84 protein-coding genes, 1 tRNA gene, 2 pseudogenes and 1 CRISPR repeat array are annotated in these 115,343 nt (G+C 69.5%); of the genes and pseudogenes, 43 read left to right on the top strand and 44 right to left on the bottom strand.

Features of this window, described 5'->3' with window-relative positions; genetic code table 11:
* Positions 1-219: 219 nt before the first annotated feature.
* The 3 genes from F603_RS0120990 (at position 220) to F603_RS0120975 (ending at position 3,096) form a co-directional block, all read left to right on the top strand.
* Entirely contained in the window at positions 220-1,098 is an 879-nt protein-coding gene (locus F603_RS0120990; RefSeq protein WP_019547937.1) for an LLM class F420-dependent oxidoreductase, read from the top strand.
* Positions 1,099-1,959: 861 nt separating this feature from the next.
* Positions 1,960-2,184, top strand: a complete 225-nt coding sequence (locus tag F603_RS35980; protein WP_019547936.1) for a hypothetical protein — start codon at positions 1,960-1,962, stop codon at positions 2,182-2,184.
* A 558-nt stretch (positions 2,185-2,742) separates the two neighbouring features.
* Positions 2,743-3,096 carry a hypothetical protein gene (locus F603_RS0120975; protein WP_019547935.1) on the top strand — a complete coding sequence of 118 codons (354 nt, stop codon included), beginning with the start codon at positions 2,743-2,745 and terminating at the stop codon, positions 3,094-3,096.
* 508 nt (positions 3,097-3,604) lie between these two features.
* On the opposite strand, the gene F603_RS0120970 is transcribed toward F603_RS0120975, so the two are convergent.
* From F603_RS0120970 to F603_RS0120955, 4 genes are all read right to left on the bottom strand, one after another.
* A complete protein-coding gene (locus F603_RS0120970) occupies positions 3,605-5,656 on the bottom strand; it encodes an ArnT family glycosyltransferase (RefSeq protein WP_019547934.1) in 2,052 nt (683 codons plus the stop codon).
* Positions 5,653-6,987 carry a glycosyltransferase gene (locus F603_RS0120965; protein WP_019547933.1) on the bottom strand — a complete coding sequence of 445 codons (1,335 nt, stop codon included), beginning with the start codon at positions 6,985-6,987 and terminating at the stop codon, positions 5,653-5,655. The genes F603_RS0120970 and F603_RS0120965 overlap by 4 nt, the downstream gene beginning before the upstream one ends.
* 473 nt (positions 6,988-7,460) lie before the next feature.
* Positions 7,461-8,966 carry a sensor histidine kinase gene (locus F603_RS0120960; RefSeq protein ID WP_245600847.1) on the bottom strand — a complete coding sequence of 502 codons (1,506 nt, stop codon included), beginning with the start codon at positions 8,964-8,966 and terminating at the stop codon, positions 7,461-7,463.
* A 2-nt stretch (positions 8,967-8,968) separates the two neighbouring features.
* Positions 8,969-9,730, bottom strand: coding sequence for a response regulator transcription factor (locus F603_RS0120955; RefSeq protein WP_078503713.1), 762 nt, complete (start codon positions 9,728-9,730; stop codon positions 8,969-8,971).
* A 196-nt stretch (positions 9,731-9,926) separates the two neighbouring features.
* Positions 9,927-10,565: a CRISPR direct-repeat array (repeat unit 29 nt; unit sequence GGGTCCATCCCCGCGTGCGCGGGAAGCAG).
* Positions 10,566-10,765: 200 nt separating this feature from the next.
* On the opposite strand from F603_RS0120955, the gene cas3 reads away from it, so the two are divergent.
* The 8 genes and pseudogenes from cas3 (at position 10,766) to cas2e (ending at position 20,048) form a co-directional block, all read left to right on the top strand.
* Complete coding sequence (cas3, locus tag F603_RS0120950; RefSeq protein ID WP_158678666.1) at positions 10,766-13,705, top strand: CRISPR-associated helicase Cas3'; 2,940 nt, start codon at positions 10,766-10,768, stop codon at positions 13,703-13,705.
* The gene (gene casA, locus F603_RS0120945) at positions 13,695-15,416 is read left to right on the top strand and encodes a type I-E CRISPR-associated protein Cse1/CasA (protein WP_019547928.1); all 1,722 of its coding nucleotides are present in this window, start codon (positions 13,695-13,697) and stop codon (positions 15,414-15,416) included. Before cas3 ends, casA begins: the two co-directional genes overlap by 11 nt.
* Complete coding sequence (casB, locus tag F603_RS0120940) at positions 15,413-16,084, top strand: type I-E CRISPR-associated protein Cse2/CasB (RefSeq protein ID WP_019547927.1); 672 nt, start codon at positions 15,413-15,415, stop codon at positions 16,082-16,084. The genes casA and casB overlap by 4 nt, the downstream gene beginning before the upstream one ends.
* Before the next feature lie 9 nt (positions 16,085-16,093).
* Positions 16,094-17,302, top strand: coding sequence for a type I-E CRISPR-associated protein Cas7/Cse4/CasC (gene cas7e, locus F603_RS0120935; RefSeq protein WP_019547926.1), 1,209 nt, complete (start codon positions 16,094-16,096; stop codon positions 17,300-17,302).
* Complete coding sequence (cas5e, locus tag F603_RS0120930) at positions 17,284-17,991, top strand: type I-E CRISPR-associated protein Cas5/CasD (protein WP_019547925.1); 708 nt, start codon at positions 17,284-17,286, stop codon at positions 17,989-17,991. Before cas7e ends, cas5e begins: the two co-directional genes overlap by 19 nt.
* On the top strand, positions 17,991-18,743 hold the full coding sequence (gene cas6e, locus F603_RS0120925; protein WP_019547924.1) for a type I-E CRISPR-associated protein Cas6/Cse3/CasE: 753 nt from the start codon (positions 17,991-17,993) through the stop codon (positions 18,741-18,743). Before cas5e ends, cas6e begins: the two co-directional genes overlap by 1 nt.
* Entirely contained in the window at positions 18,740-19,702 is a 963-nt protein-coding gene (gene cas1e / locus F603_RS0120920) for a type I-E CRISPR-associated endonuclease Cas1e (protein ID WP_019547923.1), read from the top strand. The genes cas6e and cas1e overlap by 4 nt, the downstream gene beginning before the upstream one ends.
* A pseudogene (cas2e, locus tag F603_RS32520) lies at positions 19,699-20,048 on the top strand (type I-E CRISPR-associated endoribonuclease Cas2e). Before cas1e ends, cas2e begins: the two are co-directional and overlap by 4 nt.
* 70 nt (positions 20,049-20,118) lie before the next feature.
* Here cas2e and F603_RS0120910 read toward each other — a convergent pair.
* Positions 20,119-20,325: a hypothetical protein gene (locus F603_RS0120910; protein ID WP_019547922.1), complete on the bottom strand. Its 207-nt coding sequence runs from the start codon at positions 20,323-20,325 to the stop codon at positions 20,119-20,121.
* A 244-nt stretch (positions 20,326-20,569) separates the two neighbouring features.
* Complete coding sequence (locus F603_RS36280; protein WP_281168903.1) at positions 20,570-20,701, bottom strand: hypothetical protein; 132 nt, start codon at positions 20,699-20,701, stop codon at positions 20,570-20,572.
* A gap of 215 nt (positions 20,702-20,916) precedes the next feature.
* Between F603_RS36280 and F603_RS0120900 the strand changes: the two genes are divergently transcribed.
* From F603_RS0120900 to F603_RS0120880, 4 genes are all read left to right on the top strand, one after another.
* Entirely contained in the window at positions 20,917-21,153 is a 237-nt protein-coding gene (locus F603_RS0120900; RefSeq protein WP_019547920.1) for a hypothetical protein, read from the top strand.
* Positions 21,154-21,704: 551 nt separating this feature from the next.
* Positions 21,705-22,103 (top strand): hypothetical protein, encoded by a 399-nt coding sequence (locus tag F603_RS35975; RefSeq protein WP_245600846.1) that lies wholly within the window; start codon positions 21,705-21,707, stop codon positions 22,101-22,103.
* A 165-nt stretch (positions 22,104-22,268) separates the two neighbouring features.
* Positions 22,269-22,919, top strand: a complete 651-nt coding sequence (locus F603_RS35970; RefSeq protein ID WP_245600845.1) for a Clp protease N-terminal domain-containing protein — start codon at positions 22,269-22,271, stop codon at positions 22,917-22,919.
* A 431-nt stretch (positions 22,920-23,350) separates the two neighbouring features.
* Positions 23,351-24,325, top strand: coding sequence for a TIGR03557 family F420-dependent LLM class oxidoreductase (locus tag F603_RS0120880; RefSeq protein WP_026328598.1), 975 nt, complete (start codon positions 23,351-23,353; stop codon positions 24,323-24,325).
* A gap of 344 nt (positions 24,326-24,669) precedes the next feature.
* On the opposite strand, the gene F603_RS0120875 is transcribed toward F603_RS0120880, so the two are convergent.
* The 5 genes from F603_RS0120875 to F603_RS0120855 are packed head-to-tail and all read right to left on the bottom strand — an operon-like array spanning position 24,670 to position 29,471.
* The gene (locus F603_RS0120875) at positions 24,670-25,395 is read right to left on the bottom strand and encodes an SDR family NAD(P)-dependent oxidoreductase (protein ID WP_019547915.1); all 726 of its coding nucleotides are present in this window, start codon (positions 25,393-25,395) and stop codon (positions 24,670-24,672) included.
* Positions 25,392-26,237 (bottom strand): polysaccharide deacetylase family protein, encoded by an 846-nt coding sequence (locus F603_RS0120870; RefSeq protein WP_019547914.1) that lies wholly within the window; start codon positions 26,235-26,237, stop codon positions 25,392-25,394. Before F603_RS0120870 ends, F603_RS0120875 begins: the two co-directional genes overlap by 4 nt.
* Positions 26,230-27,372, bottom strand: coding sequence for a C45 family autoproteolytic acyltransferase/hydrolase (locus F603_RS0120865; protein ID WP_019547913.1), 1,143 nt, complete (start codon positions 27,370-27,372; stop codon positions 26,230-26,232). The genes F603_RS0120870 and F603_RS0120865 overlap by 8 nt, the downstream gene beginning before the upstream one ends.
* 14 nt (positions 27,373-27,386) lie before the next feature.
* Positions 27,387-28,688 carry an MFS transporter gene (locus F603_RS0120860; RefSeq protein ID WP_245600844.1) on the bottom strand — a complete coding sequence of 434 codons (1,302 nt, stop codon included), beginning with the start codon at positions 28,686-28,688 and terminating at the stop codon, positions 27,387-27,389.
* A gap of 54 nt (positions 28,689-28,742) precedes the next feature.
* Positions 28,743-29,471, bottom strand: coding sequence for an SDR family NAD(P)-dependent oxidoreductase (locus tag F603_RS0120855; protein WP_019547911.1), 729 nt, complete (start codon positions 29,469-29,471; stop codon positions 28,743-28,745).
* 246 nt (positions 29,472-29,717) lie between these two features.
* Between F603_RS0120855 and F603_RS0120850 the strand changes: the two genes are divergently transcribed.
* The gene (locus F603_RS0120850; RefSeq protein WP_019547910.1) at positions 29,718-31,406 is read left to right on the top strand and encodes an ABC transporter substrate-binding protein; all 1,689 of its coding nucleotides are present in this window, start codon (positions 29,718-29,720) and stop codon (positions 31,404-31,406) included.
* 426 nt (positions 31,407-31,832) lie between these two features.
* Here the strand turns inward: F603_RS0120850 and gndA are convergent, their stop codons facing one another.
* The 5 genes from gndA to F603_RS0120825 all read right to left on the bottom strand — a co-directional run bounded on the left by gndA (position 31,833) and on the right by F603_RS0120825 (position 36,910).
* Positions 31,833-33,272 carry an NADP-dependent phosphogluconate dehydrogenase gene (gene gndA, locus F603_RS0120845; protein WP_026328597.1) on the bottom strand — a complete coding sequence of 480 codons (1,440 nt, stop codon included), beginning with the start codon at positions 33,270-33,272 and terminating at the stop codon, positions 31,833-31,835.
* Positions 33,273-33,346: 74 nt separating this feature from the next.
* Complete coding sequence (locus F603_RS0120840) at positions 33,347-34,381, bottom strand: L-idonate 5-dehydrogenase (protein WP_019547908.1); 1,035 nt, start codon at positions 34,379-34,381, stop codon at positions 33,347-33,349.
* A gap of 14 nt (positions 34,382-34,395) precedes the next feature.
* On the bottom strand, positions 34,396-35,166 hold the full coding sequence (locus F603_RS0120835) for an SDR family oxidoreductase (protein WP_019547907.1): 771 nt from the start codon (positions 35,164-35,166) through the stop codon (positions 34,396-34,398).
* 38 nt (positions 35,167-35,204) lie between these two features.
* A complete protein-coding gene (locus tag F603_RS0120830; RefSeq protein ID WP_245600843.1) occupies positions 35,205-36,185 on the bottom strand; it encodes a D-2-hydroxyacid dehydrogenase in 981 nt (326 codons plus the stop codon).
* An 86-nt stretch (positions 36,186-36,271) separates the two neighbouring features.
* Positions 36,272-36,910 (bottom strand): RraA family protein, encoded by a 639-nt coding sequence (locus tag F603_RS0120825; protein WP_019547905.1) that lies wholly within the window; start codon positions 36,908-36,910, stop codon positions 36,272-36,274.
* Positions 36,911-37,768: 858 nt separating this feature from the next.
* Between F603_RS0120825 and F603_RS0120820 the strand changes: the two genes are divergently transcribed.
* From F603_RS0120820 to F603_RS0120790, 7 genes are all read left to right on the top strand, one after another.
* Entirely contained in the window at positions 37,769-39,145 is a 1,377-nt protein-coding gene (locus F603_RS0120820; protein ID WP_019547904.1) for an MFS transporter, read from the top strand.
* A 95-nt stretch (positions 39,146-39,240) separates the two neighbouring features.
* Positions 39,241-40,056, top strand: coding sequence for a LamB/YcsF family protein (locus tag F603_RS0120815; RefSeq protein WP_019547903.1), 816 nt, complete (start codon positions 39,241-39,243; stop codon positions 40,054-40,056).
* Positions 40,057-40,077: 21 nt separating this feature from the next.
* The gene (locus F603_RS0120810) at positions 40,078-40,815 is read left to right on the top strand and encodes a 5-oxoprolinase subunit B family protein (RefSeq protein WP_019547902.1); all 738 of its coding nucleotides are present in this window, start codon (positions 40,078-40,080) and stop codon (positions 40,813-40,815) included.
* Positions 40,812-41,831, top strand: a complete 1,020-nt coding sequence (locus F603_RS0120805; protein WP_019547901.1) for a 5-oxoprolinase subunit C family protein — start codon at positions 40,812-40,814, stop codon at positions 41,829-41,831. Before F603_RS0120810 ends, F603_RS0120805 begins: the two co-directional genes overlap by 4 nt.
* Positions 41,832-41,863: 32 nt before the next feature.
* Positions 41,864-42,661, top strand: a complete 798-nt coding sequence (locus tag F603_RS0120800; protein WP_019547900.1) for an SDR family oxidoreductase — start codon at positions 41,864-41,866, stop codon at positions 42,659-42,661.
* Between the two features lie 22 nt (positions 42,662-42,683).
* Positions 42,684-43,853, top strand: coding sequence for a pyridoxal phosphate-dependent aminotransferase (locus F603_RS0120795; RefSeq protein ID WP_019547899.1), 1,170 nt, complete (start codon positions 42,684-42,686; stop codon positions 43,851-43,853).
* A gap of 31 nt (positions 43,854-43,884) precedes the next feature.
* Entirely contained in the window at positions 43,885-44,460 is a 576-nt protein-coding gene (locus F603_RS0120790) for a TetR/AcrR family transcriptional regulator (protein ID WP_019547898.1), read from the top strand.
* Between the two features lie 250 nt (positions 44,461-44,710).
* On the opposite strand, the gene F603_RS0120785 is transcribed toward F603_RS0120790, so the two are convergent.
* The gene (locus F603_RS0120785) at positions 44,711-48,499 is read right to left on the bottom strand and encodes a glycoside hydrolase domain-containing protein (protein WP_245600841.1); all 3,789 of its coding nucleotides are present in this window, start codon (positions 48,497-48,499) and stop codon (positions 44,711-44,713) included.
* A gap of 585 nt (positions 48,500-49,084) precedes the next feature.
* On the opposite strand from F603_RS0120785, the gene F603_RS32510 reads away from it, so the two are divergent.
* The 4 genes from F603_RS32510 (at position 49,085) to F603_RS0120765 (ending at position 54,335) form a co-directional block, all read left to right on the top strand.
* Positions 49,085-50,464, top strand: a complete 1,380-nt coding sequence (locus F603_RS32510; protein ID WP_019547896.1) for a sugar porter family MFS transporter — start codon at positions 49,085-49,087, stop codon at positions 50,462-50,464.
* 148 nt (positions 50,465-50,612) lie between these two features.
* Complete coding sequence (locus tag F603_RS0120775) at positions 50,613-52,328, top strand: class I mannose-6-phosphate isomerase (protein WP_026328595.1); 1,716 nt, start codon at positions 50,613-50,615, stop codon at positions 52,326-52,328.
* Positions 52,325-53,251, top strand: a complete 927-nt coding sequence (locus F603_RS0120770; RefSeq protein WP_019547894.1) for an ROK family protein — start codon at positions 52,325-52,327, stop codon at positions 53,249-53,251. The genes F603_RS0120775 and F603_RS0120770 overlap by 4 nt, the downstream gene beginning before the upstream one ends.
* A gap of 61 nt (positions 53,252-53,312) precedes the next feature.
* Entirely contained in the window at positions 53,313-54,335 is a 1,023-nt protein-coding gene (locus F603_RS0120765) for a LacI family DNA-binding transcriptional regulator (protein WP_019547893.1), read from the top strand.
* A 47-nt stretch (positions 54,336-54,382) separates the two neighbouring features.
* Here F603_RS0120765 and F603_RS0120760 read toward each other — a convergent pair whose 3' ends face one another.
* Entirely contained in the window at positions 54,383-57,907 is a 3,525-nt protein-coding gene (locus tag F603_RS0120760; protein WP_019547892.1) for a glycoside hydrolase family 38 N-terminal domain-containing protein, read from the bottom strand.
* A 642-nt stretch (positions 57,908-58,549) separates the two neighbouring features.
* Here F603_RS0120760 and F603_RS0120755 point away from each other — a divergent pair.
* From F603_RS0120755 to F603_RS0120745, 3 genes are read left to right on the top strand one after another with little or no spacing between them, the layout of a single operon-like run.
* Positions 58,550-59,722: an ABC transporter substrate-binding protein gene (locus F603_RS0120755; RefSeq protein WP_019547891.1), complete on the top strand. Its 1,173-nt coding sequence runs from the start codon at positions 58,550-58,552 to the stop codon at positions 59,720-59,722.
* Entirely contained in the window at positions 59,719-60,696 is a 978-nt protein-coding gene (locus F603_RS0120750; RefSeq protein ID WP_019547890.1) for a carbohydrate ABC transporter permease, read from the top strand. Before F603_RS0120755 ends, F603_RS0120750 begins: the two co-directional genes overlap by 4 nt.
* 2 nt (positions 60,697-60,698) lie before the next feature.
* Positions 60,699-61,523, top strand: a complete 825-nt coding sequence (locus tag F603_RS0120745; RefSeq protein ID WP_019547889.1) for a carbohydrate ABC transporter permease — start codon at positions 60,699-60,701, stop codon at positions 61,521-61,523.
* A gap of 1,937 nt (positions 61,524-63,460) precedes the next feature.
* Here the strand turns inward: F603_RS0120745 and F603_RS32505 are convergent.
* Positions 63,461-66,667: an RHS repeat-associated core domain-containing protein gene (locus tag F603_RS32505; RefSeq protein ID WP_019547887.1), complete on the bottom strand. Its 3,207-nt coding sequence runs from the start codon at positions 66,665-66,667 to the stop codon at positions 63,461-63,463.
* Positions 66,668-67,700: 1,033 nt separating this feature from the next.
* Between F603_RS32505 and F603_RS0120725 the strand changes: the two genes are divergently transcribed.
* The 5 genes from F603_RS0120725 to F603_RS0120695 all read left to right on the top strand — a co-directional run bounded on the left by F603_RS0120725 (position 67,701) and on the right by F603_RS0120695 (position 75,326).
* On the top strand, positions 67,701-68,099 hold the full coding sequence (locus F603_RS0120725; RefSeq protein WP_019547886.1) for a hypothetical protein: 399 nt from the start codon (positions 67,701-67,703) through the stop codon (positions 68,097-68,099).
* A 482-nt stretch (positions 68,100-68,581) separates the two neighbouring features.
* Positions 68,582-69,952: a hypothetical protein gene (locus F603_RS0120720; RefSeq protein ID WP_245600856.1), complete on the top strand. Its 1,371-nt coding sequence runs from the start codon at positions 68,582-68,584 to the stop codon at positions 69,950-69,952.
* Between the two features lie 520 nt (positions 69,953-70,472).
* Positions 70,473-72,056, top strand: a complete 1,584-nt coding sequence (locus F603_RS34230; RefSeq protein ID WP_078503711.1) for a site-specific DNA-methyltransferase — start codon at positions 70,473-70,475, stop codon at positions 72,054-72,056.
* Positions 72,053-74,512: a DEAD/DEAH box helicase gene (locus F603_RS34225; RefSeq protein WP_078503710.1), complete on the top strand. Its 2,460-nt coding sequence runs from the start codon at positions 72,053-72,055 to the stop codon at positions 74,510-74,512. The genes F603_RS34230 and F603_RS34225 overlap by 4 nt, the downstream gene beginning before the upstream one ends.
* 154 nt (positions 74,513-74,666) lie before the next feature.
* On the top strand, positions 74,667-75,326 hold the full coding sequence (locus F603_RS0120695) for an HAD family hydrolase (protein WP_026328592.1): 660 nt from the start codon (positions 74,667-74,669) through the stop codon (positions 75,324-75,326).
* On the opposite strand, the gene F603_RS0120690 is transcribed toward F603_RS0120695, so the two are convergent.
* Entirely contained in the window at positions 75,307-76,575 is a 1,269-nt protein-coding gene (locus F603_RS0120690; protein WP_026328591.1) for an NsdA family TPR-like regulatory protein, read from the bottom strand. The genes F603_RS0120695 and F603_RS0120690 overlap by 20 nt on opposite strands.
* Positions 76,576-76,778: 203 nt before the next feature.
* Here F603_RS0120690 and F603_RS32495 point away from each other — a divergent pair, with 203 nt between their 5' ends.
* The 4 genes from F603_RS32495 to F603_RS0120670 all read left to right on the top strand — a co-directional run bounded on the left by F603_RS32495 (position 76,779) and on the right by F603_RS0120670 (position 80,211).
* Entirely contained in the window at positions 76,779-77,219 is a 441-nt protein-coding gene (locus F603_RS32495) for a hypothetical protein (protein ID WP_211231107.1), read from the top strand.
* A 355-nt stretch (positions 77,220-77,574) separates the two neighbouring features.
* Complete coding sequence (locus tag F603_RS0120680; RefSeq protein WP_019547878.1) at positions 77,575-78,117, top strand: class IV adenylate cyclase; 543 nt, start codon at positions 77,575-77,577, stop codon at positions 78,115-78,117.
* A gap of 63 nt (positions 78,118-78,180) precedes the next feature.
* Positions 78,181-79,236 (top strand): radical SAM protein, encoded by a 1,056-nt coding sequence (locus F603_RS0120675; RefSeq protein ID WP_019547877.1) that lies wholly within the window; start codon positions 78,181-78,183, stop codon positions 79,234-79,236.
* A 177-nt stretch (positions 79,237-79,413) separates the two neighbouring features.
* Positions 79,414-80,211: a class I SAM-dependent methyltransferase gene (locus tag F603_RS0120670; RefSeq protein ID WP_019547876.1), complete on the top strand. Its 798-nt coding sequence runs from the start codon at positions 79,414-79,416 to the stop codon at positions 80,209-80,211.
* Between the two features lie 187 nt (positions 80,212-80,398).
* Here the strand turns inward: F603_RS0120670 and F603_RS0120665 are convergent, their stop codons facing one another.
* The 4 genes from F603_RS0120665 to F603_RS0120650 all read right to left on the bottom strand — a co-directional run bounded on the left by F603_RS0120665 (position 80,399) and on the right by F603_RS0120650 (position 84,822).
* Positions 80,399-82,120: a relaxase/mobilization nuclease domain-containing protein gene (locus tag F603_RS0120665; protein ID WP_019547875.1), complete on the bottom strand. Its 1,722-nt coding sequence runs from the start codon at positions 82,118-82,120 to the stop codon at positions 80,399-80,401.
* Positions 82,117-82,740, bottom strand: a complete 624-nt coding sequence (gene mobC, locus F603_RS32490; RefSeq protein WP_026328589.1) for a plasmid mobilization relaxosome protein MobC — start codon at positions 82,738-82,740, stop codon at positions 82,117-82,119. The genes F603_RS0120665 and mobC overlap by 4 nt, the downstream gene beginning before the upstream one ends.
* 162 nt (positions 82,741-82,902) lie before the next feature.
* Positions 82,903-84,354 carry a DUF3631 domain-containing protein gene (locus F603_RS0120655; protein WP_078503709.1) on the bottom strand — a complete coding sequence of 484 codons (1,452 nt, stop codon included), beginning with the start codon at positions 84,352-84,354 and terminating at the stop codon, positions 82,903-82,905.
* A 219-nt stretch (positions 84,355-84,573) separates the two neighbouring features.
* The gene (locus F603_RS0120650; protein ID WP_019547872.1) at positions 84,574-84,822 is read right to left on the bottom strand and encodes a hypothetical protein; all 249 of its coding nucleotides are present in this window, start codon (positions 84,820-84,822) and stop codon (positions 84,574-84,576) included.
* Positions 84,823-84,920: 98 nt separating this feature from the next.
* On the opposite strand from F603_RS0120650, the gene F603_RS0120645 reads away from it, so the two are divergent.
* The 3 genes from F603_RS0120645 to F603_RS0120635 all read left to right on the top strand — a co-directional run bounded on the left by F603_RS0120645 (position 84,921) and on the right by F603_RS0120635 (position 88,732).
* Positions 84,921-85,586, top strand: a complete 666-nt coding sequence (locus F603_RS0120645; protein WP_026328588.1) for a helix-turn-helix domain-containing protein — start codon at positions 84,921-84,923, stop codon at positions 85,584-85,586.
* A complete protein-coding gene (locus tag F603_RS0120640; protein ID WP_019547870.1) occupies positions 85,583-87,178 on the top strand; it encodes a site-specific integrase in 1,596 nt (531 codons plus the stop codon). Before F603_RS0120645 ends, F603_RS0120640 begins: the two co-directional genes overlap by 4 nt.
* Positions 87,179-87,562: 384 nt before the next feature.
* Positions 87,563-88,732 (top strand): hypothetical protein, encoded by a 1,170-nt coding sequence (locus tag F603_RS0120635; protein WP_019547869.1) that lies wholly within the window; start codon positions 87,563-87,565, stop codon positions 88,730-88,732.
* Between the two features lie 142 nt (positions 88,733-88,874).
* Here the strand turns inward: F603_RS0120635 and F603_RS0120630 are convergent, their stop codons facing one another.
* The 13 genes from F603_RS0120630 to bldG all read right to left on the bottom strand — a co-directional run bounded on the left by F603_RS0120630 (position 88,875) and on the right by bldG (position 107,208).
* Positions 88,875-89,291, bottom strand: a complete 417-nt coding sequence (locus F603_RS0120630; protein ID WP_019547868.1) for a hypothetical protein — start codon at positions 89,289-89,291, stop codon at positions 88,875-88,877.
* A 67-nt stretch (positions 89,292-89,358) separates the two neighbouring features.
* Positions 89,359-89,994, bottom strand: a complete 636-nt coding sequence (locus F603_RS35965; RefSeq protein ID WP_245600854.1) for a restriction endonuclease fold toxin-2 domain-containing protein — start codon at positions 89,992-89,994, stop codon at positions 89,359-89,361.
* Between the two features lie 2 nt (positions 89,995-89,996).
* Positions 89,997-90,905, bottom strand: a complete 909-nt coding sequence (locus tag F603_RS35960) for a hypothetical protein (RefSeq protein WP_158678664.1) — start codon at positions 90,903-90,905, stop codon at positions 89,997-89,999.
* Positions 90,906-91,179: 274 nt separating this feature from the next.
* Positions 91,180-91,253: transfer RNA gene (locus F603_RS0120615), tRNA-Thr, on the bottom strand.
* Positions 91,254-91,330: 77 nt separating this feature from the next.
* Positions 91,331-92,959: an alpha/beta hydrolase gene (locus tag F603_RS0120610; protein ID WP_019547865.1), complete on the bottom strand. Its 1,629-nt coding sequence runs from the start codon at positions 92,957-92,959 to the stop codon at positions 91,331-91,333.
* 149 nt (positions 92,960-93,108) lie between these two features.
* Positions 93,109-94,317, bottom strand: coding sequence for a DNA polymerase III subunit delta' (locus F603_RS0120605; protein WP_019547864.1), 1,209 nt, complete (start codon positions 94,315-94,317; stop codon positions 93,109-93,111).
* Between the two features lie 97 nt (positions 94,318-94,414).
* Positions 94,415-97,534 carry a dTMP kinase gene (tmk, locus tag F603_RS0120600; RefSeq protein WP_019547863.1) on the bottom strand — a complete coding sequence of 1,040 codons (3,120 nt, stop codon included), beginning with the start codon at positions 97,532-97,534 and terminating at the stop codon, positions 94,415-94,417.
* 230 nt (positions 97,535-97,764) lie between these two features.
* On the bottom strand, positions 97,765-100,641 hold the full coding sequence (gene topA, locus F603_RS0120595) for a type I DNA topoisomerase (RefSeq protein ID WP_026328586.1): 2,877 nt from the start codon (positions 100,639-100,641) through the stop codon (positions 97,765-97,767).
* Between the two features lie 227 nt (positions 100,642-100,868).
* Positions 100,869-102,383, bottom strand: coding sequence for a DUF7059 domain-containing protein (locus F603_RS0120590; protein WP_019547861.1), 1,515 nt, complete (start codon positions 102,381-102,383; stop codon positions 100,869-100,871).
* Between the two features lie 82 nt (positions 102,384-102,465).
* Complete coding sequence (locus F603_RS0120585) at positions 102,466-103,056, bottom strand: hypothetical protein (protein ID WP_019547860.1); 591 nt, start codon at positions 103,054-103,056, stop codon at positions 102,466-102,468.
* Between the two features lie 212 nt (positions 103,057-103,268).
* A complete protein-coding gene (locus tag F603_RS0120580; protein WP_019547859.1) occupies positions 103,269-105,668 on the bottom strand; it encodes a sodium-translocating pyrophosphatase in 2,400 nt (799 codons plus the stop codon).
* A gap of 629 nt (positions 105,669-106,297) precedes the next feature.
* On the bottom strand, positions 106,298-106,732 hold the full coding sequence (locus F603_RS0120575) for an ATP-binding protein (RefSeq protein ID WP_019547858.1): 435 nt from the start codon (positions 106,730-106,732) through the stop codon (positions 106,298-106,300).
* A gap of 134 nt (positions 106,733-106,866) precedes the next feature.
* Positions 106,867-107,208, bottom strand: coding sequence for an anti-sigma factor antagonist BldG (gene bldG, locus F603_RS0120570; protein WP_019547857.1), 342 nt, complete (start codon positions 107,206-107,208; stop codon positions 106,867-106,869).
* 188 nt (positions 107,209-107,396) lie between these two features.
* On the opposite strand from bldG, the gene F603_RS0120565 reads away from it, so the two are divergent.
* Entirely contained in the window at positions 107,397-109,835 is a 2,439-nt protein-coding gene (locus tag F603_RS0120565) for a DEAD/DEAH box helicase (RefSeq protein ID WP_078503708.1), read from the top strand.
* 188 nt (positions 109,836-110,023) lie between these two features.
* On the opposite strand, the pseudogene F603_RS34220 reads toward F603_RS0120565, so the two are convergent.
* From F603_RS34220 to ssd, 7 genes and pseudogenes are all read right to left on the bottom strand, one after another.
* Positions 110,024-110,374: pseudogene (locus tag F603_RS34220) on the bottom strand (Rv3654c family TadE-like protein); the annotation flags it as partial.
* Positions 110,274-110,600 carry a TadE family type IV pilus minor pilin gene (locus tag F603_RS0120560; protein WP_019547855.1) on the bottom strand — a complete coding sequence of 109 codons (327 nt, stop codon included), beginning with the start codon at positions 110,598-110,600 and terminating at the stop codon, positions 110,274-110,276. The gene F603_RS0120560 and the pseudogene F603_RS34220, both read right to left, overlap by 101 nt.
* 214 nt (positions 110,601-110,814) lie before the next feature.
* Positions 110,815-110,970 (bottom strand): DUF4244 domain-containing protein, encoded by a 156-nt coding sequence (locus tag F603_RS34215; RefSeq protein WP_019547854.1) that lies wholly within the window; start codon positions 110,968-110,970, stop codon positions 110,815-110,817.
* Between the two features lie 228 nt (positions 110,971-111,198).
* A complete protein-coding gene (locus tag F603_RS35955; RefSeq protein ID WP_245600839.1) occupies positions 111,199-111,630 on the bottom strand; it encodes a type II secretion system F family protein in 432 nt (143 codons plus the stop codon).
* A gap of 351 nt (positions 111,631-111,981) precedes the next feature.
* A complete protein-coding gene (locus F603_RS0120545; protein WP_245600838.1) occupies positions 111,982-112,842 on the bottom strand; it encodes a type II secretion system F family protein in 861 nt (286 codons plus the stop codon).
* The gene (locus F603_RS0120540; protein ID WP_019547851.1) at positions 112,829-114,025 is read right to left on the bottom strand and encodes a TadA family conjugal transfer-associated ATPase; all 1,197 of its coding nucleotides are present in this window, start codon (positions 114,023-114,025) and stop codon (positions 112,829-112,831) included. The genes F603_RS0120545 and F603_RS0120540 overlap by 14 nt, the downstream gene beginning before the upstream one ends.
* 26 nt (positions 114,026-114,051) lie before the next feature.
* A complete protein-coding gene (gene ssd / locus F603_RS32485; RefSeq protein WP_026328585.1) occupies positions 114,052-115,194 on the bottom strand; it encodes a septum site-determining protein Ssd in 1,143 nt (380 codons plus the stop codon).
* Positions 115,195-115,343: the final 149 nt, after the last annotated feature.

The following is a 115,343-nucleotide window of genomic DNA, read 5'->3' as shown; positions in this document are numbered from 1 at the left end:
CCAACGCACGTGGCTGTCAGCGCGCTTGACCCGTACGCCTGTGCCGGCCATGGCTGCTCGCAGCTCCGACGCACGAGGTGCGTGCGCTTCGTTGCGGCCTCCACACCCGCCTGACACACGGCGGCGGCTCACCCGGTCGCGGTAGCGCCGGTGCGAGGATGCTGCTCACCGACGATCCCGGGCGCCGTGCGCCACCCCGCCCGTCCGAAGGGAGCCCCCTTGACCAGCGAAGGCATCGCACCCAACCTGGTGCCCGATTTCGGCAGGTACGGCCTTTTCTGCCCCCTGCATGCGCAGGACACCCGCGAGCAGGCGGACGTCGCCGCCGAAATCGAGGGGATGGGCTACGGGACCCTGTGGGTCGGTAACAGCACCATCGACAACGCGACGCCGCTGCTCGGAGCCACGCAGCACATGATCATCGGCACGGCGATCCAGTCGATCTGGCGGCTGCCGGCACAGGAGACGGCGTTCCGCCTCGACGCGCTGGAGTCGGTCTACCCGGGGCGGTTCCAGCTCGGGCTCGGCGTCAGCCATCCGCAGGCCGCCGCCGACTACCGGCGGCCGTACAGCGCGATGGTGGAGTACCTCGACATCCTGGACGGCTGTCCCACGTCCGTTCCTCCCCTGCGGCGCACGCTTGCGGCGCTCGGTCCCCGGATGCTCCGTCTCGCCAGGGATCGCTCGGCCGGAGCGATGCCGTACCTGGTCACGGCCGAACAGGTCGCGCATGCACGGGAAGCGCTGGGCGACGGGCCGGTTCTCAGCCCGGAGCTCGGGGTCGTCCTGGAGAGCGATCCGGAGCGCGCCCGTACGCGGGCCCGCGAAGCGGTCTCCTTCTACCTGGGGCTCACCAACTACCGGAAGAGCTGGCTGCGGGGCGGGTTCACCGAGGACGACATGTCCAACGGCGGGAGCGACCGCCTTATCGACGCCCTTTTCGCATGGGGGAGCGAGCAGGACATCAGCGCCCGTATCGATGCCTTCCTACAGGCCGGCGCCGATCACCTCGCCCTTCAGGTCTTCGACGGCAGCGGGCCGGGGCACCTTCCGCGGAGGGGGTGGAAGCGGGTTGCGGAGATGTTGTCGCTGGGGTGACTTGGGTTCGGAGTGCGGGGCCTGGGGCTTGGGGCTCGGAATGGGCTCGGGGCTCGGGGCTCGGGGCGCAAAGCCCGGGGCTCGGAGTCCGAAGCTCGGGGCTCGGAGCGCAAAGCCCGGAGCCCGAAGCCTGGAGCCCGAAGCCCGAAGCCTGGAGCTCGGGGCTCGGGGCTCGGGGCTCGGGGCTCGGAGCGCAAGGCCTGGAGCCCGAAGCGCGTGGCTCGAGGCTCGGGACTCGGGGCTCGGGGCCCGGAGCGCAAAGCCCGAAGCTCGGGGCGCGAAGCCCGGAGCCCGAAGCCCGGAGCACAGAGCTCGGGGCCCAAAGCTCGGAGCCCGAAGCGCGTGGCTCGGGGCTCGGGACTCGGAGCTCGGGGCTCGGAGCTCGGGGCTCGGAGCCCGAAGCGCAAAACCCGGGGCTCGGAGCCCGAAGCCCGGAGCCAGGCGTCAACGTCGGACTCACCCTGTTGACGACCCGGTATCGAGCGAAGCCCGCCGACGCCGGCGGGGCAGTTCAACAGCGTCGACTTGCCCGAGCCGGAAGGCCCCGTGACCGCGAGCGATTCGCCGGCCCCACCGCGAGGTCGACGCCGTCGAAAGCGCGGGTGGCGCCGTAGGCCTTGGTGAGGCCAGTGCCAAGCAGCACCGGGAGGTCGGCAGCGTGATCCATGCGCCCACCGTCCTCGCCGCACTCCGGGTGCCGCCTCGGCCGCCCGGCCGGTTCCGCCGCCCCCGCTCGTCCTTTCGGCCGAGCCCGCGCCGACGGTGCCTTTCGTACGCTGCACCGGTGTCAGAGATAGACGAATCCCCGGCGAAGAACCCGCGGCTCCGCAGCGGACGGCCGGCTCCGCCCTTTTGACAGCCATGGCGCTGCTGTGGCTCGTCGACGTGCTCAACCGCAGCGACGTCGCAGATCAACGGCCCCGCCGTCTGGCGGAGGCTGGCGCCCGGGTGGTCGCGGCGCTCGCCGTACTCCTGCCCGAGGACCGCGCGTCGCTCAATCTCGCCAGCTTCCAGGACAAGTTGAAGTTGCGGAACCGCGTCGAAATAGCGGCCTGGGCATGGCGCTGCGGTGTGGTCGTCGGCTGAACCGCACGGCCACACCGCTTCCCGACCGGCTACCTGCCGTCCGCGGACTCGCGTTCGACGACGCCGTAGTCGAAGACCACGCGGTCGCCCTTCACGTCGGTCGTGGAGACCGGCATCGGCTTGGTGCCGTTCTCGAACTCCGCCTCGCACTCGACCCGTGTCCCACTGCTCGGCGCGCAGCCCCCGCGGGCAACTCACCGACTTCGGCGCCTCCTCGACGCACGGACGGGCGAAGTTCTCCTTCGCCTTCTGCCGACCCCGGCACGCGGCACCACGCGCGCGATCCCCGGCGCGGTCGCCACCGAGGTGTTGTCGAGCAGGTTCCACACCAGCACGACACCCCGGCGAGCAGGACGGCGACGACTCCGGCGACAACGATGCGCTGCATGCAGTGCTCAACGATCCCTGCACGGCCGGCCCTACCGACTCACTCTCCGAGCTTCCGCCCGTCACAACCCCCGCCGCCTCGGACCAACGGCCAGTCGTACGGGCGCATCCTCGGCCGAAGGAACGAGACGTCCGGGAACCCGAGCCGCGCACGGAGACGTCCGCAGAAGCATGCAACACCACGCTGAACCGACCGGCGTCCTCGGCTGCCTGGTCGCCGTAGTCGCCGAGGCCGCAGGACTCGGCGTATGGCTGCACGGTGCGGGTCCCGGCGTACGGGGCAGTTTCGAGGGTCAACGCGACTGGTCCCTGCTCTATGTGGAGCTACCGCTCCTCCTGCTCGCCCTCCCCGCCCTCACCGTGACAGCCTGGGGCCTGACGGGCGCCGCCCTCCGCGACAGGACGGAACTCCCCACCCGCACAGCGGCGTCCGCAGCGACATCGGCGCTTACGCTCGCGCTGCTCTCCTGGGCGGGGCTGGCGTGGCTGGACGGACGGGTCGGAGGGGTGCTCCAGGACGGGTGAAGCGGGGCTTCGCTGTCCAACCTCGAGTGCATGGCGTTTCGCAGTGCACGCCGGGGTTCAGCGCCCTCGGTCGAGCGGGCCGGGGCTGGGTGACTGTGCCGTGTCCGGCCTTCGGCTTCCCGTTCGTGCGCCCGGAGGGGCGGCCGTCTGGCGCTCGTCCGTCGTTCCCGTCAGTTGGACGGGCCGGACTGAGCTCCGCAGCGCCGAACGCCGAGTAATGCACGGACGGTTGGGTAAGCAGGACCTTCGGCCTGTGCACTCTTCGCGACCTACGTCCGCGGACATACCCGTCCGACCGTCCGCGTCCAGGCCGAACCCCCTCCCCTCGAGCGCCATGTTCATACCGACCGCACGGCCCCGGTCCGTGCCCGAATGCAACGCACACCAGCGCGTCCAACGCGCAGCGCTGACCGCTCTGCTGCTCCCCCGCTCGCCCACTTATGTGCTGCACGGCCCGGCTGACCGAGCGGCTCCGCCCAGAAGACAACGGGGAGTTACCCCAACGCCTCTACTTCCGCTTCGTCAGGTCGTAGAAAGTAGCGTCCCCGACCTTCACCTTTTCGAAGTGCGCCTGTACCCACGTGCTGATCCTCGACGCGGAGCCCTGCCCGCCGCTGGGTCCGCCCGTGCCGCCCGCAAGGAAGTAATGGACCCTCCCGTCCTCGACGTACTGCCGGAACTCGGCGAGCGTCGGCGAGGGATCGCTGCCGTTGAAGCCGCCGATCGCCATCACCGGGGCGCCGGTGGCGAGTTGGTAGCTCGCGGCGTTCTGCGAGCCGGTCGCCGCCGCCACCCAGGTGTACGAGGACGCGTCCTTCTTCAGCAGAGTCTCGGCCTTCGCGGAGACGCTGCCGCCGTCGAGCAGCCCGCCTCCCGGCCCACCGGCCGGACGGCCCTGCCCCTGCTGCGAGTTGCCCTGGCCTTCGCCCGGCCCCTGCCCGCCGGGCCGGTTCCCCGGCCCACGACCGTCGCCCTTGACGCCCCCGCCCGGCTGCGGCGGCTGACCTGCCGAACCACCAGACGGACCTTGCCCGTCGGGCGCACCCTTGCCTTTCCCGTCCGGACCTCCGCCGGGTGGCCCGGCCCCGGGCCCGCCCCTCGCATCGCCGGGCCCCGCGCTGACGATCGAACCCGTATGCGGCGTCGCGGCCGTGGAGAACGCGTATGCCGCGGGACCCGCCACCGCGGCGAGCAGGCCGACGACCGCCAGGCCCGCCGTCAGCCCGCGCGGCGCCACGCGCACCGCGAGCAGCCCGCACGCCGCGAGCACACCCGCCGCGAGAACCGCCCACCGCAGCCAGGGGAACCACTCGGGCGACCGCGCGAGCAGCGCGTACGACCACGCGGCCGTCCCGCCCACCGCGACCGCGAGCACCACGGCACACCACACCCTCTCGCGGGCGCGCCACACCGACACACCGCCGAGGGCGACGAGGGCCGCCACGTAGGGGGCCAACGCCACGGTGTAGTACGCATGGAAGATCCCGGACATGAAGCTGAAGACGACACCGGTGCACAGCAGCGAGCCGCCCCACAGCAGGAACGACGCACGCTTCCGGTCCGTGCGGGCCGCCCTGCGCGTGAGCAGCAAACCGGCGGCGAGCAGCAGCAGCGCGGCCGGCAGCAGCCAGGAGATCTGCCCGCCCGTCTCGGCGTCGAGGAGCCGGGTGAGTCCCGTCTCGCCCCAGCCGCCGCCTCCGCCGACGCTGCCGGTCTCGTCGCCCGTGATCCGGCCGAACCCGTTGTAGCCGAGGGTGAGTTCGAGGAAGCTGTCGGTCTGCGAGCCGCCGATGTACGGGCGCGACCCGGCGGGCCACAGCTCCGCGAGCGCGACCCACCAGCCCGCCGCCGCCAGGGTCGAGAGGCCGCCGAGGAGTAGCTGCCACAGCCGGCGTCGCAGCGGCGTCGGCCCGCACACCAGGTAGACGACGGCGACCACCGGAAGGATGAGCCACGCCTGCAACGTCTTGACGAGGAAGGCGCATCCGAAGCACACCCCGGCGAGCACGAGCCACTTGGTACGGGCGTCCTCGACCGCCCGCTCCGCGCAGTACAGCGCGCAGACCATCAGCAGGCAGAGCAGCGCGTCCGGGTTGTTGAAGCGGAACATCAACGCCGCGACGGGCGTGCACGCCAGCACGGCCCCGGCGAGCAGCCCGCCGCCCGGGCCGACCCGGCGGCGTACGGCTGCGAAGAGCACCCCGACCGTGGCGACGCCCATCAGGGCCTGCGGCACCAGGATCTGCCAACTCCCCAGCCCGAAGAGGCGAACCGAGAGCCCCATCGGCCACAGCGCGGCAGGAGGTTTGTCGACGGTGATGGCGTTGCCCGCGTCGAGCGAGCCGAAGAGGAACGCCTTCCAGTCGGCGCCGCCGGCCTGTGCGGCCGCGGAGTAGAACGAGTTGGCGTATCCGGAAGCGCCGAGGCTCCAGAGGTAGAGCACCCCCGTCGCGAGGAGCAGTGCCCAGAACGCGGGCCGCTCCCAGCGCGGCCTGTCCGCCTGCCGGGTGCGGAAGCGGGAGGCCGACGCGGGTGCGGCGCGGCCGTGCGGGGTCGTCATCGCTCGGGTGTCCGTTCGTGGTCGGGGTCGGTGGATGCGGGGCTGCGGCCGCTCGGCTCGGGGAAGACCCAGGCGCGGAAGAGGACGAACCGCAGCACGGTGGCGGCGAGGTTGGCGACGATCAGCACGGTGAGCTCCGTGCCGTGCGACGCGTCCGGGTTCGCGGCGGCGAGCGCCGCGAGGCAGCCGCTGGTGAGCAGCAGGCCGATGCCGAAGACGAGGAGGCCCTGCGCCTGGTGCAGGGCGGCGCGGACACGGCCGCGCACACCGAAGGTCAGCCGGCGGTTGGCTGCCGTGTTGCCGACGGCTGTGAGCAGCAGTGCGCACGCGTTGGCCGCCTGCGCACCGACGCCCTGCCGCAGCACGGCGTAGAGGCCCAGGTACAGCAGCGTGCTGAGCACGCCGACGACGCAGAACCCGGCGAGCTGCTGCGGCAACCTCCGCGGCACGCCGAACAGTTCGCGGTCGCGCGGGTCGTCGCCGAAGGGCCGCCGCAGCCGGTCGAGGGGCAGCCGCCCGGAGGCGAGCGCCCGTCCGACCCGCCACACTCCCCTGAGGTCTTCGAGGGCCGTGCGCACCACGTCGACCCGGCTGTCCGGGTCGTCGACCCAGTCCACCGGGACCTCGTGGATACGCAGTCCGCCGCGCTCGGCGAGGAGGAGCAGCTCGGTGTCGAAGAACCAGCCGCCGTCCTCGACCATCGGCAGCAGCGCGTCGGCGACGTCGCCCCTGACGGCCTTGAAGCCGCACTGCGCGTCGCTGAACCGCGCCGCCAGCGACCGGCGCAGCAGCACGTTGTACGCACGGGAGACGAACTCCCGCTTGGCGCCGCGCACCACCCGGGAGCCTCCGGCGAGCCGGGTCCCGACGGCGAGGTCGGAGTGGCCGGAGACGAGCGGCGCGACCAGCGGCAGCAGCGCGTTGAGGTCCGTCGACAGGTCGACGTCCATATAGGCGCGCACCGGCGCGACGGACGCCCCCCACACGCGCCGCAGCGCCCGCCCACGCCCCTTCTCCTCCAGCCGCACGACGTCGACCTCGGCGAACTCCTCGGCGAGCGCGGCAGCGACGCGGGGCGTGGCGTCGACGCTCGCGTTGTCCGCCACGGTGATGCGGAAGCCGTAGGGGAACGTCTCCCGCAGGAAGGCACGCAGTCTCCGCACGCAGGGATCGAGCCCGGACTGCTCGTTGTGGACGGGTACGACGATGTGGAGGACGGCCCCGGCACGGCCATGGCGCCGCTCGACCGAGAGCGGCCGACGCACGGGCAGCACCCCGACGACGTCCGCACCACTCTCGGAACCGGAACCTCCGGCGCGTTCGACTCTCATACCCGCACTGTCGCGACCCGCCCTGTCAGCCCGGTGTGCAGCACCTGTGCGCCGGCTGTGAGTTCCGCACCGTCCAGCCTGCCGGCAGCCGTCGCCACGGAACGGCCGGTCGTCGGCGTTCCGGCCGAGAAACCCGGACGTGACGAGCGCGAGACGTCGACGCCCACACACGGTCGGCCGACTCGGAGTCCGCCGTCCCGCATCGGCCGGACGGGCCACGTACGACCGCGCTCAGGGCCACAGTCACGGCCGAGCTGCCCGTACCGAAGTCGGCGACACCTGGCGGTCCGACGAGTTCTCCGCCCCGCCCGCCGCATCAGTCCACGCCCGTACGACCGGTGCCGGTCATCGAGTCCGGTGGCGAACAGGGGCCGCGGCCCTCAGCATCCGCCGGCCACGAGAAGGCGCGCCCCACCCGGCGGTCGACCACGCCCGGCCCCGGTCCAAGGAGCCGGCCGGCGAGCTGCCCGACGTCACCCGGGCAGTTCCACGCGAAACACCGTCCGCCCCGGCCACGAGTCCGCGCTCACGGCGCCACCGTGCGCGGCGACCACGGCCTGCACGATCGCGAGCCCGAGCCCCGTGCTGCCGTGCGCGCGGGAGCGGGAGGCGTCGCCGCGGGCGAACCGCTCGAAGACGTGCGGCAGCGTCTCCGGCGGGATGCCGGGACCGTCGTCGTCGATCTCGATCCGCGCTCCTCCTCCGTCGTGCGGCGGACGCAGACGGGCGGTGACAGTGGTGCCGTACGGCGTGTGGGTACGGGCGTTGGCCAGCAGGTTCGCCACGACCTGCTGGAGCCGCGCCGGCTCTCCGTCCACCTCGACGGGCGTCTCGGGAAGTTCCAGCCGCCACCTGTGCCGCGGGCCCGCGGCACGCGCGTCGCTCACCGCGTCGACGAGGAGCGGTACCAGGTCGACCGTGGTGCGCTCCACGGGACGCCCGGCGTCGAGCCGGGCGAGGAGCAGCAGGTCCTCGACGAGGCCGGACATCCGGTCCGACTCGGACTCGATACGGCCCAGCGCATGCCGGGTGTCGGGGCCGATCTCCTCTTCGCCGCGGCGGGTGAGTTCGGCGTAGCCGCGGATGGCGGCGAGCGGGGTGCGCAGCTCGTGGCCGGCATCGGCGACGAACCGCCGCACCCGCGTCTCGCTCTCGTGCCGGGCCGCGAGCGCCGAACCCACGTGCCCCAGCATCCGGTTGAGCGCGACGGCGACCTGTCCCACCTCGGTGCGCGGGTCCGTGTCGGCCTCCGGCACCCGCTCGCGCAACTGCACCTCGCCGTGGTGCAACGGCAGTTCGGAGACCCGCGTCGCCGTACGCGCCACCCGCCGCAACGGCCGCAGCGCCAGCCGCACGGAACCGGAAGCGGCAAGTCCGGCCGCCACGACGCCGCCCGCGGTGACGCACACCTCGACGACGACGAGCGTGTCGACAGTGCCGTCGACCGAATCGGACGGCAGCCCCACGAGCAACTCCTCGCCTGAAGAGCCGCCGGACACGGCCATGGCACGGTAGTCGCCCAGCCCGGGCACCGAGACGGTGTGCGCTCGGCCGTCCCGGGGAAGGCCGTCGAGGGCGTCGGTCTGCTCCGCCGACAGCCCCTTCGCCGTGACCCCGCCCGGCCGTGAGTCCTCCGACCGCTGCACGCTCACGGACGCCTTCGTCACCTCGTCCGCACCCTCCGCGACGACGGCTCCGACGGTGCCGACCGGCTGACCCCCGCGAGTGAGGAAGTCCAGCGCTTCGCGGTGCGGCGGCTCGGAAAGGCCGGGCGGCCCGGCGGCACGGTGCGAGACGTCGGTGAGCTGCGTGTCCAACTGCCGCTGGAGATACGAATGCAGGGCGATCGTGGTGACCGTCCCGATCACCGCGGCCACCACCGTGATCAGCGCCACCGACGCGACCACCAGCCGCCCGCGCAACGACCGCAGCACGCGCCGCCGCCCCGCCTCGGACGGCCTCTCCGCGGAGCTCCCCACCGTCACTCCGCGGGCTTGATCAGGTACCCCGCGCCCCGCCGAGTGTGGATCATCGGCGTCCGCCCGGCGTCTATCTTGCGGCGCAGATAGGAGATGTACAGCTCGACGATGTTCGCCTGACCACCGAAGTCGTACGACCAGACCCGGTCGAGGATCTGCGCCTTGCTCAACACCCGCCGCGGATTACGCATCAGGTACCGCAGCAGCTCGAACTCGGTCGCGGTGAGCCGCACCTCCGCACCGTCGCGCCACACCTCATGGCTCTCCTCGTCGAGCACGAGCCCCCCGACGACGAGCCGCGACTCCTCCCGCGTCGACACGGCCCCCGCCCTCCGCAGCAGCCCCCGGAGCCGCGCGACGACCTCCTCCAAGCTGAACGGCTTGGTGACATAGTCGTCGCCACCCGCCGTGAGCCCGGCGATACGGTCCTCCACGGCATCACGCGCCGTAAGAAAGAGCACCGGCACCCGCGGCACCTCCCGACGCAGCCGCCCCAGCAGAGTGATGCCGTCCACATCCGGCAACATCACATCCAGCACCACCACATCCGGCCACCAACCCCGCACGCACCGCACCGAGTTCCCCCCGTCCCCGGCCGTCCGCACCTCCCACCCCTCGTACCGCAGCGCCATCCCCAACAACTCCGCGAGCGACGGCTCATCATCCACGACGAGCACCCGCACCGGTGCCCCGTTCCCACGAGACGTCCCCGCAAGCTCGGCGGAGGGTGCATGGGCCGGCTGGGGGAGGGAGAGGGAGGACATGCGGCCGATTGTGGGCGGCGGCTCTGAGAGCTTTCTTAGAGAGGGGTGTGCAGGGGGTGTGAATTCGGGTGCCTCGCGGAGCGTCGGGGTCCCGGGAGCGAGCGGGGCTGTGGTGTGTCGAGAACCGTGCGGAGGACGGGGGTGGCACTCGGGCGCGGGGAGCAGTCACCGCCGGCGTTGAGCGTCGCGGCGATCTGGGGTCCATCCCGCGTGCGCGGGAAGCAGTGGAAGGCCGCCTCGCCGAGTCGTACGGCGGCGGGTCCATCCCCGCGTGCGCGGGAAGCAGCGCCACTACAGCAAGCACCCGCCGCAAGCCCTGGGTCCATCCCCGCGTGCGCGGGAAGCAGCAGCACAAGCGTATGAGTATGCGTCGAACTCGGGGTCCATCCCCGCGTGCGCGGGAAGCAGACGGTTGAGCGCCAGGTCCCCGCGCGAGTCCCGGGTCCATCCCCGCGTGCGCGGGAAGCAGTGCCTCGGCATCACACTCGGCATTGTCGGTGCGGCTCCATCCCCGCGTGCGCGGGAAGCAGTCCCCAAGGCGCTGACCAGCGTGACGGGCAGCGGGTCCATCCCCGCGTGCGCGGGAAGCAGCTCCACCCTTCGCAGAGCACCCCGTCCCCGGCTGGTCCATCCCCGCGTGCGCGGGAAGCAGCACGACCACGGATGGGCCTCCGCCCGCGCCTGGGGTCCATCCCCGCGTGCGCGGGAAGCAGTCGGTCTCGGGCTCGATGCGGTGGCTTTGTTCGGGTCCATCCCCGCGTGCGCGGGAAGCAGCACGTCCTCCTCATCCAGCGTGATTGGCCCCCGGGTCCATCCCCGCGTGCGCGGGAAGCAGTCTCCCCCACCTGCGCTTCTATCCCAAGGCAAGCCCTCCCCAAGCAACTTCCGGGAATCCAGACATTCCCCCCACCCTCCCAGCCGAAGCACCCCCGCCCCCGATCACCCACCCCAACCCCCTGACAAACAAAAGAACTTACCGCTCAAATTCATTCAACACCCTGACACCACCCCCCATCACAGGATCTAATCCTCCGCATGCCCGCCACACCCCCGCCTCCGCCGCATCTGGGCGAAACCCTGTCGCTCCCGGCCCGAAAGGTGTGGGCGAAGTCCGACCAGCGCGACGGCGGCAGGAGCGGTGCGTGGCTGCCGCTGTGGCGGCACATGGCGGACAGCGGTGCGGTCGCAGGCCTGCTGTGGGACCGCTGGTTGCCGCGGCAGGTACGGCAGTTGGTGGCCGAAGCCCTGCCGGGCGGGGAGGAGCAGGCACGGCTGCTGACCGTGTGGCTGGCGACGGTGCACGACGTCGGCAAGGCGACACCGGCCTTCGCCTGCCAGGTGGAGGACCTTGCAGGCGCCATGCAGGACAGCGGGCTTGTGATGTCCACCCGGCGTCTGCTCGCCGACCGCAGCGCGGCACCGCACGGCCTGGCCGGACAGATCCTTCTGGACGAATGGCTGGAGCAGCACTGGGAGTTCCCGAAGGCTGCGCGGGGGCAGTTCACCGTCGTCGTCGGTGGACACCACGGCGTGCCGCCCGACGCCGAGCAGGTCAGGCTGCTCCGCGGCAGATCCGACCTGCTGCGTACACGCGGCGCGAGTGAGACCTTGTGGCGGGGCGTCCAGAGGGAGTTGCTCGACGCGGCCGCGGCAGCGAGCGGGGTGACGGAGCTGCTGCCGGTATGGCGGGACGTGCGACTCCCCCAGCCGGTCCAGGTGTTGCTGTCGGCGACGGTGATCGTGGCGGACTGGATCGCGAGCAACCCCGATCTCTTCCCCTACTTCCCCGAGGCGCAGGAGCAGACCTCCGCCGAGCGGGTCGAGGCTGCCTGGCGGGGGCTCGAACTCCCCGCGCCCTGGCGGGCGGTGGACCCGCCGCGGGGTACGGAAGCCCACTACGGCGCCCGGTTCGCCCTCCCGCCCGGAGCCAGTGTGCGCCCGGTGCAGGCGAGGGCCGTGCAACTGGCCCGCGAACTTCCCGAGCCCGGCCTCCTGATCGTCGAGGCACCGATGGGCGAGGGAAAGACGGAGGCGGCGCTCGCCGTGGCGGAGGTGTTCGCCGCCCGGTCGGGCGCGGGTGGCTGCTTTTTCGCGCTACCGACCCGTGCGACAGGCGACGCGATGTTCCCGCGGCTGAAGAAGTGGCTGGACCGGTTGCCGGACGAGCATTGCGACCGCGGCGCGCACTCCGTCTTCCTCGCCCACGCCAAGTCCGCGCTCAACCCGCACTACACGGCGCTGATGAACGCCCCCTCCCGTCCCCTGGAGCTGGCGCCGGACGACGTGGGGACGTCCCGGAAAGGCGGAGGCGTCTCGCACACCGCCGAACTGGTGGCCCACCAATGGCTACGCGGCCGCAAGAAGGGGATGCTCTCCTCCTTCGTCGCGGGCACGATCGACCAGTTGCTCTTCGGCGCGCTCAAGACCCGTCATCTCGCCCTGCGTCACCTCGCGTTGGCCGGCAAGGTGGTCGTGATCGACGAGGCGCACGCGTACGACGCGTACATGGACACCTACCTGGACGGAGCCCTTGCCTGGCTGGGCGCCTACCGGGTACCGGTCGTGGTGCTCTCGGCGACGCTCCCCGCCGCGCGCCGACGGGAGTTGGCCCGCGCGTACGCGGGCGCACAAGCGTACCCGGACGCACCGCACACGGACGGGACCACGCACGCCTACCCGCTGCTCACCGCCGTCGCCCCGGGCGGCACGGCGATCGAGCGCGCCAAGGCCGCCTCAGGACGGGCCGCGGACGTCCTGGTCGAGGCGCTGGCGGACGCCCCGGAGGCGCTCGCCGACCGCCTCGCCGTCGAACTCGACGCCGGGGGTTGCGCGTTGGTCGTCCGCAACACGGTGGACCGGGTCCGGGAGACCGCGGCCGTTCTACGCGGGCGCTTCGGCACGGACGCAGTGACGGTCGCGCACGCACGCTTCGTCGACCTGGACCGCGCGGCCAAGGACACCGACCTCCGCGAGCGCTTCGGCCCACCGGAGACCTGCGCGAAGCGGCGCCCCGAGACCGCGCACATCGTGGTGGCGAGCCAGGTCGCCGAGCAGTCGCTCGACGTCGACTTCGACCTCCTGGTCACCGACCTCGCTCCGGTCGACCTCGTCCTCCAGCGGATGGGCCGCCTCCACCGCCACGAACGCGAGCGCCCGCCCCGCCTGCGCACCGCACGCTGCCTGATCACCGGCGTCGAGCCGGAGGAAGGAGGCGTCGAGTGGGTCGCCGACGACGGGCCACCGCCCGCGCCGGTCCGCGGCTCGACGGCGGTGTACGGGGCGTGGCCGCTGCTGCGCGCCGCAGCGGTGCTTCGGCCGCACCTGTGCGACGTACGCCCCGTACAACTTCCGTCGGACATCAGTCGGTTGGTGCAGCAGGCGTACGGTGCGGCTGCGCAGGGCCCGGCGAGCTGGCAGGACGCCTTGGCGGCAGCGGAGAAGGCCGACGAGGCGCGGCGTACCGAGCAGCAGGAGAAGGCAAGGAAGTACCGGCTGACCGCACCGGCATCGCCGGGGCGTTCGCTACTGGGCTGGATCGACGCGGGGGTAGGCGATGTGGACGACACCCCGGCCGGCCGGCAGCAGGTGCGTGACGCCGAGGAGAGCGTGGAAGTACTGGTCGTGCAGCGTACCGCCGACGGCACCCTGCGCACCCTGCCGCACCTGCCGCCGGACCGGCACGACCGGGAACGCGGCGGGTTGGAACTGGCCACTGCCACGCCGCCGGACCCGCACCGTGCCAGAACCGTCGCCGCGAGCGCACTGCGGCTGCCGCGCCACTTCTGCTACGCGACCGCCGACCGCGCCGTGGCGGAACTGGAGGAGCTGTACGTCGACGCCTGGCAGGGCCCCGACTGCCACTGGTTGGCCGGGCAGTTGATCCTCGCACTCGACGAGGAGTGTCAGTGCTCCCTGGCAGGCTTCGAACTGCGCTACTCGCCCGACGACGGCCTTGAGGTGACCCGTGCTCCATGACACCCGCACAGCGACCCCCGAAGCCGTGCCTTCCTTCGACCTGACGACCCAGCCGTGGCTGCCCGTCCTCCTTCGCGACGGCGTCGAGAAGGAGTTGTCGCTCACCGACGTCTTCCAACATCTGGAGAGGATCCGACGCATCCCGGGCGATCTGCCCACCCAGGAGTTCGCCCTCGTCCGACTGCTGTTGGCGGTGGTCTACGACGCGCTCGACGGCGGCCCGCCGACGCGGCAGGCGTGGGAGGAACTGTGGCGGGGAGAGTTCCCCGCCGACAGGGTGACGGAGTATCTGTCGCGTCACCGGGAGCAGTTCGACCTGCTCCACCCGGAGCGTCCTTTCTTCCAGGTGGCAGACCTGCGAACGGCCAAGGACGAGATCCACTCGCTGGACAGGATCGTCGCGGACGTCCCCAACAACGACCGTTTCCTCACCATGCGCGCGCACGGCGCCCTGCGGTTGTCCTTCGCCGAGGCGGCCCGCTGGATCGTGCACGCGCAGGCGTGGGACGTCTCGGGTATCAAGTCGGGCGCAGTGGGCGACCCCCGCGTCAAAGCGGGCAAGGTATACCCACAGGGAGTCGGTTCGGCCGGAATGCTCGGCGGCGTCCTGGTCGAGGGCGACACCCTGCGCGAGACGCTGCTCCTCAACCTGATCCCCCGCGAGGACGCCGCTCTCCTCCGGCACGACGCCGGCGACCTCCCCGTATGGCGCCGCCCGCAGCCGCCTGGATCGGGTCCGCTCCCCGAGGCGGAGGCCCGCCCGTACGGGCCGCGCGGCCTGTACACCTGGCAGGCCCGCCGAGTGCGGTTGCACCACGACGGCCGGGAGGCGTACGGCGTCGTGCTCGCGTACGGCGACCCGCTCCCCTACCGCGACATGCACGACCGGGAGCCGATGACGGGCTGGCGGCGCAGCCCGCAGCAGGAGAAGAAGCTGCGCAGAAGCCCCGTCTACCTTCCGCGCACGCACGACCCGGCCCGCACGGCCTGGCGGGGCCTCGCCTCGCTGATCACCGGCGATCCGCCCGCGGCGCAGGGGGCGGGCAGCGGCGGGGCGCCCGGGATCGCACCGCGCGTGCTGGAGTGGCTGGGGCGCATGGCCGAGGAGAGCGACGCACTCGGCAGGGACCGCCTGATCCGTGCCCGGCTTCTGGGCTGCGAGTACGGCACCCAGCAGTCGGTGGTCGCCGACGTGATCGACGACAGCCTGAGCCTTTCGGTCGTGCTGCTCTCGCAGCACGACCGCGGCCTCGCGAACACCGCGGTGGAGGCCGTCCAACTCGCCGAGACCGCGGTCTGGTTGCTGGGAAACCTCGCCGCGGGGCTGGCCCAGGCCGCAGGCGCCGACGAGCCGACCCCGCGCGCCGAGGCACGCGACCGAGGTTTCGGCGAACTCGACGGCCCGTTCCGCCAGTGGCTGGGCTCGCTGCGTTCGGACACGGACGCCGCCGAGCGGCTGGAGGAGTGGCGGCGCACCGCGCACAGCCGGGTGCTCGCGCTCGGCCTGCAGTTGGTCGAGTCCTCGGGTGAGGCCGCCTGGGAAGGCCGCGTACTGCCGACCGCCAAAGGCGGCACGTACTGGCTCAACTCCGCGAGCGTGGAGCGCAGTTTCCGCAGGGAGCTTCGCACCCGCGTCCTGAAGCCGGAGGACGACGCCCCGCCCGGCCGCAACGACGACCCGCCGAACCGACCCGAGGAGCCCACCCCATGACCACCAGCAGCCCGGCGCCCGCCTCCGCTCGGCGGGACGCGAACGAGCTGAGGCTCGTGGGCCGTACGGTGCACGCCTTCCTGGAACCGCTGCAGCGCGGCTACCTGAACGACGAGGCACGGGCCGTCGCCCAGCTCGCCCAACTCCGGCGGGGCGCAGGCAAGTCGCCGGAGGAGGTGCCGGAGCTGTTCGGCCTGACCGGCACCGAGGGTCTGTACACGCACGGGGCACTCCCGGGGAACAGGAAGCATGCGCCCGATGCCGTCCACCTGGCCGTCACCCTGTACGCGCTCCACCAGCAGTCCCAGCGCACCGCCCGGATGCACGTCCCCGGCCGCCGACTCGGCGGCGCGGTCCGCGAGTTGATGCCGCAGGGGGAGATCGACGAGCCGCTCCGCCGACGCTTCGTCCGCGTCGCCGGAGCCACCTCTGCCAACGTACTGGCCTACCGGCTGCGGGAGTTGGTCCTGCTCCTGCGCCGCGCGGGCGAACCTCTGGACTACGCCCGGCTCGCGGACCAGATCGAGCAGGCTCTCGATCCGCACCGGCATCTGCGGGCCCGCCAGGAGTGGGGCCGGGAGTTCCACTCCTGGCGAATGAAGACGGACGAAGACGCACAGACGCCCGACGAAGGCGGTTCACCCGCCACCGACCAGCCCACTCAGTGAGGAACCCCCGTGAGCCGTACGATCGTTGACATCCACGTCCTCCAGACGGTCCCGCCGAGCAACCTGAACCGCGACGACACGGGCACGCCCAAGACCGCCGTCTACGGCGGGGTGCGCCGGTCCCGGGTCTCCAGCCAGGCGTGGAAGCGCGCCACCCGCACCGCGTTCAAGCAGCTCCTCGACCCGGCCGAGTTGGGCGTGCGCACGAAGAAGGTCGCCGAACTGATCGGGCAGACCGTCAGGGAACTCGAGCCCGAGGTCACTCCGGAGGAGTCCTGGGAACTGGCCAAGGCCGTGGTCGAGGCCGGTACGGGCTCCAAGCTCGCCGTGCCGGAGCGCAAGAAGCCGAAGAAGAACCAGGAGAGCGACGCCGCGGCCGAGGAGGCGAAGCCGCTGCCGCCCGAGTCGTCGTACCTGATGTTCCTCAGTGCCCAGCAGCGGCACGGACTCGCTGAGTTGGCCGTCGAAGGCCGTGGTGACATCACCGGCTTCCTGAAGCGCAAGGAGAACAGGGAGCGCGCCCGGGAGATCGCCGACACCCGCCACTCCGTCGACATCGCCCTTTTCGGCCGGATGGTCGCCGACGGCGCCGACATCAACGTGGACGCCGCAGCCCAGGTCGCGCATGCCCTGAGCGTCCACGCGGTGGAGAACGAGTCGGATTACTACACGGCGGTGGACGACGAGAACGAGGAGGACGAGACGGGCGCCGGAATGATCGGCACCGTCGAGTTCAACTCCGCCACGCTGTACCGCTACGCCGCACTCGACGTCGACCGGCTCGCCGAGAACCTCGGCCAGGGACTCGACGAGAGCGCGGCCCCGGCCGCACCCGTGCGCCGCGCAGTGGAGGCATTCGTCCGCGGCTTCGCCTCCTCACTGCCGACCGGAAAGATCAACACCTTCGCTCACCACACACCACCGGACGCCATCGTGGTCAAGCTGCGCGAGAGTCGGCCCGTCAGCTTCGTGGGTGCGTTCGAGGAGCCGACGATGGCCGAGTCGGGCAGCGGTCACGTCCGACAGGCGAGCGAGCGGCTGGCGGAGCAGATCGCCGAGGTGGAGGAGAAGTTCGGCGAGACGGCCGTGGCGACCTGGGTGGTGTCCGTCGGTCGCAACACCGCCAAACTCGCCGACGTCGGCACGGCTGTCACCCTCGACGAGCTGGTGGAGGGCGTCGGTGCGGCGGTCGCGGAGCGGTGGAGCGGTACGCGGTGAGTGTGCTGCTGCTCCAGCTAGCCGGTCCCCTCCAGTCCTGGGGCGCGGCCTCCCGCTTCCCCCGGCGATCCACGGAATCCGCGCCGACGAAGAGCGGCGTCGTCGGGCTGCTCGCCGCGGCTCAGGGGCGCCCCCGCACCGCGGACCTGTCCGACCTCGCCGCGCTGCGCTTCGGCGTGCGCATCGACCAACCCGGCACGCGCGTACGGGACTTCCACACCGCGCACCACCAGGTGAGCGACAAGGCGATGCCTATCACCGAGCGCTTCTACCTCGCCGACGCGGTCTTCCTCGCCGCCGTCGAAGGCGAACGCACGCTCATCGAGAAACTGCACTCGGCGGTACGGGCGCCGCACTTCCTGCCGTTCCTCGGCCGCCGCGCCTGCCCGCCGGCACGCCCGCTCGAACAGGGCGTACAGCACGAGACGGACCTGGAGGAGGCGCTGCGGAACCACCCGTGGCTCGCCTCCCGGTGGTACCGGCGGGGGACGGCGCCGAAGCACCTTCCCGTGCTCCTCGACTCCGCCCCGGACGATCCCCCCGGCGACATCGTCTCCGACCAACCGCTCAGCTTCGATCCGCACCATCGCCGATACGCCCGCCGATCGGTGCGGCACGACACCGTCCCACGGCCGGGCGCGCATGTGCTTCCGGCGCACGACCCGATGCTGCCGCTGGAGGAGGACTGATGTACCTCACCCGCTTCCGCGTCAACACCGCCCGCGCGGGGACCCGTTACCTCCTCTCCTCCCCCCAGCGGCTCCACGCGGCGGTACTCGCCGGCTTCCCCGGCCTGCCCGCCGATCCGGCCGCCCGACCCCGCATCCTCTGGCGGCTGGACCACCGCACGCGCACCGACGTGCAGTTGTACGTCGTCAGCCCCGACCGCCCCGACCTCACGCACCTGGTGGAGCAGGCCGGCTGGCCCACCCTCACCGAGCCCGACGCGCCCGGCTGGGAGAGCCGGCACTACCGCCCGTTCCTGGGACGCCTGGCCAAGGGCGACCACTGGGCGTTCCGGCTCACCGCCAACCCGGTGCACTCCATCCGTCGCCACGAGGGCGAGCCGACCAAGCGCACTGCCCACGTCACCGCGCGCCACCAACTCGGCTGGCTGCTCGGACAGCAGCCGCGGCACGGCTTCGAGCTCCTCCCCGGGGTGGCACCGGACGCCGAGGACCCACTGCACCGGTACGCCGCCACCGTCCACGCCCGCCGCGACCTCGCCTTCCGCAAACGCCCCGACGACCCGACACCGCATACCGGCCCGAAGGACGGAGGCAGGCGCGGTGACGCGGTCACCCTCGTCACCGTCGCCTTCAGCGGCCGGCTCGAAGTCACCGACCCGGACGCCCTGCGGAACGCCCTCACCCAGGGCATCGGCCGCGGCAAGGCGTACGGCTGCGGACTGCTGACCCTGGCACCGGAGGGGCAGCCGTGACCACAGTCGGCAAGCGCGGCGCCTCCTCGCCACGCGAACTCACCCGGATCGGCGACCGGTTGTCCTTCGTCTACCTCGAACGCGCCGTCATCCACTGCGCCGACAACGCGATCACCGCCGCCGACGGCGAGGGTGTACGGCACATTCCCTCGGCAACCATCGGCACCCTGCTGCTCGGACCGGGCACGAAGGTCTCCCAACAGGCGATCCGTCTGCTGGGAGAGAGCGGCGTCGGCGTCGTCTGGGTCGGTGAACACGGTGTGCGCTACTACGCGGGCGGCCGGGCGCTCTCCCGTTCCTCCGCCATGGCGGGGGCCCAGGCACGGCTGTGGGCGAACCCCCGGACGCGGCTGGACGTCGCCCGTGCGATGTATGCGCTCCGGTTCCCCGACGAGAACCCGGCCGGGTGCAGCCGCCGCAAACTGCTCGGCATGGAGGGCGACCGGGTCAAGGCGTGCTACCGCACGGAGGCAGCCCGCACCGGCATCCGCTGGCACGGACGCCACTACATCCAGGGTGACTTCGCCTCAGGCGACGCACCGAACCAGGCCGTCACCGCCGCCGGCCAGTGCATGTACGGCATCGCGCAGAGCGTGGTGGCGGCGCTCGGCTGCGTCCCCGGGCTGGGGTTCGTCCACTCCGGCCACGAGCTGTCCTTCGCACTCGACATCGCTGACCTCTACAAGACCGAGATCGGCATCCCGGTCGCCTTCGAGGTGGCTGCGGAGAGCCCGGAGGACGTCGGCCCCCGCGTACGTCGCGCCCTGCGCGACCGCGTCCACACCGCGGGGCTCCTGGAGCGCTGCGTCCACGACGTGAAGACACTGCTCGCCCCGGGAATGACGCCGAGCACCGCAGAGGAGGCCGAAGACCCACTGCACGACCGGGTGTCGCTCCAGTCCGACCGCGGCGAGGAGCTGGAGTCCGGCCGCAACCTCGGCGAGGGACTGATCTGGTGACCGTGATCGTCCTCTCCAACTGCCCCACGGGGCTGCGGGGTTACCTCACCCGCTGGCTGCTCGAGGTCTCCCCCGGCGTCTTCGTCGGCAGCCCCTCGTCCCGCATCCGCGACGCCCTCTGGTCAGAGGTACAGCAGTACGCACGCAACGGCCGCGCACTCCTCACGTACACCACCGACACCGAACAGGGCTACACCTTCGAAACCCACGACCACCACTGGCACCCCACCGACCACGAGGGCGTCACCCTCATCAACCGCCCCACCGAGCAACCCACCACCCCCAGCCGCACACGCCCCGCAAGGGCTGGAGCACGACAGCCAAACGCCGCCGCTACGGTCGCTGAGTCGGGGCACCGCATGCACGCCTGGCGGCCCTGACCGTAACGCCGCCGCTGCTATGCGCACCGCCCCGTGTTACGGGTCGTCTCCCCCGCTCCGTTCGCCGTCCTCGGCATGGTCGAGGCCGAGTTCGCACTCCGCGACGGCGCCGTGGCCCCAGGCGTTGACGTTCACCCCACGGTCGACGGCGCCTCCACCCTGCTCGTCGGCCCCGACGGACGAGCCCGGGAACCGGCAGCCAGGACGGCAGCGGCTGTCCACGGCGTCGACCTGCACGTCCACCGGGTCGGCGCGACACACTCCACGAGCACAGGGCGAGTTCACGCGCGCGTACGGCATCACCGACTCCAGCGCCCGTGGGTACGGTCGGACGGTTTTGTTGCCTGGCGAGCCCAGACACCGCCCGAACAGCCGGAGCGCGCACTTCAGCACACTGTCGCCCGGTTCTCGGCCGCTGGAACCGAAGACAGCGGGACGTGCGAGCCGTCAACGGCGTCGGCACCGATGCAGATGAAACTCCTGACCTTCAAGCAGTGCTGCTCATCGCGCTCACGTCCCATGTGAGTTGGTCGTTGCCGATGGCCCCTGGCCGACCGACCAGCTCGTCGACGACGAACGGACCGTAGATTCCGGCCGTGTCCAAGGAAGTGAACTCCAAGGCGTGCAAATCGACTTGGTCTCGTTCGCCCGGCCTGCGGTGCGGAAGTCGTAAATACCCGTGGCCCCGAGTCCGATGGGTGAGACGTCGACGCCTCTGATCCGAGGAGTTGTTCCGCACGTGGAACTTTCTTCCTCGCTCGCGTCATCTCACTGACCGAAGGCACGGGGAACTGTTGGCCGGCACGGTCCGGCCCTGTACTAAAGGAGAGACGTATGAAGTCGCGGCGTACCCGAATCGCCTACGGCCTTGCTGTCGCTGCCGCAGTGGTCGCGGTTCCGCTTTCGGCCGGCTCCGCCGCTGCCGATGGCTGGCAGACGATCGGCGGCGGCCCTGCGGTGTTCAGCAACATGCAGGAGTGCGAGGAGTACGCGGAGCAGATGAAGGACGAGTACAAGGACACACGCTGCTACGAGACCGAGGACGGCATCTACATGGACGCGCTGACCTGACGCCCTAGCCGGCTCGCGCGCAACCGTGGTCACGCCACGCTGTTGGTGATGCGGGCGCTCGGTGACGTCGGTCTTCGAGACCCGGTTGCGGTCTTGAAGGCCGACGTTCGTTTGTCAGCCCTGCGTTGTACCTCTCGGGCCAGGACGGGAGAGAAACCGTCCCGAGAATGGCGCCGAGCGCACGCCACCACCCCTGCGGCCGTGGACCCACCATCGGCCACTAGCGCCGCGAACAGCCGACGCCCGCCCGGCGCTGAGCGCATGGCGCCGCTGCGAAATTCCGTGGACTGCGATCCGCCCTCGACCTGATCCGGCGGCACCTTGGCCAGTACAGCGCTGTCGACGAGGGCATCCGTCCCCATGACGAGCGGCGGCCCGCTCCGGCGCATCGTCTGCAACAGGCGGCGTACGGCGAACTCGACATGCAAGAACACCGCTCTCCGTCGATGGCTTCGACCTTGCACGTGCCGCTCGTCGGCTCCGTGAGCGCATCGCCGACCGCCGGAGACGACGCCTTTCTCCTCCGGTAACACCATGAAAAGGAACACCCTATGGAGCAGCAAACGCCCGAGTGCAAATCCGGCACGACCGTCGAGTTCGAAAGGGACGTCTTCCTGCTGTTATTGGAGGCGATGGGCAAGGTGGCCAAGCAGGAACGTGCGGACGTCGGAACGGAAATCCTGCTGAGCGCACTCGTCTCGGGTGACTCGGCCGCAGGTTCCGCGATAGCTCCCGGCATGAGGACTTCCAGCTCACTCGCCGTTTCGATCGGGCACAGGGAAACATCCGTATGGATCAGCGACGACGCGGAGGACGGCGCAGCCGAAACCCGGACGACGCGCGGGAGATCGATGCCTTCTGGCGCACGGTCCGGCAGGAGGAAGCCAAGAGGCTGCGCCGGAAGAACCGGAAGAAGGAGGAGCAGAGCGGCGTCGAACTCCCGCCGATGACCGGCGCGTTGCGGTCTTGCTTGCGCAAAGCGCTGGAGTCCGCACGGGAGGAGGGCACCGTTGCGGTACGCGTCCGCCACGTGGCGCGTGCGCTCTTCGAACTGCCCGATACGCGTGCCCGCGAGGCCATGGCGGTGGAGAAGTCGGACGTCACCGCCGCGTCGCATGCGCTCGACGCACTGCCGCGAGAGGACGAAGGGCCGGCAGCCCGGCGCGGTGTTGCTACTGCGCAAGGCGGGAATTTTCGGGAAGACCGGCAACCCGCTGACCCGTAAGTTCACCGCCTGGGTCCTCGGAGGCGGAGCGGGATTCGGCTCCGCGATCGTGAGCGTGGTGCGCTCGGAGGCACAACGGGCGGCGGTGCGACGCGGGGTGTCGAAGCAGGAGCCCGTCGACGTGCTGCTGGGCATCCTGGCGCTGGACCGGTCGTTGACCGTCGCGGGGCGTGCGCTGCCCGAGCATCTGGCAGCAGCGAACCAGGGCGCGGAACTTCTCCGCCGATACGGCGCACGGCAGGACACTGTCGCCCGAGTGCTGCTCCCCTCCACCGGCGTCACGGAGGAGCCCCCGGAAGTCGTTGGCACCGCCGACTACGACCGCCGACTCCTGCACGTGGCGGAACTCACCGCCGCCGCCCAGGACTCGTCCACGGTCGGCACGACCCACCTACTGGCCGCCCTGCTCGACGAGACCGGGACGGACGCCGAGTCCGCAGCGGAGATCGCACGTGTGCTGACCGAGAGCGGGGCGGACGTCACCGGACTGCGCGCGGAGCCGGAGCTCCGAGTGCCGCACGGAGCGGGACGGGTCGGCTGAACCGCGGCAGCCCGCAGCCCGAGGACCGATCTGGGCGTGGGAGTTCACGCACCGGATGTCCGGTCCTTGCAGCCAGTCGAAGCAGCCCTCGGCGCGCGGGAACCACTGCCCTCTCCGCTCGGCCGTCACTGTCGTCCTCAACGTGCGGCGGCCGCTGGACTCGGCCTGCCGGAGCCGGTCCCGCGCGGCCGACGACGCGTATTCGTCCCCGACCGACGGCGGCCGTACCCCGCACGAGGGTCGCGGCAACGCCCATCCGGTGACGTAATGGCCCCCCGTCGACGTGGCAGCGCCGTGTCCCGCCGCTCGCCTGCCAGTGTCTGCGTGATCTTCTCCGATCGACTGCTCGCCGGGGTGCCGCTGAGGCCGGTTGCCTGCGGAGCGGACGTCGACCGGCGCGGGCCGACAGCTTCGGCGGGAACGAGGAAATGGTGCAGATCGGATACAAGCTGTTCACGGAGGCGTTCGGGCCTGACGAATTGGTCCGGCAGGCCGTGCTCGCCGAGCAGGCCGGGTTCGATTTCGTGGAGATGAGCGATCACTATCATCCCTGGCTCGAGACCCAGGGGCATTCGTCGTTCACATGGACGGTGTTCGGGGTGGTCGCTGCGAAGACCGAGCGCATCGGGCTGACCACCGGCGTGACGTGTCCGACGGTGCGCTATCACCCGGCGATCATCGCGCAGGCGGCCGCGACGCTGGCCCTCGTCTCGGGCGGTCGGTTCACTCTCGGTGTGGGGGCGGGTGAACGGCTCAACGAGCATGTCGTCGGCCAGGGGTTCCCGAACTCCGTGCCGGAGCGCCACGCCCGACTGCGGGAAGCACTGCAGATCATCCGGCTGCTCTGGAAAGGCGGATACCGGTCTTACCGCGGTCAGTACCTGCACTTGGACGATGCCCGGGTGTTCGACCTGCCGGAGAAGCTGCCGCTCATCGCGGTGGCCTCCAGCGGTCCGCTCTCCGCTCGCATCGCCGCGGAGCTGGGTGACGGTCTCTTCGCGACCGAGCCCAAGACGGAGATCGTCGGCGCTTACCGGACGGCCGGAGGCGACGGACCGCGCTACGCCGAAGTGCCCATGGCCTGGGCCGCTGACGAGGAGACGGCTGCTCAGGCGGCACTGAAGACGTCTCGGTGGGCGGTCGGCGGGTGGAAAGTGATGAGCGAGCTGCCCAACCCGGTCAACTTCGCGGCAGCCACGACCACCGTCACCCAGCAGGACATCCTCGCCCAGTTCGCGTGCGGCCCGGACCCGGCACGCTACGTCGAAGTCACGCAGCCCTTCGTCGATGCCGGCTTCGACCGGCTGGTGCTGCAGAACAGCGGGCCCGACCCGGACGGGTTCTTCGACTTCTACCAGCGGGAACTGCACCAGCGCCTGCGTGCGCTCACCCCGTCCTCCGGCTGACGGAAGGCAGAGGCGGCCGTGACCGGCGGACTCGCCGCTGAGCGGAGAGGACGCCGGCCCCGCACACCGCAGCCGCGGTACCCGCACCCCGTGCAGGAGATCGAGCGGAGCTGCGACCGCCAACAGCACGCTGCGCGCGGGAACTTGACGGACGGCTTCCCCGTCGGCGCCGAGGGGTGCAACTACCGCCCCGATCCGGACCGAGGAGTCCACCTCCCCCGACGACGTTCCCGGCCACGCCGCCGCCCGCAAGGCCGCCAGTCCGGCGCGGAACGCCACGAGCGAACAGGTCGGGAACGTCTCCAAGGACTCTGCGCACCGGCGCGGGCCCGGCTCCCGGTGCCTCAGGAGGTGTCCGACGTCAGCCAGTTGGCCGCGGTGGCGGAACCGATGCTGTCGCCGCCGTCGACCGGGATGCTCTGCCCGGTGATCCATGCCGCGTCCTCGCTCAGCAGCCACGTGATGGCGGGCACGATGTCGCCGGCTCGGGCGACGCGCCCCTGGGGGCTGGCGGCAGACACTGCCTCGACGTACTCCCGAGGCACCGGGCTCAGCGTGGAGCGGACGTCGACGAATCCGGGCGCGACGGCGTTGCAGCGCACCCCGAGCGGTGCGGTCTCCAGGGCGAGACCGCGCACTACCGCCTCCAACGCCGCCTTGGAAGCGGCGTACGCGGTGGTGCCGGGACGAGCGCGACGCGCGGCGCCGCTGGAGACGAACACCATGGAGCCGCTGCGTCCGTCGGCCGCGCAGAGCCGAGCGAACTCGGCGCCCGCCATCAGCGCCGAGCGGGCGTTCACTGCCAGCAACCGGTCGAAGACGTCCTCGCTCGTGTCCAGCGCGTGATGGGCCGGATAAAGGCCGGCGCAGTGCACCAGCGCGTCGAAGCCACCGGCGTCGGCCCAGGCGGCACGGACGAAGGGAGCGGCAACGCCGGGCTGTGCCAAGTCGACGTCGTCCTGTCCGGCACCGCTGACGTACGAGCCGTGTGCTTCCAGGCGGTCACGGACGGCCCGACCGATGCCTCCGTCGGCTCCCAACAGCAGGGTCCGCGCGGGCGCCCCGGTCATCGGACCGCCGCCAGCAGCGCCGGACCGTATTGCCGGGCAACGTCGGCACAGGCGGCGAAGCGGACACCCAGCTCTCGGCACTGCCGGATGAACTCCTCCAGAGCGAGCATGCGGTCGCCGCGGCCGATGGCCTGCGGATGCAGAGTGACGGTCAGAACGCCGTCCGGCTCGTTGCGCACCATCCAGCGCACGTCGCCCAGAAAGCGGGCGAACATCGCGTGCGGGTCCTGCAGGCCAGGCATCACCATGCTGCCCGTGCGCACGAACTCCAGGTGCGGATAGTCGTCCAGAGTCCAGGACACCGGCAGCTCGACGATCCTGCTGGGCCGGCCGAAGACGTAGGGGCCGTCCGGGTCGTGGCAGTCGCCGGTACGGGCCAGGTAGGGCTCACTGTCGGTGCCCATCAGCGAGGAGTCGTAGGCGACGCCGATCTCCTCCAGCAGGTCGACGGTGTGCGGGGTGAAGTCGAAGCTGGGGGTGCGGTGGCCCGCGGGCGGAGCCCCGGTGAGCTCTTCGACGAGGGCGGACGAGCGGCGCAGCACGGCCAGTTCCGCCGCGCGGTCGAGCGTGGAAACCGGTTCGTGCAGATAGCCGTGGAGGCCGATCTCGTGGCCCGCGGCGTGGACGGCGCGGCACTGCTGAGGGTAGGTCTCGATGGTGTGCCCCGGCACGAAGAACGTGGAGGTGATGCCGTAGGTGTCCAGCAGGCGCAGGATGCGGGGTACGGCGTACGCGCCGAACTCGCCGCGGGAGACGGGCCCGGGAGTCGTCATCGCGCGGGCGGCCCACAGCGATACGGCGTCGAAGTCGAAGGTGAGGCAGACGGTTCCTCGTTCAGGCATCGGCGGGCGCCTCCGGGCGGAAGTCGACGGCGGGTTCGGCGCCGTGGTCGAAGAGGGTGTCCAGGTCCCACCGGATGTAGGCGTGTTCGCGGGGCGGGCCGGGCGCGATCCAGAGGGTCCGCGCGTTGAGGTCCATGACCACGGAGTAGACGGTGCTGACCTGGTCGGCGAGGGGTACGTCGGCATCGGGGTAGCGGCAGATGCCGTCCGGGTGGGACCAGTCGTCCCGAAGGACCGCGACGACGTCGGCGGGACGCACGGTGCCGGCGGCCGCCGCGGGGGCGAGCAAGTGCCGGGCGCGGCTGGGACGGAGCTGGGTGAGCGCGCTGGTGGCGCCCTTCAGGTCGGTCAGCGGCAGGTCGGCCAGGAAGTGGTTGGCGTGGGTCAGCAGGCCGTCCTCGGGCAGCAGGGTCGCGAAGACGTCGGGTGCGAGTTCGAAGTCGACGGCTTCGCCCGCGGCGTCGGCGAGCATGATGTTGCCCGAGGAGATGCGCTTCACCGGCAGCAGTTTGCGGTGCGCCTTGGACATGGTCGGCGCGTTCAACGCGCCGCGCAGCAGGAAGTGGTAGGGAACTCCGTCGCCGCCGGTGTCGCGGTCGGAGACGAGTAGGTTGGCGCAGATGCCGAGTCCGGCGGAGTTCAGGCCGCTCTTGGCGAGCATGCCCGCCTCGGTCAGCGACAGCACGGTGAACCCGGTGGTGTCACGGGTGGCGAGCAGGAAGGTCACGTCGGCCTGTTCGGGATGCCAGTCCCAGTTCTGGGCGAGCAGAGTGTGGCCGTCGGCCGTCTGGGTCGGCAGCACGGAGAGCGAGGTGCAGCCTTCGTCGCGGTAGCCGGTGCCGTAGAGGAGTTCGGTGCGTGCGTTGAGCGCGGCGAGCCGGTGGACGCTCTGTCCGGAGCCGACGGCCATGCCCTCTAGCATGGCCGCGATGTCCGGGTCGTAGGCGCGGGCCACCTCGTAGTAGCGGCGTCCCCAGCGGTCGACGTCCGCGTCGTCGAGACCGGCCTGGCCGCGGAAGCGTGCGCGGTAGGCGTCCAGGTTGCGGGCGATCATGTCAGCGGTGCGCGAGCCGAGCTGCTCGCCCATGTCGTGGTGGTCGCCTTGGACGGCGATCAGGGCGGGGCGGGTGGTCATGGCGCGGGTTCCTTTCAACGCAGCGGGGAGCGAGAGGACTCGGGCATGGTGCACACGGTGAGGAAGGTGACGAGGGCGGCCACGGCGGGCAGTGCTGCGACCGCGAGCGGGACGCCGGTGGCGGCGACGATGCCGGAGGCGATGAAGGCGGCGGTGCCGCCGAACGCCATGACGGAGAAGTTGTAGCCGATGCCCAGCGCCGAGTACCGCACGGAGGTGGGAAAGAGCTCGGCCAGTGCGGCCGGGCCGGGGCCGGAGAAACAGGCCAGTGTCAGCGCGATGAGTATCTGCCCGAGGTAGACGGCGGCGGTATGGCCGGTCTCGAACAGCATCATGACGGGGAACGACAGGACGACGAAACCCCCTGAGCCGACCAGTAGGAGCCTCTTGCGGCCGATCCGGTCGGACCACAGACCGAACAGTGCGATGGAGACGGTGAGCACTCCCGTGCCGACCAGGTTGGAGACGTTCACGACCCCGGGGTCGATACCGGCCTCGGTGCGCAGGTAGGTGGGCAGGTAGGTGAGGAAGAAGAAGTAGGCGACGGTCCAGCCGACGGTGAAGCAGAAGCCCTGGAACATGGCGGCCTTCTGCTGCGCGAAAGCGGTCCGCAGCGGGCTGCGGCGGGCACCGGCCTCCTCGTCGTGCACAAAGGCCGGCGTCTCCTCGAGGCCCATGCGCAGCAGCACAGCGACGGCGGCGGTGACCCCGCCCAGCAGGAACGGTACGCGCCAGCCGTAGGCGAGCATGGCTTCGTCGCTGAAGACGGCCGAGTTGACGGCGACGACGGCCGCTGCGACGAGGAAGCCCGCCGCGGTGCTCACCTGGTTGAAGCTGCCGAAGACGCCGCGCCGTCCGGGCGGAGCGAACTCGACGAGCATGGCGGCCGAGCCGGCCCATTCACCCGCTACCGCGAAGCCCTGGAACAGGCGCAGGGCGACCAGCAGGACGGGGGCGAGGGCACCGATCGAGTCGTAGGTGGGCAGGCAGCCGATCAACGCGGTGGCCAACCCCATCACCACGACGCTCAGGACCAGGGCGGGACGGCGGCCAAGGCGGTCTCCGATGTGCCCGAAGACGATGGTGCCCAGCGGCCGGGCGAAGAAGCCGACGGCGAAGACCGCGAAGGTGGACAGCACTCCCACGGCGTCGCTCTCGCTGGGGAAGAACAGCGCACCGAGAACGGTCGCGGAATACGCGTAGATGAGGTTGTCGTACTGCTCCATGAGATTGCCGACGCTGCTCGCGGCGAGCGCGCGCCGATGTTGACGCAGGGCGGTGGGCGGCGCACTTACCGCGTTCGTCGATGCTGACACGACGCCTCCTGGAAGCGTTCTGAGGAAGGGAGTTGGCGGGAGACGAGGCCCCCTTCAGGAGGCCGCGAGGTAACCGCCGTCCACGGGGATGAGTGCACCGGTGACGAACGAGGCCCCGGGCCCGGCCAGCAGTTCCACCACCGGCCCCAGTTCGGCGCTCTCGCCGGGCCGGCCCAACGGGGCGCCGCCGACGCGGACTTGGAGCTCTTCGGGCGGAAGGTCGGCGAGTAGCTCGGTGCGGAAGACCCCGGGAAGGACGGCGTTGACCCGGACACCGCGTGGCGCCAGTTCCACGGCCGCGACCTTGGTGATCTGGTGCACGGCCGCCTTGCCGGCCTGGTACGCGACGGACGAGGGGGACACCCGCGACGGAGGGGCGGTGGTGGCGCCGTAGATGGACCCGACGTTGATGACGCAGCCACCGGTGGCGGCGAGATCATCGGCGAACGTCTTGATCCCGCGCCACACGCCCCACACGTTGACCCGCAGGATGTGTGCGAAGTCCTCGTCGTCGGTGCCGACCACATCGGCGCGCGCGCTGATGCCGGCGTTGTTGACGAGGACGTCGAGGCGGCCGGCGCGCTCCCGGACCCGGGCGGCGAAACGCTCCCAACTGTCCGCGTCGGCCACGTCCAACGCGACGCGGTCCGGCCAGTCGTCGCCGGGGAAGGAGAGGTCGGCCCGGATCACGTGGGCCCCCGCCGTCCGGAGGCGGTCGGCCACGGCCGAGCCCAGCCCGCGGGCGGCTCCGGTGACCACGACGACCTTGTTGCGCAACGTCACGGCGAATCCTTCCCTTCGAAGTGCGGATCACCGTAGGCGCGGGGCGAGCGGCGGGGATCGGGCATCTGCCCGATGCGCAGCGGTGCCCGGGCGTGCTCTGCGGGTCGCCGACAGTCGCTTTCCTTGAGGCGGCACCGAGGTCGGCCTAAACTCGCCGACGGAGACCCCAGCAGCATGCGCGGTGGCTGGGCCCGGGCACCTTCCTGGACGGCTTCCGCCCCCGGCCGGACCGGAGAGCACGCCTTCATGCCCGACACCACCGCACGTTCATCGCCCTCTCCTCCTTCGCCCGAGCGCCGCTTCCTGGAGATCACCGCGGCCGGTCGTCGCTACGTCTCCGACAGCGGCTTCTTCGCCGCCCGTCCCCATCTGGAAGAGATCGCGGGCCGGGCTCTGTCCCGCGCCGAGGACGAACCGGTGGGGTTCCTGGACGTCCGCGGCTCCTCGCTGCTGCGGATCACCGTGGAGAGCGCCGTTGGCCCGCCGCGCACAGTGCGTCTGGAGGCGGAGCCGGCAACGCCGCCGTTCGGACTGACCGGACGGGAGCTACAGGTGGCCACGTGCATGGCCGGGGGCCTGACCACACCTGAGATCGCGGGCGCGCTGGGCTGCTCGCGCCGTACCGCCGCCACGCACACGGAGCACGTCCTGGCCAAGAGCGGCCTGAGGTCCCGAGCGGCCGTCGCCACGATGATCACCGCACTGCGGGCCCACACCCTGCCGGCGCCGACCGACGACCTCGTGCTACCGCCCGCGCTGGCCGAACTGCTGAAGGCGCCCGTGTGGAACGTCCCGACGCGGACCGGGCCGGAGAGGCAGCCGATCACGGTGGGCCTCGTCTACCCCGCCGGCTCGTCGGCGGGCGTGACGGACCAGCGGCCGATGCGCCAGGGTGCCCTGCTCGCCCTGCGCGAGCTGGAGGAACGCGGGCTCGCCGGGCGCGCTGTGCGGTACACGGCGGTGGAGGCCACGGCTGACCGGCTCGCGCACGCGGTGGGCGCCCTCGCCGAGGCGGGCGCGAACGCCGTGTTGCTGGGCAACTTCCGGGGCGCCGCGGTCCCTTCGGCTGTCGCCCGTGCGGCAGCACCGGGGACACCGGTGCTGCACTCGATGATCGCGCCTGCGCTCGCCGCGGCCGTCGACCGTGACCCGCACACGCTGAGCCATGTCTTCCAGGCGTGCGCCGACGAGAACGCGTATCTGTACGGGTTCCTGCGCACGCTGCGCGTCCTGGAGGCTTCGCAGGCGTGGCGTCCGCGCGCCAGGCGGCTGGCGCTGCTGCTGCGCCGCAGTACCTTCGACGACGTCTTCGTCGACGGGCTGGCGCGAGCGGTGGAGAGGGCCGGATGGGATTTGGCCTTGGTGGAGCGCGTCGACGAGCAGCACACGGCATGGGAGGCGGTCACGCAGCGTTTGGAGCGTGCCGACCCCGCCGCGGTCTTCCTTTCGGTGTTGCCGGAGCACGCGCTGCGCGACTTCCTCACGACGACGGTCGCGCTGCGCACCCGCACACTGGTGCACACGGCCTGGGCTCCCACTGCGCCGGGGTTCACCGAGCGGCTGGGCAAGCTGTCCCAGGGGCTGGTGTGGTCCACCATCGTCGGGGTGCACGACACCCCGCAGGCTGCCGCGTTCGCACAGCGCTACCGCGCCTCCTACGGCGGCGACCCAGGGCTCGGCGCAGCGGCCGTCCACTACGACTTGGTGCACGCCCTGGCGGCCGCCTGGGCCAGTGTGGACCGGCCGTGGAACCACCGCGCGGTCCAACAGCACCTGCGGACCGTCCCGTACCGGGGTGTGGCGGGCGTGTGCTCCTTCGCAGGCCCCGGGCAACGCGGCCTGGCCTACCCGGACGACACCCACGACCCGTCAACCGCGCACCCCCATTTGGCATACCGCATCACGGGCGACCGACACCATCTGCTGCCCGGCTGACCGGCTGGGCTGTGGGGGGCGCTGATCGGTCCAACGTCGGTGCACCGGCGGGCACGACCGTCGACCAGGGCGAAGGCGTCCGCCCGCGACCACCACGATCAGCGAGCTGCTCCGGCCCCTCGTACGTGGCCAACCCGATGTACAGCACGTGCACTTGGCAACCTCGCCCGCCGAGCAGCGACGGGGCAGGAGTTCAGGTCGGCTGCGGCTTGTGGCCGACCGGCCAGGCGAGGCCGACTTCCGGCACCGCAACCACAGGTCGGTGCTCCTGCCCCGCCGTCGGAGTGCAGCACCGTGCCCTCGTGCCGCTCGACGCGCTTGCCGGTCGCCGGAGCACCCGTGAAAGGTTACGGATGTGCAGCGCGGGCAAGCGGGACTTCCGCAGCACGGTTTCCCCGGTGGCAGACGTGGGCCTCAGCGCGCGGGCTACTCGACGACTGCTTCGCTGCGGTCGCCGGACCAGAGGGTGTGGAACGTCCCCTCTCGATCCGTGCGCCGGTAGGTGTGCGCGCCGAAGAAATCGCGTTGGGCTTGGACCAGCGCGGCCGGAAGGCGGTGTGAGGCAAGCGCGTCGTAGTGGCTCAGTGCGGAACCGAAGCCGGGGGCCGGTACGCCGGAGAGAGCGGCGGTGGCGACGATGCCGCGCCAGGCGTCCTGCGCGTCTGCGACGGCGTCCGCGAAGTACGGGGCTTCGAGCAGCGTGCTGAGACCCGGGTTCTCGGCGTACGCCTCGGCGATGCGGTCGAGGAAGCGGGCGCGGATGATGCAGCCGCCGCGCCAGATCTTGGCGATCCGGCCCTTGTCGATGTCCCAACCGTACTTCTCGGCACCGGCGGTGAGAGCGTCGAAGCCCTGGGCGTAGGCGACCACCTTCGAGGCGTAGAGCGCCTTGGCCACGTCCTCGACGAACGCCGGGCCGACCGTCTGCGGTGCGGGCCGGGACGCAGCGGTCCGCCGTACGGCTGCGCGCTGTGCGGGCTGTGCGGAGAGCGCGCGGGCGAAGACGGCCTCCGCGATACCGCTGACCGGGACGCCGAGAGCGAGCGCGTTCTGCACGGTCCACACGCCGGTGCCCTTGGAACCGGCCTGGTCGAGGACGACGTCGATGAACGGCACGTCCGTGGCCGGGTCGACGTGGTGCAGCACTTCGGCGGTGATCTCGATGAGGTAGGACTCCAGCGGGCCCGTGTTCCATCCGGCGAAAACCTCCGCGATGGCCCGCGGTTCGAGGCCGCCCACCGTGCGCAGCAGGTCGTACGCCTCGCCGATGAGCTGCATGTCGGCGTACTCGATGCCGTTGTGGATCATCTTCACGAAGTGTCCGGCGCCGTCCGTGCCCACGTGGGTGACGCAGGGCTCGCCCTCGGCGACCGCGGCGACGGAGGAGAGGATCGGCCCGAGGGTCTCGTAGGACTCGGCGGAGCCGCCCGGCATGATCGACGGGCCCCGGAGCGCGCCCTCTTCGCCGCCGGAGATCCCGGCGCCGACGAAGTGGATGCCGGTGTGGGCGAGGCGCTGCTCGCGGGCGATGGTGTCCTGGAAGTTGGCGTTGCCACCGTCGACGATGATGTCGCCGGGCTCGAAGCGCGCGGCCAGTTGGTCGATGACCGCGTCGGTGCCCGCTCCGGCCTGCACCATGATGAGCGCGGTGCGCGGCCGGGCGAGCGAGGCGACGAAGGCGTCGATCGACTCGGCCGCGACGAATCCGGACTCCGGGTGCGCGGCGAGGAGTTCCTGCGTGCGCGCGTGAGTGCGGTTGTGGACGGCGACGGTGTTGCCGGGGCGGGAGGCCAGGTTGCGGGCGAGGTTCGAGCCCATAACCGCCAGCCCGATGACACCGATGTTGGCTATTCCCCTGGTGCTCATGTCTTCTCTCTTCCCTTGCGGAACCGCGGGACCATGGAGTGCCTGCGCGAAAGGCGGGCACACCAGGGACCCTCTCAGAACGTCAGGAGGACCTTGCTCGAGACGGAGGGGTCCGAGGCGAGGGCGAAAGCCCGGAGCGCCTCGGCGGCGGGGAACGTGTGCGTGATGACCGGCTCGATGGGCAGGGACCCGTCGGCGATCGCGGGGATCACTTCGTCGATCTCGTCGTGGAAGCGGAATGAGCCGACCAGGTGCAACCCTCGCGTGAGGGCGTGTGCGATCGGCACAGGCTGGTCACCACCGGGCAGGAGGCCCACCATGACGACCGTGCCGCCCCGAGTGGCGCCCTTGAGCGCAGACGCCAAGCCCCGGTGGTTGCCGGAGGATTCGATGACCACGTCGGCGTCGACGGCGGCGATGGCCTCGTGGTCGTTTGCATGGAGGGTGCGCGTCGCGCCGACCTCGACCGCGATCTCGCGCGGCTTGTCGTGCAGGTCGACGGCGACGACCTCGCCGGCGCCGGACCGAGCGGCGACCGCGACGGCGAGGGCACCGATGGGTCCGCTGCCGATGACCAGGACGCGTTTACCGGCCAGGTCGCCCGCTTGAGCAACGGCGTGCCAGGCGACGGCCGCCGGCTCCGCCAACGCGGCAGTACGCAGGGGGGTTCCGTCGGGAAGCGCGCGCAGCATCGCCGCGGGCAGTACGACCTCGCGGGCGAACGCACCTTCTGTGTGCGGGAAGCGGGCGGCCGAGCCCAGATAACGCACTCCGGGCGAGAGATTGGGCCGTTCAGGAGGGAAGCGGGTGGCGTCCGGCTCGTGTCTCGCCGGGTGGACCGCGACGCAGGTGCCCGTCACCGGGCCGCTGCCGTCGGTCGCCGACTGCACGACGGTGCCGACGACTTCGTGCCCGAGGACCATGGGTGCGCGCAGCACGGATTCGCCCACGGCGCCGTGCTTCCAGTAGTGGAGGTCGGAGCCGCAGATGCCGCCGTACGCCACGGCGACGACCGCTTCGTGCGGCTCGGGGTCGGGCAGGGCGATCCGATCGACTCGGACGTCGTCGGCGGCGTGCGCGACGACGGCGGTGGTGGTGCGGGTGGGCATGGACGGTTCCCCTCTCAGACGACAGCCGTCATACCGCCGTCGACAAAGACGACTTGGCCGTTGACGTAGTCGGAGGCGCTGGAGGCGAGCCACACCGCGGGGCCGACGACGTCGGCCACCGTCCCCCACCGCCGCGCCGGAGTGCGGCTCAGAATCCAGGAGTTGAACTCTTCGTCGTCGACGAGGTTCTGCGTCATCTCCGTGTGGATGTATCCGGGCGCGATGCCGTTGATCTGTAGTCCTTCGCCGGCCCACTCAGCCGTCATGGCCCGAGTGAGGTTCCGCAGGGCGCCCTTGGCAGCGGTGTAGGGGCCGATGGTCGGTCGGGCCAGGTCGGTCTGCACCGAGCAGATGTTGATGATCTTTCCGCTCCGGCGCGGCAGCATCTGCCGCGCGACGTGGCGGCCTACGACGAAGGAGCCGGTGAGGTTGGTGTCGACCACGCGCTGCCAGTCCTCGCGGCTCACCTCCACCAGCGGTTCGCGGTGCTGGACGCCGGCGTTGTTCACCAACACGTCCAGCGGGCCGACGTCGGAGGTGACGGAGGCGAGGGCGGAGGCGACGGCGTCCTCGTCGAGGATGTCGAAGGCGCGGGCTGCGACGCGGTCTTCGCCGAAGCGCTGTGCGAGGGAGGCGCGAGTCGCTTCGAGGCGTACGGAGTCGGTGCCGTTGAGGACGAGAGTGGCTCCGGCCTCCGCGAGGCCGGTGGCGATGCCGAGCCCGATGCCGCGGCTCGATCCGGTGACCAGGATGATCTTGCCGGTGAGGTCGAAAGGAGAAGTCATGTGCGGTGGTCTTCCAGGTCGTTCGGAGAAGGCGTGCGTCAGTAGAACTCGACGGTGTCGACGCGGTTGAGGAGCCCTTGGTCGTCGAGGAGTCGAGTGGCGTTGGCAGCGAAGAGTTCGGCGATGCGGCGGTCTTCCGACGCATCGAGTGCCGCGGTGTGCGGGCTCACCAGCACCCGTTCGTGCTCCCAGAGCGGGCTGCGGGCGGGCAGCGGCTCGGTCTCGAACACGTCCAGCACCGCGAAGCCGACGCGGCCGGAGTCGAGCGCGTCGAGCAGCGCAGCCTCGTCCACGACGCTTCCGCGGCCGACGTTGACGAGCGTGCAGCCTGGCTTGAGCGCGGTGAAGAACTCCTTGCCGAGCAGGTGCTCGCTCGCGTCGGTGCCGGGCAGCGTGTTCACCACGGCGTCCACGGCAGGGGCGGCGTCGGCGAGGCGGTCGGGGTGCACCATCTCGTCCACGCCCGGAACGGTGCTGCCGCTTCGGTTGGCGCCGACGACCGTGGCGCCCAAAGCGTGGAGCGAGGCCGTCACGGCACGGCCGATGCCACCGAGGCCCAGTACGAGCACGGTCTGACGGCTCACCTGGCCCATCGGCCAGCGGCCTGTCCATTCCCGAGCGCGCTGCTGACGTTGCAGGCGGTGCAGATGCTTGGCACCCGCGAGCACCCCGAAGACGGCGAACTCGGCCAGCGGGCGCCCGTGCACACCGGCGGAGGTGGTGAAGGCGACCCGGTCGAGTTCCTCGTCGTTCAGCCCGGCGGCCCTGACCTGCCCGCCGCCGCCTGCGGCCATGGTGTGCACCCACCGCAGCCGCGGATTGGCCCGTACGGCACGTGCCAGGGCTGCGGGGTCGACGTCAGGGATGCCGTACAGGGCGTCGGCGGAGTCGATCGCGGCCTCGTAGGCGCGCTGTTGCTCGGGGGTGCGCCGCCACTCGGGGTCTCCCGCGAAGTCGGCGGGCCAGCGCATCGGAGGCAGCAGCGCATGGTCCACCACGAGGTCGATCCTCGGCTCCAAGTACCGGATGTGTGCGCAGTTTTCCTTCGAAAGGGGCGCGGCGACCGCCACTCGCAGACGGTCGTCCGGTGCGCCCCGAGGGGCGCTCACTGGGGCGCCCCGGCCCGGAGGGCCGCGACCTCGGCGTCCAGTCGCTGCTCACGGGCGACGATCTCCTCCACCGCCGCGAGTGCTTCGTGAGCACGGTGCGGCGGAATGACAATGACGCCATCGCCGTCGGCGGCGACGATGTCCCCCGGGTTCACCACGACGCCTCCCACGGCGACCGGTTCGCCGATCGTGCCCGGCCCGTTCTTGAAGGGGCCCGCGGGTGTGAGGCCGCGGGCGAAGACCGGGAAGGGGAGGTCTTCGACGATGGCGCCGTCACGCACATAGCCGTCGACGACTGCGCCGGCAGCCCCGTGGACGGCGAATCGCTGAGCGAGGTTGTCTCCCATGATGGCGCGACCGTCGTAGCCGAAGGCGTTGATGACCACCATGTCGCCGGGCCGTATGTGCTCCACCGCCGCGATCACGGCCTTGTTGTCGCCCGCCACGGAGAGCACAGGAAGCGCGGTACCGACCGCCTTGGCGCCGTTCCAGACAGGGCCGATGCCGCCGTCGACGATGTTCAGCCGATCGAGGGCGTCCCCGAGGTTGGCCACCGAGTGTGCGCGGAAGCGGTCCAGCACTACGCGGTCGACGCGCTCCCACGTGGTGTTGGTACGCAGGTTGTCCTGGGACATCGGGCTCCTTAGGGGAGGTCGGATCTGCGGGTGGCAGAGCGGTCTGCTGCGCCGCTTGTTCGCCTCGCCCGCCGCCCGGGCGGAGCGGTGCGGCGAGGTCGGCCTTGCGGCATGGTCTGCACGGGTTGACGTGTCAGGACGAGAGGTACGCGTCAAAACGCCTGCGTAAGCGTCGAGTTGGTACGCGCGTTCCTGTAGGGGCGCGGTGGCGCGTGGACTGCGGCGGACAGGGAAGAGGGCATGACCCCTCCCAGGGAACTGCGAAAACTTTCGCGTTTCGCGAGAATCAGTCTGCCTCCGTCGGCGACGGGAAACAAGAGGCGGTCGATCGGTCGCCGAAGTCGTCGAACGCCGCGGCCGCTCCCTGGAGCGGCGAGCACGGAGACACCCCCGTACTGGCGGCGGAGAACGCGAGCGCGCGTCCACCACCGCCAACTTCCAGGTGTCGGCCGCTCTCCGGGACACCACGGGCTTCCCCGCCGCCACCGTCGGACCGCCTCCCGTTCGCGTGGGAAACCTGCAAGACACGGAGGGAGCGGCAAGGGAGCAACCGCCGGACCGGACAACCTCTTGACCGTCCGAGAACCGCGAACCTATTCTCATTCGCGATTCAAGTCGCAACTCGGCCTCATTTGCTGCTGCTCAGCCTTCTCCGTTCTCTCTGCGCCAGCCCCACCCCGGTGCGCGAATCGGCCTCAACCCACCGCCGTCGTCCTCTGCTTCAAGCCCTGGTGCACAGGCGTGCCTCGGGGCGCGAGGAAGTTCAGGCATGCAGGACTGTCGGCAGCAGCCACGTTCAGCGCCCGCCCGATCCCCAGGACACCGCCCGGGAGTCCGCGACACCGAAAGTGAACGCGTATGACCACACCAGATCGGCTCCGCGCCACCTCAGAACGTCACAACGCCGCTTCGGAGGGCGCGACTTCGGCACCGGACGTCGTCGCTCCCGTCGAGGGTGAGGCCGTCCGCAAGGCCACCGTCGCCGGCGCGATCGGGTCTTTCGTCGAGTGGTACGACTACGGCATCTACGGCCTGCTGGTCACCTACCTGGCGATCAGCATCATGGGGGACGCCGACGCGGGCGGCCTCTTCCTGACCAACCTCGGTTTCCTGGTCAGTTTCGTGGCCCGGCCCTTCGGCAGCGTCATCTGCGGCTACCTCGGAGACAAGCTGGGCCGACAGCGCCTGCTCGCCACCCTGTTGGTGCTCATCTCCGCTTCCACAGCGGCCATCGGTCTGATCCCCTCCTCCTCGGTCATCGGGATCGCCGCGCCGGTTCTGCTCGTCCTGCTGCGTGTGCTCCAGGGCTTCTCCGCAGGCGGCGAGGTGGCGGGCGCCATGTCGTTCGTCGGCGAGTACGCGCCTGACCACCGCCGCAACTTCATGATGAGCTTCATCGCGGTGGGCTCTTTCGTGGCACTGATGGTGGGCAGCGCCCTGTCCGCGGTCCTCATCACGGCGCTCGGCGACGACGCGATGACCTCCTGGGCCTGGCGAGTACCGTTCCTGCTTGCCGTACCGCTCGGCTACATCGGCTTCTACATCCGCCGCCGCCTGGAGGAAACCCCGCACTTCAAGGCGCTGCGCAACCAGGACAGCGTGAGGCGCAACCCGCTGCGGGAGGCCCTGGGTTCACCCCGCCACCTCAGGGCCATCGTGCTGACGATCTTCCTGCCCGCCCTCAACGGCCCCGGCTACTACCTGCTGTTCGTCTACATGCCCACGTATCTGAAGACGTCACTCGGCGAGTCCAACTTCTCGATGCTGGGGGCGCTGACCGTCACCGTGGTCAGCCTGCTGGTCATAGCCGTCTGCATCCCGTTGATGGCCCGGGTCTCGGACCGCGTCGGACGCAAACCCGTCCTCGCCGGGTCCGCGATCGCCATGGCGGTTGCCTCTTACCCGATGTTTCTGCTCATCGCCACCGGCGAGTTCGGGCTCGCCTGCGTCGGCACCGTCGTACTGGCCGCGGCCTTCTCCGGGCACGCCGCGGTCATCCACACCGTGCTCGCGGAGATGTTCCCGACCACCGTGCGCTACTCGGCGTACAGCATCGGCTTCAGCATCTCGACGATCATCTTCGGCGGCAGCGCCCCGCTGGTGATGACCGAGCTGAGCGAGGCGACCGGCTCCGCCCTCGTGCCCGCCTACGCCTCGATCCTCACCGCCCTGATCACACTGGGCTCGCTCGTCTTCGTACGGGAGACGAAGGGCAAGCCGCTGGCCGTCAACTGACCCAGAGCTCGTTCAACCTCCGAGGGGCTCCCCGGAGTTGGTACGGGACGCTGTGTCACACGTGAACCACCCGCCCTCGCAACACAGGAGACAGCATGGGCATCAACTCCGTAGCCGTCGTCGCCGACCTCGGCGAGAGCTTCGGCAACTACACCATCGGCGACGACGAGGCGCTGCTCGGCCTCGTCAGCTCCTCGAACATCGCCTGCGGCTTCCACGGCGGCGATCCGCGCGTCATGGACCGCACCGTGGCCGACTGCGTCGAGCGCGGCATCGAGCTGGGCGCCCACCCCGGCTATCCCGACCTCGTCGGCTTCGGTCGCCGCCTGATCGAGGCGACCGAAGAGGAGATCCGCACCGATGTGCTCTACCAGCTCGGCGCGCTCGACGCCTTCGCACGGGTGCACGGCGGGTCCATCAGCCACGTGGCACCGCACGGGCGCATGGGGTCGATCGCACAGACCGACGCCAAGCACGCACGAGCGATCACCGACGCGGTCGCTGCCTACAACAAGGACTACCTCGTCATCTGCCAACGCGGCCTGCTGGCGGAGGAGTCGCGCAAGCGTGGCCTGGAGGTCGGCTACGTCTTCCTGGCCGACCGCGGTTACGGGGACGACGGCATGCCCGTTCCCCGCTCGCACGAGGGCGGTCTCCTCCACGATCCCGAGCTGATCGGCGAGCGCTGCAAGCAGGTGGTGCGCGAGGGCACTGTGCGCTCCGTGGACGGCAACGTGGTCCCGCTCGGCCACGACGCCGATGTCCTGCTGCTCCACGGTGACCACCCCTCCGTCCTGCAGAACGGCACCGCGCTGCGGGCCGCGCTGGACGCCGAGGGCATCCGCGTCACCGGCTTGCAGGAAGTCCTGGCCGAGAAGGCGGAGAAGTCGCAGTCGTCGATGGCGGGTTGACGGGGGCTGGCGCGCACGCAGATGACCACTGCACAGTACGGCGCCATCACCGTCGAGCCCTTCGGGGACTCGGCGGCGATGGTGACCATTCCGCATCCGCACCAGTCGGCCCGCAGGGCCGGGATCATCGCCTTCCGCGATCGATTCCTCGCCCACCGCCCGCACGGTGTCCTCGACGTCGTCTCCGGCCTGGAGTCGCTGCTCATCGAGTTCGACCCGCTCCGGATCGCGCTGGAGCACGTCGCGTACGCGGCCCGCCTGGTGGCGCAGTGGGCGCCCTCCCCCGCCGAGGACCTCCCCGGTGCGCGGTCGGTGCGTACCTTCGCCATCCCCGTCGTCTTCGACGAGGAGACGGGGCCCGATCTGGCGTCGGTGGCCGAGGAGTTGGGCTGCACGCCCACGGACGTCGTCGAGGCCATCGCCCAGTCGACGCTCACCATCTCCCTGCTGGGCGCGGCGATGGCGCCGATGATGGGCGGGCTCGAGGTGCCGCGGCCGCTGCGCCGTCGCGCCGAGCCGCGCACCGACGTCGTGCCCGGGTCGGTGATGCTCGCCGGTACGGACGCGATCATCCAGCCGTTTCCCGGCCCCACCGGGTGGCGGGTCGTCGGCCGTACCCCGCACACGATCGTCGACATCTCCCGCCCCGAGCCCGTCTCCTTCGCCCCCGGCGACGTGGTGCGCTTCGTACCCGTCACGCCGGACGCGGTGGCGGCGCGGGAGGCCGGCTTCCTGCTGCCGGAGAAGGAGCCGACATGACGACCGTGGCGTTGGAGATCACGAATTCCGGGTGGGTGACCACCTTCCAGGACCTCGGTCGCCGCGACTCCGAGCGACGCGGGGTGCCGACCGGCGGGGCGGCCGACCAGCACTCGGCGACGATCGCGAACGTGCTGGTGGGCAACGCGCGGGGCGCGGCGCTGCTCGAGAACCTGGGGGGTGAACTCGCCCTGGTTCCCGACGCCGACGTCCTCCTCGCGGTCACCGGCGCACCCGCGGAGGTCACGGTCGCGGGAGCGCCCGCCCGGCCCTGGTCCCCGCTGTTCGTGCCGGCCGGACAGGAGGTCCGGGTACGCGCCGACCTCGCTCGGGGGATGCGCACCTACCTCGCCGTCAGCGGCACGTTTCGTGCCGGAACCCTGCTGGGCAGCGTGGCCCCGGACCCCCGCATGGGCTTCGGGCAACTCCTCGCCGAGGGGCAACGGATGCTGGTGGACACGCAGTTCCGCGGATTCCGCCGCGGGTTCGAGCCGCCGCTGTTCCGGCTGCCCGTCCCCGTACCGCACTTCGGCGAGGGCGCCTGGACCGTCGATGTCCTCGCGAGCCACGGCACCGACACCATCGCCGGCATCCGGGAGTTGCTGGAGGAGTCGAGCTACCTCGTCACCCCGCGCTCCGATCACGTGGGCTTGCGGCTCGAAGGCCCCGTCCGGCACCCGGAGGGCGACACCGAGATCGTCTCGCAGGGAGTGCCCATCGGAGCGCTGCAGATACCGCATGCGGACGAGCTGATCGTGCTCGGCCGCTATCGGAGCCTGACCGCCGGCTACCCGATCGTCGGCGTGACCTCCCGGGCCTGCCTGCCCTTGCTCGGACAGGCAGGCCCCGGGCGGCAGTTGAGGTTCCGGTGGATCGACCGGGAGACCTCGCTGCGCCACTGCGCCCAGCGCGACGCCGAAGTGGGTGCGCTGGAACGCGCGGTCGTCGAGGCGTTCGGCGCCCGCGGCTTCGAGGCACCCTTGTCCACCACAAATCGAGAAGCTATTCTCACTTGAAATTCCCATCTCAAATCGACGAAAGGGACGCGGTGACGGCGTCGGCCGACAAGACAGCGATCATCACGGGAGCAGGCAGCGGCATGGGGTTGGAGACCGCGCGCCTACTGGCCCGAGACGGCGTCACCGTCGTCCTGCTGGGCCGCCGTCAGCAGGCGCTCGACGCGGTGGCGGACGGCCTGCGAGCCGAGGGCGGCCGGGCCCTGCCCCTGGCCGCCGACGTGACCAGCTCCGAAGAGATCACCCAGGTCATAGACGAGGTACACGCCCAACTCGGCCCCGTGGACATCCTGGTGAACAGCGCAGGCGGCTCCTCCTCGGTGCTCAACCCGCGGTGGCTCCCGGCCGAGGAGTGGCGCCAGGTCCTCGAGGTGAACCTGACGGCCGTCTTCCAACTCACCCAGGCCGTCCTGCCCGACATGCTCGACCGCGGCACCGGCACCATCGTGACCGTCTCCTCGCTCGCCGCGACCAACCCCAACCTGCTCGGCGGCGCCGCCTACGGCGCAGCCAAAGCCGGGGTGCGCAACTTCATGACCTTCCTGCACAACACCTTCCGCCACCAGGGGCTGCGCGCGATCACCGTGCTGCCGGGCGAGGCGGACACCCCCCTCCTCGACGGCCGGGCCCGCCCGCCGGCCCCGGAGGAGCGGACGCACATGCTGCGGCCCGTGGATGTGGCCGAGGCGATCCGTCTCGCCGTCCTCCTGCCCCAGCGCGTCGTGCTGCAGGAGATGACCGTCGCCCCCACCCGGCAGCGCGACACCTCCGGCGACCTGGAGATCAGCCGGTGGGCGGGAGCGCCCGCCGGATCGGCACCGCAGACCTGACCACACCTTTTCGGAGACCCGCATGCCGCCCACCGCCACCGCCCAGCCTGCCCGCTTCGCCGCCGCCGACGCCGCCGCCCGGATCGCCGCCGCGTCCCGCCGTACCCAACAGCCCCAATCCCGGGACGACTTGGTCTCCCTGTCGATGGGCGAGCCGGACTTCGACACCCCCGAGGCGGTAACCGAAGCCGCCCGTGCCGCACTGAGCGCCGGACGCACTCACTACTCGCCGCTTCTCGGCGAGCCCGCGCTACGCGAGGCGCTCGCCGAGAAACTCACCGGCCTCGCAGGAACACCGGTCGGCGCCGCCGACATCCTCGTCACCCAAGGAGGAACGGCCGGCCTGGCGGCCTCGATTCTCGGCATCGTCAACCCCGGCGACAAGGTGGTCATCCCCGACCCCACCTACTCCCTCTACGCCGACCTGGTCAGCATGGCCGGAGGCACCGTCGTCCCCGTCCCGCTCGCCTCCGATCTGCACTGGGACCTCGACCGGCTCGCCCACGCCCTCAGCGACGCGCGGCTGTTCGTCTTCTGCAACCCCAGTAACCCCACCGGCATCGTCCACAGCCACGACGAGCTTGCCGTGCTCGCCGAGCTACTCGACGGCACCTCCACGATCGTCCTCTCCGACGAGGCCTACGCCGACCTCAACTACAGCGGCAGGCCCTTCACCTCGGCACTCTCCGTCGACGGCTTGCGCGAGCGCACCGTGTACTGCCAGACCTTCTCCAAGAGCTACGCCATGACCGGCTGGCGAGTGGGATATCTTTCGGGGCCCACGGACCTCGTCCACGCCGCTGCCCGTATCCACAACACCTTCAACGGTTCCCTGAACACCGTCGCGCAGGATGCCGCGCTCGCCGCCGTGCAAAGCTGCGAAGCGGACGTGGCCCGCATGCGTACGGCCTACGAGGAACGCCGCGAGATCATGAGTCGGACGCTGTCCGGGATCCCCGGCCTCACCCCCAGCGCGCCGGAGGGTGCGTTCTACCAATTCCCGCGCTACGAACTGGACTTGCCCTCAGCGGACGTCGTCACCGCCCTGCGCGCACACGGGGTCGCGGTGCGTCCCGGAAGCGAGTTCGGCGCGTGCGGCGAGGGGCACCTGAGGCTGTCGTACGCTGCCAATCCGCAGCAGATCACCGAAGGTCTCCGCCGACTCGCTCAGGGCCTTGCCGACCTGGCGTGACCATCCCCCCGACGTACCGAGGAGTCGCCCCATGCGCAGCGACACCGAGCGCAACCGCAGGCACCTCGTCCAAGCCGCCGCCCGGCTGTTCGAGAACTCACCGACGCCGGTCAGCCTGGCCGAGATCGCCAAGCATGCCGAGGTGTCGACCGCGACGGCCTACCGCCACTTCTCCTCCGTCGAGGAGATCCTGCACGCCTTCCGCGCCCAAGTAGGGTCCCAGCTACGCGACTTCAGCGCACAGCAGACCACCCGAGGCATGGCCCGCCTGGAGGCGGTCTCCCGCCACTGGGTCTCCCTCGTCATCGAGCACGGCGGCGCGATGGTCCAGATGCGCTCGCACCGTGGCTACCTCGAGCGGCTGCGCGAAGGTACCGGCTACCTCGCCCCGCAAGCCGAAGCACTCGACGAACCCCTGCGCCAGTCGACCGAGGACCTCGGTCTCGGCGACCTGGGAGATGACGCCCTGTTCCTGTGGAACGCCTTGTTCGACCCACGGGACATCTTCGACCTCATCAAGAACGGCCGCACCGAGGACGAAGCGGCCACCCTCCTGGTGGCCGCCCTGCGCGGCGCCCTGATCGGCTGGGCCACCCAGGAGTCCTGACACACCTCACCCTGCTCGTTTTCGGACCCGGACGGCAGGTGGATGCCCCGGGTCCCAACTGCCCTGACGCCGCTGCCTGTCACGGGGCAGCGGCTCCCCACCGACGGACTCGCCGGCCGGAGCCGTGCTGCAGCGCGGGCGCTGTCCGAGGGCAGGCCATCGTTGCGGCACCAGTGGTACCGCAACGATGCCCGCCGCCGGGGCCGGCGGCCGACGGGGAGCAGGGGGGGTGTGCTCCCCGTCGACCGCTTCAGCTCCGGCCGGGGGTGATCGGATCGCTGGGCTCGCTTGCTTCGCCGGGGCCGGCCATCGTGCGGGCGGTGACGGTGAAGGTGTAGCGCCCACCGGCGTCGAGGCCCGGCACCTTTGCGCGGGTGGCGTGCGCCCCCGCACGGATCGGGTGCAGTGCCTCGCCGTTGCGGTGGGGCGTGATCAGGTAACCGGTGATCGGGACACCGCCGTTGAACTCCGGCGCCTTCCAGGTGACGGTTGCGCCGCCGTCCGCGGGCTCGGCCACGACCCGGGTAGGTGCGTCGGGGGCCGAGGGCACGGAGTGCACCTCCAACTCGCGAAGCCCGTTGTTGCCTTCACCGCCGCCCTCGCCTGTGAAGCGGACCCAGTCGAACGTCTTCATGTCGAACGTGACCTTCTTGGAGCCCCCTGCCGGAATGTCGTCGACACGGATTTCGCTGCCGTCGGAAAAGGTGAGCACGCCGCCCTTGATGTCGTCCTTGGTCTCGCGGTCGGACAGCACGATCCGGTCCGCTCGGATCTTTTCGGACCAGTCGAGCCGGACCCATGGTTCCCGTTCGCCCTTGGAGGCCCAGTCGTCGTCCGAGCCCCAACTACCGTCACCGTTCTGGCCATCGCTCTCGCCCTCGCACCCGTCGTACACATTCGTTGCCGGGTACTCGTCGCTGTATTCCGACGATGCGGTGGCCTCGACGTCCGGCCGGCAAGCGGCGTTGCCGCGGAGCAGCTTGACGTCGAGGTCGAGCGCGACGAGGGCGGAGGCCTGTGCGTCACCGCTGTCGGCCGACCGGGCGGTCACCCGCACCTTTCCGCTGCGGTGGTTGGCGGTCAGTTTTCCGTCGTGATCGATGGTTGCCTTCTTCGTCGGTGAACCGTCGGGCTCCGTGACCTTCCACGACACCTCCTTGAGGTTCGCGTCGTCGGGTTCGACGGCGGCGTCGAGGTCCACCGAACCGTACGGCTCCCTCAGCTTCCTCGGACCGTCGATCACGATGTCCGAGACGTGGGTGGGCGTACGGCCTTCGGATTTCGACTCGGAGGGCGGGAGTTGCTCCGTGCCCCAGTGCTTGTTGGGCTTGTCGCCCATCCAGAGCTCGAGAGTCCCTCCGTCGGCGAACTCGTCGTGGCGGAAGAAGGCGTTGTCGAGTTTTTCCCCGTCGAGCTCGGCCTTCTGGATGTACTCGTTCGCGGCCGAATTGCCGTGGGTGACGATCCGGAACTTGCCGCCCGTGTAGTAGTCCTCGTTGAGATCGATGGTGATCTCGTCGAAGACCGGTGAGGTGATGTCGTAGACCGGGTTCTCGTGCCCGCCGCCGGTGACCTCGAAAAGGCCGATGGCCATCAGCGCGCTGAGGGAGCCCATCTGGCCCTGGTCCTCGTCATGGTGGCCGTAGCCGTCGGTTGTGCTGGTGGAGCCGTAGGTCTTCTCCTTCACCTGCCGCACCCAGTGCTGGGACAGCCATGGCTTGCCCACGTAGTTGAACAGGTGGGCCATTTCCAGGCCCGGTTGGTTTCCGTAGGAGACGAAGCCCTCGCCGTACTTGCCGATGAAGTCGTCCTTCTCCGACTGCTCGAAGGCGTAGTTGAGCTTGTCGGCGTAGGTTTCCTCGCCGCCCATGAGGTTCGCCATGCCCATCACGTCGTGCGTGGTGAACCAGGTGGACTGCCACGAGTTGGCCTCGACGAAGTCGTCGTCGGCGAGCGGGTCGAAGGGCGTGCGCCAGCTTCCGTCGGCGTTCTTGGGGCGGATGAATCCCGACTCCGGGTCGTGCAGGTTGCGCCAGTTCGTCGACCGTTCCTTCAAGTACGCGTGGACGTCGGTGTCGTCCCAGGCCTCGAACTCGTTCAGGCCCACGTTCGTGCCCTGACCGCCGGTGGCGGTGAACTTCACCGACGTCACCTTGCGCGGTGCGAAGGCGACGGTCTTCTCCTTGCCGTCCTTCGGGACGTCCCGCACGTCGACGCGGGAGCCGTCGGAGAACTCGAGCGTGCCCGAGCCGACGTCGCTGCCGGCTTCCGGCCGGTCACTGAGCTTGACCTTGTGCAGCGTACGCGGCTTCTCCCAGGTCAGCTCCAGCCACGGCTGCCGCTCGCCCTTGGACGCCCACTGCCGGTCGTCGGGGGCACGGCTGGGCCTGCCGTCGACGGCACGGGCCGCGCCGTGCGCCTCGTCCAGCTCGGACGACGCCTCGGCCTCGGCGTACTGGGCGGCGTTGATCCCCTTCTTGCCCAACTTTCCTGCCAGTTGGGCAAGCGCCCAGTCCTGGTGTGCGTACTCGAGGGTCTGGCCGGCGCCCTGCCCGGTCGTGCCGTTGGACACATAGCCTCGGTCGAGGTAATCACGGATTCCGCCTGTCCCCCAGTTCTCGTAGTCGAACCACGCCTTGTCGAACAGGCCGCCCACGGAATGGGCATCCAGCATCGCCTCATAGGCGAGGTCGACGTCGAAATCACGGATGCCCTTGTTGAGGGCGCCGGTGATGAACGACGTCACAGGGGACCCGGACATCACCATCGAGTAGTTGCCGGCAACGGGTCCGCGGGGCAGCAGCTCACCGTCCTTGTACATCTGCAACTGCGACTTGACCAGACTGGAGTAGATCTCCGGATAGGCCAGCCCCAGAACGGAGTTGAGGTTCCACTGGGTCAGCCACAGCGCGTCGTAGTTGTACATCGCGAACTCGGGCTTGCCGCCCTTGCCGAGCGGAATCCGCTTGACCCGGCCGGCGCCCCAGGTGTCGTCCATGTATTTTCCGTCGACGTCGCTGATGGCGCTGCGGCCTGCGAGCGCATGGAACAAGTCGGTGTAGAACTTGACCTGCTGCCGATGAGTGCCGCCTGAGACGTCGATACGGCCGAGCATGTCGTTCCAACGCTTCTGGGACGTCCTCTTGACGGCCCCGAAGTCCCACCCGGGGAGCTCGCTGCTCAGGTTCCGAGCCGCCCCTTCCGTTCCGGTGAGGGACAGGCCCACCTTCATCCGGACCTGCTCGCCGGCCTTGAGGTTGTCGTAACGGGCGTAGACGCCCGTGTCGTCGCCTGCGACCTGTTCGATGGGCTTACCGGAATCGGCGAGCTCGCCGTCGGTCCAACCGCGCAGCGAGTCAAACGGCTTGTCGAAACGGATGTCGAAGAACAGCTTCGTCTCGTGCTTCTTCTCGTACCCCTCACCGTGCTGCACCACATAGCCCCGGACTCTGCGGTCGCTGGCCTTGGTGACCTTCGCGTTCTTCATCACCGCCTCACCCAGCTCGCCGCCGAGATTGACGAGGATCTCGCCGGGCCCGGACTTGTTGTAGGTGTAGCGGTGCAACCCGGCACGCTCGGTGGCGGTCAGCTCGGCGTCGATGTCGTACCGGTCGAGGTGCAGCCTGTGGTAACCGGGTTCGGCGATCTCGCCGTTGTCGTGGTCCACGTGCGACTGCCAGCCTTCGTCGCCCTCGAGCTTGGGCACGTCGGTGCCGGCCGTCGGCATCACCTGCACTCCGGAAAGCTGCCAGTCGTGCAGGTGGCTGAACCCCTTCACCTCGTTCTCGTTGCGGTGGTAGCCGCTGTTCCGGGTCTGCTGCGTGCTGGTGTCCGGCCGCAACTTGACCATCCCGAACGGCTGGCTCGCCGACTGGAAGTAGAAGAACCGAGCGATGTCGGACTCCACCCACGGGTCCACCAGCTTCACGTAGTCCTTGCCGGAAGGGGAATCCACCGCTGCGGAGGGCGAAACCCCTGCGGCGCTCACCGCCGTCGTCGAGCCGACCGACAGGGCGAACACGGCAGACAGCACAGTCACCGGACGGATCAACCGAACTCTCACGGACGTCACTGCTCCTCACGGCTGGGGCAGGGCGCTGCGGCTGATCGACGACACCCTGCGAGGGCGCGGCCCGCGGAGATCACGGCGCACCTGGCGTGTGTTACCGTTATCACGACCGAAGGTGAGCGTGCCGCCTCCTGGGGCCGCTGTCAACGGCGCGGGACGAACTCGCCGCGGCTTCCTCGCAGTTAAGGCCCTGATCCAGCACGTACGAGGCGGAACAACCGACACCGCCCACCTGGTCCCCGTCGTCGGGGCATCGGCGAGATCTCCGTGCTGACCTGCCATCCTTCGCTACCCGCATGTCCCATTACGGGCTACGCGAACGGCCACGCTCAGCCTGCGGCGTCGCGTCAACCCTGCTGCGCATGCGGCCTGTTGACGGCGACGGAGAGGCGGACACCGGCGAACACACCGCGGAACGCCGCCGGACGGATGCCCCCAGGCTCTTGACCCCTCGTTTTGGTGACGTTAACTTCCGATCGGAGCCTCGGTGCCAGGAACGCACGCCACACGACGTCCCCTGGTCTCTTCCCTTCTCCCAGACTCGGAGGCCGTGCGATGTCACAGGCTGCAGTCACAGACCAGAAGAGCATCGGCACATCCACACGACGCATCTACTTCTTCGGCGCCCTCGGCGGCCTGCTCTTCGGCTACGACACCGGAGTCATCGCCGGGGCATTGCTGTACATCCGGCGGGAGTTGGAGCTGACCCCACTGGTGGAGGGAGTCGTCGTCAGCTCCCTGCTGGTGGGGGCGATGGTGGGGGCGACGACGGCCGGGCGGCTGGCCGACGCGCTCGGCCGGCGCCGCGTCGGCATGGCCGCGGCTGTCGTCTTCAGCGTCGGCGCACTCGGTGCCGGTCTCGCCCCGAACGCCGCCGCACTGGTCGCGACGCGCATCCTGCTGGGGCTCGGGGTCGGCGCGGCTTCCGTGGTGGTACCGCTGTACCTCTCGGAGATGGCTTCCACCCGCGTCCGCGGCGCGGTGTCCACGCTCAACCAACTGATGATCACGGTGGGCATCTTCGTCGCCTACGTCAGCAACGCGCTGCTGGCCCCCTACGAGGCTTGGCGGTGGATGCTGGGTCTGGCGGTCGTGCCCTCGGTCGTGATGCTGGCCGGCCTGATCCTGATGCCCGAGACTCCGCGATGGCTGCTGCGCAACGGGCGCGAGGCCGAGGCCCGTGCGGTCATGGCCAGGACCCGGCGCGCGGACGAGGTCGAGGCCGAGCTCGCCGACATACACAACGTGGAAGCAACTGCCTCCGGACGGGCGGGACTTCGCGACGTCTTCGCCGCGTGGCTGCGCCCGGCGCTCGTCGTGGGCGTCGGACTGGCCGTCCTCAACCAGGTCGTCGGCATCAACGCGATCATCTACTACGCGCCCACCACGCTCACCAACGTCGGCTTCAGCGACTCTGCCGCCATCTACGCCAACACCGGGATCGGCGCCATCAACGTGCTCATGACGCTGGTGGCCATCTGGCTCATCGACAAGGTGGGCCGGAAGCGGCTGCTCCTGGTCGGCGCGGTGTGCATGAGCGCGAGCCTGATCGTCCTGGCCACGGCCTCTCTCCTGCTGCCGGAGCCCGAGGGCCTCAGCCTGGTCGGGTTGATCACGCTGGGCTGCCTCGCCGCGTTCATCGTCAGCTTCTCCGCATCCTGGGGTGCGGTGTGCTGGGTGGTGATCAGCGAGGTCTTCCCGCTCCATGTGCGGGGTGCCGCCGTGGGCTTCTGCACCATGCTGCTCTGGGCGGCCAACTTCGTCGTCTCGCTCAGCTTTCCGGTGCTTCTCGACGCCGTCGGCATCGGCTGGGTCTTCCTCGGCTTCGCGGTGATCTGCGCCTGTGCCTACGTATTTGCCGCGCGGTTCGTCGTCGAGACCAAGGGGCGCAGCCTCGAGGACATCGAGCTCGCCCTGCGGGCGCGCACCACCTGACCCCACCAGGCGTCCAGGGGCGACGGCCCTTGCCGCGGCAACTGCGCACAGTCCAGGGCACCTTGACGGAGGTCGCCCCACGTACCTTAGAGTTATCGATAACATTCAGATTTCCGGCTCACCGGGCCAAACCCTTCGGAGTAGCGAAATGTCTCGTTCCTACCAGCGCAATCCCCGTTACGCACCCCTCGGCGGGACGGTTGTGCGCGGATGGGAGGCCGCCGCCGGGACGCTCCCGCCCGGCCCGGCGGTGGTGGCCGTCGACGGGCCCGCCGCCCTGGACTGGAACGCCGCCGCAGCCGGACTCCGCGGCGCGCTCGAAGCCCGAGGCGTCCCCGTCCGCGTGGTCGACCTGCGCGACGCCGAAGCCGACTGGGCGACCGTCCTGGAACGCACCGGCGACGGCCCGGAGGCCGACCCCTACTACCTTCCGCTCGCAGAGGCGTGTGTCACCGAGGTGTACCGCGCGCTGCCCACGGTGGAGACACCCGCCGAAGGGCTACTGCTCGTCTTCGGGCCGGGCGCCGCACTCCTGGAACACGACGTGCTCTGGTACGCCGACCTGCCGAAACGCTACGCCGAGGCGGCCGTCACCGCAGGAGAACTACCGGTCGGCGTCAACCTCGGGCGGCACAGCGCCCCCGGGGACCTCCGTCGCCTCTTCTACGCGGACTGGCCCGTGCTCGACGCGCACCGAGACGCCCACGCCGCCCGCATCGACCGCTGGCTCGACCTCCAGAACGCCGAGCCCGCCTCGCTCGACGGCGCCACGCTGCGCGAAACACTCCGGCACCTCGCAGGCGGCCCCGTACGTACGCGTCCGTACTTCAACTCGACCGCATGGGGCGGGCATTGGGCAGAGGAGCGGCTGGGCTTCGCTCCGCAGAACGGCAACACCGCGCTCGGCTACGAGTTGATCGCACCCACGGCCGGTGTCCTGGTGGGCGACGGGCCGCAGGCGGAAGTGGAGCTGCCGTTCCCGCTCCTGTGCGTCCTGCATCCCCAGGAGTTCTTGGGCCGCGAGGTGCACGAGGCGTTCGGCACCTCTTTCCCCATCCGGTTCGACTACCTCGACACCGTGGGCGGCGGCAACCTCTCCGTGCATCTGCACCCTCAGGAGCGGTACATGCGCGAGCAGTTCGGTTGGCCCTACACGCAACACGAGACGTACTACCTCACCGCCGTCGGCGACGAAGACGCCCGGATCTACCTGGGCCTCCAGCAGGACGCCGACCTGGGACTGATGCGCAAGCAGGCCGTCGCCGCCATCGAGCGGGGCGAAGAGATGGACGTGGAGCGCTTCGTGCAGAGCCACCCCGCCGAGGAGGGGCAGTTGTACCTGATCCCGGCCGGGACACCGCACGCCTCCGGCGTCGGGAACCTGGTCCTCGAAGTGAGCGCGACGCCGTACCTGTACTCGTTGCGCTTCTACGACTGGCTCCGCCAGGACACCGAGGGCGCCCCCAGGCCGCTGCCGTACGAGCACGCCTTCGCCAACCTCGACGCCGGCAGGCAGGGTGAAGCGGTGCACCGGGACCTCATGCAGCGTCCGCAGACCCTGCGCGAGGGCGCGGGCTGGCGGGAGGAGCTCCTCGGCTCGCTGCCGGAGATGTTCTACGAGGTGTCCCGCGTCGTCCTCGAACCCGGCTCCGCGGGGGCGCCGCAGAACACCGGAGGCCGGTTCCACGTTCTCAACGTCTCCTCCGGCGCCGGCGTCGTGGTGGAGACCGCCGACGGACGCGTACACGAGCTGGTGTTCGCCGAGACGCTGACGGTTCCGGCGTCCGTCGGCGCGTACCGGCTCCGTCCGCTGGGCGAGGAGCCGGTGCACGTGGTGACCGCCTACGTCCGGGAGCGGGCATGAAGCAGCCCGTGCTGGAGATCGGCGGGACGCATGTGACCGCGGCCCTCGTGGACATGCAGGCGTCGGGGGCGCCCGAGGAGCTGATTCGCGCCTCGCTGCCGGCTCAGGGGGCGGCGGCGGACATCCTGGAGCGGATCGCCGCGGCTGCCACCCGGGCCGGGGCGCCGCCGCACGCGCGCTGGGGTGTGGCAGTGCCGGGCCCCTTCGACTACGCAGCAGGTATCGCGCTGTTCGAGGGGGTCGGCAAGTTCGAAGCGCTCTACGGCGTCGACGTCGGCACCGACCTGCGGCAGCGCATCCGCCCGGAACCGGCGTCCCTGTGCTTCCTCAACGACGCCGACGCGTTCGGCTTGGGCGAGTACGCTTCCGGCGCCGCCGCCGGCCACGTCCGCGCGATCTGCCTGACCCTCGGGAGCGGCGTCGGCTCGGCCTTCCTCGCCGACGGCGCACCGGTCAACGACGGCCCCCTGGTTCCACCGGAGGGCAGCGCCCACCGGCTCACCTGGGACGGGATGCCTCTGGAGGACACCGTCTCCCGGCGCGGCATCCGTGCGGCGTACGCACGCGCTGCGCTCGACGGTACCGAGCCCGTCCCGGACGTGAGCACCATCGCCGCCCGCGCGCGGGAGGGCGACACGGTCGCGGGCACCGTTTTGAAGCGTGCCTTCCATGCTCTGGGACGCACCATGGCGCCCTGGTTGACCAGCTTCGCGCCCACCGTGCTCGTAGTCGGCGGCTCCATCGCCACCTCCTGGGAGGTGGTCGAAGGGGCGCTGCGCTCCGGCCTGGCGGACGCCGGAGCTCCGCCTGTGCGGCTGAGTCCCGCGCAACTCCCCCGTACAGCGCCACTGTTGGGGGCAGCATGGTGGGCGGCCCAGCCTGCTCCACCGGGCAGCAGGGGAGAAACGCCCCTCCCCCTATGATGGATCGTTCTGGCAGGCGGCAGGTGTCTGCCCGGTTGTTGCCCGAGGAGAACGAGCACGCGTGTCCGGGTCCGAGCAGTCCGGAGCTTCGCGCTCCGTCCCGACGATGCGGGACGTCGCAGCGCACGCCGGGGTGAGCGCCATGACCGTCTCCAGGGTCCTCAAGGACAACCCCCGCGTGGGGGAGTCGGCCAAACAGCGGGTTCTCGACGCCGTGAACGAACTGGGCTACCGCCGCAACGAGGTTGCACGGAGCCTGCGGCTGGGGCGGAGCAGCGGCCTGGTCGGGCTCGTCGTCACCAACCTGGCGAACCCCTTCTACGCCCGGCTCGCGCTCGGGGTCGAAGAGGTCGTCCAGGCACACGGCCTTCGGCTGGTGCTGGGCAACACCTCGGGACAGGTGACGCGCGAGGACGACCTCGTCCAGGACCTCGTCTCCCGCAGGGTCAACGGAGTCATCGTCGTCCCCGCGGGGCCCGATCAACGGCACCTCGGGCACGAGGCCGTCGACGGCATGCCCGTGGTGCTCGCCTCCCGTCCGCCCGAGGGCATCGAAGCCGATGCCGTGCTCGTCGACGACTTCGGCGGGGCGCGGGCGGCAACCGAGGAACTGCTGAAGAGCGGTCATCACGCGCTCGGCTTCCTCGGGAACCCGTTCACTCTCTTCACGGGCGCCGAGCGGTTCCGCGGCTGGTGGTCGGCGATGGAGGACGCGGGTGTGCAGCCGCGGGACGAGTGGGTGCGCCGCGGTCTCGACGACGTCGCTTCGGCGGAGTCCGCCGCGCGCTCTCTGCTGGAGCTCCCCGACGCCCCGACCGCGTTGTTCTGTGCCAACAACCGCATCGCTCTCGGAGCCTGCCGTGCCATCCGCGGCCTCGGCACGTCGACGGCGGTGGCCGGGTTCGACGACATCGAGGCCGCGGACATGCTGGGTGTCCGGCTGACCGTGGTCTCCTACGACGCGGACGAGATCGGTCGACGCGCCGCGCGCCTCCTGCTGGACCACCTGGAGCCCAGAAAGGGCACCGGCCCGCCGAGCCCCCCGCGCCGTACGGTCGTCCCGACGACGCTGATCAACTACTGACCCGCCGGCTCCGCCCGTCCACGGCTCCCGACCGGTCTCTTCGCCGGCTACGCCCCGCCTGCCTCCGGCGGTACCGCCGGGGCGGACGCGGAGTCGAGGGGCAGTTCGGCCACGCCGTACCGCGCGAGCCGTATGCGCAGGTTGCCCTCGGTGTCGGGTTGCGGTGCGTCCGGCCGGGACGGACGGTACCCGTACGGGAGTTGGAGCACGACTCCGTTCTCTTCGGCGCGGAGGTTCGCGAGCCGCAGCATCAGCCGGCCCTCTCCGGCGGAGGACAGGCCGACCCGGCAGTCGGCCGGGGAGCCCGGGCCCGGCAGGGTGCCCTCCGTGAAGTGCGGGGCCCTGCCTTCCGGGAAGCGGTCCAGCAGGCTCGTCTCCTGGGCCAGCGCACCGAGGCGGGCCTCGGCACCGAACCGGGAGGCGGCTTCCGGGAGATGCTGCGCGACGGGTGCGAAGACGTAGCGGAAGTGCACGGGCCCCGGCTGTGCCGGTGGTGTGTTGCACGGCCAGAAGTTGTTCATGACGTAGGCGTACAGATGCCCGTTCGTTGCGGTGAACCGCGTCGGCCAGGCACCGCGCACCAGGTCGGAGGAGGAGAACAGGGGGTTGTCGGGAGCCGACCAGACGACTCCCGGTCCGTCGGGTGCGGTGACGGTGACGGCGGACGCCGCTGACAGCCACTCGTTGGAGGAGCCGGAGCCGTGGTCGGAGGCCGGTTCCACCCAACCGAGCTGCCTGTCGTAGCGCACCGTCGGATCGGGGACGAGGAAGGGGAAGGCGACGGACGTCGACTCCATGTCGAGGACGGGCTGCTTGGTCAACTCGACGGTCAGTTCGCAGGTTTCGGCGGCGTCCCGGAGCAGCAGCTCCACGGTGATGTCGGTGAGCCCCGCGCCGGAGCCCTGCCAGCGCAGCCGCAACCCGTCGGGTGCGTTGCGGACGCCGAGCAGCCGCATCGACGGCCGGTCCTCCACGACGGGCGTGGGGGCGCCCGAGCCGTAGCGGGAGTCCAGTTGACTGATCATCGTGCGGTCGTGGGACGCGCTGTCCGCCGCCCCGGCGGCCGTCAGCCGGACCAGCTCACCGAGCGCGAACGGGGCGTCCTGGTCGAGGAGTTCCCTGCCCGAGGGCCGATGCAGCAGGCCCGTGGGAAGGCCGTCGAGGTCCCGCAGTTTCACCTCCCACACCCGGCTGGTCACGTTCTCTCCGGCGGAGAGCTGCCGCACAGGGGCGCGTTCCGCCGCGGCTTGGACGGCGGCCTGCTCGCCGGAGGACGCCTCGGTCGGCTGCTCGCCGGCGGGTACGGTCCCGGCTCCGGTGCTCAAGGGCATGCAGCGGTAGCCGAAGGCGGGCAGCTCCTCGAGCAGGAGGCGGACACGCAGCATCCCTGCGCAGTCGCTCAGTACTTCGAAGGGCACGGGCCGGCCCTCGGCGTCCAAGGGCGCGCTCCCCTCGGGCAGGTCCAGCTCCGCGGTGAGCTTCGCCGGCCAGGGGTGGGGGTTGTGGACGAGTACGCACGGTCCGTCCAGGCCGAGTGCTGCGGCGAGTTGGCTCAGCGTACGGCGGCTCTCGTCGAGCGAGATCCGGGCGGCGTCGTCGATGGCCCGCCGCTTCCAGTGCAACTGGTCCTCGATCTGCGGCGCGTGCGGGTGCGCGGTGGCGCGGGCCCAGTTCCAGGTGTGCTCGCCACCGATGATCAGGCCCTCCCAGGCGCGGTCCAGCGCTTCCCGGTGCGGACGGTAGGTGTCGTCCAGCAGTTGGACGGAGGCTGCGAGGTGTTCGGCGGCGGGAAGCAGCACCTGGGCCTGCCGGTAGGCGGCGGCGTCCGCAGCGGAGGAGGCGGGGCCGTCCTCCCAGAAGCTTCCGCCCTCCGCGCGGTGCACGGGCAGCCTCTCCCGGAGGGGCGCGACCGCGCCCAGGTAGTCGGCGAACGTGGAGACACGGACCCGCGGATAGGCGAAGACCGCGTTCCAGCGCTCGGCGAACCCGGTGTCGCCGTCGGCGAGGTCCTCGTTGTCCGCGTGGGTGCCGATCAGGGCGAGGTCCGACGGGAGGTAGTCCGGGCGTTCGTAGCGCTCGACGTAGCGTTCCAGGCCGTTCACCGCTCCTGCCACCGACTGGGGGTCGGCGGCGATGAACCGTAGCTGCGAATAGTGATCGGCGAAGTGGGCCAGCACCTCGCTGCCGTCCGGCGCCCGCCACCGCACGGGGGACGCCAGGTGGACCTCGTCGCTGTCGTCGGTGGCCGCCCGGTGGTGGTTGGACATTCCGACGAACGCGTCGATACCTGCTGTGCGCAGCACGGCGGGGAGGGCGCCTGTCCAGGTGGGTACGTCGGTGATGTTGGCGTAGCGCGGGACGGCACCGGGTCCTGGCGGGAGCGTACGGCCGAAGTCCAGGGCGCGGCCCAGCTCTTCGAGGTGGGTGATGCCGGTCAACAGGTTGCTGTGGAAGGCGTTGACGCCGATCAGACCGGCGCCGATCGCCTCACGCAGGCGGGCGCAGCGGTGCGACGAGCGGGTCCGCAGGTACTCCCGGACGACGAACGCGCCGTCGACGCTGAACCGGAACGCAGGGTCCCGTTCCTGGCGGTCCAGCGCCTTGTCGATGTTGCGGCAGTGCAACTCGACGGCCTTGGCCTGGTTGTCGGTGAACCCGAGATCGAGGTGCACGTGGGGGATGAGATGCAGGGTCCAGCGACGTGCCGGGACGAGGGTTGCACGGTGCACCTCCGCGCCGTCCGCCCGGACGACGAAGTCGCTGCTGTCCGTGAAGCCGGGGACGGGGAGCCTCCGGCGCACCATGCCGAAGTCCCGTCCGTCCGTGGAGGCCGGGACCGTAATGGTCGCTCCGGAATGTTCCAGAGTCAGGTGGTCGGGCCGTGCGCCGCCGGCAGGCAGGTTGACCGTCAGTTCGACCAGCGGGACCGGGTCCGGATCGCCGTGCAGGTACAGCGGTGTGGTCCGCAGCGCGTAGGTGGGCGTGCCGGGATGCGGGGCGGTGGCTCGCTCCAGCCTCACGGCTGTCCAGCGCAGGTAGGAACCGAACCACTTTCCGTACTGGGTACGGGGAAGGGGCAGTTCTTCGCCGGGCCGGTGTGCGACCTCCGAACGGGCCTGACTGGTCGCGCCGGTGGCGGCTGCCTCGTCCAGGACGGTGGTGACGGTCAGTTCGTGGCGTCCGGGGGTCAGCCACCGCGCGGGCAGCTCCACCCGGAGTACGCCGTTGCCCGTCACCGGGCCCGGATCGCCTGTCCTGGTGCGGTTCTCGCGTTCCACGGTGAGGTGGTGGAGGGAGCGGTGCCGGCCGTCCAGAGTTATCTCCAGGTCGGGGCAGGGCCCGCGCTCGGCGGCGTATTCCAGGTGCAGGACGGCGTCTTCGGAAGAGCTGACGTCGAAGGCGGCCACGACCCGGTGCGCCTGATGGCCGCCGTCGGCGTCGTGGATGCCGGGATGCACCGTCGGCCAGGGAGCGTCGGTGTCGACGAGGAGGGTCCGGATGCCGTCCACGTCCGGCCAGGGCTCAGCGTGGGTCGCGAGGGTCGCCTCCCACAGGAAGCGGTCGGGTGTCATGGTGCGTACCTCCTGAGGCCCGGACGGGGCGCGGCGCGAGACGTGCGGGTGGCCGGTGTGGTGCCGGTGCTGTGCAGTGGGGCGGGGCGTGTCGGTCGGGAGCGGTGCGTCCTGCTGCGCTGTGCCGACCGACGCCGAGGGAGCGGGCGGTGCTGGTACTGCACGGTCGCTCCTGAACAGGCGGACGGTCAACGCGCTTCAGGGAAGGGAAAGGTAACGATACCAATCCTCCTTTCCTTGACCAGCTCTGCGCCCGGGGAATTCATTGAGCCGCTGAACTGCGGTATCAGGGAAAGTTCGCACTTCTCTGACGTGATGCTCTTGTGAGGCGCCGTTGTTGGCGTTAACGTCCTCGCCACGCACCGGCCCCTCCTGCCGTCACCTGGCACGGAGCCGCACATCAGCGCGGCAATCGCCGCGGCCGGGCAGTCTCCGGGGACCGGCAGAACCCCGGCAGGACGTGACTTGCATCCGCCACACTCCGGCGAAAGGGCGGCAATGAGATCGTTCGACACCGTGCGGGCGGGGACGCCCCCGGCACTCGCCCGACGTCACTTCCTTGCCGCTGCCGGCGCAGGCGCGGTGGGGCTGGCACTGACCGGATGCGCCCGGGGCAGCAGCGCTGCCGCCGTGCCGGGAGAAGTGAGTATCAGCACCGACAACTCGGACTGGGACGACGGCTTCCGCCGGACCGGCGACGCGTTGAAGTCCCTGACCGGTTACGGACTTCGTCCGGAGTCCAACCCGGAAGCGATCGCCTACAAACAGGTCACGCAGATGACGCTGGAGACCTCGCGCGCTTCCGACGTGATCAAGTGGGGAGCGGGCTACGAACTCAAGTCGCTTGCACGCGGCGGCAAGTTGACCGACCTGTCACGGCTGTGGGAACGGTACGAGAAGAAGGGCTGGGTCCGCGGCGGGCAGCGTGCCTCCATGTCGTACCGAGGGACGGTCTACGGCGTCCCGCTCTACGAGTCCCACTACGTCGTCTTCTACAACAAGCGGCTCTTCGCCCGTCTGGGTCTCGGCCCGCCCGCCACCTGGGACGAGTTGACGCACTGCGCCGATGTCCTCAAGCGCAAAGGCGTCGTCCCCTTCGTGGCCACCCAGTTCGGAGGCTGGCCCGCCTACCAGTGGTTCCAGGAGCTCATCAGCAAGATCGACCCCGACTTCTACCGCGCACTCGTGGCGGGCAGGGCGCGGTACACCGACGAGGTCGCCCGGGAGGCGATGGACATCTGGCAGGGCTTCATCCGCAAGGGCTGGATGACCTCGCCCGACTTCGACCAGGGCAACGGCGCCGCCGCGCTCAAGGCGGGCCGGGTCGGCATGTTCCTCTACGGAACCTGGGGAGCGAAGGGCTTCTCCGACCTCGGCATGCGCCCCGGCAAGGACTACGACGCCTTCGTCCTGCCCACCGTCAGGAAGACCACGCCCAAGTCGGTGATCACCGAGAGCGGTGTGCTGGCCGTCCCCCTCGGTGCGACCCGGCACGAGGCCGGGGTGGAGAGCGTCGGCGCTTGGCTGGCCCCGTCCGTCCAGCGCGTGTGGGCCGACTACCTCGACGACGGCTCCGCGAATCCGGTCGTGCGGGCCGGCAACCCGGTGGTGGCCAAGGTCAGGGAGACCGTCGCCCGAGAACGGATGCCTCGTCTGATCCGGTACGGCGAGGCCAGTCCGCCCAACCTCATCCAGGGCAACACCCAGGATCTGTCGAGCTTCATGACACAGCAGAGCTCACCCGGCGACACCCTGCGCAGCATGGCCGAGAGGTCCGAGGACGAGTGGGCCGCCTGGAAGCGGGACGAAGCATGAGCACCCCCACCACCCGGTCCCGGACCGGCACCGACCACGAGTCCGCTCCCGCCGGCTCCGGCTCCCGTACGTCGGTACGACCGTCCACGATCCGGCGCGGAGGCCCGCAACGGGCCTTGGTGCGCGAACGGTTGACGTCCGGCGCCTTCCTGGCCCCGGCCGTGCTGCTCGTCGCGGCGCTGCTGCTCGCGCCGTTCGCTGCCACGTTCTACCGCAGCTTCTTCAACGACCACCGGACATCCGGCTTCGCCGGGCTGGACAACTACGAGCTGTTCTTCACCAACGAGAGCCTGGTGCGATCGGTCGAGAACACTCTCATGTGGGTGGCGGGCACCGTGGTGTTGCCCTGCGTCCTCGGGTTGGCCGTCGCCTGGTTGACGAACGCGACGCGCTGGTCCCGCCTCGCCCGGCTGTGCGTGGTCGCACCGTATGCGTTGTCGGGCGCGGCCGTGGCCGTGGTGTGGAACTTCATGCTCACGTCTGACGGGGCGCTCAACCAACTGCTCTCCACCGTCGGGCTCGACCCTCCTGCTCAGGGCTGGCTGCTGGAGTGGCCGAGCAACACGGTGGTGCTGATCCTCGCCAACGCCTGGCAGGCGACCGGTGTGGCAGTCATCCTCTTCCTCGTCGGCCTCCAGGGCATCCCCCCGGAGACCCTCGAAGCCGCTTCGCTGGACGGTGCGGGCCCCTGGCAGAGGTTCCGCCACGTCGTCCTGCCTCAACTCCGCCCGGTCTCCGTCATCGTCGTCGGGATAAGCCTCGCCAACGGCCTGAAGTCGTTCGACCTGATCTGGGTGCTCACCCGGGGCGGCCCCGGCCGGGTGACCGAGACCCTGGCCGTCTCCATGTACCAGGAGACCTTCCTCCTCCAGCACGCCGGAGCCGGCGCCGCCATCGCGGTGGTACTCACGCTGATCGTCCTCGCGGCCTCCTGGCTGTACCTGCGACGCCAGCTCGACGCGAAAGGCGACTGACCATGCTGAAGACATCCCGCGGCCGCATCCTGCGCAACACCACGGTGATCCTGCTCGCGCTGGTGTGGGCGGTACCGACCTGGCTCGTGCTCAGCAACGCGATCGTTCCCGCCGCCGAGTACGGCAGCAGCCCGCACTGGTGGCCCCAGGGGTTCGCCCTGTTCGACAACATGTCGCAGGCATGGAACAAGGCGCAGCTCGGACCCGCCATGGGAAACAGCCTGCTGTACGCCGTGACCAGCTCCCTGATGGCCGTCCTCTTCGCCGTGATGGCCGCCTTCGCCGCCGTCGTCATGCCCGTACGCCACGGCACGCTGTGGTTCTGGCTGATCTACTCCGGGGCGCTGCTGCCCCTCCAGGTCTTCCTCCGCCCGCTGTTCCTGTCCTACGCCAACTTCGACTTGTACGACACGCAGTTGGGCCTGGTGCTCGTGTACGCGGCCATCGCCGTCCCCTTCGCCTTCTTCATCATGCGCAACTACGCCATGACGATGCCGCGTGAGGTGGTCGAAGCCGCGCGCATGGACGGTGCCTCGTGGTGGCGGCTCTTCTGGCAGATCCATGTGCCCCTGTCGAAGTCCGCGATGGTGGCCGCCTTCGTCTTCCAGTTCGTCGCCGTCTGGAACGACATGTTGTTCGGCATCACACTCAGCACCAGCGGCAACATCCGCCCCGTCATGGCAGCACTCGCCGAACTCCAGGGCACCTACGTCTCGGTCGGCCCGCCGGTGGTGCTGGGCGGCGCGATTCTCGTCTCGCTGCCCACCGTCGTCCTCTTCTTCTCCGCACAGCGCTTCTTCGTCAACAGCCTCAAGCTGACCAGTTGAGGCGCTGACGCGGTGGGGGCGGAGCGGGGGCTCTCGTCGGGGCTCTTGTGGACGGGTCCGGGTCGCCGCCGACTGCCGCCGTGCACGCAGCCATCCGCACCAGCATGGTACGCACCGGCTGTCTGCACCTGCCCGGCGTCAGGGTAGGCCGCCCCGTGGCTCAGGAACCGCGCCACGACTGCAGCCAGAGCACCGCATGAGGATGGCGAGTATGCGCGTTGCCTCATGCACCGGCGTCGACCTCGCTGAACAGCAGCTCGGTATGGACCACGAACTCGCGCACCTCCACGATGCGTCGCTCATCGAGTTCTTCAGTGGTCATGCGCATCGACTCCTTCCACTCCTCGGGCCAGCAATAACAGGCGAGGTGGGTGGCATTCACACCCTGCGTTCCGCGGCTTCAGCCCCTCCGCGGGTGCTCAAGCGAGGGGCCGTGCCCGGCGCGACAGCCACGGAAGCGACACTTCACAGCGCCCGCCACTGAACCAGGGCTACGGAGCTCGGCTCCGTAACCCTAATTTTTGCATCTTCGCGCCTCTCGACATCAGTCAGTCAGCATCCGGACCAATCTTCTGGCTTCTGCGACGCGTGACCGAGGAAGCACGAGAATGTGAAAGAACTCGTTTTCTGTCATATCTCGAAGTTCTAGACGCTTTCCCCGCATAGACGGAGCGCATTGTTCACGTGGCATTGACCATATGATTCGATTGGGACGACTTGTGAGTCGACTGTAACCACACGTACTTGCCCCCTATTCAGCCGTCTCTGGCACCTGTGTAAATACCGCATGGAATCCCCATGCTGCTCCGGCGGCAAGCCCCCATCCACCAGCAGCTAGGGCAGCCTCGGGGCAGCCCACACCCTGTTGCCAACGGCGCAACCGGCAAGGGAAGCCGCGCCTGCTGGGACCGTGATCCCTGTGCCAGCGGTCGCAGAAAAGCTGTCAGAGCTGAACGTCCTGAGGTCTCCCCGTCCGGTTGGACAGTCTGACACTGGGGCGGATGGGGAACATTCGCTGACCAACATCACGGGCGATGGACCTAACTAGATATTTCCTCCTGTCTGGCCGATATCGATTTCACCTGGCATCTCGACTGAGGAACGCAAAAAAGGGAACCCCGAGCACGATAAGAATACCGAGAAAACGAAGAAACTTGATCCTCGCTTGACTGATATGGTGACCCCCGACGCCCTTCTTGAGGGGTATATTACTTACCGCCCTGATGAAGGCGTGCGGGGCAATCGCAGATAGGGCACCGACAGCAAACACCACCGCGAGGAGGATGATGAATTCAATTTTCATTGACTCTCGCTTCTGTGCTTTCGTCGGCAATTGAGGGTTGGGGGGGGGCGCATAAGGACGTCCCACCACCTCTCTCGGCTGCTTACTTGGGGATTAGGCACGAGGAGCCACCGAGAGGAAACGACCTCCGCTGAGAAAATTTCACTGACTCGAATTGGATTCTTTGGATCGCCACCTAAGAGGAGCCACCCAAAGGAGAACCAGTAGGATTATGCACCCCGAAGCCGCTAGCCATTGCGACTGGATGAGCGAGACAATGAATCCAAGGGCAAGAATACTCGTCACGGTATAAGTCAAATAAGCCCAGGGTCGACGATGGGGTGCGAAATTTCCCCAGAATCCTCCTTCTGCACGCACGAAAATCCGGATCAATAGAACGATAGAGCAAGACAGGAGAATGGATACCAGGACCACTGGTATCCATTTATCACGCTTTATGCCGTACCCGAGCGCTACCCCCCAAAAGAGCAACAGGGTGCAAGCGATAAGGAAGTGAACTGCTACGCCTGTAGGTTTTTTGCGGAAATTTAGCTTGCTCAAAATCTGCCACTTTCTACCCACGCTGGTCGGGGAGGCCATTATGGCTTCCCCGACCACAATTACTAGTTTGGCGACTTCGGCTCTCGGATGAGCATTATATGCGTGCCCCGATTGCCAAGCCGGTTCCCACCACTGCCCCTACACCACCACCTATAAATCCTCCTGCAGTACCGCCAGCGACACATCCGGGGGGACCCATCAGCCAACCGACTGCGCAGCCAATCCCGCCTCCGGCGCCGGCACCCACGGTGGTCGTACCGACGACGGCGCCAATGTCGCTTTTAAAATCGTCCCATGAGTACAGACCCGTGGGGTCGGTGTTGTTGACGGGGTCGCCTGCGGCGTAGAGGTAGGGGTTGGTTTCTTGGCCGCTGGGGTCGGGTTGGGTGTAGCGGCCTGTGCGGGTGTCGTAGTAGCGGGCGGCCATGTGGTACATGGTCGTGGGGTCCTGGTAGGCGCCGGCGAAGCGGTAGGGCTGGCTGGTGCCTTGGTTTTCTTCTGCGATGGTGACGCCGCGGGGGCTGTAGTAGTAGTCGGCGGTCTGCTTTCCGTCCTCATCCACCATCGCGACGGTGTTGCCGGTCGCATCCGTGAGGTAGTAGTAGCTCTCGCCGTCGCGGGTCATGGAGTTGAGCGTGCCCTGGGCTTCGCGGACGAATCCCGTATCCACCTCGTCCGTTGTTGTGGCGGCGAGTCCGATCGGTCCTTGGTGGAAGTGGGTGTCGCCGAAACGGACGCGTTCGCTGTTGTCCGTGGAGGCGTACTCGCCCTCGTAGTCCGTGCCGCCCGTGGTGGTGGCGGTGAGTTGGGAGAAGTCCGACCAGGTGTTGCTGGTGCGGGCGGTCTCCGGGGTGGGGGCGGCGGCGAGTTCGTTGCCTGCCTTGTCGTGGGACCAGCCGGTGGGGTCGTCGTTTTTCGCGGTGATTTGGGAGGCGTCGTTGTAGTCGTACGTCGTCCCGCGAGGGCAGCCTTCCAGGATGCCTTGAGAGGTGAGATTGCCCGCCGTGTCGTAGCAGTACTGCCAACTGTTGTTCGTCTTGCCGTTCTTGGTCTCCTTCGCGAAGGAAAAACGGCCGGCCGAGTCGTAGGTGTGGCTGCGGGTGGTGCCGGCGACGGCATCCTTCACTGTACGGATCTTGGTGCCGTCGGTGCCGTTTCCGTAGGTGTAGCTGTAGGTGAGGTCGACCAGCGTGCCCTCACCGGACGTGGCCTTGATGTGGGTGGGGCGGTTGGACTCGTCCAGGGTGACGGCCTGCTTGGTGCCGCCCGGATAAGCGGTCTCGGTGCGGGCGTCGTTGTTGTTGTGCCGGTAGGTGGTCTTCTTCCCTCCGGGCGCGGTGAGTTCGGTCAGCCGGTTCGCGGCGTCGTAGGTGTACGTCGTCGTGCCGCCCGGGTCTTCATACGACGCCACGTTCCCGTCCGCGTGGTAGGTCAGGACGGTTTGGGAGCCGTCCTGGAGTGTGCGGACGGTTTCGCGGGAGAGCGGGTCGAAAGCGTACTTGGTGGTGCCGGTGGCGTCGTGGCGCTCGCGCATGTTGCCATCCGCGTCGTAGGCGTAGGTCACCGTCGAGTTGGTGGTGGAGACCTTGGTGATGCGGTCGCGGTGGTCGTAGACGTAGACCGTCTTCACGCCGCGACCGTCGGTCACGGTCTCCGGGCGACCCAACTCGTCGTAGGTGTAGGTGGTTTCGCCCATCGGGTCCGGCGGGGTTGCCGTGGTCAGGTTGCCCTCGTCGTCATAGGCGAAGGTGGTCTTCTTGCCGCGCTCGTCGGTGGTCGAGCACACCTGGCCCTCGAACCCGCCGCACTTGGGATCTGCCGGGTTGTAGTCGGTCTTGCGTTCGCCGCCGCCGGCGCCCTGGACGGCGACGCTGGTGGTGTTGCCGCGGGCGTCATAGGAGAAGTCGGTCTGCTCGCCGTCCGGCATCGTCATGCTGCCGGGCAGATCGGTGCCCGCGATCGTCTGGTAGCCGGTCATCGCCGAGGTGGCGCCGGTGGGGAGCTCGGCCGAGGTGGGGTTGTTGCGCGCGTCCCACCCGTAGGCGGTCACGTTCCCCGGCGTACTGCCGGTGCCCATCGCGTCGGTGGCGGTCGCCACGTTGCGGTTGGCGTCGTAGGAGCGCGCCCGTGAGTGGCCCAACGGGTCGGTCACCTCGGTGACTTCGCCCGCCGCCGCGTGCTTGTAGGCCGTCTCGTCGCCGTCCGGGTCCGCGATCGTCGTGGTCCCCGCCTCGCCCGGGGTGGCGGCGGTGTAGGACAGGTGGAAGGTCGGGCCCGTGTGCCCGTCGCCGTCGAACTCGGTGGCCCGGGTAAAGGACGTCAACCGGTCGTGGGAGTCGTAGGTGAACAGCGTCACCCGGCCCTCCGGCGTCGTGATCTTCGTCAGGCGGCGGTCGGCGTCGTAGCCGAACTCGGTCGCCTTGCTCTCGGTGTCCGTCGTCTTGACCAGATCGCCCGCGGAGTCGAGGTCAAAGACCGCAGTGCGGCCGGTGTGGTCTTTGGCCTGCCACTGGGAGGCGTCCTTCTTGACCAGGTCGACGCTGCGGCCCGAGCGCTCCTCAGTGACCTTGAACCCCTTGTGCTCGTCGCCCTCGTCGTGCTGCTCGACGCGCACGGTGTTGTGGTTGCGATCGGTGACCTCGGTCAGGGTGCCGTGCTCATCGAAGTGATCCCGCACGCCCGACTTGCGGTCGGTGACCGTGAACCCGCCGTCCTCGACCTGGGCGAGGTCCTTGGAGTAGCCCTTCGGCGTGCTGAACCCGTCCCCCTCACGCTCGAAGCGCACCGCATCGCCGGTGGCGTCATAGAGGACCACCTCGTCCTCGGCCAGGTGCAGGTAGCGCTCAAAGCCCTGCCACCAGTGCTGCGAGACCTTCCCCCACGGGGCGTCCAACGAGTTGTAGGTCCGGGCGAGTTGGAGGCTGTCGCCGACGCCGGCCACCTCGAAGTCCGTCGCCGCCAGCATCAGGTTGCCCGTCGAGTAATCCACCCGCGCCACCAACGCGTCCGTCACCCGGAAGTCGAAGAGCTCATGCCACGGCACGGCGCCCTGCCCTTCGGCGACCGGATCATCCGACGCCGTCTCGCCCCCACGCGCAGACGGGCCGACACCTTCCACGCGGGCCTTCTGCGCAGTCCGCCAGGCGGCCTGCACCGCAGTCGGCTCGGCCTGGTCCTGCGAAGCCGGCGCCTTCGTCGAACCGGAACGCACCGCCGGTATCTCCGCCTCACCGCCCTCGCCCCACGACGAGGACGGACCGGCCTGCGGCACCGCGACCGCCGGGACCACGCCCGCCGCCAACGCGAGGATCGTAGCGACGGCGACAGCCGCCGGTCTCACACGAAAACGGGCACGCCACACCGGCATGCCCGTACTCGAAGAACGCATCTTCCCCCCACGGGAAAAAGCACGTGACGGCCTGACGGGACGTCACTGGGAGCGCACACGCTCACACACCATCTCCACAACCACCACCCACTGCACACACAGAAAAAACCCAAACCTCCCCGACATCACGATGAAGTGGCAGACACATGTCAAATCCGCTCTACTCAGAGAATCTCTGCAACCCTCCGCCCAAGCGAAGCGTCGTCTTTGGCTTTCTTGCGGGCTGCTAACGGCCAACGCCGCCTGCTTCAAGCGAGGTTGCGGCACACCGGACGTACCGCAGGTACGTCCGCTCAGGCACGCGCGGATGACGGCTTGGGTGCCCCCTCGCTGGACGTCGTCTATAGGAGCCCGACGTCCAGCGCTCCGAACACGCCCGGTACGCCCAGCACTTGGTCGGCGCACGCGGACACTTCGGTCGCCTGCACGGTCAGTGGAGAACGCCGCCGCACAGGGAATGCCTGGAAAATGAAACGCCATTCCCTGTTGCTTGCGTCACCGCCGGCACTCGGGCCGGTTGAGACCTCGGTGGGTGCGACGGTTCTCGAACGGGCGGTTTGCGGCCGCTGTTTCACGCTTGTCGCGGTGGAACGGGCCGGTGGTTGGTGTGCAGGGAGGTCACCGAGGCGGTGCCTGCGCCAGACGAGGACCTCGACGACGCTCCTCCTCGGTGTGCAATACACGGCGAGCAACGACGCATTGCAGAAGCGCTGCTGAGGTCGTGACCTGGGCCTGATCGAGCGTAGCCAGAAGGGCATCGGAACCGAGCTTGGAGCGCAGCTCCTCGGTCCGGTCGCAAGAGACTGCTTCAACGGCGCCGACGTGACGGTGCCGGTCCACGGTGGGCAGGCGGCCTCCTTGGTCGCCCATCACACGTATCGGCGTGCCGGCAGCGGTCTGGGGAGCAGCGTCCAGGTGCCGGACAGCCAGGTGGGGTTGCGGCTGCTTGCTCTACATACTGCCGAGCAGTGTGCAAGTTGGCGGCGGCGGCTGCGGTCAGGACGAGGGTGGACAGAAGCTCCGCGGTGGCTCGACCGTCGTCGCCGCACCCCAGTGCATTGCCGGCGCCCACGATCCCACGCGCGGCCTGCCGCATGCTGCGGTGGTCCATACATTCGGCGCGAGCGTGCCAGCGAGTCGCGCGTTCGAAGACACTAACCGCAACCAGCGCACGGATGACGTCGCACTCGACACGGACCAGGCCAGCCTGACCCTCATCTTGCCGGCACAGACGGACCTCGGCGAACACCGCGCCCAAGACGCCACCACGGACCCCACGCAAGCCGCACAAGACTTCGAATCCGTCGGGGACCAGCTCGACGCCACGCGCATCCTGATGTATTAGCCGCCGCCTGCGGGAGGAATACAGCCCAACTCCCCTACGCCGAAAAAGCCCAGGTCACACAAAGTGTGACCTGGGCTTCAAACGAGCCGCCTGGGGGAGTCGAACCCCCGACCTACGCATTACGAGGGCTGGAATGATCATGACGGGTGGTGGTGGTTGATGGGGCAGGGTGCTGTTTTAGCTGGTCAGAGACGTGCGCTCTGGTGACCGGTGCTCCCTGATCCATGGGGTGCTGCCCCGTCCGCTCACGCATCGCTCACGCACGGAACGCCGCAGAACACCTGCCAGGGGCGCTCCGTTCCCCCTCACGAGTGATTGCCCCGGCACGGAGTCCGGTGTGAGCTGACGGCATGTATCGCTGGTCTCCGTTGAACGATCGGCAACGTACACTCCTTGGCCGCCTCGATGCGGGCGAGAACCTCAGCGAGCAGGCTGCAAGCCAACGGCGTTCGGCCTACGCCCTGCGCGACCGGGGCCTCTTGGTGATCAGGAGCCGGCAAGGGGAGCTCCTGGCGGAGGTCACCGACGCCGGGAAGTTCTACCTCAAGCACGGCCACCACCCTGACGATCCTGCACACGCGGAGCAGAAGCCGACCGCCTCGACCGCTGGTACATCCCGGGCGCCGGACGCGGGGGCCAGCGATACACGGCCGACCACGACGAAGCGCGGGCCACGGTCTACGAAGAAGGCGGCGACGAAGCCAACTCCGTACAGCGAGAGGCCCATCCCCCTCGCCCGACGGGCAAAAGCGACCCAGCTGATCGAGCAACTCGCCACCAAGCCGCGAGTCACCATCTCCGCCCCGACCGAGGAAGAGGTCACGGAGCGGCGACGGGTCATCGACTTCGCCAAGCGGCACGGCTTCGTCCCCGAGGGCAAGCGCATCGAGAAGATGCGAGAGTTCAACCCCGACCGAGACTTGCAGATTTCACTCCTGAACGGACCTCACCCCAACACGAACAAGCAGTCACCGGTCGAGACCCCGACAGTCCCGGTGCCGTCCCAACTGCGCTCGCCGCATCCGGTGGTAGCCGCCCTTCGAGAGGACCGAGACCGACTGGTGATGCCGGCGGCGATGCGCCGTCGCGCTCTCCTGCTGCTCCAGGGGTTGGCGGCCGAAGCCGTGCGACGGGGTCACCAGGTGAAGGAACACCCGGTCGCCGACTACCACCGAAGCCACGCCTACTACTCCTACAACGGCCAGTACATTCCCTCGCGTTACTCACGGCACGAAGGGGAGGTGACTCTGGACGTCGGGGACTTCACGTACACAGTCACCATCAAGAAGGAGTTCCCCCAGTCCGAGGATGCCGAGCGAGCGTCGAAGCTCGTGATCGATCTCGGCTACGGCCGGTCCGACCGGCGCCGCCAGTGGGGCGACCGCAAGCGATGGAAGCTGGAGGACGTCCTCGGCGCTGTGCTCCAGGAGGTCGAGACCCGGGCCGTAGAGGATGCCCAGCGCAAGGTTGATGAGGAACGCGCGCGGACCGACCGCAAGGTCCGCTGGCAAGAGGCCATGGACAGAGCGAAAGAGAAGGCCGTCGAAGCGCAGTTGGCGAGCGCGCTCACTGAACAAGCCAGGAAGTGGCGGGAGGCAACAGCCCTCCGTGATTACTGCGAAGCGCTGGAACACCGCCTGGCTCAGGCAGGCGAAGACGAGGAGGAAGAGGCTGCCTCAGCAAGGGAATGGCTGACGTGGGCACACGGCTACATCCAGCGGCTCGACCCCCTGCACCGGCTACCGACCAAGCCCCCTCCCCAAGAGCCGAAGCCCGAAGAGCTGAAGCCCTACTTGAAGGGCTGGGGACCGCACGGTCCAGAAGCGCACGACTCTCCCTGGGGCTCCTACTGATGGAGACCGTCTACCGACATCCCTCACGGCCACATGCCCCTGCCTAGGCGCCATGGCCAGGGTGCGACGAGGCTCTGAAGCGTTAAACCGAGGCGCTCATCGCCATTCAGCGACCGATCGTCCGCTGGGCCCGCTGCCTCGTGTGCGGCCTCGGTGATGGACGCGCTCGTGACGACAGCGTGCAACCTGCTGGGCCTAACCTGGGCGTTGCGGCTAGAACCGTGCTGGCCTGACTGCTGTGGCTACCCAACCGAGACAGAAGCGGACGTCAACTTGGGGAAGAGCCCCAACCATTTCGACCGAGGTCCGGCTCGCCTGACGAGCCGCTATTGCCGTCCGCTCTCACGGCTGCAGTCACGTGTGCGGTGAGGGGGCACGGACAGGGGCATCGGGAGGCACGCCCTCGACCTCCTCCAGGAGTGATGCCTCCCTTGTTGGCAGGAAGATGCAGCCGCTGCACCCGACGAAGGCATACGCCCGCTACTGTGTTGGCCGGTAGCCAAGAAACTAAGGGGTACACATGGCCGGTCGCCTCGCCCTGTCGTGGGTCAATAAGCACCAGGCCCTCGTGCCAGACGGAGACGGCGGGTATGAGTGGATCGAACGCGATGACCCGCGTGTGACTGAAGTGCGCCTGCTCCAACAGACAGGCCACATGGGAGAGGTCAGCGGCACAGCCGAGGACAACTTGCTCATTCAGGGCGATAGCTACGACGCCTTGCAGGCATTGAGTCGAACTCCCGAGTACGCTAAACGGTATCGCGGGAAAGTCAAGCTCGTCTATATCGACCCTCCGTTCAACACAGGCCAGGCGTTTGAGCATTACGACGATGCGCTGGAGCATTCAGTATGGCTTGGGATGATGCGCGAGCGGCTGCTACTAATCCGCGACCTACTCGCGTCAGACGGTTCAGTGTGGGTGCATCTAGATGATGCCGAAATGGCATATTGCCGTGTCCTGATGGACGAAATTTTTGGCCGAGGAAATTTCCTCGCATCCGTTGTATGGAAACGCCGCAATGATCCGCGGAACAGCGCAGTACACATGTCCGCCGACCACGACTATATCCTCGTATTCGCGAAGCGCCTTGAGGACCTCGTCATCAAACAGCTTCCGCGTACGGAAGCGATGGATAAAGCGTACGTAAATCCGGATAACGACCCACGAGGGCCTTGGCGAAGGACTGACGTTTCTGCGCGAAACTACTACTCCAAAGGGATGTACCCTGTCACCACTCCAAGTGGACGTGTAATCTCAGGCCCCATGAAGGGTCGCTACTGGTCGATTTCGAAAGAGAAACTGGACGAGCTTGACGCCGACGGACGTATTTACTGGGGGGCGAAAGGCGACAGCCTGCCATACCTGAAGAGGTACTTGAGCGAGGTTCAGGGCGGACGGGTGCCATCGTCAGTATGGCACCCGGAGGAAGTTGGATTCGTTCGAAATGGCAAGGAAGAGGTTCGCAGACTTGTTGGAAATGTCTTTGCGACGCCGAAGCCAGAAACGATGATTCAACGAATCATTCAAATGACGACCGAGCCCGGCGATATCGTGCTCGACTGCTTTGCTGGTTCTGGAACCACAGCCGCTGTCGCACACAAAATGGGCCGCAAATGGGTCGGCGTCGAATTGTCACCCGAAAACGTGGAGAACTTCACCAGGGCACGACTTGAAAAAGTAGTCGCCGGCAAGGATCCTGGCGGTATCACCGAACAGATTGCCTGGTCTGGGGGTGGCGGATTTCAAGAATTGAGAGTTGGGTCATCACTTTACGAGCGCGTCGGGCATCGCGTGGTGCTGGCTGACTGGGCAAAGGGGGATGATTTTGACCAAGCTGTGGCTGCGCAACTTGGATTTGTCCATCAACCTGAGGGTCCATTTGTAGGCGTGAAGGGACGCGTCCGTCTCGCCGTTGTAGATGGCATCGCTGATGAAGTGGTGGTGGCATCAATCGTGTCGTACCTCAATGAAGATGAGCGGGTAACGGTAGTTGCCAAGGGAGCAGCGCCGGGAACTGAACAGGCGCTTCGCGACCTGAGCAAAGGATCACGGTTGCTGAAAGCACCTCGCGATCTGATCCGTCGTGGAAAGGTTGTTCGGTGAGTTGGCTGCCCTACGATGCCGCCCTGATTGAAGAGATCCGGGCACGGATGGACCTCCGAGAGCCAAACGCAAACGCTCTCTCAGCAGTGGCCAAGGAGATCGAAGACGGTGATCTCCGCGAGGTGGTGTGTGACCTCGCAACTGGTGTAGGTAAGACCTATTTGGCCGCTGCGCTAGTCGAGTATCTTGCTGCACAGGGTGTACGCAACGTGCTCATCGTCACCCCAGGCACAACGATCCAAGACAAGACGGTCGATAACTTCACCCCCGGACACGCAAAGTTTGTTCCCGGCGCAGAGTACCAACCGCTACTGATCACTTCAGAGAATTTCTCACGCGGCCAGGTTGGCGACGCGCTGCACAACGATGACGTGCTCAAGTTGTTCGTGTTTAACGTGCAGCAGTTGATTCGCCCAACGGCGAAAATGTCCCGAAAGACTCGGAATACTGACGAGTTTATCGGCCAGGGGCTTTACGACCATTTGCGTGAAGTCGACGACCTAATCGTGATCGCAGATGAGCATCACGTATACCGCTCCAGTGCCAAAGCGTTCGGTGCTGCTCTTCGCGATCTTCAGCCACGGGCACTCGTGGGTCTGACAGCTACACCTGACGAGGCAGACCTGGACAAGGTGTGCTACCGATACAGCTTGGCCGAGGCGATCGCGGACGGTTTGGTAAAGATCCCGGTCATCGTCTATCGCGAAGACGGTTTGAAGGACATCGAGACTCAACTCGCCGACGCTTGTCACCTGCGGGAACGTAAGGAAGCGGTGTGGCGGGCTTGGGCCGAGCACAACAGTCGAACTAACGTCACACCGGTCCTGTTTGTCGTCTGTCAAGAAATCCGCGACGCTGAACGCGTCGCAAATATCCTCTCCAGCGAAAAATACCTACCCAACGAGGGTGAGGTACTTCTGGTCACATCCCAGTCAACGGATAAAGCCCTGTCTGAGCTAGCGGCGGTTGAGTCCCCCGATTCTCCAGTGCGTGCGGTCGTGAGCGTTGACAAGCTGAAAGAAGGCTGGGATGTCAAGAACATCGGTGTCATTGTCGGCTACCGCGCTTTGGCTTCGCAGACGCTGACGGAACAGGTACTTGGGCGTGGTCTACGGCTTCCGTTTGGCGCACGCGTTGGCGTGCCCGCCGTCGATCAAGTGGATCTAGTGGCGCACGACTCTTACCGCCGTCTCTTGCAACAAAAGGACGCCCTGCTTCAACAAGTGGCCCCATCTTCGCTAACCCCAAAGCCTGCCTCAGGCTCCACTGGAGCCGAAGCCTCGCAGCCGCTTCCCTTCGGTCAGCAGCAGTCTGACGTGGCCGATGTACGTGAGAGCGAGGATCAAGGCAAGCTGCACCTGGTCGGCGAGCCCCGGATCATAAATGGCGAAACCGTAGATGGCTCCGAGCTGCTCCAACTCGCGTCGTTCGAGGCCACAGAAGCCCAACACGACCGTGACCAGCAGGCGGCCACCCAAATTTTGTACAAGGTTGAAGGGGCGCCTTCGATCAAATTCCCTCGCCGGGAGCGAGAAGTTCTGCCGGTTCAGTTCTCGCTGAGTTACGTAGATAATGCTGCCGCACAAGCCGAAGGTCGGGGTTTCGAACGCGAATTCCCAGTGCACCTGAAGCGGCAAGCGCTCATGGCAGATCGCGACATACACGGCAAGACGGCCATACGAGCGCAGCAAGTCGAGGAGGAAGATGCGACTCAACGTTACGTGCCGGTATCGGAAGTGCGCGCTGATATTGAAGACCGCATCCTAGACCTCGGTTTGGTCGAGTCGTCCCTCTCCGAGGTTAACGCTGCCGAACGGATCGCCAAGCAGTTCCTCCTTGGAGCTGGGGTGTCCGATGAGGACGACGAGGCGTGGTGGAGTGAGCGGCGCACTCAGCAAGCGGTGCAGAGCATCGCGGGGCTGGTCGAGTCCAGTTACAACACGCGCCGTTTGAACCCCCAGTGGGCCTTCCGCACTGTTGAAGTGCCGGTCCGTCGCGCAATGCCTAGTGACGTCGGATCGCGTTGGGATAACTTCACTAAAGGGCGCTGGTATGGGGACTGGGGCCGTTCAATCCAACCTTTGGCGAGCTTCGACGCCCGCACCACTGAGTGGGCGTTGGCGGCGCTTTTCGATAGTTCACAGGCCGTTCAATGGTGGTTGCGGCTCTATGAGCCGGGAGAAGTGTGGATAGAGCGGGACAACGGGAAAAAATACTACCCGGACTTCATTGTGCTCGATACCGACGACGTGTACTGGGTCGTGGAAGGAAAGTCCGACCGTGACGCCCGGGATAGTGACGTGCTCGATAAAAAGACCGCCGCTGAGGAGTGGGCACGATTTGTCCGCGATAGCGGCACCTTCGGCACCTGGCGCTACGTTCTCGCTACCGAGACCCACATCAAGCAGGCCAAGACCTGGGAAGAACTGCTGGCACGGACCAAGCCCGAGCTGTGACTGACGGTTCCTCCCCGGAGAACGGGAGTTATTGCATTAGTCTGTGGTCCACTCGATGTACCCCCACAGTCTGACCAGAGACTGCTGAAGTCGGCTAAAGCAGCGATAGGGCACCACGGCTTGTGTCCAAGCAGTGGTGTCCTACGATCCCCTCATGATTCGCGCTGTGGTGTTCGATGTTGGTGAGTGCCTGGTGGATGAGACCCGGGAGTACGGGACCTGGGCTGACTGGCTGGGGGTGCCGCGGCATACCTTCGCGTCGATGTTCGGGGCGGTCATCGCGCAGGGGCGCGACTACCGGGAGACCTTCCAAGTGTTCCGGCCGGGCTTCGACTTGGATCAGGAGCGGGCGCGGCGGGCCGAAGCAGGGAAGCCGGAGTGGTTCGGCGAGGACGATCTGTATGCGGATGTGCGGCCGGCTCTGACGGCGTTGCGTGAGGCTGGGCTGTGGGTCGGGATCGCGGGGAATCAGACCGTGCACGCAGGTGGGTTGCTGCGTGGGCTGGATCTGCCGGCGGACTTGATCGCGACCAGTGACGACTGGGGTGCGTCGAAGCCGGATGTGGCCTTCTTCGAGCACGTGGTGGAGGCGACGCCGGCCGAGCCCGGGGAGATTCTCTATGTCGGTGACCGCCTCGACAACGACATCCGCCCTGCTGCCCGGTCGGGGTTGCTGACGGCGCTGATCCGGCGCGGGCCGTGGGGGACGATCCAGCAGCACGATCCCGAGGCGGACAGGGTCGCCACCATGCGGATCGATTCGCTGGCTGAACTGCCGGAGCGGGTGGGGAAGTTCAACGCTGGAGAGCGCTGACGGTGGTGCCCCAGTCATAGAGCCGGTCATCGAGGTCGCGCACGCACTGCTGGTTGTGCCAGGGGGCGAGGGCGCGGCGCACTTCCCGGATGCGGTCCATGCCGGTGGCGTACCAGGTGCGGGCGAGCTGGTCGAGGGCCTGGAAGGCGTAGGCGCAGGCGTGTTCGGCGTTGCTGTCGGCGGCTTCGACGGCGGCGAGGTCGCCGAGGATGACGGTGCGCTGCTTGCTGTGGTCGGCGGGCAGCTCGTCCAGCGCGTGACGGAGGGTTTCGCGGGCTTGGGGCAGGTGGCCGGCTCGGAGCTGGGTGTTGCCTTTGAAGGCCGCGAGGCGTACGGGGCTGAACCAGTCCATCCACTCCGGGGAGGCGTGTTCGGAGCCGGTCGCGATGGTGTCCTCTGCGTGAGTGAGGAGGCGCAGGGCGGTGCGGGGGTGTCCGCAGCGGGTCTCGCATTCGGCCTCGACGGCGTCCAGCCAGGCCCAGAACTCGGCGGAGGCGGGGCCGCGGCGGGCGTAGGTGCGGGCGGCGACCATGCGCTCGGCCGCGCTGTCCCGGTCGCCGGCCCAGCCGGGGATGAACGCGGTGTGGGCGAGGATCGCGGCCCCCAACAGGGGGTCGTCGGCCTCGCTTGCTGCCTGGAGGGCGCGCAGGAGGGTGTCGCCGGCCTGGTCGGGCTGGCGGAGGTCGAAGAACTCGATGCGTCCGGCGAGGAGGTAGGACTCGGCCAGGGCCGCAGCGAGCCGGCGGCGGCCGGGGTCCGCGGTCTCGGGCAGCAGTGCGCAGCCGAGCCGGGCGTGTTCCAGGACGGCCGGGTGCAAGGTCGCTGGTGTGACGGACCAGTACAGGTGTCGGTGGGCGCGGGTGACCGCTTCGAAGTCACGGCCCACACTTGCGGGTTGTGCAGTTGCCGGAGTCTGGGCCGGGACGGCTGTCAGGCCCGATGCGGAGGCCGGGCGCGGCGGGTGGACAGCGTGGGCAGGTGCGGGTTCGTCTGCGCCCCAGGGTGGGGTGAAGCCGAGCTCTTCCATGGTCTGACCGAGCAGCTGGGTGAGCACGCGCCGGATGTCCGGCTGGGGCCAGGGTGGAGCTGGCGATTCCCAGCGGCGGATCTGGCGTACCCCGACGGCCAGGCCCCGGATGCCGAGTTGCGGGGCGGTCTGGGTGATGGCGTCGGCGAGGGCTTGCTGCGAGTTGTAACCAGCAGCCACACGGGCGGACTTGAGACGGGCGTTTCCTGAGGGGCGGGACATGAGCTACCTCCGAACGGTGTTGCCCCCGAGGGTGCCACCGAAGGACCTACTTTTGGCCTGCTGATACCCGACGAGCGTCAACTAAGCCCTGTAAGAGTCCTCTTGACGTCCCCTCAAAGCCCTCGAATTGCCTGGGTCGCGGATTCAGGATGGCAGCACTGAAGACGACCCTGCGCTACAGCGCGGCGAGGAGCCAGTGCCTCATGACCCCAGACACCACCAGACCACCCGCCCTGCAGACGATCGCCGAGTGCCAACTCCAGGCAGCGGGCTTCGACTGGGACGCCATCCGCGTTCCCCGTCATATCGGGCTGCGCGCACTGCGCATCCTCGGCCCCTGCAACGGGGCGGTGATCGAAGATCCGCGGGAGCCGGCCCTGTACTGGTTCCTGCGTCCGGGCGAAACAGCCGGCTGGGAGGTGACAGAGACCCGTCCCCTCGGAGTGACGCAGCATCTCGTGGTGCCGCCGGCACATCGCGTGCAGGGGCCAGGACCGCACTGGCACATCCGCCCCGTCGACGGCCGCCTGATCACGGACCGGGACATGCTCCGTGCAGCCGTCGAGTACGCCGTAACCACGCTTCTGGGCCATGAACGCCAACACGTGGGCAGCCGGTCGCAGTCCGAGGGCGAGGAGGTCTGATGAGCACTCGCGCCGACGGAACTGACCGGCTGGGCAACGCCCTTGCCCTGGTGTGGGCCCTCGGTTCGTTCCTCGCTCTCGGAGGACTGGTCTCGGTCGCGGACCACGAGCGAAGCCAAGACCCTGCGGCCGACGCCCCAACAGCGGAAGCCCCCGATGCTCCCGCCACCTCATAGACCAGTCCGGGTGCCCCTGATGTCCTGCCTCCAGGCGCGCCCGGGCCCTCAGCTCCCATAGCCCGGGACACCTCGCAGAGGCGCAGCGGCAGTCGTCACCCGTCACACGACTCCTGCCCCTCCCAACCTCGTTGATCACCACGAACGTTCTGCCTGTTCCAGACCTGTAGGAGGACCGCATGGCGCTGACAACCGAGTACGAGGCCAAGGCCCTGGACATCGACATCGAGGCCATCCAGGCCACCATCCGGCACCGGGGAGGAGAGCACGTCGCCGACCGCATGATGCGCCGCTACGTCTACGACATCGCACCCGGCGACACCTCCAAATGGATCCGCCTGCGCCAGGACGGAGACCAGGCCACCTTGTGCGTGAAGCAGATCACCAGCGACGAGATCGACGGCACCCACGAGGTCGAGGTCACCGTCTCCAGCTTCGAGGACACCCACGCGCTGCTGCGCGTCATGGGCTTCACGGCCAAGGCGTACCAGGAAAACCACCGCAGCTCCTATCTGCTCGGCACCGTCCGCCTGGAGATCGACTCCTGGCCGCTGATCCCTCCGTACCTGGAGATCGAGGGCGACAGTGCCGACGAGGTCCGTGACACCGCCAAGCACCTCGGCCTCGACCCCGACGCCCTCACCTCCGTCAACACGACCGGCATCTACACCCATTACGGGCACGACCTGACAGCCATCAAGGAACTCCGCTTCCCCAGCTGAACCCCTACCGGGAGGTGAAAGGCCATTTCCCCCCACGACATCGCAGACGAACTCCCCACCGAGGTGCAGCCCGACCGCACTGTGCGCGTCAAGATCCTCGACAACTGCGGCCTGGCCTGCACCTTCTGCCACAACGAAGGCACCCCGGTCACCGCGGACAGCGTGACGACCCGCCCCACCGGCCGGACATCGATCTATCTGGCCACCAACGGGGCGGACTTCACCCCGGCCCGCCTCGAACCCAGACCCGACTTCGCGCTCGCCCTCGCCGCCGTGTGCGGCACGGTCGAGACCGATGAGGTGCACTTCACCGGCGGCGAACCCACCCTCCATCCCCGGCTGCCGGACATGGTGCGCGTGGCACGGCAGGTCGGCCTCACCGTGGGCATCACCTCCAACGGCAAGAACGGTTCCGCGGTCCTGCCCGAGTGCGCTAAGGCCGGCCTGGACCGGGTCAACTTCAGCGTCTTCGGTACCACCGCCGAGGAATTGGCCTCCGTCCAGGGCGGAAAATACCGCTCCGCACGCCTCGCCCAGCGCAAGATCCAGGAGCTGGGCGAGGCCATCGAGACCGCCGCAGCCTGCGGCCTGCAGGCCTCGGCGAACATCGTCGTCCCCGGACCCGCGCACATCGACCGCGTGCTGCGGCTGGTGGAGGAACACGGCCACCGCACCTCCATGCGACTGCTCAACTCCCTGGCCGACGGGCAGGAGTCCCTCGACGCGATACGTACGGTGCTGCACGAGCTGGGCGCAGTGCCCGAACGCCGGTTCATCACCGCCGGTGCATCGGGTTGGCGCACCCGCTACCGGCTGCCCGACGGCCGCAGCATGTACGTCAAGCAGATCCGGCCCGTACGGCTGCCCGACACCTGCGAGGGCTGCCGGTTCAACAACGGCACCGACTGCGAAGAGGGCTACTACGGCATCCGCCTGTACCGCGCCCAGCAGGGCCCGTTCATGGTCGGCGTGTGCATCCAGCGCATGGACCTCTGCGTCACCCTCGGCGAATTCGTCATGAGCCAGCTCCGCAACGAGGTCCGGGAACTGCGCCGTAGCGAAGAAGAGCGTCTTCGACGCCAGTACCCGGCCAGCGAGGTCCCTTCCCAGAGGCCGTGACCTGCCCGGTCAACCATCTCCCGTCTCCCGCCCCCGGCGGAGGCGGGCAGGCCCCAGGAGCACCGTCCTCCGTCCCTGGCGCTCCTGGGGCCATACTTTCTGCCGGATACACGCCCGGCGGAAGCTCAGCCGCCTCGTGGCACCGACCACAACGCACCTCGCGCTACGGAGCGACACGTGAGCCTCTTCACCGGAACCGCCAGCTACTACCGTCGCTTCCGCCCCGGCATCCCCGAGGACGTCGCAGCTGTCCTGGATCAAGCCAGCCCGGCCCAGGCGAACGCCCCGCGACGGCTCTTGGACCTCGGCACCGGCACCGGACTTGTCGCTGAGGCGCTGCTGGGCCGGTTCGACGACATCATCGCCGTCGACAACGACGCCGACATGCTCGCCGTCGCTGCATCGGCGCTCCGTCCGGAACTGCCCGAGCACTCTCACTTGACGCTCGTGGAAAGCACCGCCGAGGACTTCGTACCGCCTGACGGCTGGAAGGCAGGCCTCGTCACCATCTGCCGCGCTTTCCATTGGCTCGACCAGCCCACCGTGCTGCGTCTTCTGGACAACCAGGTCGCTCCCGACGGCGCTGTTGCGATCTTCGGTGACAACAGCTTCTGGACCGTCGGCAGTCCCTGGAAAGAGGCGGTCCGCGGCGTGATCAAGACGTTCCTCGGTGAGGAACGCCGTGCAGGCTCAGGAACCTTCCGGCACCACAACCGCCCCTACAGCGAGATCATGGAGGAGTCGCCGTTCGACCAGGTCGAGGAAGTACTCATCCCCGTCCAGCGGACCTGGACCGCCGAGACGATCCTCGGCTACCTCTACTCCACGACCTTCGCCGCACCCCACCTCTTCGGGGACCGCCTGGGGGAATTCGAAGCCGCGGTGAAGCAGCGACTCGCCGAGTTCAGCGACGACGACACCTTCCCCGAGGACAACGAGTTCCTCATCCGCCTCGGCCGGCGGAGCCAGACGTGACGGCCGACAGCGGCGGGCGCTGGTACGGGAGCCTGACAGCACCACGCGCCGCGTCCAAGCTGAACGAGCTCCATCCTCTGTCTGCCGGTCGGATCGCTCCGACAGACGGCGGCGTGTGTTCCGCTGCACACCACCCGACGAACGTCGGCTGCTGAGTGCTCGGTCCGGGCCCCCGGAGCCGGGAGTGTCAGCGCCGACGCCGGTGTGTGGTTGCGGGGTTGGGCTGTCGATGCGGTGCGGCTTCCTGAGGCTGGGGGCGCGGAAGGTCTGCTGTAGGCCCGTGGGGGCTGCGGGCCTGGGCTGCCAGGGCACGGGCGCTGGGAGCGGGCCGCTGAGCGAGCCGATGGACGCGCCAGACGAGTACTCCGGCCGGATGCCGGGCGTCCTCCAGACTGCGCTGTTGCAGAGCCTGTTGGAGCATTGCGGCCGGTCGGTGGCCCGCCTTTTCGGCTTCGGCGAGGGCCGCGGTGAGTGCGGGCCAAGTCGAGTCGGCGAGGACATGATCGGCGTGGCTGGGCACGGTCTCGCGTATCTGCTTGGCATACCGCTCCGTCTCCGCCTGTGGCGGCCTGCGCTGCGCCAGAGCAGCCAAGGGTCCAGGTGCGGCGTGCTGGTAGGCAGCCTGAAGTTGAAGGAAAGTCTGCTGGGAGGCTCGGACTTGCTGGTTGTGCTGGCGGGCCGCGTGCCAGCGTGATGCCGCGACGGCTACGAGGACGGCTGCGTCCAGCAGCATCGCGAAGGCGGCTGCCTCGTCCTTGGCCGGTGGCTGGCGGAGCATGTCCTTGACTGCGCCGCGCAGGGCGCGGGCGTGCTGGTGATCGGCTCGGGTGCGGGAGCGCGTGGCGCGCTCGAACGCTGTGGCAACTTGACGGAGTTGAGGGCGAAGGCTCTGCGGAGCGCAGAGGGGAAGGGCGTCGAGGGTTTCACCGAAGGCGGCGAGGTGGGCTTGAGCTGCCGCGTCATCCTGGCCGCGGTCCAGGAGCGCGGGGATGCGGTCGAGGGCTGCGGTGGCCTGATGCCACGGATCGGGGCGCCGCGTGCTCGTGCGTTCCTGTTCCGGGGCGGCTTCGGTGGCGGCAAGGCGCTCGCGGATCTGGGGGTAGGACAAGTCGGGGGCGAGCTTGGAGCCGGAGAAGTACACCGGATCGCCTGCCGCGTTCGTGTCGTCGGGGAGGGCGACCTTGTAGCCGCGGATGTCGCCGGACGGGAAGTGCTGCACCTCGACGAGGACACCTTCCGCGTCGGTTAGCAGACGGAGAAACTCCTCTGGGTCGGCGGCAGCTGAGGCCGCGGTACGGACGGTGGTGCGCAGCTGCTCGCGGGCGGTCTGCCGGCGACCGAAGCGGTGGGACTTTTCCTGTTCGGCGCGGCTGGGGCGCTTGGCGGCGGTGCGGTCGCCGCGTGCGTACTGGTGCAGGCCGTAGTCCTTCTCGATGGCCTCTAGTTCGCGGTCGGCGGTGAGGTAGTCGTTCCAGTGGCGGGCGGGGCGCAGGTCGCCGCGGATGGTGGTGGCGGCGATGTGGATGTGGTCGTCGGCGTGCCGGACGGCGACCCAGCGGCAGCCGTCCGGGTCCCCCTCGGGGGCGATGCCGGTCGCACGCAGGACGCGGTGGGCAATGGCGGCCCACTCGGCATCGGTGAGGATGCGGTCCTCGGGCGCGGCACGCACCGAGCAGTGCCACACGTGCTGGGCGGGTGCGGCTTCGCCGGCCTGCTGCACGCGCAGGTCGAGGGCCTGGGTCAGTTGCTGATGGGCGGCCTGGGGATCGCGGCTGCGGCCAGGGTCGGGCGCGAACTCGTCCCAGGAGGTGACCAGGTGGGGGTCGGTGTGCTCGTTGGCGCGTCCGGGGCCGTAGAGGTAGCGCAGCAACGTGCCTGTGTTCTTGCCCCGGCTGATCTTGGCAATCATGTGGCCCTCGCTCGGCTGGCCGCTGCCTTGTAGGAAGCGGTGTCGATCGCCGCCACCGTGGCCTGGGCGGTCTCCAGCGCCTGCTCGACCCGTTCCAGAACGGCGGCGTCCACAGACTGTGGGCTGCCGCCGCTGTTGAGCCGGAAGGCGATCTGGTTCACGTTGTTCCCGACGGGAGCGATCTGGGCGCGCAGCGCAGCGAGTTCGTCGATGAGGTCATCGATCGCGGTGCGCTGGCCCGGCAGAGCCAGATCGCCGTCCAGGTAGGCCATGACCGCGGCACCCACCAGGTGGGCGCCCGCGATGTTCAACGACCGGGCCTCGGCGAGGATTTTCGCCTTCTCCTCGGTGCTGTAACGCACATCGACCCGCTCCCGCCGCTGTACGTCCTTACGCCGACGACGTCGGGCGATGCGATGCAGCGCGGCCTCCTCCGCAGCGCGGCCGATGCCAACGGCAGCCGCCGCCTGTGCGGGCACCCCCTGGTGCCCGCTCGCCTCCGCCACCCCCGGGGCGGAGGCACCCCCGTTGGAACCGGCCTTGGACGGTCCAACGGGATACCTTGCTGCGCGATCACTGGCGTTGGGCATGGGGGTGTCCGCGGGGTGGTGTTCGGGCATGGCTGTTCTCCTGGGCAGGGTTGGCGTTGCACTCGTCCCACCCGTTGCAGCCCTGGGCAGGCTGGGACGGGTTGGCGGGGTGGGACGGGTCGACTCGTTGCGGGGAAGAGACCCATCCCCGCGCTGACCTGCGCGGGGACGAGTGGGGCGGGTCGATACGGGTCAGGTACCGGCCGCGGGCGGAACGTCGGCCGGGGCCTCGGGGAGGGGGCAGTAGCGTCGCCAGGCATCCAGGAACATGTTCCGGTGGAAGCCCTTGACCTGACTGCCGTCGGGGAAGCGGACGTTGACCGAGTGGATGCCGTAGTCGTTCAGCAGCACCCGAAGCCCTCGTCCCTCCAGGCCGTTGCGCCCGTAGTCATTCCAGGGCGCCTCTTCGTCCCGCTTGAGGGCGGTCAGCAGGTGGGCGGTGGAGAGGGTCTCCGGGTTGCCGTAGGAGGCGAAGGCGGTGCGGATGTCGGCGAGGATGCGGACCTTCAGTCCGCCCTCCTCGTCCTGACCGGCCTCGTAGGCGGACATCGTCTTGCACGCTGACCGCGCGGTGGCCGGCCAGTGACCGCCCGCCAGGTCAGCGACCACCGCCAGCGGCTCCCAGGTGTCCGCCGCACGGTCCTCGACCGGCATCGGCGGCTCCCGGGTGACCGCCTGACCGGAGATCCGGTCAGTCCAGGCGGACAGCCGGTCACGCAGCTCATGCAGGTGCGGGGTGTCCCGGCGGGCCCGGAAGGCGGCGACCTTCTCACCCGGCGCCCGCCGTCGCATCCGCACCACGATCGACCGGTCCATGATGGTGTCCGGCAGGTCACCGATCCCGGCCAACGCAGCCATGGCGAAGGTCGGATACTCGACCGGCTTGTGCTCCGGCCCGGCAATCCGCAGCGCAGGACGGTTGCGCTGGTGACCGGCGTTCAACAGGCCACGCAGGTCCTCGTTCTTCTCCGCCACCTTCGGACTGCCGAACAGCGTGTCCGCCTCATCCACCAGCAGGGTCGGCGGCTCCTCGGTCACCGACCGGAAGACCGCCGCCGTACTGGCATTGACCGTGATCACCGGCTTGTGCACGGTCTCGGTGACCACATCCAGCAGCCGCGACTTCCCGCACCGCTTCGCCGGACCGACCACCGCCAACCGGGGCGGGTGCTGGAAGGCGGGCTGCAGGTGCGTGGCCGCAACCCACAACGTGACCGCATCCAGAGCCTCTTGGCCCGGCAGGAGCACGTACCGGGCGATGGCGGAGCGCAGTTCGTCCAGCAGCTCGGCTCCCTCACCCGCGGTCCGCGCGTGGTCCGGTCCGGATGGTTCGTGTAGTCCGGCCCCCGCGGGCCAGTCCGTCTGGTCCGCGCTGACCTCGCCGGTCCCGGACCGGTCCGCTCCTTCGGGGACCGATGGTTCGGACACCACAGGACGCGCCTCGGGTCCGCCACTGACCAGTGTGTTTCCTGGTTCGTCCTCAGAGTCGGTCCCCTGGACCGCAGTTACTGGAGACTGGTCCTCGGGCGCTCCGTCCTCCCGGCCCCTGCCTGGGCGGTGCCCCTGGCCGGGGACCGCCGCCGGAGGCCACACGCATTTCGGGGATGCGCTCGGCGAGGGCGGCGTCGTAGAGTCGTCGGGCATAAGCGTTCCTCACCCGGTGGGTACGGGGCGGGCTAGGCCCCGCACCCACCGACTCGATCGTTCAGCTACGGGCGTTCAGTTGAGGACACTCCGGCCCTCGGCGTTCCAGCGCCGGGGGCCGCTTTGTGTCCGGGCCACGAGACAGTACGTCGACCGCGCCGCACAGTCCACGCAGATTGCGCCTCTGCGACACAACCTGCCCGTGTACGGTCCCGGCGCTCACGCCGCCTCACGCTCATCGGCACTCACCCCCAGCAGAGCCTGAAGCTCCGCCGTCACCACCCGGTAGGCGTTGCCCAGCCGCAGCAGCCGGCACGGGTACTGGCCTCGCTGGGCGAGGTCGTACCCCTTGCTGCGCCCCAGGGCAAGAGCGCGGTTACTCGTTTCCAGATCGATCGCCGCGGGGAGTGCGAGCAGCTCGGCACGGCTCATGCCGCGCTGCATCCCGGCGTTTTCGATCTCTCCCATGCAGGGCTCCGTTCTCGTGTTGCGTACCGGCCCAGGCGCACTGATGACACGCGGGGCCGCGATGTCCGTAACCACTATGACCAAGCTACTGTGTCTTCATGACACATGCTGACGAGGATGATGTTCCGGAGTGGTCGACCCAGGTCGTCGCCACCGTCGCGGCAGAAGTCCGTCGACGCAGGAAGGAGTTGGACATGAGCGCGCAGGAGGTGGCCGATGCATGCGAGGAGATCGGCTACCCCATCCCCCGCAACGTGATCGCCAACATGGAATCTGGCCGCCGCACCAACCTGCCCCTGACCGAGGTCATGGTCCTGGCCAAAGCCCTGCACACGAACCCGATCAGCCTGATCATCCCGGTCGGCCGCATCGACGAATACCAGGCACTCCCCCTGCGCGATCCCGTCCCCGCCTGGAGAGCGCTGAGCTGGTTCACCGGCGAGGAAGACAGTCTCGACTCCGACTGGAGCCTGCGCCTCTTCCGCATGCACCACGACGCCCTCGACTCGGCCCAGGACGCGGCCTACCAGAGCAACTACTACCGCCACCACGGCAGTACCGCCCCCAACCCCGAGCGGCGCGCGAGAGCCCTGCGCTCCGCCGAGCACTTCGAGCAGCTCGCGACGGAGGACCACGACACTCTCCGCCGCATCAGAGCCCAGATGCGCAGCGAGGGCCTCCACCTGCCCCTCCTTGCCCCCGGGCTCGAATTCATCGACGAGCACCCGCACGACCTGAACGCCCCCGAGGAGAACGAAGATTGAAGGGCTCCACCTACCGCCGCTGCTACTGCCGCGACCCCGAGACCGGAAAGCCGCTCGGCACGTCCTGTCCCAAGCGCAGCAGCCGCAAGCACGGCACCTACTCCATCCGCCAGGAGCTGCCGAACCACGACGACGGCACCCGCCGTGCCTTCAACCGCGCCGGCTACGAGACGCTCAAGGCCGCCCAGGCCGACCTCGACCACATACGTGCCCTCCTCAGCATCCCCGACGCCGGGGATCCCGAAGGCATCTCCCTCATCGCCGAGATGCTGGAAGAGGTGGCCGACGACAAGTCGCCGCTACCGGATGTCGAAGAGACGCGACGGCGGCTCAACTCAGGGCAGGAGCTGATCGGTCGGCTCACGGTTGCCGAGTGGTTGGACCGGTGGTTGGCGTCCAAGCGCGTACGCAAGTCCAGCGTCACCCGGTACGAGACCGACATCCGCGTGCACCTGAAGCCGCACCTCGGCAGGCGGCGTCTCGACCGGCTCCGTGTCACTCACCTCACGGACATGTTCACGGCCATCTCGGACGCCAACGCCGAGATCGAGGAGCAGAACGCGCAACGGCGAGCGGCCGTGGACGAGTTGGCAACGGTTCCGTGGAAGGGGGCTGAGCACCGCGCCCGCCGGAAGGCCATGAAGGCTGCGATCGACGCCATGCCGGCCTTCCGACGCACCACTGGCGCGGCCACTCGCCAGCGCATTCGCGGGACGCTGCGCGCCGCGCTGAACGACGCGATGGCGCAGCAGATCATCACGTTCAATCCGGCCGCGCACGTCGAACTCGATCCCGTACGTAAGCCGAAGGCTCTGGTGTGGACCGACGAGCGTGTGGCCAGGTGGGAGGTCACCGGCGAGAAGCCCTCGCCCGTCATGGTCTGGACGCCCGAGCAGACCGGCGCCTTCCTCGACCACGTGGCGGACGATCGGCTCTATGCCATGTGGCACCTCATCGCCCTTCGCGGGCTGCGTCGCGGTGAGGCGTGCGGGCAGATGTGGTCGGAGACCGACCTGGAGCGTCATGTCATCACGGTGACGGCCCAACTCGTACAGGACGGCTGGGAGATCGAGGAGTCCGACCCGAAAACCGACAGCGGCTTCCGCCCCGTCGCGCTCGACGACGACACTGTCGGGGTGCTCAAGCAGCATCGCAAGCGTCAGCGCGCCGAACGCGAGGAGTGGGCGTCGGGCTGGGTGGACACCGGACTGGTCTTCACTCAGGAGGACGGCTCCTGGCTACACCCCGGCAAAATCACGGACCGCTTCGAGCGGCTCGTCGCCTCCTCCGGACTCCCACCGATACGTCTGCACGACCTGCGTCACGGAGCGGCCACGCTCATGCTCGCCGCCGGGGTGGACGTGAAGATCGTGTCCGAGACGCTCGGCCACAGCGACACCCGGATCACACGCGACATCTACCAGAGCGTCTTCCCTGAGGTCGCCAAGGACGCCGCCGAAGCCGCCGCCGGGCTGGTCCCGATCCAGCGGAAGGCGAAGTCTGAGAAGGCCGCCAAGGGCAAGAAGGGCCGGAAGAAGAAGGGGAAGCAGGAGAAGAAGGCGAGGAAGAACGGCAAAGCCGAGGACACGTAAGCCTGCCCCGGACTCTCCCGTAATCGACCTTCCGGCCTCTCGCCCCGCCGGGGCCTGCCCCTCGACACCCCGCCATCCCGGTCTTCGGCCCGGGTCAGTTCAGAAGGCTACTGAGCGTTTTCCAACCTCAGTCCCCCTGGTGGAGACGGATTTCTTGGTCGAGAACCCATCTACCAGGGGCTTCGACGTACCGTCAGGCGAACTGGCCAACCTGCGGCAGAGATTGGAAACGGCTCACGGTGTCAGATGGTCGGTGGCTGTGTTCCTGCGGCCAGATCAGGCGATCTCCGTGAGGAGCACCGCCGCGGTCGTGTCGAAGGCGGCGCCCGCGGCGGACGACTCTCCGGCCACGGGTTTTGCAGGGGCGGTCGGTAGAATTACGGCGTGACGAGGCCGACGCACGACTGGATCCCGGAACGGCATCTCGGAGTTGCTGCGACACTGTCGCACGCGGACGATCTGATCGGTCAGGTCGGCGACCTGCTGTTCGACTATCAGGCCCAGCCCGGCGGCACGTTCACCCTTCGCGAGCTCCCGGCTGGCTCTGTCAGCCGCACCGAGGTCGTTTACGTCGCCCCGATCCCGCGGAAGGTCTCACTGCTCGTGGCCGACGCCTTGGTGGCGCTGCGCGCCGCACTAGAGCACACACTCTTCGCCGAAGTCGAGTTCCTTGAGGGCGGGCAGCTCGACAAGCGGGCGGCCAAGCTGGTCGAGATCCCCGCGTCGGACACCTACAAGAAGTTCGACGAGTGGTTAAGGAAGCGCGCGAAGAACGGCCCGCCATCGCTCCGCGCCGGGAGCGAGCTCGTGCGCAGGATCGAAAACCTCCAACCCTTCCAGCGCGTCAACGAACCGCACAGCCACCCCTTGGCTCGCCTGACGCTCCACACGAACCACGCGAAGCACCGGACGCCGGCGATCACGGCGGTCCGGCTCGCGGCCATGTACCGGGACGACCAGTTGCCGCGCTCCATGCGGGATCTGCCGGCCAGACCCGAGGAGCCGATCCGCGTCGGCGACGTCATCGCCGAGACGCCGCTGGGCACTCAAGTGCCTGTGACCCTATTCCCAACGGTCGGAATCAACAGGCCGGGCACGGACCGCTGGCCCGTGCTGATGACGGAGCTCGACGAGATCTCCTGGTGGATCCGAACTCAGGCGGTGCCGCGCCTCATCGCTGGCGGGGACTTGCCCGAGCCCGCATTGCCGACGCGCTACGAAATCTCTGTCGGGCAGGAGGACGAGCGCGCTGCTATAGCGGCCGGCTCGACGATCTCAGCCTCTGAGCGACACAAGCAGCGCCTGGGCGCTGCCATCGCCCGGCCCGGACTCATCGACCTGATCGGCCAGATCGAAGGTGCTCCGAGTGCTGCGGACATTACAGCGTGGACGGAGCAGCTGACCGACGAAGAGGTCCTTGAGCGGATGTCTCGCCTGAGGATGACGTTCACCTACGAGCCCAAGATATTGCTGCGCAACGCAGAAGTGGTGGCAGGTCTGCGCGACGAGGTGCTGAGCTTCGCCTTCGACGATGATCCGGCCGAGGCGCAATGACCCCCAGGGAATCGACGTCGAAATGCTGTGCGCATCCGGCCCGATTGTTCCCACTCGTACAACAGCGGCGGCACCGTCCGAGTGTCGTTTCGCGGCAAACACCGCAGCCTCCCCGTCGGCACGCCGTTGTCCTCGGAGTCGTTCAGTCGAGGTTCCCGGTGTCTTCGAGGTGCTGGACGAAGGCCGCGATCATGGCTTCACGGGACTCCTCCGGGAGGTGCGTGTCCGGCAGGTCCTCTTCCAGGCCCCACTCGGTGTTGAACACCATGGCGCTCCCCGCCGGGGCGATGTTCTCCCTGAGCCAGAGAGCGAAGTCGGCCGCCGTTTCTGTGGTGGAGTCGAGGAGCGAGGCGCCTTCTGGCTTCTCCGCCGCGATGCCTTCAAGCGTCTCGCCTTCCAGCGTGAAGCCGAAGAGCATCGATGGCCCGCCGGGGGCAGGGCCCTGCGGCTCCTCGTCGATGCGCACGAACTCCTCTGGCGTACGGGCTCGCAGGGCGGTGCTCAGACCGTCGAAGGTCAGGCCCCAGCTCTGGCCGTCAGCAGGTCCGAATACGTACATCGTGCGGAGCTCGGCCGATCTCGGCAGGGTCCATGGGTGGTGCCAACTCTCTTTCCGGCGGTGCCTGTCAGGGAACGTGGCGCGCGTAGCCCTTGACCCCGTAGGCGGCCATCATCACGCGCCAATAGGCGACAGATTCACGGTTGTTCGTCACCGTCTCCACCCCGCGCAGCTCTGTGTTCCGCGGGTCATGGAGTGCGGCGTTGTACTTGACCAGCTCTTGGCGGTCCTTCGCGTACAGGAAGTCCTTCTTGCTGCTCTGGTGATTTTCCCGCAGCTCGTCCAGGGAGCGATAGCACTGCTGGTCGGTCTTGTTGACGTACTTGGCCTCGACGGCCATGCCGTCGCGATCCCTCATACCGTCCACCATGAGGGTGCTGTTCGCGCTGATGCCAAGCGGGATGGGCACCTCGTACTCCGGATACCCGGCCACCCGCTTCTGGTAGGCGACCTCGGCCGGCTTGCCACCGGAGACGTCGCCGGGCCGCAAGGAGGACAGCCAGGTCTGAAAACTCTGGTGCTCGGGCGGGGAGAGGGTTGGGAAGCGCGGATCCGGCGGGCTGGGCGGGGCGACCGGCTGTACTCGGACACCGGGTTGGGGCGGGTGATAAGCGGCCGGGACGAGCGTGGGTACCCGCACCAAGGGGGCGAGCGGCAAAGGCAGCGAGGGAAGCAGGCCCGAGTCCTCATCGAGGCGCGGCATCTTCACCTGCTGCCGGGAACTGTCCAATGCGTGGGGTATGTTGCCGAGTTTGGCGATACGTGAGTCTCCGGCGACCAGCTCGTGCAGACCGCCGTCGTGGCCTTCACCGCCGAACTGGGTTCTGTCCCAGACCGGGAGGGGTTCGCCCAGAATCGGATCCGCCTCCTGCGGGATGCGGCGCTCAGCAGTCTCGACGTGATCCGCGTATGCCTCACAGGCGTTGGCGAGCAGCTTGCACGCGGCGGGCAGATTCGCGAGGAGCGTGTCGTTTTCGCTGACATCACTGAGGGGGGAGCCTGCTTGCCGACGAACTTCTTGAAGAAGTTCTCCGCAGCATCCGCCGTCTCTCCGGCCTGGTTCAGGGTGGCCTTCTTCCAAGCAGCCTCTGCATCCCAGTACACATCGCCCAACAGGCGGCCGGCGCTGCGCCATGTCCCGGCAACGGCACGGAGCTTGTCCGCCGCGCCGTGGAAGCGCTGGCTGAGGAGGTACTGGTCGGTCCAGCTCGTCTCGCCGACGACGCCGGGCAGATCCTCGGCCTGGTGACTGGCCCGGGCCGTGCAGTCGGGCCCGGAGGGCTGTGGGCCGATGCCGGGCGCCTCCGGACTTTGTCCGAGGAGGTCAGCCGCGACGCGGCTGTCGTTCTTCAGGAAGTTCTCCGCCGACCGGAGCAGTACTCCTGCTCCTGAAGCCATCACGACGTGGGCGTAACCGGCCTGGTCGAACACGGCCTGGACCGCAGGCTTGTAAACGGTGGCGAAGGCACGGCCGGCGCCGTCATCCCCCGCCATGCCGCCCTTGTCCTTCAGCTCCGTGAACAGCAGACCAATCGCGTTGTAGATCAAGTCACGCAGGTCGACCAGCCGCCAGGACGCGTTCACGAAGTTCTCGCTCTGGTGTCGAAGGGTCAACCCCGCCCCCTATGGATCAGCTGACCAACGGCCTCACCGTACAAGAGGCTACTGACACACCTCGCCGAGCTTGAACCCGTGAGATCGGCAAGTCCTGCGCCTGTCGGGACGCTGCAATGTCGTGATCGTTGCGGCAGCACTCCGAGGCACCGAACCCCCTCCGCTCACGCATCGCTCACGCAAAGCCCTTCGGCGGACGCAGCTCGCCACGCCCCGAAACCCCCGGACACGACAAAGGGCCAGGTCAGAAGGCATCTGACCTGGCCCTTAAGTGAGCCGCCTGGGGGAGTCGAACCCCCGACCTACGCATTACGAGTGCGTCGCTCTGGCCGACTGAGCTAAGGCGGCGTGGCAGCCCGTCGGGGCTGCGGCGAACGTAAGTCTACAGGGTTGTCGTGGGTGGTTCCGACCGGCCCTGGTGGGGGTCAGGAGCAGGTGGTGCCGTCCTTGGGGGGCTTGTTGGAGAGGAGGTAGTCGTTGATGGCGGAGTCGATGCAGGAGCTGCCGCGGAGGTAGGCGGTGTGGCCGTCGCCGTCGTAGGTGAGGAGGCGGGCCGAGGAGAGTTGGGCGGCGAGGCCCTCTGCCCAGCGGTAGGGGGTCGCCGGGTCCCTGGTGGTGCCGACGACGACGATGGGGGCGGCGTCCTTCGCCTCGATGGTGTGGGGCTCGTCCGCCGGGTCGGTCTGCCAGTACGCGCAGTTGAGTGCTGCCCAGGCGAAGCCGCGGCCGAAGACGGGGGACGCCTTCTCGAAGGAGGGGAGCGCCTTGCGGACGTCCCCGGGGCCGTCGAACGCGGGTGGGATGTCGAGGCAGTTGACCGCCGGGTTGGCGTACATGATGTTGGAGTAGCTGCCGTCGGGGGAGCGCTCGTAGTAGTCGTCGGAGAGCATCAGGAGGGACGATCCGTTGCCGCGCTGGGCGTCCTTGAGGGCTTCGCGGAGGGCTGGCCAGCTCCCCTCGTCGTACATGGCGCGGATCACGCCCGTGGTCGCGAGCGACTCGGTGAGGCGGCGGCCCTTCTGGTCCGTCTTGAGGGGGTGCGCGTCGGTCTTCTTGAAGAAGGCGGCGAGGCGTTCGCCCGCCTCCTTCACCGAGCCGGTGCCGAGCGGGCAGTCGGTACGGCCCACGCAGTCCTCCGCGAAGGCGCGGAAGGCGGTCTCGAAGCCGCCCGTCTGCTCGCGGTTGATGCGGAGGGAGCTGAGGGACGGGTCCATCGCGCCGTCGAGGACGAGGCGGCCCGCTCGCTGCGGGTAGAGGCCGGCGTACGTCGCGCCGAGGTAGGTGCCGTAGGAGGCGCCCAGGTAGTAGAGCCTGTCGTCGCCGAGTGCGCTGCGGAGGAGGTCCATGTCGCGGGCGGCCTCCGTGGTGGAGACGTGTGCTAGGCGCGCGCCCGAGCGCTTCTTGCACCCCTCGGCGAACTTCTTGTACGCGGAGGTGAGTTGGCCGACCTCCTCGGCGTCGTCCGGGGTCTGGTCGACCGTGGTGAAGGTGTCCATCCCGGCGTCGTCCAGGCATTCGATCGGTTCGCTGCGGGCGACGCCTCGGGGGTCCATGCCGACGATGTCGTAGCGGTCGCGCACCGCCTGCGGGTACGAAAGCGCCGCGGCCTGCTGGACGTAGTCGATCGCGGAGCCCCCGGGGCCGCCGGGGTTGACCTGAAGGGAACCGATGCGCCGGCCGTCGCCCTCGGTCTTCTTGCGAACGACGGAGAGCTTGAGCTCCTCGCTCTTCCGCGGGGAGTCGTAGTCGAGAGGGGCGCGCAGTTCGGCGCACTCGAAACCCGTCTGGCCGCAGGAGTCCCACGTCAACTTCTGTGCGTAGTAAGGCTTCAGGGACTTCGGTACCTCGGTGGGAAGGGGCTCGAGCGGCTTCGCCTCCGGGTCGCCCGGGTCCTTGGCTCCCGAGCCGGCGCCTCGTGAGGAACCGTCCGAGGTGTCTCCGCCGTCGCCGGCCGAGCAGCCGGCAGCGAGGAGCGCCGCGGCGAGTACCACGGCGGCGGGGCGGCGTGCGGCCGACCGCCCGCGGCCCGGACGGATACGCAGCCTCGAGTGCATGGACCAACCCCTCGTTTCGCGGACGGAGCCACCCGCGGCTCCGGTCCTCACCGGTGCTTCTCCCGTACCCTCCCACGGCCTGCAGGGGCGCACGCAGCTTGCGCCAGCGCCTCGGTGCGCGCGCCTGCGCCGACGAGGGCGGCGCTTGCTCAGCCCGCGCGGAGCGCCATCGTCATCGACTCGACGGCGAGGAGCGGCGCGACGTTGCGGCTCAGCGCCGTACGGCACTCCAGCACGGCCTCTATCCGACGGAGCGTCTGCTCCGGCCGACTGGTGGCAGCGAGGCGGTGGACGGCGTCCTGGGCGTCGACGCTGGAGAGCTCGCCGCGGGAGCCCAACTGGTCAGCTAGGACGTCGCGGTAGAAGGCGGTGAGGTCGGTGAGGGCGAGGTCGAGGGAGTCGCGCTGGGTGCGCGTGGCGCGGCGTTTCTGGCGGTCCTCCAGCTCCTTCATCGCGCCCGCCGTGCCGCGCGGCATCCGCTTTCCCTCGGCGCCGCCGAGCGCGGCGCGCAGCTCCTCCGTCTCCGTGGCGTCGAGCTCCTCGGCGACCTGCTTGGCGTCCTCGGCCGCGGCGTCGATCAACTGCTGTGCGGCGCGCAGGGCGCTGCCGACCTCGTCGACCTCTACCGGCAGACGCAGCACGGCGGATCGGCGCTGGCGAGCGCGCTCGTCCGTCGCAAGCCGGCGGGCGCGCTCCAGGTGGCCCTGGGTGACGCGGGCGGCGTAGGCGGCGGTCTCGGGCTCGATGCCGTCCCGCGTGACGAGGGCTTCGGCGACGGCGCCGACGGGCGGGGTCTGGAGCGCGAGGTGGCGGCAGCGGGAGCGGATGGTGGGGAGGACGTCCTCGGTCGAGGGGGCGCACAGCAGCCACACCGTGCGCGGGGCCGGCTCCTCGATCGCCTTGAGCAGGACGTTCCCCGCGCCCTCGGTGAGGCGGTCGGCGTCCTCCAGGACGATCACCTGCCAGCGCCCGCCCGCAGGGGAGAGTTGCGCCCTGCGGACGAGGTCACGGGTCTCCTTGACGCCGATGGTGAGCAGGTCGGTACGGACTACCTCGACGTCCGCGTGCGTCCCGACGACGGCCGTGTGGCAGCCCTCGCAGAAACCGCACCCGGGGCCGTCACCTGCGCGATCAGGACTGACACACTGGAGCGCGGCGGCGAACGCGCGGGCGGCGGAGGCGACTCCGGAGCCGGGCGGCCCCGTGAAGAGCCACGCGTGCGTCATCGATGAGCCCGAGAGCCTCGCCGAGCCCGGCGCCTGCGACTCGGCCGTCACGAACGAGTCGGCGTCGGCGGCGGCAGCCACGAGTTGCCGGGTCGCCCGCTCCTGGCCAACGAGGTCGTCCCAGACAGCCATCGTCCACGTCCTTCCCGCGCTCTCACGGCTCGTCCGCCGTGCACCCCATTGTCGTCGACGGGGGTGACAACGGCGGACGGCCGCTCACCGCTCCGGCTCAGCGCTCCCGCCGACCGTCCTCGCCGCCCTCCTGCCCGGGCCGTTCCTCCTCGGGACGCTGCCAGTCGTCGTCGTGCGGGCCGAGGAGTTCGTCGGCGAGCGAGGGGACGTCGTCGAGCGGGGTCTCCTCCGCCCACTCGGGGCGCGGGCGGCGAGGCTTCTCCTCCTCCGGGGCCACCTGCGGCATCTCGCGCGTGCGCTCCTCGAACTCGGCGGCAGCGAAGCCTTCGCGGCGGAACTGCCACTCGGCGGTGTCAGCCTCCGAGCCCTCGGGACGCGGCGCCTCCTCCCCCGGCACCTGAGGCAGGACGGTCGTCTCCTCCCCCGGCCACTCGGCCTGCGGGAGCGGGCGCGTCTCGTCCGAGGAGGGCCACTCGGCCTTCGGCTCCTTCGAGAGGGAGTGCCGCCGCCCCGTGCCCGCACCGGGGACCTGGGGGAGCTTCGTCGTGTCGGCCTCGGTGCCGTCGGGTGCGGCGGACGGGGCCTCCCGCTGCTGCTCGGCCTCGCGCGCACGCTCGGTGCGGAGCAGCGCCTCCTCCGCCTTGCGCTGGCGTTCCTGCCGGCGCTCCTCGGCCTCGGCGCGGAGCCGTTCCTCCTCGGCCTTGCGCCGGCGGAGCCGCTCCTGCTCCTCCTGGTACGCGCGCTCCTCCGCCTCGCGGCGCTCGCGCTCCCTGCGCTCTTCCTCCTCCTGACGCCGGCGTTCCTCCTCGGCTCTGCGCCTCGCCTCCTCGGCCTGACGGGCCTCCTCCTGCTGCTTCTGGAACTCGGCCTCGCGCCGCTTGCGCTCCTCCTCCTCGGCGCGCAACTTCTCCAGCTGCTCCTGGCGTTCGCGCTCCAGGCGCTCCTCTTCCTCCTTGCGCTTGCGCTCCTCCTCGGCCTTCCGGCGTGCCTCCTCCTCGGCTGCCTTGCGGGCCTCCTCCTGCGCCTGCTTCTCGGCCTCCGAGAGCGGCAGGACCTGGTCGACACGGTGCTGGACCGCGGTGGTGACCGTCTCCGGGGCCTGCGCGGCGTCGACGACGAGGTACCTGGCAGGGTCGGCGGCGGCGAGGGTGAGGAAGCCCGCGCGAACCCGCTCGTGGAACTCGGGCGGCTCGGACTCCAGGCGGTCCGGCGCCTCGGTGAAGCGTTCGCGGGCCGTCTGCGGCACGACGTCGAGGAGCACGGTGAGGTGCGGGACGAGGCCGTCCGTCGCCCACCGCGAGATGCGCGCGATGTCGCTCGGCGCGAGGTCTCTGCCGGCGCCCTGGTAGGCGACGGAGGAGTCGATGTACCGGTCGGAGAGGACGACGGCGCCGCGCTCCAGGGCAGGACGCACGACGGTGTCGACGTGCTCCGCGCGGTCCGCGGCGTAGAGGAGGGCCTCCGTCCGGTGGGAGAGGCCCGCCGAGGAGACGTCGAGCAGGATGGAGCGAAGGCGCTTGCCGATCGGCGTCGCGCCGGGCTCCCTGGTGACGACGACCTCGTGACCCTTGCCCTTGAGCCACTCGGCGAGCGCCTCGACCTGCGTGGACTTGCCCGCGCCGTCCCCTCCTTCGAGGACGAGGAAGAAGCCGTGCTCCGACGGTGCCCGGCCCGAGGTGTCGGCCCCGAAGGCGTCCGCGAGGTCCCGGCGGAGCGGCACGCCCTGCCGGTCGTCGAGCCGGCCGAGGACGAGGGCGGCGACGGGCAGCAGCAGTGCACCGATGAGCATCAGCGTGAAGGAGGCACCGCCGTGCGCGAAGACGAATTCGCCGCTCTCCACGCGGTGCCGGCCGATGAACGCCGCGAGCACGGGCGCCGCCACGGCGCAGATCGCGACGGTGAGCCGGACGACGGCCTGGAGGTGCGCGGTGGTCCTGGCCCGACGGGACTCCTCGGTCTCCTGGTCGAGGAGGGCGTGGGCGGTGTTCGCCGCCACACCGGCGGTTGCTCCCGCGAGTACGGAGAGCACGAGCACGGTGGCCGTGTCGGGGACGAGCCCCATGCACAGCAGCGCGACGCCGGTGAGGGCGAGCGAGAGCGGCAGCAGCCGGCGCCGGGAGAGCGCGGGCAGCGTCCGGGGAGCGAGGCGAACTCCCGCCACCGCGCCGGCGGTGAGCCCGAGCACCAGCAGCCCGAACGCGACGGGACCGCCGCCGAGGTCGAACGCCTCGAGCACGGCGAGCCCGACGGCCCCGGCCAGAGCGCCCCCGACGGCGGAGCCGGCGAGCACGAGCAGCCCGACGGCACCTGTGCGCCCCTTCTCCGTCCCCTCGGCCGACCGAGGCCGACGCAGGCCCTCCAACGGGGACCGCGGACGGGAGGTCGGGGTGTCGGGGAGGGCGAGGAAGTAGGTGAGCGAGGCACCGGCGGCGAGGAGGCCGGCCGCGATGTACGAGGCGAGCGCGGCCTGGTGGTCGGCGAACCAGGCGACGCCGGCGCCGAGAAGGTTGCCGACGAGGGTCGCCACGACGAGGGCGGTCGCGGCGAGCGGCAGCGCGCCGAAGCCGGTGCGCAGCCAGAGCCGCCCGAGCGCCTCGCGGTGGTCGGGGACGGGGCGCAGCGTGATGCCGTTGAACTCCCGCTCGGCGCCGGCGAGTCCGGGCGGCGGCTCCGGAAGCAGCGCCGGGGCGACGGCGTCCCTCGTGACGGTGGCGAGGCGCTCGGCGACACCGGTGGTGAAGACCGTCACGAGGATCAACGCGAACGCGCTGCCCGGGGTCCAGTCGATCCAGAGCGGCGCGACGATCAGCGCGGCGGCGCGGAACGCGAGCGTCCCGAAGAGCGTCCAGCGCCGGTCGAGGATCTTCTTCTCCTGGTTGACGAGCGCCGATACGGGCCCGAGGAGCACCGCGCCGAAGAGGAGGACGGCGAGCAGGCGCACGCCGAGGACGACGGCGACGACCAGCGCGATGTCGCGGTACCCGCCGCCGAAGATCGGGTCCCCGCTGATCGCATGGACGGTGGCGGCCTGCACCGCCAGCAGGACCAGCACCAGGAGGCCCAGGATGTCGCCGATCCCGCCGGCGAACTGAGCACTCCACAGCCGCCGCAACGGCGGGAAGCGCAACAGCGCCCCCACGGCGCCGTCGCGAGACTCAGCGGCGAGGGCGTCGTCGGGTGTGGGGTTCGCGCCCGTTGGCTGCTCTGCACGCGTCATTCCGCCAGCGTATCGGGAGTGACCGACACCTTGTGGCGGTGGCCGAACAAACGGGCGGGGAGCGAGGGGTGGCGCGGGCGAGCGGGACCTCGGAGCTTCCGGGGCAACCCGCCGCATCCCCGACGCGCACCTCTCCTGCTGCGTCCACCCGGGCAACCGGGGCGCCCCCCGAAAGAGTCAACTCCCGGCCCCCCAGGGAGCTTGCCGCCCCGGCACACGCAATCGGGGCTCTACTCTGCGGCGCCCTGCGCCGCCTCCGCCTTCTCCGCCTTGGCGGAACCGCCGTCCGACGACGTCTTCTTCGCCGTCGTCTTCTTCGCGGTGCTCTTCGCCGCCTTCTTCGCGGTCGACTTGCTCGCCGTCTTCTTCGCCGCGGTCTTCTTCGCGGCCGTCTTCTTGGCAGCGGTCTTCTTGGCAGCGGTCTTCTTCGCCGCCTTCTTCGTCGGCCCCTTCGCCCGCTTGTCCGCGAGGAGTTCGAAGCCGCGCTCCGCCGTGATCGTCTCGACGTCGTCGTCCCGGCGCAGCGTGGCGTTGGTCTCGCCGTCGGTGACGTACGGGCCGAAGCGGCCGTCCTTCACGACGACCGGCTTCTCCGTCTGCGGGTCCGTGCCGAGTTCCTTGAGCGGGGGCTTCGCCGCAGCCCTTCCGCGCTGCTTCGGCTTGGAGTAGATCTCCAGCGCCTCTTCCAGCGTGATCGTGAAGATCTGCTCCTCGGTCTCGAGCGAGCGCGAATCGGTGCCCTTCTTCATGTAGGGGCCGTAGCGCCCGTTATAGGCATAAATCTCCTCGTCGGACTGCGGGTCCGTGCCCACGAGCCGGGGGAGCGAGAGGAGCTTCAGCGCCTCGTCGAGCGTGATCGTCTCCAGGGACATCGAGCGCAGCAGGGAGGCGGTGCGCGGCTTCACCGCGTTCTTCCCCGTCTTGGGCGTGCCCTCGGGGAGCACTTCCGTGACGTACGGGCCGAAGCGGCCGTTGCGTGCCACGATCTCCCGGCCCGTCTCCGGCTCGGTGCCCAGTTCGAAGTCACCGCTCGGCTTGGCGAGGAGCTCCTTCGCGTACTCGACGGTGAGTTCGTCCGGCGGGAGATCGTCCGGGACGTCGGCGCGATGGCCCGGCTCGTCCTCCTTCTGCGGGGGCCCCTCGACGTACGGGCCGTACCGGCCGACGCGCAGCGTGATCCCCTCACCCACGGGGAACGACGAGACGCCCTTGGCGTCGATGGCGCCGAGATCGGAGACGAGCTCCTTGAGCCCGCCGAGGTGGTCGCCGTCGCCTCCGGCCTCGACGGCCGCGCCCTCCGCGTCGCCCTCGCCGAAGTAGAACCTGCGCAGCCACGGGACCGACTCGGCGTCGCCCGCTGCGATGCGGTCGAGGTCGTCCTCCATCTTCGCCGTGAAGTCGTAGTCGACGAGGCGCCCGAAGTGCTTCTCCAGGAGGCCGACGACGGCGAAGCTCAGGAAGGACGGCACCAGGGCCGTGCCCTTCTTGAAGACGTAGCGGCGGTCGAGGATGGTGCTGATGATCGAGGCGTAGGTGGAGGGGCGGCCGATCTCCCGCTCCTCCAGCTCTTTCACCAGCGTCGCCTCGGTGTAGCGGGCCGGAGGCTTGGTCGCGTGGCCGTCGGCGGTGAGCTCCTCGACCGAGAGGGAGTCGCCTTCGCTCACCTGCGGGAGGCGGCGCTCTCGGTCGTCGAGCTCGGCGTTGGGGTCGTCGGCGCCCTCGACGTACGCCTTGAGGAAACCGTGGAAGGTGATCACCTTGCCGGTGGCGCTGAACTCCGCCTCGCGGCCGTCCGAGGACCTGCCTCCGACGCGGACCGTGACCGACTGGCCCGTGGCGTCCTTCATCTGCGAGGCGACGGTGCGCTTCCAGATCAGCTCGTAGAGCCGGAACTGGTCGCCGGTGAGGCCCGTTTCGGCCGGGGTGCGGAAGCGGTCGCCCGAGGGGCGGATCGCCTCGTGCGCCTCCTGCGCGTTCTTCACCTTGCCCGCGTACGTACGGGGCCTGTCGGGGAGGTACTCGCCGCCGTAGAGCTGGGTGACCTGCGCACGGGCCGCGTTGACCGCGGTGTCGGAGAGGGTGGTGGAGTCCGTCCGCATGTAGGTGATGAAGCCGTTCTCGTACAGCTTCTGGGCCACCTGCATCGTCGACTTGGCACCGAAGCCGAGCTTGCGGCTCGCCTCCTGCTGGAGCGTCGTGGTGCGGAAGGGAGCGTACGGGGAGCGGCGGTACGGCTTGGACTCGACGGAGCGGACGGTGAAGACCGTCTCCTCCAGCGCGGCGGCGAGCGCGCGCGCCTGCTCCTCGTCGAGGTGGAGGACCTGGGCCGAGTCCTTGAGCCGGCCGTCCGCACCGAAGTCGCGGCCCTGCGCCACACGGCGGCCGTCGACGCTGCTGAGCCTGGCACCGAACGTGCTCGGGTCCGAGGCGTCCCCCGCCCGCCCCGTTGCGAACGTGCCGGTCAGATCCCAGTACTCGGCGGAACGGAAGGCGATCCGCTCGCGCTCCCGCTCGACGACGAGCCGCGTCGCGACCGACTGCACGCGGCCGGCCGAGAGCTTCGGCATCACCTTCTTCCACAGCACGGGCGAGACCTCGTAGCCGTAGAGGCGGTCGAGGATGCGCCTCGTCTCCTGCGCGTCGACGAGTCGCTGGTTGAGCTCGCGCGGGTGCTGGACGGCGTCCTGGATGGCGCTCTTGGTGATCTCGTGGAAGACCATGCGGCGGACGGGGACCTTCGGCTTCAGCACCTCTCTCAGGTGCCACGCGATCGCCTCGCCCTCGCGGTCCTCATCGGTGGCGAGGAGGAGTTCGTCGGACTCGGCCAGAAGCTCTTTCAACTTCTTGACCTGGTCCTTCTTGTCGCTGTTGACGACGTACAGCGGCTCGAAGTTCTCGTCGACGTTGACACCGAGCCGGGCCCAGGGTTTTCCCTTGTACTTGGCGGGGACCTCGGCGGCACCGTTCGGCAGGTCGCGGATGTGCCCGACGCTGGCTTCGACCACATAACCAGGGCCGAGATAGCCCTTGATCGTTTTGGCCTTGGCAGGGGACTCGACAATCACGAGTCGGCGCCCGCCGTCTGCGGTCTCGCGGGTCGGGGACAACTGTCGCTCTTCTCTCCGGTGGGCATCGGTGTCGCTGCGGAGTGTGACGGTACCTCCCGCCCCCATGTCAAACGGGAAAAGTCCGCAACGCCACTCGAACGGTAACCCGACAGCCAGGTGTTCCGCCCCCTGATCCCCACGACCGCGACCTGCTGGTGCGCCACGGGATGTACCCCGGCACGCCGAACCTCCCACTCGGCTCGGCTTCGCGCGCCCCCGCCCCCGCGCTACCCGGCCGGCTCCAGGAACCCCTGCTCGACGAGGAGCCGCAGCGCCTCCGGCATACGCGCCCGGAGCACGGCCGGGTCCTCGCCGAGGAGCTGCGCGATGGCGTCGAGGATGCGCCCGGCAGGCAGCGAACCGTCGCAGGCACCGGCGAAACCGGCGCCGACGGTGTCCACGCTCGTCGCCCTGCGCATGCCCCGCTGCTGCCGCAGCACCACGTGCTCCGGGTCCTCGGAGCCGGGGGTTCCGACCTGCTCCTGGACCACACCGTCGGCGAGGACGAAGCGGCCCGCGAGGAGGTCGGCGTCGTCGACGGAGCGGAGGTAGTCCTGCCGAGCGAAGTGCGCCGCGATCGTCTCTCCGAGCGGCTGCTCCACGGGGTGCGGCCACTCCTCCGCGAGCACCGCGGGGGTACGCGCCCCGCCGCGCCGCACGGTGATCCAGCCGAAGCCGACCGCGTGCGTACCCCTGCGCGCGAACTCGTCCAGCCACGCGTCGTACCGCTCCGCGTACGCGGCCGGGTCGCCGCGGTGGTCGCCGGCGTCGCGCAGCCACAGCTCCGCGTACTCGGCGACGTCCTGCACCTCGCGCTGAACGATCCAGGCGTCGCACCCCTGGGGAACCCAGGAGGAGACGCGCTCACGCCAGTCCTCGCCCTCGCGGTGCTCCCAGTTGGCGAGGAACTGGCAGTACCCGCCGTCCGCGAGGTGTTCGGCGCTCCTCTCGACGAGGCCGCGGCACAGGTCGTCGCCGGCCATACCGCCGTCCCTGTAGGTGAGCCGGGCACCGGGCGAGATGACGAACGGCGGGTTGGAGACGATCAGGTCGTACGGTCCCTCGCCGCGGACCGCGTCGTAGAGCGAGCCCTCCCGGAGCTCGGCGGCCGGCGCACCGGAGAGCGCGAGCGTGAGCCGGGTGCAGCGGAGGGCGCGGGGGTTGAGGTCGGTCGCGGTCACCGAGGTGGCGTGCCGGCTCAGGTGGAGCGTCTGCACGCCCGAACCGGAACCGAGATCGAGGGCGTTGCGCACGGGGCTGCGGAGGGCGAGGCCGGCGAGCGTCGTCGACGCGCCGCCGACACCGAGCACCACCTCGCGGTCGGCCTCGCCACCGCGGTGCGCTCCGTCCCGGCCGCCGACGGCGCAGCCGAGGTCGCTGACGATCCACCAGTCCTCCTCGCCGGGGCCGCCGTAGGGGCGGATGTCGACAGTGGCGTGCACGTCGTCGTCGACGCGGGCGAGCCACCCGTCCGCGAGCGCCTCGGGGAGCGGCAGGAACTGTTCGGCCCGCTCGGCGGGAACGGGCTGCTGCAGAAGGAAGAGCCGGACCAGCGCCTCCAGAGCGCCGTCCCCGCGCGTCGCTCGGAGCGCGGGGACGGTCTCGCCGCGGGCGAGCGCGGCGTAAGCGGGGGCGCCCAGCAGCTCCAGCAACCCGTCGGCGGTGAAGCCGGCGGTAAGGAGCGCCTTGCGGAGGCGCTCTGCGGTCTGCGGTTCCGGACGGGGAAGCTCGTACGTACTCACGCGCCCATTGTGACGCGCGTGCCCCGCGCCGGGAGCGGGTGTGCCCCCGGCGGGGAGGTGCGTACGGGCGCCCCGCCGGCGGTCAGGACGGCGACGGCGGAGTCGCGGAGGTGGACGGGCGCTGGCAGCCCTTCTGCTCGGACATTGCCCTGCCGACGTCGCCGGACTGGAGCTTGTTGAGCGCCCTGTCGCCGTTCTTGCCGAGCGTGTCGAGCTTGCTCGCGATGTTCTTCAGGCCCTGTGCGAACTTCGACTGGTCGTCGGTGTCGAGCTTGTCGACGGTGGACTTGAGGCCGGCGTACTGCTTGGAGAGGCCGTTGAGCTCGTCGACCGCGTCCTTCTGGAGCTTCTCGCCGTCGTCGACGGGGGGCGCACCCGCATTGTCGACGGAGCGGGCGAGGGACTTGTAGGCGCCGGAGATCTGCTGGAAGGCGGCCGAGTCGGTCTTCTTGACCTCTTCGGACGACTGGTTCTGGCGGGATGCCTCGTTGATCGAGGAGTTCGCCTCCTGGATCTTCTTCACCTGGGGCTGCACGTCGTCGCAGACCTTCTTGGCCCACTCGTCCGTCTTCTCGCCGCTGTCGTCGCCGCATCCGGTCAGCGCGAGTGCGAGTGCCGCACTGGAGGTGAGTGCGAGCGCGAGCTTCTTGTTCACCGGTTCGGTCCCTTCCATGGCTGTTCGGCCCGGAACATACACGGGACGGGTCGGTGCGCGAGGCGGCCGCCGGACAGCTCCGCCCGTATTGCAGCCATTTGCACCAAATACGAGGGGGCGCCCACGGGGCTCCCGCGCGCCCTCGACGCCCGTGCCACCCGGCAGAACGGGCGGACGCGGCAGCAACTCGCCGCGTCCGCCCGTGTGTTGGGTCACAGCCCCGGTACGGCTCAGGAAGCCGCGACCGGATCGGTGGGCTTCGTCACGGAATCCGCGTCCGAGCCCTCGCCCTCGTCACCCACGGCGATGCCGCGCCGCTTGGAGACGTAGACGGCGCCGACGATGATGGCGATCGAGACGACCGCGATCAGGATGCGCGTGCCGATGCTCGCGTCCGAGCCGTAGCTGAACTTCACCACGGCCGGAGCGATCAGGAGAGCGACCAGGTTCATCACCTTGAGCAACGGGTTGATCGCCGGGCCCGCCGTGTCCTTGAACGGGTCGCCGACCGTGTCGCCGATCACCGTCGCCTCGTGCGCCACGCTGCCCTTGCCGCCGTGGTGCCCGTCCTCGACCAGCTTCTTCGCGTTGTCCCACGCGCCACCGGAATTGGAGAGGAAGACGGCCATCAGGATGCCGGTACAGATTGCGCCCGCAAGGAACGAGGCGAGCGCGCCCACGCCGAGCGTGAACCCGACGAAGATCGGCGCCATCACGGCGAGCAGCCCAGGCGTCGTCAACTCCCTGAGCGCGTCCTTGGTGCAGATGTCGACGACGCGGCCGTACTCCGGCTTCTCCGAGTAGTCCATGATCCCGGGCTTGCTGCGGAACTGCCGCCGCACCTCGAAGACGACGGCGCCGGCCGAACGCGAGACGGCGTTGATCGCCAACCCGGAGAAGAGGAAGACCACGGCCGCGCCGAGGATCAGCCCGACGAGGTTGTTGGGCTGGACGATGTCGAGACTCAACCCCAACTCGCTGCCCACGGAGACGTTGTACTTCGAGACGGCCTCGCCGATCTCTCTGCTGTACGAGCCGAAGAGCGCCGCGGCCGCGAGCACCGCGGTCGCGATGGCGATCCCCTTGGTGATCGCCTTGGTGGTGTTCCCGACGGCGTCGAGGTCGGTGAGGACCTGCGCGCCCTCGCCCTCCACGTCGCCCGACATCTCGGCGATGCCCTGCGCGTTGTCGGAGACGGGGCCGAAGGTGTCCATGGCCACGATCACGCCGACCGTCGTGAGGAGCCCGGTGCCCGCAAGAGCCACCGCGAAGAGCGCCAGCATCACCGAGGTGCCGCCGAGCAGGAAGGCGCCGTAGACGCTGAGTCCGATGAGCACCGCCGAGTACACGGCCGATTCGAGGCCGAGCGAGAACCCGGAAAGCACCACGGTCGCCGGGCCGGTGAGCGACGTCTTGCCGACGTCGCGCACCGGGCGCCGGCTCGTCTCCGTGAAGTACCCGGTGAGCTGCTGGATCAGCGCCGCGAGCACGATGCCGATCGCGACGGCGACGAGTGCGAGCACCTGCGGGTTGCCGTCGTGCTGCCGGAGCGCGCTTTCGGCGCCCGTCAGGTCGGCGTAGCTGCTGGGCAGGTAGGTGAAGACGGCGATCGCCACGAGGACGATCGAGATGCACGCCGAGACGAAGAAGCCCCGGTTGATCGCGGTCATCCCGCTCCGGTCGGAGCGTCGCGGTGCCACGACGAAGATGCCGATCATCGCCGTCACCACACCGATCGCGGGCACGATCAGCGGGAAGCCGAGGCCGGCGTCGCCGAACGCGACCGTGCCGAGGATCAGGGCGGCGACGAGGGTGACCGCGTACGACTCGAAGAGGTCGGCCGCCATGCCGGCGCAGTCGCCGACGTTGTCGCCCACGTTGTCGGCGATCGTCGCCGCGTTGCGCGGGTCGTCCTCGGGGATGCCCTGCTCCACCTTGCCGACGAGGTCGGCGCCGACGTCGGCCGCCTTGGTGAAGATGCCGCCGCCGACCCTCATGAACATCGCGATCAGCGCCGCGCCGAGGCCGAAGCCCTCCAGCACCTTCGGCGCGTCCGCGGCGTAGACGAGGACGACGCACGCGGCACCGAAGAGGCCGAGGCCGACGGTGCACATGCCGACCACGCCTCCGGTCCTGAACGCGAGTTTCATCGCGCGGTGGGAGACCGCGGTGAGGTCGGCCTTGGGCTCTCCCTGCGCCGGCGTCGCCTCGCGGGCGGCAGCCGCCACGCGCACGTTGCTGCGGACCGCCAACCACATTCCGATATAGCCGGTCGCGGCCGAGAAGGCGGCGCCCACCAGGAAGAAGAGGGAACGGCCGAGGCGTTGGGTCATATCGTCGGCCGGGAGGAGCAGGAGCAGGAAGAAGACCACCACGGCAAAGATGCCGAGGGTCCGCAACTGCCGTGCGAGATAGGCGTTCGCGCCCTCCTGCACCGCCGCAGCGATCTTTTTCATGGACTCGGTGCCCTCACCGGCTGCGAGTACTTGCCGCACCAGCACTAGGGCGACTCCGAGCGCTGCCAGCGCAACCACGGCGATGACGATCACCAAACTACGGTTGCCTGTGGTCAGTTCTGCGGAATCGGCCAAGAACTGGGGGTTCTGAAGTGGGCTGAGATGCCCCGCCATTCGTCCTCCTTGACGTTTGGCACATGGGCGCGCGCAAGCACGCTCAGGCGTCCTGCTGCAAAGATGTTGACGGATTGTAGGGATCAGTTCCTGATCAAAACAGGGCGCTGCAACGAGAATCCGGCTCGACCTGCGTGGTTGGGGGGTCGTACCCCTCGAAAAATCGCTCGCATGAGGTAAACACCGAATTCAACTGACGCCGAAGAAATGATCAGTTCGGTGATCTCCTATTGCCGGATTACCCCTGGTCGCAATAGGCGCGCACACAGGAAAAACGCTTCTCGCCGGGAGCGGCCCCGGCCCGGAGCCGGCGTCAGGCTTTCCGGACGTGTGGCTGCTGACGTGGCGGGCGGGACGGCGTGGATCGATCGCTCACAACTCGGCTCAACCGCCGGGCTGCCGCCGCAAGTTGCAGCCACGACGAGCCAACGCCTGCCTGTCATGGGAGAGTTGGAAGTGACGACGAGCACCCCACGGCGCGGCGCGCTCCGTTCCGTACCGCCTCCCCGGCGGCTCTGCGCCCGGACACGGGTCGGCCTTCGAGGACGGCCCCTCGCCCCACAGACACCCGGAGCACGACGAAACCCCCGGCGCCGTGGCGACCGGGGGCTGACTGCACGGTGGAGGGGTTAGACGGGCTCCTCGTCGGGGATGACGGGCCAGCTCATTCTGATCAGCCCGCCCTCGTCGTCGGCGCCGACCTCCAGGTCGTCGACGAGGCCGCTGATCACAGCGAGCCCCATCTCCCCCTCGCCCTCCTCTTCCGGCGCCGACGCCGGCTGCTCGGCCGGCAGCGACTCGGCTGGCTGCGGGGGCGGCCCGCTGTCACCGACCTCGATCGAGAACTTCTTCTCGTCCTCGACGAGCGCGACACGGACCGGGCTGCTCAGATTCTGGGCGGAGTGCAGCGCGACGGCACGGGTGCACGCCTCACCGACCGCGAGCCGCACCTCGTCGAGCACCGCCTCGTCCACCCCTGCGCGCCGCGCCACCGCGGCGGCCACCAACCGCGCCGTCCGGACGTGTTCCGGGAGCGGGCTGAAACGGAGTTCGACGGTGGCCATGCCATCCCCTTCGGTCTTTCCAGTCTGGGCGGCAGGGGGCCGGGCGAAAACCCGCCCGGTCTCCCTGCATCCGGTGTTGCGTCCTGCCGCACCGCTGCGCGGCAGGACGCGTCGGCGCAGGGAGCGACGGGGACTCAGTCCGTGGCGGCGACGGCCTCGTCGACCGAACCGTGGATCGGGAACACCTTGGTGAGGCCCGTGATCCGGAAGATCTTGAGGATGCGCTCCTGATTGCAGACGAGGCGCAGGCTCCCCTCGTGCGCCCGGACCCTCTTGAGCCCGCCGACGAGGACACCGAGACCGGTGGAGTCGAGGAAGTCGACACCCTCCATGTCCACCACGAGGTGGTAGCTGCCATCGTTCACCAGCTCCACAAGCTGCTCGCGCAGCTTGGGCGCGGTGTACACATCAATCTCGCCACCGACCTCGACGATCGTGCGATCACCGACAGTACGGGTCGACAGGGACAGGTCCACGGAACCTCCAGCACCTTGCTATCGAGCGGTCCGCCCCCTCGGTCCTCCCTCCCCCTTGCCTGACAGCGAGAGGTGCCCCCCGAAGCGGGGGACGGATCGGCAGCCGCAGAGGCATTCAATCACTTACCAGTAGGCGAGTACGACGCCTTGCGGTCATTGTCCGTCACGCCGGTGACACACTCGTACCGATGGCCCTCGAACAGCACCCACGGTCCGCGACCGTACGCCCACCGGCCGTGCCTTGCGGCACGGTCCGCCGTGGCGACCCTCGCGGCGTGCTCGATCGTCTCACTACAGGGTCAGACCGCGCTGCGCGCCTCACCCATACGGAGCACTTGCCCCCTCGCGACGGTCGCCATGCGGAATGGCCCGAGCCGATCCGGCCGGAAGTGATCGACGCCGTCCGCCGATCCGGCGTCGACCGTCCCTGGGAACATCAGGCCGCCGCGATCGACCACGCCCTGCGGGGCGAATCGGTCGTCGTCGCCACAGGCACCGCCTCCGGGAAGTCCCTCTGCTACCTCGTCCCCACGCTCACCAGCCTTCTCGACGGCTCCGAAGCACCCAACGGACGGGGCGCGACCGCGCTCTACCTCGCCCCCACCAAGGCCCTCGCCGCCGACCAGCGCCGCGCGATACGCGAACTCGCCGAGCCGCTCGGCACAGCCGTCCGCGCGGCGACGTACGACGGCGACACCGCACCCGAGGAACGGGACTGGGCGCGACTGCACGCCAACTTCCTGCTCACCAACCCCGACATGTTGCACGGGGGCATCCTCCCGGCGCACTCACGCTGGTCCTCCTTCCTGCGCGCCCTGCGCTACGTCGTCATCGACGAGTGCCACACCTACCGGGGCGTCTTCGGCTCGCACGTCGCCCAAGTCATCCGCCGGCTGCGGCGGCTGTGCGCGCGGTACGGGTCGGAACCGGTCTTCGTCCTCGCCTCCGCGACCACGGCAGAACCCGCCACCGCAGCAGCACGGCTGACCGGGCTGCCCGTCGCCGAAGTCACCGAGGACACCTCGCCCCGGGGCGAGACCGTCTTCGCGCTCTGGGAACCCCCGCTCACCGAGTACGAGGGCGAGGGCGGCGCACCGGTGAGACGTACCGCCACCGCTGAGTCGGCGTCGCTCCTCACCGCCCTCGCCGAACAGGCCGTCCGCACCGTGGCGTTCGTACGCTCCCGCCGCGGGGCCGAGTTGATCTCCCTCATCGCTCAGGAGCGGCTCGGTCCCCCGACCGGCGTGTCCGGCGCGGCCGCGGTGCCCTCGCCCCGCGTCGCGGCGTACCGCGGGGGTTACCTCCCCGAGGAGCGCAGGGCGCTCGAAGCGAAGCTCCACTCCGGCGAACTGCTGGGGCTCGCGGCCACGACGGCGCTCGAACTCGGTGTCGACGTCTCGGGGCTCGACGCCGTCCTCATCACCGGCTACCCCGGCACTCTCGCCTCGCTGTGGCAGCAGGCGGGGCGCGCCGGAAGGGACGGGCAGGGAGCCCTCGCCATCCTCGTCGCGCGTGACGACCCGCTCGACACCTATCTCGTGCACCACCCCGAATCGCTCTTCGACCGCCCGGTGGAGTCGACCGTCCTCGACCCCGACAACCCGTACGTCCTCGCTCCTCACCTGTGTGCCGCGGCCGCCGAAAAACCGCTCGCCGACGAGGACTTCGCGCTCTTCGGCCCTTCCGCCGCCGAACTCACCGAGAAGCTCGGCAGGCAGGGCCTGCTGCGCCGCCGCGGCTCGTCCTGGTACTGGACGCGCAGGGAGCGGCCCGCCGACCTCGTCGACATCCGCGGCAGCGGCGGACGCCCCGTGCAGGTCGTCGAGGAGGGGACCGGCACGCTGCTCGGCACCGTCGACGCCGGCGCCGCTCACACCACCGTCCACGAGGGCGCCGTCCACCTGCACCAGGGCAGGACGTACGTCGTCCGCGAGCTGGACCTGGAGGGCTCCGCAGCGCTCGTCGAACGCTCCGACCCGCCCTGGACGACCATGGCCAGGGACACCACCTCGCTGTCGGTCCTGGAAACCGAGACCGAACTCCCCTGGGGCGAGGGGCGGTTGTGCTTCGGCTCCGTCGAGGTCACCCACCAGGTCGTCTCCTACTTGAGACGCCGACTGGTGACGGGGGAGGTGCTCGGCGAGAGCAAGCTCGACCTGCCGCCGCGCACCCTGCGCACCCGGGCGGTCTGGTGGACGATGACGGAGGACCAACTCGACGCGGCCGGCGTCGAATCCGAGATCCTCGGCGGCGCCCTGCACGCCGCCGAGCACGCGTCGATCGGCATGCTGCCCCTCTTCGCCACCTGCGACCGCTGGGACATCGGCGGCGTCTCCTTTCCGCTGCATCCGGACACGCTTCTCCCCACCGTCTTCGTCTACGACGGACACCCCGGCGGCGCCGGCTTCGCCGAGCGCGGCTTCCGCACCGCGCTGGAATGGCTCACGGCGACCCGTGACGCCATCGCCGCCTGCGAGTGCGAGTCGGGCTGCCCTTCCTGTATCCAGTCGCCGAAGTGCGGGAACGGGAACGATCCCCTCCACAAACGCGGCGCCGTGAATCTGCTCACCGAGCTCATCAACTCCGGTGCTCGGCAAGGCGTTGACATCGGCACGCGCGGCGACTGACCGAGCCGCACCTGCAAACGCGCAGGCGCGTGGCGGACGGGCTGCAACGGCGGCCGGACGACTGCCCCGAGCCCAGGCGCCCACGCCTCGCGCGGCCCTGAGGCCCCGCCCGCAACCGCAGCCTCGCGCGGTCCGGCACGCGCCCTCGCCACCGGTGCGTAAGGCCCGATGCGTGCCACCGCTATGAGGTCGGCAACCTCGCCTTTCACCGTGCACGCGACGACTTCGGCCCGCTGTGCCGACGCGACCAGACGTGCCGTCCGACAGGCCCGCGCACCGTCCTCCAGCGCACGCTCCGCCGCGGCCAGGGCGGCCAAGTCTGCGGCAGCGCCAGCCCGATGGCGGGCCGCGACGGCCTGCCCGAGCATCAGCACGCCCCCGAAGAGGAAACACAGGGACAGACAGCAGACCGCAGCACAGGCGGTCGCCGCGCCTCTCTCACCCCGTGGGCACTCCCGACTCGGCCAACGCCACCGCGTCCGCGCCGAGTTCCACCGCCAGCGGCCCCGGCCCTGCCGACTTCGCCTTGACTCGCACACGCAGCAACTCCCCCTCTCTCGCCGTCTCCACCACTGCGCCCGACGGGGCAGCCGTACGCACGGCCTTCCGTACGCCGTCGTCGGCCTCGCCCCGTGCTGCTGCGCGGGCGCCCGCCCGCGCAGCGTCGACGCACCGGATCTGCGCGGCAGCCGCCATGAGCCCCCAGAGCAGTACCGCGGCGACGATCACCAACGCCGGTAGCACGAGGGCTGCTTCGGCGGTCACGAAACCGCCCTCGCGACCTCTCCCTCCACCCGGCCATCCCGCCTGGAGCGACTGCCGGTTCGGAGCCGGCACCCTGCCCTTGCGTTCCCGTCCGGGACGACGACGCGGCGTGCGCGACCGTGCTCGGCGGTGTCTCGCCTCCCTGCGCACCTCGGACGCCGCGGTCCTGCGGAGGCAGGGCGGGCCCTCCGCACCGGCGGCCTGCGCTCCCTCGTCAGAACGGTGCACGAAGAGCCCTCGCAATCAGCTCCTCGATCTTTCCCGTTACCGAGTCCCCTGTGACCACCTGGTAGAGGACCGCGGCGAGGGCCGCCGCACCCAGGGTTCCGACGGCGTACTCGGCCGTACTCATGCCGGCCTCGCCGCCCAACCTCGGGCTTCCTCCCAGGCCCGCCGGCAGCCGCAGACGACGGGACGCCACTCCCCACTGAGCCCCCAGGACGCGCACCAACCGCCCACGCTCGCCGACATACGCGCCGCACGGCGTGACCCGCACCGGTGCAGCCACCAGGCACGCACCCTTTGCTCGACGTACTCGCATCCGCTCTTCCCCGTTCTCTTCCCTGGACCCGCGGGCATAGCACCCCTCCGGGCCACCTCAGACCAGCGTCCTGGCCAGCCCCAACACCACAGGCACCACACCGACGGCCACGAAGGCAGGCAGGAAGCACAGCCCCAGCGGCCCAGTGACCATGACTCCGGCACGCCGCGCACGCACCGCCGCGCGCCGCACGCCGGCGGCCCTCAACTCGGCCGCCAATCGACTCACCGTCTCCGCAGCCGGAACGCCTGCCTCCCCGGCGCGTGCCATGCACCGTGCGAGTCGTCCACCGCCCGGCACGGAGCCGAACCGCTCCCAGACGAGAGCGGGCTCCTCGCCGAGGCGCAACTCCCTCGCCGTCTGGCTCAACAACCCTGCGACCGGGCCACCGATCGACCTTCCCACCGCCTCAGCAGCCTTGGCCGGCCCCGAACCCGCCGCGAGACACGCGGCCAGGAGCTCGGCGCAGAGGGGCAGTTGACGTGCCACCTCCTCGCGTTCCTCCTCATCTGCATCTGACGCCCACCGTCTCGACCACCGCTGGACGCCCCAGGCCACCACCATGCCGGTCAGTACGCCCGACCAGCCCCCGACCAGGGCACAGACACCTGCCCCGGCTCCCAGTGCGGCCAAAGTGCGGGTGCTCCGGCCGGACTGCTCACCCGCACCCGTCCTTTCCTCCCCGCCCGCCGGCCGGTCCGCCGGGATCACGCGCCCCGACCTCCGCCGCCCGCAGCTCTCCCGCCACCTCCCGAAGAGCACGCACACCACTCCGAACGCCACCAACCCGACGCCCGCGCCCCACAATTGGGCGACGCCCAGCGCTTCCCCGAACACGACTCACCCCCGTTCCGCGGCTCGTACGATCGCGCACGTCCACCAAAGGCCAGCGCCTTCGAAGAGGCCGCCGAGCAGGAGGCAGACGAGGCCGGACGGAGTGTGGAACAGAACCTGGAGCGGCTCGGCCTCCATGGCGCTCCCAAGAACCAGACCCAGCACAGGCAGCATCGCGAGAACCGCGACCGTCGCCCACGGCCCCGCCAACTGTGCGCGGAGCTCCTCGCGCTGCTCCCGCTCCGCCTGGAGGGAGCTGCCGACTCGCTCCAACGCCCGAGCAAGCCCGGCGCCTCCGTCGACGGCGACCTGCCAGCACGCGACGACACCACTGAGCCCCTGCGCCCCCTCCGTGCGGGCTGCCTCTCGCAGTGCCTCGGGTACGTCACCGCCGAAGCGGGCGGCAGCAGGCACGGCCGTGCCCTCGAGAAAACCTCCCTCCTCTCCGTGGCCGACCAGTTCGGTCCCGACCGACAGGGCCTGTGCCGGCGGCCGGCCCGCCCTCAGTTCCCCCGCGACCACGCTGCAGAGTTCGATCACCTCCTCCTCTCGTTCCTCTGCGCCGCGCACGAGAAGTCGCCTCCGCAGCCACCGTGCTGCCAACGGCACGCAGGCAGCTCCGATCAGCAACGGAAGCCACGAACTGCTCAGCACCCCGACAGCCAATCCCGCGACCAGCGGAAGCAGTTGGGGACCGCCACGGGTGCGCACCAGCTCCAGCGCACGCCCGCCCCAGCGACGCGGCCACGCGCCCAACGGCTCCTCCTCGGAGGCGAACAGCCTGCGGGCCCTGCCGTCACCCGGTCCCCGAGGTGACCGGACGCCGCCCGCTCTGCCGAACGTCAGCACACGCTCATCCGCCGACATGCCGCCTCCCGCCACTCAGCTCCGGTACCGCTGGAGCACACCGACGTTGCAGCTCCGCCCACCCCTCCTGAGGGGCGAAGCCGCGGTCTCGGCCGTTCCACACCGCAGCCGGCCGCGTGCACACCAGACCGTCGGAGAGCCGATCCAGCACGTGCACCTCGGCTACCCGCCTGCGCCCGTCGCGCCCCCTGACGAGGTGGACGACCAGGTCGAGCGCCGCCGCCAACTGGCTGTGGAGCGCGGCTCGATCGAGCCCTCCGGCCGTTCCCAGCGCTTCCAGCCGGGCGGGCACGTCGACTGCCGCGTTGGCGTGCAACGTCCCGCAGCCGCCCTCGTGCCCCGTGTTCAACGCGGCGAGCAGCTCGGTCACCTCGGCGCCGCGTACCTCGCCGACGACGAGTCGGTCGGGACGCATGCGCAGGGCCTGCCGCACGAGATCGCGCAACTCCACCCGGCCCGCCCCCTCCTGGTTCGCGGGCCGCGCCTCCAGCCTGACGACATGCGGGTGATCGGGGCGCAGCTCGGCGGCCTCCTCGGCGAGGACGATGCGCTCTCCTCCCCCCACGAGCCCCAGCAGACTGCTGAGCAACGTGGTCTTCCCCGAGCCGGTCCCGCCGGTGACGAGAAAGGAGAGCCGCGCATCGAGCACGGAGCGGAGCAGGCCGTCGCCGCCGGCCGGAAGAGTCCCCGCTCGGACGAGTTCCCCGAGAGTGAAGGCACGTGGACGCACGACGCGCAGCGAGAGGTAGGTGGAGCCGACCGCCACCGGCGGCAGGACAGCGTGCAGGCGCGTGCCGTCGGGGAGCCGGGCATCGACCCACGGCCGCGCGTCGTCGAGACGACGGCCGGCGGAGGTGGCGAGCCGTTGGGCGAGGCGACGCACCGCCGGGGCGTCGGGGAAGCGCACCTCGGTGAGGTGCAGCCCTCCGCCTCGGTCGACCCAGACCTGGTCGGGCGCCGTGACCAGCACGTCCGTCACGTCCGGCTCGGCGAGCAGCGGTTCGAGCGGGCCGCTCCCCACCATCTCGGATCGGAGGCTGTCCACGACATCGAGTACCGCGCTGTCCCCGAGCAGCCGCCCTTGGGCACGCAGCGCGGCGGCGACGCCGGCCGGCGTCGGCTCCGTACCGGCCTCGGCCAACTGCCGCCGCACCGTGTCGAGGAGGGCCCCCGCCACCGGCACGGCCCGCTCCCGCGCGGGACGCCCCCTCACTCCGACGCACCCCCTTCGCTCAGCGTCCGCTTCCAGAACTCCCGCGAGAACCTCGCAAGCGCGCCGCCCTCCTCGCACCCTGGCGGCAGACCCCGGTCGACGTACTCCAAGAGGCCCTTCTCCCAAGGGAGTTCACCGGCGAGCGGCAGGCCCAGCAGGCGCGCCACCTCGCTCTCGTCGAGCCCGGGACCGTACGGCCTGGGGCCTGACGGCCCTCCCGGTGCCCGCACCACAGCCCGCAAGTCGGGGACGGCGAGCCGGGCGCGCGAGGAGATCCGGTGCGCGGCGGCCACGGCCCTCAGCTCGGCCGGCACGACGACGAGCCCGAGGTCCAACTGGACGAGCGCCTCCGCCACGGTCTCGTCCATCCGCCGCGGCAGGTCGACGACGACAACGCCGCCCCGCCTGCGAGCAGCGGACAGGACCGCCTTCATCGCCTCCAAAGGCACCACGACGGACTCCCCGCGGTCCCAACTCAGCAGCCTCAGCCCGTGCATCCGCGGCAGCGACTCGGCGAGCGCCGAGCCGCCCACCCGTCCCCGGGAGTCCGCGAAAGCCGGCCAGCGCAGCCCCTTGGCGCGCTCCCCGCCGAGCAGAACGTCGAGCCCGCCGCCCAGCGGGTCGCCGTCGATCAGCATCGTCTGGTGCCCCATCCGCACGGCGGTGAGGGCAAGGGCGCACGCGAGGGTCGACGCGCCCGCGCCACCCCGACCGCCCACGACACCGACCGTCAGCGCGAATTCGCCGATCCCTTCGGCCGCGTCCGCGATACGCCCCGTCAACCAGCTCTCGGCGTCCGGAAGAAGAACGACGCCCTCGGCGCCGATCCGCGCACCGCGCTCCCAGACGCCCGAGTCGTCGAGGTCCCGTCCGACGAGGAGCACCCCGGAGCGACGACGGGCGCCGCGCGCACCGCATTCGGCAACTCCCCCGAGTCCGGGCGCTTTTGCGCAGTCGTCCCCCACCAATACGAGCGGAGCCCGTTCCCAGGAGACGGCTCCTCCCCAACTCGACCAATCCAAATGGGCCGCAGGAGCCCCATGAGCCACATCCGCTTTGGTACCGGCGGCTGCACAGAGTCGCAGTAGGTCATCGAGAAGGACCTCGTCCTCCGTGACAATCAGAATGTTTTCGGCCATGATCCAGCCCCGCTCCCAGCCATGTGTACTCGCTTGAGCAAACGCCCTGGGGCGCCGCCGGGAATCACTGTGCAGGCGTCACGAATATCGCGTGGATCATGGTCAAGAACTGTGGACAACCCGGGGATTGTGGAAAACTTCGTCACCCT

It is taken from the genome of Streptomyces sulphureus DSM 40104, from assembly GCF_000381025.1.
Lineage (GTDB): Bacteria > Actinomycetota > Actinomycetes > Streptomycetales > Streptomycetaceae > Streptomyces > Streptomyces sulphureus.
This window is presented reverse-complemented; position numbering and strand designations above follow the sequence as displayed.

Coding starts and splice junctions, on each gene's coding strand:
- F603_RS32495 (WP_211231107.1), top strand. CDS start 76,779: ATGACCCCAGACACCACCAGACCACCCGCCCTGCAGACGATCGCCGAG.
- F603_RS0120665 (WP_019547875.1), bottom strand. CDS start 82,120: ATGATTGCCAAGATCAGCCGGGGCAAGAACACAGGCACGTTGCTGCGC.
- F603_RS0120815 (WP_019547903.1), top strand. CDS start 39,241: ATGGGCATCAACTCCGTAGCCGTCGTCGCCGACCTCGGCGAGAGCTTC.
- gndA (WP_026328597.1), bottom strand. CDS start 33,272: ATGAGCACCAGGGGAATAGCCAACATCGGTGTCATCGGGCTGGCGGTT.
- F603_RS0120840 (WP_019547908.1), bottom strand. CDS start 34,381: ATGCCCACCCGCACCACCACCGCCGTCGTCGCGCACGCCGCCGACGAC.
- ssd (WP_026328585.1), bottom strand. CDS start 115,194: ATGGCCGAAAACATTCTGATTGTCACGGAGGACGAGGTCCTTCTCGAT.
- F603_RS0120865 (WP_019547913.1), bottom strand. CDS start 27,372: ATGACCACCCGCCCCGCCCTGATCGCCGTCCAAGGCGACCACCACGAC.
- F603_RS0120770 (WP_019547894.1), top strand. CDS start 52,325: ATGAAGCAGCCCGTGCTGGAGATCGGCGGGACGCATGTGACCGCGGCC.
- F603_RS0120575 (WP_019547858.1), bottom strand. CDS start 106,732: ATGGCCACCGTCGAACTCCGTTTCAGCCCGCTCCCGGAACACGTCCGG.
- F603_RS0120680 (WP_019547878.1), top strand. CDS start 77,575: ATGGCGCTGACAACCGAGTACGAGGCCAAGGCCCTGGACATCGACATC.
- F603_RS0120775 (WP_026328595.1), top strand. CDS start 50,613: ATGTCTCGTTCCTACCAGCGCAATCCCCGTTACGCACCCCTCGGCGGG.
- F603_RS35965 (WP_245600854.1), bottom strand. CDS start 89,994: ATGCCGCGCCTCGATGAGGACTCGGGCCTGCTTCCCTCGCTGCCTTTG.
- F603_RS0120580 (WP_019547859.1), bottom strand. CDS start 105,668: ATGGCGGGGCATCTCAGCCCACTTCAGAACCCCCAGTTCTTGGCCGAT.
- F603_RS0120955 (WP_078503713.1), bottom strand. CDS start 9,730: ATGTCCTCCCTCTCCCTCCCCCAGCCGGCCCATGCACCCTCCGCCGAG.
- F603_RS35970 (WP_245600845.1), top strand. CDS start 22,269: ATGCGCTCGACGCACTGCCGCGAGAGGACGAAGGGCCGGCAGCCCGGC.
- F603_RS0120745 (WP_019547889.1), top strand. CDS start 60,699: ATGCTGAAGACATCCCGCGGCCGCATCCTGCGCAACACCACGGTGATC.
- F603_RS0120605 (WP_019547864.1), bottom strand. CDS start 94,317: ATGGCTGTCTGGGACGACCTCGTTGGCCAGGAGCGGGCGACCCGGCAA.
- F603_RS0120645 (WP_026328588.1), top strand. CDS start 84,921: ATGACACATGCTGACGAGGATGATGTTCCGGAGTGGTCGACCCAGGTC.
- F603_RS35980 (WP_019547936.1), top strand. CDS start 1,960: ATGGCGCTGCTGTGGCTCGTCGACGTGCTCAACCGCAGCGACGTCGCA.
- F603_RS0120585 (WP_019547860.1), bottom strand. CDS start 103,056: ATGGAAGGGACCGAACCGGTGAACAAGAAGCTCGCGCTCGCACTCACC.
- tmk (WP_019547863.1), bottom strand. CDS start 97,534: ATGACGCGTGCAGAGCAGCCAACGGGCGCGAACCCCACACCCGACGAC.
- F603_RS0120835 (WP_019547907.1), bottom strand. CDS start 35,166: ATGACTTCTCCTTTCGACCTCACCGGCAAGATCATCCTGGTCACCGGA.
- F603_RS0120650 (WP_019547872.1), bottom strand. CDS start 84,822: ATGGGAGAGATCGAAAACGCCGGGATGCAGCGCGGCATGAGCCGTGCC.
- F603_RS34230 (WP_078503711.1), top strand. CDS start 70,473: ATGGCCGGTCGCCTCGCCCTGTCGTGGGTCAATAAGCACCAGGCCCTC.
- F603_RS0120630 (WP_019547868.1), bottom strand. CDS start 89,291: ATGTACGTATTCGGACCTGCTGACGGCCAGAGCTGGGGCCTGACCTTC.
- F603_RS35975 (WP_245600846.1), top strand. CDS start 21,705: ATGGAGCAGCAAACGCCCGAGTGCAAATCCGGCACGACCGTCGAGTTC.
- F603_RS0120965 (WP_019547933.1), bottom strand. CDS start 6,987: ATGAGAGTCGAACGCGCCGGAGGTTCCGGTTCCGAGAGTGGTGCGGAC.
- F603_RS0120805 (WP_019547901.1), top strand. CDS start 40,812: ATGACGACCGTGGCGTTGGAGATCACGAATTCCGGGTGGGTGACCACC.
- F603_RS0120760 (WP_019547892.1), bottom strand. CDS start 57,907: ATGACACCCGACCGCTTCCTGTGGGAGGCGACCCTCGCGACCCACGCT.
- F603_RS0120655 (WP_078503709.1), bottom strand. CDS start 84,354: ATGCCCGACGACTCTACGACGCCGCCCTCGCCGAGCGCATCCCCGAAA.
- F603_RS0120750 (WP_019547890.1), top strand. CDS start 59,719: ATGAGCACCCCCACCACCCGGTCCCGGACCGGCACCGACCACGAGTCC.
- F603_RS0120875 (WP_019547915.1), bottom strand. CDS start 25,395: ATGACCGGGGCGCCCGCGCGGACCCTGCTGTTGGGAGCCGACGGAGGC.
- F603_RS0120790 (WP_019547898.1), top strand. CDS start 43,885: ATGCGCAGCGACACCGAGCGCAACCGCAGGCACCTCGTCCAAGCCGCC.
- F603_RS0120900 (WP_019547920.1), top strand. CDS start 20,917: ATGAAGTCGCGGCGTACCCGAATCGCCTACGGCCTTGCTGTCGCTGCC.
- F603_RS0120870 (WP_019547914.1), bottom strand. CDS start 26,237: ATGCCTGAACGAGGAACCGTCTGCCTCACCTTCGACTTCGACGCCGTA.
- F603_RS0120610 (WP_019547865.1), bottom strand. CDS start 92,959: ATGCACTCGAGGCTGCGTATCCGTCCGGGCCGCGGGCGGTCGGCCGCA.
- F603_RS0120695 (WP_026328592.1), top strand. CDS start 74,667: ATGATTCGCGCTGTGGTGTTCGATGTTGGTGAGTGCCTGGTGGATGAG.
- F603_RS0120850 (WP_019547910.1), top strand. CDS start 29,718: ATGCCCGACACCACCGCACGTTCATCGCCCTCTCCTCCTTCGCCCGAG.
- F603_RS0120970 (WP_019547934.1), bottom strand. CDS start 5,656: ATGACGACCCCGCACGGCCGCGCCGCACCCGCGTCGGCCTCCCGCTTC.
- F603_RS0120795 (WP_019547899.1), top strand. CDS start 42,684: ATGCCGCCCACCGCCACCGCCCAGCCTGCCCGCTTCGCCGCCGCCGAC.
- mobC (WP_026328589.1), bottom strand. CDS start 82,740: ATGCCCGAACACCACCCCGCGGACACCCCCATGCCCAACGCCAGTGAT.
- F603_RS0120690 (WP_026328591.1), bottom strand. CDS start 76,575: ATGTCCCGCCCCTCAGGAAACGCCCGTCTCAAGTCCGCCCGTGTGGCT.
- F603_RS0120565 (WP_078503708.1), top strand. CDS start 107,397: ATGGCCCTCGAACAGCACCCACGGTCCGCGACCGTACGCCCACCGGCC.
- F603_RS0120810 (WP_019547902.1), top strand. CDS start 40,078: ATGACCACTGCACAGTACGGCGCCATCACCGTCGAGCCCTTCGGGGAC.
- F603_RS0120975 (WP_019547935.1), top strand. CDS start 2,743: ATGCAACACCACGCTGAACCGACCGGCGTCCTCGGCTGCCTGGTCGCC.
- F603_RS0120825 (WP_019547905.1), bottom strand. CDS start 36,910: ATGTCCCAGGACAACCTGCGTACCAACACCACGTGGGAGCGCGTCGAC.
- F603_RS0120820 (WP_019547904.1), top strand. CDS start 37,769: ATGACCACACCAGATCGGCTCCGCGCCACCTCAGAACGTCACAACGCC.
- casB (WP_019547927.1), top strand. CDS start 15,413: ATGACCACCAGCAGCCCGGCGCCCGCCTCCGCTCGGCGGGACGCGAAC.
- F603_RS0120545 (WP_245600838.1), bottom strand. CDS start 112,842: ATGTCGGCGGATGAGCGTGTGCTGACGTTCGGCAGAGCGGGCGGCGTC.
- cas6e (WP_019547924.1), top strand. CDS start 17,991: ATGTACCTCACCCGCTTCCGCGTCAACACCGCCCGCGCGGGGACCCGT.
- F603_RS32510 (WP_019547896.1), top strand. CDS start 49,085: ATGTCACAGGCTGCAGTCACAGACCAGAAGAGCATCGGCACATCCACA.
- cas3 (WP_158678666.1), top strand. CDS start 10,766: ATGCCCGCCACACCCCCGCCTCCGCCGCATCTGGGCGAAACCCTGTCG.